Annotated in this window: 104 protein-coding genes, 1 tRNA gene, 1 pseudogene and 1 riboswitch (2 of these 107 only partly in view); of the genes and pseudogenes, 57 read left to right on the top strand and 49 right to left on the bottom strand. The window is 67.5% G+C overall.

Annotated elements, in window-relative coordinates; all coding sequences use genetic code 11:
* On the bottom strand, positions 1–96 hold the 5' end (the start) of the coding sequence (gene xseB / locus BW39_RS21445; protein ID WP_012204163.1) for an exodeoxyribonuclease VII small subunit. It extends 141 nt beyond the left edge of the window; the window shows 96 of its 237 coding nt (coding positions 1–96); its start codon is at positions 94–96; its stop codon lies beyond the left edge, outside the window.
* Positions 97–436: 340 nt separating this feature from the next.
* On the opposite strand from xseB, the gene BW39_RS21440 reads away from it, so the two are divergent.
* The 5 genes from BW39_RS21440 to flhC all read left to right on the top strand — a co-directional run bounded on the left by BW39_RS21440 (position 437) and on the right by flhC (position 5,044).
* Entirely contained in the window at positions 437–1,576 is a 1,140-nt protein-coding gene (locus BW39_RS21440; protein WP_012204162.1) for an aromatic ring-hydroxylating oxygenase subunit alpha, read from the top strand.
* Between the two features lie 337 nt (positions 1,577–1,913).
* Positions 1,914–2,819, top strand: coding sequence for a DMT family transporter (locus BW39_RS21435; RefSeq protein WP_034391274.1), 906 nt, complete (start codon positions 1,914–1,916; stop codon positions 2,817–2,819).
* 93 nt (positions 2,820–2,912) lie between these two features.
* The gene (locus BW39_RS21430; RefSeq protein ID WP_043824104.1) at positions 2,913–3,827 is read left to right on the top strand and encodes a sulfurtransferase; all 915 of its coding nucleotides are present in this window, start codon (positions 2,913–2,915) and stop codon (positions 3,825–3,827) included.
* A gap of 320 nt (positions 3,828–4,147) precedes the next feature.
* Positions 4,148–4,474, top strand: a complete 327-nt coding sequence (gene flhD, locus BW39_RS21425) for a flagellar transcriptional regulator FlhD (protein WP_012204159.1) — start codon at positions 4,148–4,150, stop codon at positions 4,472–4,474.
* A gap of 27 nt (positions 4,475–4,501) precedes the next feature.
* Positions 4,502–5,044: a flagellar transcriptional regulator FlhC gene (flhC, locus tag BW39_RS21420; RefSeq protein ID WP_012204158.1), complete on the top strand. Its 543-nt coding sequence runs from the start codon at positions 4,502–4,504 to the stop codon at positions 5,042–5,044.
* A 51-nt stretch (positions 5,045–5,095) separates the two neighbouring features.
* Here flhC and BW39_RS21415 read toward each other — a convergent pair whose 3' ends face one another.
* Complete coding sequence (locus tag BW39_RS21415; protein WP_043824102.1) at positions 5,096–7,204, bottom strand: PTS sugar transporter subunit IIC/EAL domain-containing protein; 2,109 nt, start codon at positions 7,202–7,204, stop codon at positions 5,096–5,098.
* A 102-nt stretch (positions 7,205–7,306) separates the two neighbouring features.
* The gene (gene ppc / locus BW39_RS21410) at positions 7,307–10,156 is read right to left on the bottom strand and encodes a phosphoenolpyruvate carboxylase (protein WP_013803627.1); all 2,850 of its coding nucleotides are present in this window, start codon (positions 10,154–10,156) and stop codon (positions 7,307–7,309) included.
* Positions 10,157–10,268: 112 nt separating this feature from the next.
* On the opposite strand from ppc, the gene hemC reads away from it, so the two are divergent.
* The 9 genes and pseudogenes from hemC to BW39_RS21370 all read left to right on the top strand — a co-directional run bounded on the left by hemC (position 10,269) and on the right by BW39_RS21370 (position 21,115).
* A complete protein-coding gene (gene hemC, locus BW39_RS21405) occupies positions 10,269–11,207 on the top strand; it encodes a hydroxymethylbilane synthase (protein ID WP_013803628.1) in 939 nt (312 codons plus the stop codon).
* Between the two features lie 13 nt (positions 11,208–11,220).
* Positions 11,221–12,030 (top strand): uroporphyrinogen-III synthase, encoded by an 810-nt coding sequence (locus BW39_RS21400; RefSeq protein ID WP_043824100.1) that lies wholly within the window; start codon positions 11,221–11,223, stop codon positions 12,028–12,030.
* Positions 12,027–13,169, top strand: coding sequence for a uroporphyrinogen-III C-methyltransferase (locus BW39_RS21395; protein ID WP_013803630.1), 1,143 nt, complete (start codon positions 12,027–12,029; stop codon positions 13,167–13,169). Before BW39_RS21400 ends, BW39_RS21395 begins: the two co-directional genes overlap by 4 nt.
* A gap of 19 nt (positions 13,170–13,188) precedes the next feature.
* On the top strand, positions 13,189–14,496 hold the full coding sequence (locus tag BW39_RS21390) for a heme biosynthesis HemY N-terminal domain-containing protein (protein ID WP_012204152.1): 1,308 nt from the start codon (positions 13,189–13,191) through the stop codon (positions 14,494–14,496).
* 210 nt (positions 14,497–14,706) lie between these two features.
* Complete coding sequence (locus tag BW39_RS21385) at positions 14,707–15,300, top strand: cytochrome b (protein WP_043824099.1); 594 nt, start codon at positions 14,707–14,709, stop codon at positions 15,298–15,300.
* Between the two features lie 92 nt (positions 15,301–15,392).
* Positions 15,393–15,965 carry a YceI family protein gene (locus tag BW39_RS21380; protein WP_034391259.1) on the top strand — a complete coding sequence of 191 codons (573 nt, stop codon included), beginning with the start codon at positions 15,393–15,395 and terminating at the stop codon, positions 15,963–15,965.
* Positions 15,966–16,034: 69 nt separating this feature from the next.
* The gene (locus tag BW39_RS21375; protein WP_012204149.1) at positions 16,035–16,613 is read left to right on the top strand and encodes a YceI family protein; all 579 of its coding nucleotides are present in this window, start codon (positions 16,035–16,037) and stop codon (positions 16,611–16,613) included.
* 311 nt (positions 16,614–16,924) lie between these two features.
* Positions 16,925–17,428, top strand: a pseudogene (locus BW39_RS32295) (midcut-by-XrtH protein); the annotation flags it as partial.
* Positions 17,429–17,485: 57 nt separating this feature from the next.
* Complete coding sequence (locus tag BW39_RS21370; RefSeq protein ID WP_235264257.1) at positions 17,486–21,115, top strand: beta strand repeat-containing protein; 3,630 nt, start codon at positions 17,486–17,488, stop codon at positions 21,113–21,115.
* A gap of 30 nt (positions 21,116–21,145) precedes the next feature.
* Here BW39_RS21370 and pdxR read toward each other — a convergent pair whose 3' ends face one another.
* Positions 21,146–22,666, bottom strand: coding sequence for a MocR-like pyridoxine biosynthesis transcription factor PdxR (pdxR, locus tag BW39_RS21365; protein ID WP_043824095.1), 1,521 nt, complete (start codon positions 22,664–22,666; stop codon positions 21,146–21,148).
* A 101-nt stretch (positions 22,667–22,767) separates the two neighbouring features.
* On the opposite strand from pdxR, the gene BW39_RS21360 reads away from it, so the two are divergent.
* Genes BW39_RS21360 through BW39_RS21350 form a run of 3 tightly spaced genes read left to right on the top strand, consistent with a single transcriptional unit; the run spans position 22,768 to position 24,204 of the window.
* The gene (locus BW39_RS21360) at positions 22,768–23,397 is read left to right on the top strand and encodes an FMN-binding negative transcriptional regulator (RefSeq protein ID WP_043824093.1); all 630 of its coding nucleotides are present in this window, start codon (positions 22,768–22,770) and stop codon (positions 23,395–23,397) included.
* 34 nt (positions 23,398–23,431) lie between these two features.
* On the top strand, positions 23,432–23,779 hold the full coding sequence (locus BW39_RS21355; RefSeq protein WP_013803636.1) for an antibiotic biosynthesis monooxygenase family protein: 348 nt from the start codon (positions 23,432–23,434) through the stop codon (positions 23,777–23,779).
* Positions 23,780–23,799: 20 nt separating this feature from the next.
* A complete protein-coding gene (locus BW39_RS21350; protein WP_043824091.1) occupies positions 23,800–24,204 on the top strand; it encodes a ribosomal maturation YjgA family protein in 405 nt (134 codons plus the stop codon).
* Here BW39_RS21350 and BW39_RS21345 read toward each other — a convergent pair whose 3' ends face one another.
* Positions 24,205–24,453 (bottom strand): DUF1272 domain-containing protein, encoded by a 249-nt coding sequence (locus tag BW39_RS21345; protein ID WP_012204142.1) that lies wholly within the window; start codon positions 24,451–24,453, stop codon positions 24,205–24,207.
* A 38-nt stretch (positions 24,454–24,491) separates the two neighbouring features.
* Positions 24,492–25,385, bottom strand: a complete 894-nt coding sequence (locus tag BW39_RS21340; protein ID WP_043824088.1) for a cation diffusion facilitator family transporter — start codon at positions 25,383–25,385, stop codon at positions 24,492–24,494.
* Positions 25,386–25,631: 246 nt separating this feature from the next.
* On the opposite strand from BW39_RS21340, the gene BW39_RS21335 reads away from it, so the two are divergent.
* The 3 genes from BW39_RS21335 (at position 25,632) to galU (ending at position 30,466) form a co-directional block, all read left to right on the top strand.
* Positions 25,632–26,258 (top strand): VOC family protein, encoded by a 627-nt coding sequence (locus BW39_RS21335; RefSeq protein ID WP_034391240.1) that lies wholly within the window; start codon positions 25,632–25,634, stop codon positions 26,256–26,258.
* Positions 26,259–26,442: 184 nt separating this feature from the next.
* Complete coding sequence (locus tag BW39_RS21330; protein WP_043824086.1) at positions 26,443–29,355, top strand: valine--tRNA ligase; 2,913 nt, start codon at positions 26,443–26,445, stop codon at positions 29,353–29,355.
* 223 nt (positions 29,356–29,578) lie between these two features.
* A complete protein-coding gene (galU, locus tag BW39_RS21325; RefSeq protein WP_012204138.1) occupies positions 29,579–30,466 on the top strand; it encodes a UTP--glucose-1-phosphate uridylyltransferase GalU in 888 nt (295 codons plus the stop codon).
* Between the two features lie 85 nt (positions 30,467–30,551).
* Here the strand turns inward: galU and BW39_RS21320 are convergent, their stop codons facing one another.
* From BW39_RS21320 to cysM, 3 genes are all read right to left on the bottom strand, one after another.
* Positions 30,552–30,779 carry a sulfurtransferase TusA family protein gene (locus BW39_RS21320; RefSeq protein ID WP_012204137.1) on the bottom strand — a complete coding sequence of 76 codons (228 nt, stop codon included), beginning with the start codon at positions 30,777–30,779 and terminating at the stop codon, positions 30,552–30,554.
* Between the two features lie 26 nt (positions 30,780–30,805).
* Positions 30,806–31,408, bottom strand: a complete 603-nt coding sequence (locus BW39_RS21315; protein WP_013803642.1) for an NUDIX hydrolase — start codon at positions 31,406–31,408, stop codon at positions 30,806–30,808.
* Positions 31,409–31,485: 77 nt separating this feature from the next.
* Entirely contained in the window at positions 31,486–32,391 is a 906-nt protein-coding gene (gene cysM / locus BW39_RS21310) for a cysteine synthase CysM (RefSeq protein ID WP_017407070.1), read from the bottom strand.
* A 39-nt stretch (positions 32,392–32,430) separates the two neighbouring features.
* Here cysM and BW39_RS21305 point away from each other — a divergent pair.
* Positions 32,431–32,515: transfer RNA gene (locus tag BW39_RS21305), tRNA-Leu, on the top strand.
* 644 nt (positions 32,516–33,159) lie between these two features.
* Here BW39_RS21305 and BW39_RS21300 read toward each other — a convergent pair.
* Complete coding sequence (locus tag BW39_RS21300; protein ID WP_012204134.1) at positions 33,160–33,381, bottom strand: hypothetical protein; 222 nt, start codon at positions 33,379–33,381, stop codon at positions 33,160–33,162.
* Positions 33,382–33,637: 256 nt separating this feature from the next.
* On the opposite strand from BW39_RS21300, the gene BW39_RS21295 reads away from it, so the two are divergent.
* Both BW39_RS21295 and BW39_RS21290 read left to right on the top strand, forming a co-directional pair.
* Positions 33,638–34,015, top strand: coding sequence for a CidA/LrgA family protein (locus tag BW39_RS21295; RefSeq protein WP_043824084.1), 378 nt, complete (start codon positions 33,638–33,640; stop codon positions 34,013–34,015).
* Positions 34,012–34,758: an LrgB family protein gene (locus BW39_RS21290; RefSeq protein WP_034391232.1), complete on the top strand. Its 747-nt coding sequence runs from the start codon at positions 34,012–34,014 to the stop codon at positions 34,756–34,758. Before BW39_RS21295 ends, BW39_RS21290 begins: the two co-directional genes overlap by 4 nt.
* A gap of 120 nt (positions 34,759–34,878) precedes the next feature.
* On the opposite strand, the gene BW39_RS21285 is transcribed toward BW39_RS21290, so the two are convergent.
* Positions 34,879–35,826 (bottom strand): LysR substrate-binding domain-containing protein, encoded by a 948-nt coding sequence (locus BW39_RS21285; RefSeq protein ID WP_012204131.1) that lies wholly within the window; start codon positions 35,824–35,826, stop codon positions 34,879–34,881.
* A 229-nt stretch (positions 35,827–36,055) separates the two neighbouring features.
* Here BW39_RS21285 and BW39_RS21280 point away from each other — a divergent pair, with 229 nt between their 5' ends.
* From BW39_RS21280 to BW39_RS21270, 3 genes are all read left to right on the top strand, one after another.
* Positions 36,056–37,252, top strand: coding sequence for an acyl-CoA dehydrogenase (locus BW39_RS21280; protein WP_013803645.1), 1,197 nt, complete (start codon positions 36,056–36,058; stop codon positions 37,250–37,252).
* 200 nt (positions 37,253–37,452) lie between these two features.
* The gene (locus BW39_RS21275) at positions 37,453–38,700 is read left to right on the top strand and encodes a CaiB/BaiF CoA transferase family protein (RefSeq protein ID WP_013803646.1); all 1,248 of its coding nucleotides are present in this window, start codon (positions 37,453–37,455) and stop codon (positions 38,698–38,700) included.
* 137 nt (positions 38,701–38,837) lie between these two features.
* Positions 38,838–39,812, top strand: coding sequence for a tripartite tricarboxylate transporter substrate binding protein BugE (locus BW39_RS21270; protein WP_012204128.1), 975 nt, complete (start codon positions 38,838–38,840; stop codon positions 39,810–39,812).
* 47 nt (positions 39,813–39,859) lie between these two features.
* On the opposite strand, the gene BW39_RS21265 is transcribed toward BW39_RS21270, so the two are convergent.
* Positions 39,860–40,738, bottom strand: a complete 879-nt coding sequence (locus BW39_RS21265) for a LysR family transcriptional regulator (RefSeq protein ID WP_043824079.1) — start codon at positions 40,736–40,738, stop codon at positions 39,860–39,862.
* A 117-nt stretch (positions 40,739–40,855) separates the two neighbouring features.
* Between BW39_RS21265 and BW39_RS21260 the strand changes: the two genes are divergently transcribed.
* Entirely contained in the window at positions 40,856–41,317 is a 462-nt protein-coding gene (locus BW39_RS21260) for a nucleoside deaminase (protein ID WP_043824076.1), read from the top strand.
* Between the two features lie 4 nt (positions 41,318–41,321).
* Positions 41,322–42,557, top strand: a complete 1,236-nt coding sequence (locus tag BW39_RS21255) for a cyanate transporter (protein ID WP_043824073.1) — start codon at positions 41,322–41,324, stop codon at positions 42,555–42,557.
* Between the two features lie 6 nt (positions 42,558–42,563).
* On the opposite strand, the gene BW39_RS21250 is transcribed toward BW39_RS21255, so the two are convergent.
* From BW39_RS21250 to BW39_RS21240, 3 genes are all read right to left on the bottom strand, one after another.
* Positions 42,564–43,787 (bottom strand): sugar transporter, encoded by a 1,224-nt coding sequence (locus BW39_RS21250; RefSeq protein ID WP_043824071.1) that lies wholly within the window; start codon positions 43,785–43,787, stop codon positions 42,564–42,566.
* 100 nt (positions 43,788–43,887) lie between these two features.
* Entirely contained in the window at positions 43,888–44,277 is a 390-nt protein-coding gene (locus BW39_RS21245; RefSeq protein WP_043824069.1) for a VOC family protein, read from the bottom strand.
* A gap of 79 nt (positions 44,278–44,356) precedes the next feature.
* A complete protein-coding gene (locus BW39_RS21240) occupies positions 44,357–45,010 on the bottom strand; it encodes an NAD(P)-dependent oxidoreductase (RefSeq protein ID WP_012204122.1) in 654 nt (217 codons plus the stop codon).
* A 123-nt stretch (positions 45,011–45,133) separates the two neighbouring features.
* On the opposite strand from BW39_RS21240, the gene BW39_RS21235 reads away from it, so the two are divergent.
* Entirely contained in the window at positions 45,134–46,069 is a 936-nt protein-coding gene (locus tag BW39_RS21235) for a LysR family transcriptional regulator (RefSeq protein ID WP_043824067.1), read from the top strand.
* A gap of 68 nt (positions 46,070–46,137) precedes the next feature.
* Here BW39_RS21235 and BW39_RS21230 read toward each other — a convergent pair whose 3' ends face one another.
* Together BW39_RS21230 and BW39_RS21225 are read right to left on the bottom strand one after the other, a co-directional pair.
* Positions 46,138–47,268: a branched-chain amino acid ABC transporter substrate-binding protein gene (locus BW39_RS21230; RefSeq protein ID WP_013803650.1), complete on the bottom strand. Its 1,131-nt coding sequence runs from the start codon at positions 47,266–47,268 to the stop codon at positions 46,138–46,140.
* 175 nt (positions 47,269–47,443) lie between these two features.
* On the bottom strand, positions 47,444–47,986 hold the full coding sequence (locus BW39_RS21225) for a 6,7-dimethyl-8-ribityllumazine synthase (RefSeq protein ID WP_013803651.1): 543 nt from the start codon (positions 47,984–47,986) through the stop codon (positions 47,444–47,446).
* 109 nt (positions 47,987–48,095) lie between these two features.
* A riboswitch (FMN riboswitch) is annotated at positions 48,096–48,264 on the bottom strand.
* Positions 48,265–48,542: 278 nt separating this feature from the next.
* Between BW39_RS21225 and BW39_RS21220 the strand changes: the two genes are divergently transcribed.
* Both BW39_RS21220 and BW39_RS21215 read left to right on the top strand, forming a co-directional pair.
* Entirely contained in the window at positions 48,543–49,187 is a 645-nt protein-coding gene (locus BW39_RS21220; RefSeq protein ID WP_043824066.1) for a hypothetical protein, read from the top strand.
* Between the two features lie 97 nt (positions 49,188–49,284).
* Entirely contained in the window at positions 49,285–49,956 is a 672-nt protein-coding gene (locus tag BW39_RS21215; RefSeq protein WP_043824151.1) for a DUF4124 domain-containing protein, read from the top strand.
* Position 49,957: 1 nt separating this feature from the next.
* On the opposite strand, the gene BW39_RS21210 is transcribed toward BW39_RS21215, so the two are convergent.
* Positions 49,958–50,977 carry an SDR family oxidoreductase gene (locus BW39_RS21210; RefSeq protein ID WP_170962078.1) on the bottom strand — a complete coding sequence of 340 codons (1,020 nt, stop codon included), beginning with the start codon at positions 50,975–50,977 and terminating at the stop codon, positions 49,958–49,960.
* Between the two features lie 69 nt (positions 50,978–51,046).
* On the opposite strand from BW39_RS21210, the gene BW39_RS21205 reads away from it, so the two are divergent.
* Positions 51,047–52,099: a CDP-6-deoxy-delta-3,4-glucoseen reductase gene (locus BW39_RS21205; protein WP_043824065.1), complete on the top strand. Its 1,053-nt coding sequence runs from the start codon at positions 51,047–51,049 to the stop codon at positions 52,097–52,099.
* Between the two features lie 91 nt (positions 52,100–52,190).
* On the top strand, positions 52,191–53,159 hold the full coding sequence (locus BW39_RS21200; RefSeq protein WP_043781175.1) for a Bug family tripartite tricarboxylate transporter substrate binding protein: 969 nt from the start codon (positions 52,191–52,193) through the stop codon (positions 53,157–53,159).
* Positions 53,160–53,243: 84 nt separating this feature from the next.
* On the opposite strand, the gene folK is transcribed toward BW39_RS21200, so the two are convergent.
* From folK to hda, 4 genes are all read right to left on the bottom strand, one after another.
* Positions 53,244–53,759 carry a 2-amino-4-hydroxy-6-hydroxymethyldihydropteridine diphosphokinase gene (folK, locus tag BW39_RS21195; RefSeq protein ID WP_043824063.1) on the bottom strand — a complete coding sequence of 172 codons (516 nt, stop codon included), beginning with the start codon at positions 53,757–53,759 and terminating at the stop codon, positions 53,244–53,246.
* Positions 53,734–55,323, bottom strand: a complete 1,590-nt coding sequence (pcnB, locus tag BW39_RS21190; protein ID WP_043824061.1) for a polynucleotide adenylyltransferase PcnB — start codon at positions 55,321–55,323, stop codon at positions 53,734–53,736. The genes folK and pcnB overlap by 26 nt, the downstream gene beginning before the upstream one ends.
* On the bottom strand, positions 55,320–56,021 hold the full coding sequence (locus tag BW39_RS21185) for an HAD family hydrolase (RefSeq protein WP_043824060.1): 702 nt from the start codon (positions 56,019–56,021) through the stop codon (positions 55,320–55,322). Before BW39_RS21185 ends, pcnB begins: the two co-directional genes overlap by 4 nt.
* An 88-nt stretch (positions 56,022–56,109) precedes the next feature.
* Entirely contained in the window at positions 56,110–56,808 is a 699-nt protein-coding gene (gene hda, locus BW39_RS21180; RefSeq protein ID WP_026062235.1) for a DnaA regulatory inactivator Hda, read from the bottom strand.
* Between the two features lie 323 nt (positions 56,809–57,131).
* Here hda and purM point away from each other — a divergent pair, with 323 nt between their 5' ends.
* Together purM and BW39_RS21170 are read left to right on the top strand one after the other, a co-directional pair.
* Positions 57,132–58,184, top strand: coding sequence for a phosphoribosylformylglycinamidine cyclo-ligase (gene purM, locus BW39_RS21175; protein WP_013803658.1), 1,053 nt, complete (start codon positions 57,132–57,134; stop codon positions 58,182–58,184).
* A gap of 17 nt (positions 58,185–58,201) precedes the next feature.
* Complete coding sequence (locus tag BW39_RS21170; RefSeq protein ID WP_012204107.1) at positions 58,202–59,260, top strand: AI-2E family transporter; 1,059 nt, start codon at positions 58,202–58,204, stop codon at positions 59,258–59,260.
* A gap of 30 nt (positions 59,261–59,290) precedes the next feature.
* Here BW39_RS21170 and BW39_RS21165 read toward each other — a convergent pair whose 3' ends face one another.
* Positions 59,291–60,136: a SirB1 family protein gene (locus BW39_RS21165; protein WP_043824058.1), complete on the bottom strand. Its 846-nt coding sequence runs from the start codon at positions 60,134–60,136 to the stop codon at positions 59,291–59,293.
* A gap of 58 nt (positions 60,137–60,194) precedes the next feature.
* On the bottom strand, positions 60,195–61,760 hold the full coding sequence (gene murJ / locus BW39_RS21160) for a murein biosynthesis integral membrane protein MurJ (RefSeq protein WP_034391199.1): 1,566 nt from the start codon (positions 61,758–61,760) through the stop codon (positions 60,195–60,197).
* A gap of 180 nt (positions 61,761–61,940) precedes the next feature.
* Between murJ and rpsT the strand changes: the two genes are divergently transcribed.
* Positions 61,941–62,234, top strand: coding sequence for a 30S ribosomal protein S20 (gene rpsT / locus BW39_RS21155; RefSeq protein WP_012204104.1), 294 nt, complete (start codon positions 61,941–61,943; stop codon positions 62,232–62,234).
* Between the two features lie 231 nt (positions 62,235–62,465).
* Here the strand turns inward: rpsT and BW39_RS21150 are convergent, their stop codons facing one another.
* The gene (locus BW39_RS21150; RefSeq protein ID WP_012204103.1) at positions 62,466–62,783 is read right to left on the bottom strand and encodes a DUF3579 domain-containing protein; all 318 of its coding nucleotides are present in this window, start codon (positions 62,781–62,783) and stop codon (positions 62,466–62,468) included.
* Positions 62,784–63,133: 350 nt separating this feature from the next.
* Here BW39_RS21150 and BW39_RS21145 point away from each other — a divergent pair, with 350 nt between their 5' ends.
* Positions 63,134–64,330 (top strand): aspartate aminotransferase family protein, encoded by a 1,197-nt coding sequence (locus BW39_RS21145; protein ID WP_043824056.1) that lies wholly within the window; start codon positions 63,134–63,136, stop codon positions 64,328–64,330.
* Positions 64,331–64,340: 10 nt separating this feature from the next.
* Positions 64,341–65,273 carry an ornithine carbamoyltransferase gene (argF, locus tag BW39_RS21140; RefSeq protein WP_012204101.1) on the top strand — a complete coding sequence of 311 codons (933 nt, stop codon included), beginning with the start codon at positions 64,341–64,343 and terminating at the stop codon, positions 65,271–65,273.
* Between the two features lie 86 nt (positions 65,274–65,359).
* Here argF and BW39_RS21135 read toward each other — a convergent pair whose 3' ends face one another.
* From BW39_RS21135 to BW39_RS21125, 3 genes are read right to left on the bottom strand one after another with little or no spacing between them, the layout of a single operon-like run.
* Positions 65,360–65,554 carry a hypothetical protein gene (locus BW39_RS21135; protein ID WP_043824054.1) on the bottom strand — a complete coding sequence of 65 codons (195 nt, stop codon included), beginning with the start codon at positions 65,552–65,554 and terminating at the stop codon, positions 65,360–65,362.
* 14 nt (positions 65,555–65,568) lie between these two features.
* Complete coding sequence (gene feoB / locus BW39_RS21130) at positions 65,569–67,512, bottom strand: ferrous iron transporter B (RefSeq protein WP_043824052.1); 1,944 nt, start codon at positions 67,510–67,512, stop codon at positions 65,569–65,571.
* Positions 67,509–67,850, bottom strand: a complete 342-nt coding sequence (locus tag BW39_RS21125; protein WP_043824050.1) for a FeoA family protein — start codon at positions 67,848–67,850, stop codon at positions 67,509–67,511. Before BW39_RS21125 ends, feoB begins: the two co-directional genes overlap by 4 nt.
* A gap of 199 nt (positions 67,851–68,049) precedes the next feature.
* Here BW39_RS21125 and BW39_RS21120 point away from each other — a divergent pair, with 199 nt between their 5' ends.
* Entirely contained in the window at positions 68,050–68,370 is a 321-nt protein-coding gene (locus tag BW39_RS21120) for a YkgJ family cysteine cluster protein (RefSeq protein WP_034391185.1), read from the top strand.
* Between the two features lie 47 nt (positions 68,371–68,417).
* Here the strand turns inward: BW39_RS21120 and BW39_RS21115 are convergent, their stop codons facing one another.
* Positions 68,418–68,888: an Lrp/AsnC family transcriptional regulator gene (locus BW39_RS21115; RefSeq protein ID WP_012204096.1), complete on the bottom strand. Its 471-nt coding sequence runs from the start codon at positions 68,886–68,888 to the stop codon at positions 68,418–68,420.
* Between the two features lie 138 nt (positions 68,889–69,026).
* On the opposite strand from BW39_RS21115, the gene BW39_RS21110 reads away from it, so the two are divergent.
* The 9 genes from BW39_RS21110 to kynU all read left to right on the top strand — a co-directional run bounded on the left by BW39_RS21110 (position 69,027) and on the right by kynU (position 78,185).
* Complete coding sequence (locus BW39_RS21110; RefSeq protein ID WP_043824048.1) at positions 69,027–70,448, top strand: amino acid permease; 1,422 nt, start codon at positions 69,027–69,029, stop codon at positions 70,446–70,448.
* 75 nt (positions 70,449–70,523) lie between these two features.
* Positions 70,524–71,729 (top strand): amino acid aminotransferase, encoded by a 1,206-nt coding sequence (locus BW39_RS21105; protein ID WP_200871538.1) that lies wholly within the window; start codon positions 70,524–70,526, stop codon positions 71,727–71,729.
* Entirely contained in the window at positions 71,726–72,586 is an 861-nt protein-coding gene (gene kynA, locus BW39_RS21100) for a tryptophan 2,3-dioxygenase (RefSeq protein ID WP_043790480.1), read from the top strand. The genes BW39_RS21105 and kynA (BW39_RS21100) overlap by 4 nt, the downstream gene beginning before the upstream one ends.
* A gap of 161 nt (positions 72,587–72,747) precedes the next feature.
* Complete coding sequence (locus BW39_RS21095) at positions 72,748–73,125, top strand: RidA family protein (protein WP_016452594.1); 378 nt, start codon at positions 72,748–72,750, stop codon at positions 73,123–73,125.
* A 105-nt stretch (positions 73,126–73,230) separates the two neighbouring features.
* Positions 73,231–73,851 carry a LysE family translocator gene (locus BW39_RS21090; RefSeq protein WP_043824044.1) on the top strand — a complete coding sequence of 207 codons (621 nt, stop codon included), beginning with the start codon at positions 73,231–73,233 and terminating at the stop codon, positions 73,849–73,851.
* Between the two features lie 12 nt (positions 73,852–73,863).
* Positions 73,864–74,649, top strand: coding sequence for a helix-turn-helix domain-containing protein (locus BW39_RS21085; RefSeq protein WP_012204090.1), 786 nt, complete (start codon positions 73,864–73,866; stop codon positions 74,647–74,649).
* A 141-nt stretch (positions 74,650–74,790) separates the two neighbouring features.
* Positions 74,791–76,179, top strand: a complete 1,389-nt coding sequence (locus BW39_RS21080; protein ID WP_013803671.1) for an amino acid permease — start codon at positions 74,791–74,793, stop codon at positions 76,177–76,179.
* Positions 76,180–76,183: 4 nt separating this feature from the next.
* The gene (gene kynB / locus BW39_RS21075; protein WP_043824042.1) at positions 76,184–76,813 is read left to right on the top strand and encodes an arylformamidase; all 630 of its coding nucleotides are present in this window, start codon (positions 76,184–76,186) and stop codon (positions 76,811–76,813) included.
* A 67-nt stretch (positions 76,814–76,880) separates the two neighbouring features.
* On the top strand, positions 76,881–78,185 hold the full coding sequence (gene kynU, locus BW39_RS21070) for a kynureninase (protein WP_043824039.1): 1,305 nt from the start codon (positions 76,881–76,883) through the stop codon (positions 78,183–78,185).
* A gap of 17 nt (positions 78,186–78,202) precedes the next feature.
* Here kynU and BW39_RS21065 read toward each other — a convergent pair whose 3' ends face one another.
* Together BW39_RS21065 and ada are read right to left on the bottom strand one after the other, a co-directional pair.
* Positions 78,203–79,189, bottom strand: coding sequence for a DNA-3-methyladenine glycosylase family protein (locus BW39_RS21065; RefSeq protein WP_043824036.1), 987 nt, complete (start codon positions 79,187–79,189; stop codon positions 78,203–78,205).
* Complete coding sequence (ada, locus tag BW39_RS21060; RefSeq protein WP_012204085.1) at positions 79,186–80,106, bottom strand: bifunctional DNA-binding transcriptional regulator/O6-methylguanine-DNA methyltransferase Ada; 921 nt, start codon at positions 80,104–80,106, stop codon at positions 79,186–79,188. The genes BW39_RS21065 and ada overlap by 4 nt, the downstream gene beginning before the upstream one ends.
* Positions 80,107–80,269: 163 nt before the next feature.
* On the opposite strand from ada, the gene kynA (BW39_RS21055) reads away from it, so the two are divergent.
* Positions 80,270–81,145 (top strand): tryptophan 2,3-dioxygenase, encoded by an 876-nt coding sequence (gene kynA / locus BW39_RS21055; RefSeq protein ID WP_034391164.1) that lies wholly within the window; start codon positions 80,270–80,272, stop codon positions 81,143–81,145.
* A gap of 91 nt (positions 81,146–81,236) precedes the next feature.
* Entirely contained in the window at positions 81,237–82,538 is a 1,302-nt protein-coding gene (locus BW39_RS21050; RefSeq protein ID WP_043824035.1) for an MFS transporter, read from the top strand.
* 18 nt (positions 82,539–82,556) lie between these two features.
* On the opposite strand, the gene BW39_RS21045 is transcribed toward BW39_RS21050, so the two are convergent.
* The 4 genes from BW39_RS21045 to BW39_RS21035 all read right to left on the bottom strand — a co-directional run bounded on the left by BW39_RS21045 (position 82,557) and on the right by BW39_RS21035 (position 85,847).
* A complete protein-coding gene (locus BW39_RS21045) occupies positions 82,557–83,765 on the bottom strand; it encodes an FAD-dependent monooxygenase (RefSeq protein WP_013803678.1) in 1,209 nt (402 codons plus the stop codon).
* 74 nt (positions 83,766–83,839) lie between these two features.
* On the bottom strand, positions 83,840–84,019 hold the full coding sequence (locus tag BW39_RS31270) for a hypothetical protein (RefSeq protein WP_152547291.1): 180 nt from the start codon (positions 84,017–84,019) through the stop codon (positions 83,840–83,842).
* A 123-nt stretch (positions 84,020–84,142) separates the two neighbouring features.
* Entirely contained in the window at positions 84,143–84,433 is a 291-nt protein-coding gene (locus BW39_RS21040) for an H-NS histone family protein (RefSeq protein WP_012204081.1), read from the bottom strand.
* 100 nt (positions 84,434–84,533) lie between these two features.
* On the bottom strand, positions 84,534–85,847 hold the full coding sequence (locus BW39_RS21035; RefSeq protein WP_012204080.1) for a hemolysin family protein: 1,314 nt from the start codon (positions 85,845–85,847) through the stop codon (positions 84,534–84,536).
* A gap of 24 nt (positions 85,848–85,871) precedes the next feature.
* Here BW39_RS21035 and BW39_RS21030 point away from each other — a divergent pair, with 24 nt between their 5' ends.
* Entirely contained in the window at positions 85,872–86,717 is an 846-nt protein-coding gene (locus BW39_RS21030; RefSeq protein WP_043824032.1) for a symmetrical bis(5'-nucleosyl)-tetraphosphatase, read from the top strand.
* Between the two features lie 85 nt (positions 86,718–86,802).
* Here the strand turns inward: BW39_RS21030 and BW39_RS21025 are convergent, their stop codons facing one another.
* From BW39_RS21025 to BW39_RS21015, 3 genes are all read right to left on the bottom strand, one after another.
* Positions 86,803–88,317 carry a DEAD/DEAH box helicase gene (locus tag BW39_RS21025; protein WP_043824030.1) on the bottom strand — a complete coding sequence of 505 codons (1,515 nt, stop codon included), beginning with the start codon at positions 88,315–88,317 and terminating at the stop codon, positions 86,803–86,805.
* Positions 88,318–88,536: 219 nt separating this feature from the next.
* A complete protein-coding gene (ypfJ, locus tag BW39_RS21020; RefSeq protein WP_012204077.1) occupies positions 88,537–89,415 on the bottom strand; it encodes a KPN_02809 family neutral zinc metallopeptidase in 879 nt (292 codons plus the stop codon).
* A gap of 108 nt (positions 89,416–89,523) precedes the next feature.
* On the bottom strand, positions 89,524–89,880 hold the full coding sequence (locus BW39_RS21015) for a hypothetical protein (RefSeq protein ID WP_224986416.1): 357 nt from the start codon (positions 89,878–89,880) through the stop codon (positions 89,524–89,526).
* Positions 89,881–89,981: 101 nt separating this feature from the next.
* Between BW39_RS21015 and BW39_RS21010 the strand changes: the two genes are divergently transcribed.
* The 4 genes from BW39_RS21010 (at position 89,982) to nadB (ending at position 95,486) form a co-directional block, all read left to right on the top strand.
* Entirely contained in the window at positions 89,982–90,929 is a 948-nt protein-coding gene (locus tag BW39_RS21010) for a delta(1)-pyrroline-2-carboxylate reductase family protein (protein ID WP_043824029.1), read from the top strand.
* 15 nt (positions 90,930–90,944) lie between these two features.
* A complete protein-coding gene (locus BW39_RS21005; protein WP_043824027.1) occupies positions 90,945–92,696 on the top strand; it encodes a sensor domain-containing diguanylate cyclase in 1,752 nt (583 codons plus the stop codon).
* Positions 92,697–92,839: 143 nt separating this feature from the next.
* Positions 92,840–93,973, top strand: coding sequence for a quinolinate synthase NadA (gene nadA, locus BW39_RS21000; protein ID WP_043824025.1), 1,134 nt, complete (start codon positions 92,840–92,842; stop codon positions 93,971–93,973).
* Positions 93,974–93,983: 10 nt separating this feature from the next.
* Entirely contained in the window at positions 93,984–95,486 is a 1,503-nt protein-coding gene (gene nadB, locus BW39_RS20995) for an L-aspartate oxidase (RefSeq protein WP_043824024.1), read from the top strand.
* Between the two features lie 308 nt (positions 95,487–95,794).
* Here nadB and dcd read toward each other — a convergent pair whose 3' ends face one another.
* The 3 genes from dcd to BW39_RS20980 all read right to left on the bottom strand — a co-directional run bounded on the left by dcd (position 95,795) and on the right by BW39_RS20980 (position 98,947).
* Entirely contained in the window at positions 95,795–96,367 is a 573-nt protein-coding gene (gene dcd / locus BW39_RS20990; protein ID WP_013803686.1) for a dCTP deaminase, read from the bottom strand.
* Between the two features lie 68 nt (positions 96,368–96,435).
* Positions 96,436–97,728 (bottom strand): guanine deaminase, encoded by a 1,293-nt coding sequence (gene guaD / locus BW39_RS20985; protein ID WP_043824022.1) that lies wholly within the window; start codon positions 97,726–97,728, stop codon positions 96,436–96,438.
* A gap of 112 nt (positions 97,729–97,840) precedes the next feature.
* On the bottom strand, positions 97,841–98,947 hold the full coding sequence (locus BW39_RS20980) for a BMP family ABC transporter substrate-binding protein (protein ID WP_034391143.1): 1,107 nt from the start codon (positions 98,945–98,947) through the stop codon (positions 97,841–97,843).
* A gap of 461 nt (positions 98,948–99,408) precedes the next feature.
* Here BW39_RS20980 and BW39_RS20975 point away from each other — a divergent pair, with 461 nt between their 5' ends.
* The gene (locus tag BW39_RS20975; RefSeq protein ID WP_043824020.1) at positions 99,409–99,849 is read left to right on the top strand and encodes an HIT family protein; all 441 of its coding nucleotides are present in this window, start codon (positions 99,409–99,411) and stop codon (positions 99,847–99,849) included.
* A gap of 6 nt (positions 99,850–99,855) precedes the next feature.
* Here the strand turns inward: BW39_RS20975 and BW39_RS20970 are convergent, their stop codons facing one another.
* From BW39_RS20970 to BW39_RS20935, 8 genes are all read right to left on the bottom strand, one after another.
* Complete coding sequence (locus BW39_RS20970) at positions 99,856–100,905, bottom strand: adenosine deaminase (protein WP_034366623.1); 1,050 nt, start codon at positions 100,903–100,905, stop codon at positions 99,856–99,858.
* Positions 100,905–101,903 (bottom strand): aromatic ring-hydroxylating dioxygenase subunit alpha, encoded by a 999-nt coding sequence (locus BW39_RS20965; RefSeq protein ID WP_034366625.1) that lies wholly within the window; start codon positions 101,901–101,903, stop codon positions 100,905–100,907. The genes BW39_RS20970 and BW39_RS20965 overlap by 1 nt, the downstream gene beginning before the upstream one ends.
* 198 nt (positions 101,904–102,101) lie before the next feature.
* Entirely contained in the window at positions 102,102–103,259 is a 1,158-nt protein-coding gene (locus BW39_RS20960) for a BMP family ABC transporter substrate-binding protein (protein ID WP_012204065.1), read from the bottom strand.
* 250 nt (positions 103,260–103,509) lie between these two features.
* Complete coding sequence (locus tag BW39_RS20955) at positions 103,510–104,682, bottom strand: BMP family ABC transporter substrate-binding protein (RefSeq protein WP_052155404.1); 1,173 nt, start codon at positions 104,680–104,682, stop codon at positions 103,510–103,512.
* Between the two features lie 48 nt (positions 104,683–104,730).
* Complete coding sequence (locus tag BW39_RS20950) at positions 104,731–105,651, bottom strand: ABC transporter permease (protein ID WP_012204060.1); 921 nt, start codon at positions 105,649–105,651, stop codon at positions 104,731–104,733.
* Positions 105,651–106,757, bottom strand: coding sequence for an ABC transporter permease (locus tag BW39_RS20945; RefSeq protein ID WP_012204059.1), 1,107 nt, complete (start codon positions 106,755–106,757; stop codon positions 105,651–105,653). The genes BW39_RS20950 and BW39_RS20945 overlap by 1 nt, the downstream gene beginning before the upstream one ends.
* A complete protein-coding gene (locus BW39_RS20940) occupies positions 106,744–108,333 on the bottom strand; it encodes an ABC transporter ATP-binding protein (RefSeq protein WP_043824019.1) in 1,590 nt (529 codons plus the stop codon). Before BW39_RS20940 ends, BW39_RS20945 begins: the two co-directional genes overlap by 14 nt.
* 120 nt (positions 108,334–108,453) lie before the next feature.
* Positions 108,454–109,386 (bottom strand): LysR family transcriptional regulator, encoded by a 933-nt coding sequence (locus BW39_RS20935; protein ID WP_012204057.1) that lies wholly within the window; start codon positions 109,384–109,386, stop codon positions 108,454–108,456.
* Positions 109,387–109,662: 276 nt separating this feature from the next.
* Between BW39_RS20935 and BW39_RS20930 the strand changes: the two genes are divergently transcribed.
* Positions 109,663–111,557: the 5' portion of a DUF6351 family protein gene (locus BW39_RS20930; protein ID WP_043824017.1), read on the top strand. Its footprint extends 430 nt past the window's final position; the window shows 1,895 of its 2,325 coding nt (coding positions 1–1,895); the start codon lies at positions 109,663–109,665; its stop codon lies off the right edge, out of view.

Below are 111,557 nucleotides of genomic sequence, written 5' to 3'. Positions count from 1 at the left end.
GCCCGACTCGATCTGCGCGATGAGCTGCTCCAGCTCCTGCAGCGCGGATTCGTAACTGGTGGGCTCGGCAAGAGCCTTGGGAGCAGCCTTGGGCATGGTGCGATGGCGGTGCGTTGTGGGGAACCGACGATTCTAGGCGCCCCTCCATGACCGTGCCGCCAATAACCGGACAGCCCTTGACAGGCGGCATCCGGCGCGCGCAATACACGTACCGGGCATCCGGAAATAACCCCACGGGCTATAATCCCATTCCCCGTCAAACCGGCCCCTTGCCTGGGCATACGGTCGGGCTCATTGACAAAAGACAGCGCCTCGGGCGCCGCTTCTTTTCACGTCGTGAAGCCTGCCTCCATGTCCAGGAACGGCCGGTTTTGCTTTTTCCAATCCCGTGCGCACGCGCACCCTCCCTGTGGGGAGTCTTTAGGTCAGGTCACCCATGTCTGATTTAAGTCTTCAACTGCAGCAGGCCGCAAGCCAACTACCAGTTTCCAGTTACTTCGACCCTGCGTTGTTCCAGCGCGAGTTGGAGACCATCTTTCAACGCGGCCCGCGCTACGTGGGCCACCAACTGGCCGTTCCCGAGATAGGCGACTACTACGCCCTGCCCCAGGAAAAGGAAGGCCGCGCTCTGGTGCGCAATGCCAGGGGGCAGGTGGAGTTGATCTCCAACGTCTGCCGCCACCGCCAGGCCGTGATGCTCAAGGGCCGGGGCAATCTGATGACCGAAGGCAAGGGCCATGCGGGGGGCAACATCGTCTGCCCGCTGCACCGCTGGACCTACAGCACCAGCGGCGAGCTGCTGGGCGCACCGCACTTCAGCCACGATCCCTGCCTTAACCTGAACAACTACCGGCTGCGCGAGTGGAACGGCCTGCTGTTCGAGGACAACGGCCGCGACATCGAGTCCGACCTGGCCGGCATGAAGCTGCGCGAGCAGTTGAGCTTCGAGGGCTTCGTGCTCGACCATGTCGAGATGCACGAGTGCAACTACAACTGGAAGACCTTCATCGAGGTCTACCTCGAGGACTACCACGTGGGCCCCTTCCACCCGGGCCTGGGCAACTTCGTGACCTGCGACGACCTGCAGTGGGAGTTTGCCAAGGAGTACTCGGTGCAGACCGTGGGCGTGGCGCCCGGCTTTGCCCAGCCCGGCTCGGACACCTACAGGAAGTGGCACGACGTGCTGCTGGCCTACCGCAACGGCGAGCTGCCCGAACGCGGCGCGATCTGGCTGACCTACTACCCGCACATCATGGTGGAGTGGTATCCGCACGTGCTCACGGTCTCGACCCTGCACCCGCTGGCGGTGGACCGGACGCTGAACGTGGTCGAGTTCTACTACCCCGAAGAGATCGCGGCCTTCGAGCCCGAATTCGTGCAGGCGCAAAAGGCCGCCTACATGGAGACCTGCATTGAGGATGACGAGATCGGCGAGCGCATGGACGCCGGCCGCAGGGCACTGTATGAGCGCGGCGACAACGAGGTCGGCCCCTACCAGAGCCCCATGGAAGACGGCATGCAGCACTTCCATGAGTGGTATCGCGGCGTGATGGGTGACGCAGTCCCCGCACGCTGATCTGCTCCGGCTCTCCCGACGGCCCGCATTCGTGCGGGCCGTCTGCATTGGGCCGTCTGCATCGGGCCGCTTGCAGCGGGCCGTCTGTATTAGGCGGCAGGCCAACTGCACAGCTCCTCTGAATGCAAGCGCCCTGATGTGCCCAATGGGCAGGGCTGGCGGCGGCAATGCATCCCGAGGCAAGTCCAATGTCTTGGCTTATGCAATACAGTTCCTTGCGCGTGTCCCTGCCACGGCCCTGGGCCGTACGCAGCGAGGCGGCATGCGCCAAAAACAAAACCCAACCCTTTTCTCGTCCAGCGCCGCGGCCCTTGTGCGGCTCTATCCGGTCATTTATATGCAAGCCCTGTGGATGGTGGCGGCCGCATTCGTTTTTGCGGTCATGAGTGTGTGTGTGAAGTTCGCCTCCCAGGATTTCAACGCGGCGGAAATCGTCTTCTACCGCGGGCTGGTCAGCATGGTGGCGCTGTGGTGGCTGGCGCGCCACCAGGGCATCTCGCTGGCCACTCGCTACCCGCGCGAGCATGCCTGGCGCAGCTTCGTGGGCGTGACCTCCATGGGCGCCTGGTTCTACTCCATCGGCCATCTGCCGCTGGCCACGGCCGCCACCTTCAACTCCATGAGCAGCATCTGGATGGCGGTCTTTCTGATCGGCCAGGGCCTGCTGCTGCGCCACCAGCTGCGCCGCCAACCCGAATCGCATGCGCTGCGCGCGCTGCCGCCGTTTCCCTGGAGCCTGGTCGCCACCGTGGCCCTGGGCTTCGTGGGCGTGATCCTGGTGCTGCGCCCCAGCGCGGCGCCGCAGGAATTCGTGGCCAGCGCGGGCGGCCTGATCGGCGGGGTGTTCGCCGCCATGGCCTATATGCAGGTGGCCACGCTGTCGCGCATGGGCGAACCCGAGGCGCGCGTGGTCTTCTACTTCGCACTGGGCTCGGCCGTCGCCGGCGCCCTGGCCATGTGCTTCACGGGCGTGTCCGCCTGGCCGGGCTGGCGCGCGCTGTGGCTGCTGCCCGTGGGCGTGCTGGCCGCCGTGGCCCAGGTCTGCATGACGGCGGCCTACGCCTCGGCCAGCAACAGCCGCAACACCCTGGTCGTGGCCAACCTGCAGTATTCGGGCATCGTCTTCGCGGCCCTGCTGAGCCTGGCGATGTTCGGCGAAAGCGTGCCGCTGATCGGCTGGGCCGGCATTGGCCTGATCGTGGCCAGCGGCGCCCTGGCCACGGCCCTGCGTTCGCGCGGCTGACGCCGCCGGCCCGCCTGGGGCCGTCGCATAATGGATCGGATCTTTTGCCGCAGGCGCACCACCGCCTGCACAGGCCTTCGGAGTTCCGCATCCATGACTTCCAACACCACCTACCAGACCCACCAGACCCTGATCTCCGTCCAGGAGCTGGCCGCGCTGCAGGCCAGCGGCCGTCCGCTGATGGTCTTCGACTGCAGCTTCGACCTGGCCCAGCCTGCGGCCGGCAAGGCCCAGTATCTGCAGGCGCATGTTCCAGGCGCAGTCTTCGCCGATCTGGACCATGACCTCAGCGCAAAACACGGCGTGCCCGGCGCCCATGGCAGCGTGGCGGCCAGCGAGCAGGCCGCCTCGGGCGGCCGCCACCCGCTGCCCAACCGCGAACGCTTTGCCGTGTGGCTGTCCAGCATCGGGTTTTCCAACGACATGCAGGCCGTGGTCTATGACCGCAACGGCGCCAACTACTGCGGGCGCCTGTGGTGGATGCTGCAATGGGCCGGCCATGGCGATGTGACCGTGCTCGACGGAGGTCTCCAGGCCTGGCAGGCCGCAGGCCAGCCCGTGGCATCGGGCGAGGAAAGCGCGCGCTTCCAGTCCAACTTCGAGCTGCGCGAGCCGCTTCAGCAATTGGCAACGGCGCAGCAGGTGCTCGATGCACTGGGCAGCGCAGGCCAGACCGTGGTCGATGCACGCGCCCCGGCCCGCTACCGCGGGGAGGTCGAGCCGCTGGACCCTGTGGCCGGCCACATCCCGGGCGCGCTCAACCGGCCCTTCACCGAGAACATCGCCGCCGACGGCCGCTTCAAGCCTGCCGCCCTGCTGCGCGCGGAGTTCGAACAGCTGCTGGCAGGCCGCGATCCTTCCAGCGTGGTGCACCAGTGCGGCAGCGGCGTGAGCGCGCTGCCCAACCTGCTGGCCATGCGCATTGCGGGACTGCCGCCTGCAAGGCTGTTCGCGGGCAGCTGGAGCGAGTGGTGCAGTGACCCGAAGAGGCCGGTGGAGCGCGGCTAATTCGGCTTATGCCTCCCCTTGGGGAGGCTGCACAATGACAGCACTGTGTCAAAAGGCCGACATGCAACTACACCACTGCAGCGGCCTGCTCCCAAGCCCCCAGACGGCGGGGCCCGAGCGAAATCGAGTCATCCAAACCTTGCTACAGGTGTAAGGTAAATCTTACAAACGCCGTCTCACAACCAGACATCCGGCGCAGACCTGCCCCGACTTCAACGGCGAAGGGCCCTCCTCCACAATCCATCTCAACAGATCGCAACAGGTTGAACATCTTGTTTCTACCCGGGCGTTGCGGCTGCCGAGATGCAAAGGATGGTCCTATGAACAATGAACAGCTGCTTGCCGAAATCCGCGAAGCCAACCTCACTTACCTGATGCTGGCCCAGACCCTGATCCGCCAGGACAAGGCCGAAGCGGTGTTCCGCCTGGGACTGAACGAAGAATCGTGCGACCTGCTGGCCGCACTGTCGGCAGCCCAGGTGCTGAAGCTGGCCTCGCGCAACACCTTGCTCGCCAGCTTCCGGGTGGACGACGAAATGGTCTGGAGCTTGCTGACCAACCACAGCAGCAACAAGATCGGCAACGGTGCGACCAACACGCTGCACGCCAACATCCTGATGGCCAGCCGCGTCTCCGAAGTCCTCTGATCCGCCTGAAGAACTCTGGAGCCCGCCATGTCCACCCCCGCCAAAAGTGTCCTGAACGAGTCCAAGCAGATCGAGCGCGCCGCCATGCTCATCGAGATGGGTGCACGCATGCAGGTGCTCGAATCCGAGACCACGCTGTCCTACGAGCGCCTGATCCGCCTGTACAAGGAGATCGCAGGCAAGTCGCCTTCCAAGGGCCAGCTGCCGTTCTCGACCGACTGGTTCCTGACCTGGCAGGAGAACATCCACAGTTCGCTGTTCCTGAATATCTACGAATACCTGTCCAAGGGCGCCGAGCTGGATGCCGTTGAACAACTGACCAAGGCCTACCGTCTCTATACCGAGCAGATCCAGGCCGCCGAGCTGGAAGCGCTGCTGTCCTTCACCCGCGCATGGCGCCTGGTGAAGTTCGTCGACGCGCAGATGCTGACCCGTACCCAGTGCACGGTGTGCAAGGGCCAGTTCGTGACCGAGCCCTACGAGAACGAGCGCCACTACCAGTGCGGCCTGTGCAATCCGCCCGCACGCGCCGGCAAGAGCAAGAGCGCCGGCTCGCTGATGCTGCACTGATGATCTGCACTGCGCATCGCACCCGCGATGCCGCCACAGGAATCCAGGAATCTAGACCGTCCCGCCGCCTGCCCTGGCGGCGCAGTCCCTGGCGAACTGCGGCAGTTTCTCGCCTGGCAGGGCGCGGCTGAAGTACCAGCCCTGCACCAGCAGATCGCCCTCGAAGCCCAGGGCCTGCAACTGCGCCTCGGTCTCCACGCCCTCGGCCACCACGTTCAGCTGCAGCGCCTCGCAAAAGCGCAGCAGGCCGTCCAGCACCAGCTCGCCCTTGGCATGGCCGCTGGCCACGACGAAGCTGCGGTCGATCTTGATGGCATCCACATCGAACTGGTGCAGGTAGCTCATGGACGAGAAGCCGGTGCCGAAGTCATCGATGGACACCTTGGCGCCCAGCGCATGGATCTGCCCTATGGCGCGGCGGATCGCCTCCACGTCGCCCACCATTTCTTCCTCCGTGATCTCCACGCCGACCTGCCCCCTGGCCTGGGCCAGCAGCAGCATCAGGCGCGAGCAGTGCTCGGGCGAGGTCAACGTGGCACCCGACACATTGATGCTGATCGGCATGGCAAAGCCCTCCTGGCGCCAGTGCCGGCTCTGGCGCACGGCAGCGCCCGCCACCCACAGGTCCACCTCGCGCATCAGCCCCGCATCGGCCAGCCAGCGCAGGAAACTGCCGGGCTGCTGCAAGCGGCCCTGCGCGTCCCGCGCGCGCAGCAGGGCCTCGCAGCCCAGGCACAGGCCGCTGCGGTGCGAGACCTGGGGCTGGAATTCCAGGTGGAACTCGTACTCGCTGATGCGACGGATATGCGCCAGCATGGTCTCGCGCCGGGCCTGCGCCTGGTGCGCCTGCACCAGCGGATCGCGCACGATCAGGCCGGCCTCTTCGGGCAGGCGCGAGAACGTGGTGTCCAGCGCGTGCAGCACGATGGCACCGTCGTCCTGGCCCAGCCGGTCGATGGCCCGCACGTAGGGCGCATAGATCAGCGCCCCCAGGGCCGTCAATGCCAGTTGCAGCACCACGGCCGCCATGTCCCCGCCCGTGCTCACATAGGCATTGAAGACCACGGGCGCAGTCAGCGGCAGCACCATGGAGGCCGGTGCCACCCAGCCGGCCTGCACCACCGTGACGGCCACGACCAGGTTGATGGCGGGTACCGCGAGAAACGGCACGAGCAGGCGCAGGTTCAGGATGATCGGCAGCCCGAACAGCAGGATCTCGTTGACGTTGAGCAAGGAGATGGGCAGCGCCGCCAGCGCCAGCACGCGCAGGCCCCGCCCCCGGCAAAACAGCAGCACGGCCAGCGCCAGCGACAGCGTTGCACCGGAGCCGCCGATGAAGACGAAGGAGCCCATCAGCCCGCCGCTGAGCGCCCAGGGCGCCTGCAGCCCCTGCGCCATCGCGGCGGCATTGGCCACCACAGCCTGGTCCAGCACCTGGAAGAAGGGCTGCATGGCGTAGTACCCCTGGACGCCGAAGAACCAGAGCACGGAATTGAGCAGTGCCAGCGTCAGCCCGCTGCGGTAGGGGTTCTCGGGGCCCGCGATGGCCAGCGGCAGTTCGGCCCGCGTGATATCCGGCAGCACCTGTTGCAGGCCCAGCAGCAGCAGCACGAGCAGCACGGCGACAAGGGCGCCGGGAACGACGAGGTTCATAACCTCGCGCACGTTCTCGCTCACGAAGCCGGTGCGCGCGATGCGCGTCCAGCGCAGCCGGCTCAGGCGCGCCATCAGGGGCACGGTGATCAGGGGGGAGGCGATGGAGATGAACAGCACCAGGGTGGCCGCCGCGCGCGGATGCTCGCTCAGCAGATAGATGGCCATCTGCACATGCGCGAAGCACAGAAAGGTCACCGGCAGGCGCGGCAGCCGGTGGCGTATGGAGAGCATGTAGCCGATGGACGCGGCCACCAGCAGCGGCAGGATGCTGCCGATCTCCGCGTGCAGGCCCGCAAGCACCCGCACCACGGGTTCGGGCTGGCCGGACATCTGCGCCAGCGCCGACAGGATGAGGAACAGGGCCGAGACCAGCAGACAGGGAACCAGCCAGAGCAGGCCCTCGCGTATGGCCCGCATGGAGTTGGCGCCGGCCAGCCTGGCCAGGCGCTGTGTCAGGAACAGTTGCACGTCCGGAAAGCCGGCCCGTGACCTCTTGTTGCCCATGGCTCCCACCCTTTTCTTCCCGGCAGAAGTCAGGCGCTCCTGTCCGGAGCACATCGTACAACGCCGGCCGCAAAGGGCTGTTGCGGCCTCCAGAGAGCAGGATCAGCCCGTGTTGCGCACCCCGGCCGCGATGCCGTTGATGGACAGGTGGATGCCGGTCTTGATGCGCTCATCGGTCTGGCCTGCGCGCCAGCGGCGCACCAGCTCCACCTGCAGATGGTGCAGCGGATCGATGTAGGGGAAGCGATGGCGGATGGAGCGCGCCAGCGCTTCGTTGTGGGCCAGGCGCTGCTTGTCGCCCGTGATGCGCGCCAGCGCATCGACGGTGCTGTGCCACTCGGCCTCGATGGCGCTGAAGATACGGCGGCGCAGGCGCGCGTCCGGCACCAGGTCGGCATAGCGCGAGGCCAGGTTCAGGTCGCTCTTGGCCAGCACCATGTCCATGTTGGACAGCAGGGTACGGAAGAACGGCCACTGGCGGTACATCTTCTGCAGCAGGGCCAGCTGGGCCTTGCCATCCTTGCCCGGCTGGTCGATGAAGGCCTTGACCGCGGCGCCAAAGCCGTACCAGCCCGGCAGCGTGAGCCGGCACTGGCCCCAGCTGAAGCCCCAGGGAATGGCGCGCAGGTCCTCGATCTTCTGCGAGGGCTTGCGCGAGGCCGGGCGTGAGCCGATGTTCAGCTCGGCAATCTCGCGGATGGGCGTGCTGCTGAAGAAGTAGCTGGTGAAGCCGGGGGTCTCGTACACCAGGGCGCGGTAGGCGCCCATGCTGGCGTCGGACAGGAAGGCCGCCGCATCCAGGAAGGCGCGCGTGGCCGGCTTGGTCGGCTGCAGCAGCGTGGCCTCCAGCGTGGCGGCCACCAGGGTCTCCAGGTTGCGCCGGCCGATCTCGGGGTTGGCGTACTTGGAAGCGATCACCTCGCCCTGCTCGGTGAGGCGGATCTGGCCACGCACCGTGCCCGGAGGCTGGGCCAGGATGGCCTGGTAGCTGGGGCCGCCGCCCCGGCCCACCGTGCCGCCGCGGCCATGGAACATGCGCAGGCTGATGCCATGGCTGTCGGCCAGCTCGTCGAACAGCTCGACCAGCGAGATCTCGGCGCGGTACAGCTCCCAGTTGCTGGTGAAGATGCCGCCGTCCTTGTTGCTGTCGCTGTAGCCCAGCATGATGTCCTGCTCGCCGCCGCTGCGCTGCACCATGGCCGCCACGCCGGGCAGCTGGAAGTAGCGGCGCATGATGGGCGAGGCGCTGCGCAGGTCGCCAATGGTCTCGAACAGCGGCACGACGATCACATCGCAGATGGCGCCGTCGTCCAGCGTGCCGCGCAGCAGCCCGGCCTCCTTTTGCAGCAGCAGCACTTCCAGCAGGTCGCTGACCGATTCGGTGTGGCTGATGATGCAGTGGCGTATGGCCTCGGCGCCCAGGGCCGCGCGCAGGCGGCGCGCGGTCTCGAAGATGGCCAGTTCGCCGCGCGCATGCTCGGAATAGTCGGCGCCCACCACGCGCAGCGGCCGCGCCTCTTCCAGCAGGCGCACCAGCAAGGCGCACTTGGCGTCTTCCTGCAGGCCCGAGTAGTCGGGCTCCAGGCGCGCCGCAGCCAGCAGCTCGGCCACCACTTCCTCATGCTTGTCCGAGCTTTGGCGCAGGTCCACCGTGGCCAGGTGGAAACCGAAGACCTGCACGGCGCGCATCAGCGGACGCAGGCGCTGGGGCGCCAGCACCTCGCCGTGGTTGCGGCTCAGGGAATCATCGATGACGCGCAGGTCGGCCAGAAACTCCTCGGGCGAGGCATAGGCGTTCTGCGGCGCCACGGCATGGCGCGCAGCCTCGCCGCCGGTCAGGCCCTTGAGCGTGGCGGCCAGACGCGCGTAGATGCCGGTGAGCGCGCGGCGGTAGGGCTCGTCGGAGCGGTGCTCGTTGGTGTCGGGCGAGCGCTCTGCCAGGGCCTGCATCTCGGTGGACACATCGGTCAGGCGCTGGGACAGCGACAGCTCGCCGCCCAGGTAGTGCACCTCGCGCAGATAGTGGCGCAGGGCCACGTCGGCCTGGCGCGACAGCGCCAGCTCCAGGCTCTGGGCCGTGACATTGGGGTTGCCGTCACGGTCGCCGCCGATCCAGTGGCCCATGCGCAGGAAGCTGTGCACGGGAAGGGTGTTGCCCAGCTCCTGCTCCAGTTGCGCATACAGCTTGGGGATCTCGCGCAGGAAGGTGGCTTCGTAGTAGGACAGCGCGTTTTCGATCTCGTCGGCCACGGTGAGCTTGGAGTATCGCAGCAGGCGCGTCTGCCACAGCTGGCTGACGCGGGCGCGCAGCTGGGCCTCGTTGCGTTCCAGCTCGCGCGGGGTGAGCGCGTCCTTGGCGCTGTTGTACAGCTGGGCGCGGGCCACGATGTCCTCGCGTGCGGCCAGCAGTTGGGAGATGTCGCGCTCGGCCACCAGAATGCTCTGGCGCTGCACTTCCGTGGGGTGGGCCGTGAGCACGGGTGCCACATAGCTCTTGGCCAGCGTCTGCGCCACGGTGCCGGCCGAGATACCAGCCCAGCGCAGGCGCGCCAGCGCCACTTCGATGCTGCCTTCCTGGGTGTTGCCCGCGCGCTCGTGCACGGCGCGGCGGCGGATGTGGTGGCGATCCTCGGCCAGGTTGGCCAGATGGCTGAAATAGGTGAAGGCGCGGATCACACTCACCGTCTGGTCCGTCGTCAGGCCCTTGAGCAGGCGCTTGAGCGCGCGGTCGGCGGTCTCGTCGGCATCGCGGCGGAAGGTCACCGACAGCTGGCGCACCTGCTCGATCAGCTCGAAGGCCGCCACGCCTTCCTGCTCGCGGATCACATCGCCCAGAATGCGCCCCAGCAGGCGTATGTCCTCGATCAGCGGCAGGTCCTTGTCCGTCTTGCGGACAGGCTTGTCATCACGCCTGTCATCTCGCGCATTGCTCTTGCGGGGGGCGGTGGCCATCAACGAATCTCCTGGAATCGGTCAGCGTATCGGTTTGCTTGGGCTTCGGTCCTGGTGCCGGGTTTACTGCGGCGCAGCATGCTAGCATCCCGCGCTCCCCCCGAGGCACCTGATGAACACCAAACCACTTCTCCCCCACTCCATCGTGATCGCCACGCGCGAGAGCCAGCTGGCACTGTGGCAGGCCGAGCATGTCCAGGCGCTGCTGCGCGCCCGGGGGCATGAAGTGGAATTGCTGGGCATGACCACCAAGGGCGACCAGATCCTGGACCGCACGCTGTCCAAGGTGGGCGGCAAGGGCCTGTTCGTCAAGGAGCTGGAAGTGGCGCTGGAAGAAGGACGCGCCCACATCGCCGTGCACTCGCTCAAGGACGTGCCCATGGAGCTGCCCGAAGGCTTTGTGCTGGCCTGCGTGATGGAGCGCGAAGACCCGCGCGACGCCTTTGTCTCCAATCGCTACGCCACGCTGGCCGAGCTGCCGCAGGGCGCCGTCGTCGGCACATCGAGCCTGCGCCGCCAGGCACTGCTGCAGGCCCTGCGCCCGGACCTGAAGATAGAGCCGCTGCGCGGCAACGTGAACACCCGCCTGCGCAAGCTGGACGAAGGCCACTACGACGCCATCGTGCTGGCCGCCGCAGGCCTGATGCGCCTGGGCCTGGCCGACCGCATCCGCGCCAGGTTCGAGCCCACCGGCATGCTGCCGGCCGCAGGCCAGGGCGCGCTGGGCATCGAGGTGCGCGCCGACCGCCAGGACCTGATCGACGCGCTGGCCCCGCTGGCCCACCAGACCACCTGGCTGACCGTGACCGCCGAGCGCGCCGTCAGCCGCTGCATGGGCGGCAGCTGCTCCATGCCGCTGGCGGCGCACGGCACATTCGACGGCCAGCAACTGCGCCTGGACGCAGCCTGGGGAGACCCGGAAGGCCGGCTGCCGCTGGTGCAGGTGCACGCCGACGCCACCGTCACCGACTTCGCCAGCGCCGACGCGCTGGGCCAGCACGTGGCTGCGCTGCTGCAGGCGGCAGGCGCCCAACCGGCCCCAAAGCTCTAGACGGCACGCCCACATGCCGCCGCGCATACTCGTCACCCGCCCGGCCCATGACGCAGCCGCGTGGGTGGATGCGCTGCAGGCCCGGGGCCTGCCGGCCCAGCCGCTGGCGCTGATGGCCATAGGCCCCTGCCGCGATGCGGCCACGCAACAGGCCTTGCAGGCCGCCCGCAACGCGCTGCGCGAAGGCCCAGGCTACCGCGCCGTGATGTTCGTCAGCGGCAATGCCGTCCAGCATTTCTTCGGCACCGACCCCGCACGGCTTCCGGCCTCCACCCGCGCCTGGACGCCCGGCCCCGGCACCGCCCAGGCGCTGCTGGCCCTGGGCATTGCGCCAGCACAGATCGACGGCCCGCCACCGGACGCCGCCCAGTTCGAATCCGAAACGCTATGGCAGCGCGTGCATGACCAGATCCATGCGGGCGACCGCGTGCTCATCGTGCGTGGCGACAGCCAGGCAGGAGCGCCCAGGACCGTGCCGGCCACGGCAGGCGCCGGCCGCGATTGGCTGGCCGCCCGACTGCGCGAGGCGGGTGCCCAGGTCGAAATGCTGGCCGTCTACCAGCGCGAACTGCCTGACTGGGATGCAGCCCAGACGGCACTGGCACGCCAGGCGGCCGAAGATGGCTCGCTCTGGCTGCTCAGCAGCGCCGAATCCGTTGCCAACCTGCAACAGCTCCTGCCGGGCCAATCGTGGCAAAAGGCGCGAGCGCTTGCTACGCACGAGCGAATCGCCGCCCAGGCCAAGCAACTGGGATTCGGATATGTCAAGCAATGTCGGCCGGCTCTGGAGGACGTGGTTGCGTCGATAGAATCGACGCCATGAGTTCCGACGCAGCGCAAGACCGCCCCACCCCGCAGGACCTGACGCCCCCAGCCTCCGCCGCAGCATTCGCTGCCGGCTCCGCCCAAAGCAGCCCCGCTGCAGACCTGCGCAGCGGCTCCTCTGCCCTGGTCCTGGGCGTGGGCGCCGTGGCCGTGGCGGCGCTCATTGCCTGCGGCATGCTCTGGCAGCGCCTGGGCAATATCCAGGAACAGTTGGCCCGCCAGTCCGCGCAGTCCGGCTCCCAGTCGGTCGAGGCCCGCACCCTGGCGCGCGACGCCCAGGACCTGGCCCGCGACAGCGCGGCGCGCACCTCGGTCATGGAGGCGCGCATTGCAGAGCTGTCGCTGCAGCGCACGCAGCTCGACGAACTCCTGCAAAGCATGTCGCGCTCGCGCGACGAGAACCTGGTGGTGGACATAGATTCCTCCATCCGCCTGGCCCAGCAGCAGGCCGAGCTGTCCGGCAGCCTGCAGCCGCTGGTGGCCACGCTCAAGAACGCCCGCCAGCGCATAGAGCGCGCCGCACAGCCCCGTCTGGCTCCCGTGATGCGCGCGCTGGACCGCGACCTGGAGCGGCTGGCCCGCATGAGCGTGACCGACACGGCCGGCCTGCTCACCCGCATCGAGGACCTGGTGCGCCTGGTCGACGAGATGCCCCTGCTCAACGCCGTGGCCCAGCCACGCGCCAGCCGCCATCGCGGCGTGGCCGGCCAGGCGGCCCGCCAGCCCGAGCCCGCCCCCATCGAGGGCAGCCCCGCCGAGTGGAGCTGGTGGCAGTCCTGGGGTGAGCGCGGCTGGACGGCCGTGCGCGAAGAGGCCCAGGACCTGCTGCGCGTCAGCCGCATCGACCACCCGGACGCCATCTTGCTGGCGCCCGAGCAGGCCTATTTCCTGCGCGAGAACCTCAAGCTCAAGCTGCTGAACTCGCGCCTGGCCCTGCTGTCGCGCCAGTGGGATGCGGCGCGTGCCGACCTGGCCGCCTCGGGCATGGCCGTGAACAAATACTTCGATCCTGCCGCGCGCCGCACCCAGATCGTGCAGGCCCAGCTGCAGCAGATCCAGGCCAATCTGCGCACCACCGAACAGCCGGCGCTGCAGGAAACCCTGGCGGCGCTGGCAACGGCCGCCGCAGGCCGCTGAGCAGCCGGGAGACAGACGAATGCGCGCTGCACTGTGGTTGATCGGTTTGTTCGGCATGGCCGTTGCGGCCGCCTTGTTCGCGGGCTCCAACCAGGGCACGGTGACCCTGTTCTGGGCGCCCTACCGGCTGGACCTGTCCCTGAACCTGGCCATTGCCATCATCGTGCTGGCCTTCGTGCTGCTGTATGCCGCGCTGCGCGCCCTGGCCGCGCTGCTGCAGATGCCGCACCAGGCACGGCGCTGGCGCAGCCAGCAAAAAGAGCGCGCCATGCACCACAGCCTGCTGGAGGCCCTGTCGCACCAGCAGGCCGGCCGCTTTCTGCGTGCACGCAAGTCGGCACTGGCCGCCCTGGCGATGGAGGAATCCCTGGCCGAGGCCCATGCCGCCGTGCCACACGGCACGCGGCTGCGTGCAGCCGCCCACATGGTGGCCGCCGATGCCTCCCACGCCCTGCAGGACAGCCCGCAGCGCGACCACCACTGGCGCGAAGTCCTGGCCAATGCACCGGCCCAGGGCAATGCCCAGGAGCAGGAAATGCGCGAAGGCGCCCAGATGCGCGCCGCGCGCTGGGCCCTGGACGACCGCGACGCAGCTGATGCGCTGCGCCGCCTGGCCGAACTGCCCCAGGGCGCGGCACGCCGCACGATCGCGCTGCGCATCCGCCTGAAGGCCTCGCGCCTGGCCGGCCAGACATCGACGGCGCTGGACACGGCGCGCCTGCTGGCCAAGCACCGCGCCTTCTCGCCAGCGGCCGCCGCCAGCGTGGTGCGCGGCCTGGTGCTGGAGAGCATCAACGAGGCACGCGACACCACGCAGCTGCAGCACTTCTGGCTGTCGCTGGACGGTGAGGAACGTGCCATGCCCGAGATCGCGCTGCCGGCCGCATCGCGCCTCATGGCCCTGGGCGGCGAGGCCGCGCAGGCCCGCGCCTGGCTGCTGCCCGTGTGGGAACGCCTGCTGTCCCATGCCGGCCCGCGCAGCGAATCGCATCTGCCGCGCCTGGTCCAGGTGCTGGAGCCCTGCCTGGACGGCCTGGACGGCACCTGGCTGGCACGCATCGAGGCGGCCACCAACAGCCATCCGCGCGAACCCCGCCTGCAGTACCTGGCCGGCATGGCCTGCGTGCAGCGCCAGCTCTGGGGCAAGGCCCAGCAACTGCTGCTGCGCGCTGCGCCCCATCTGCAGGAAAGCGCACTGCGCACCCGTGCCTGGCAGCGCCTGGCCCTGATGGCCGAGCACCGGGGCGATGCCGACGCAGCCGCCGCCGCCTGGAAGCAGGCGGCGCAGGCCGTGGTCATGCTGCCCGCCGATCCCGCCCGGCCCTGACCTCCTGCAGCCCGGGGGTACCACGGGTGCTGCGGCCTTCATCTTTTTTGAATTGAGCCGTCAATACCGCTGAACTCTTTTGGATTTGCCGCTTCCTACACTGCACGTTGTCCGCAGTGCACGAAGTTCTCGCAGAGCGCACCGCACCCTTTTTGCCATCCAGGGCCCCTTCACAGGGGCCCTGAACGGTTCCAAAGCCTGCCGCCATCCATGACAGAGTCCTCAGCCCGCGCCAACGCGCCAGCAAAATCCTCCTCCAGAGCCACGCGCTATACCGGCGTGGCCATGGCCGCCCACTGGGTGCTGGCACTGGGCCTGATCGCCGCCCTGGGCCTGGGCTGGTACATGACCGGCCTGCCGTTCTCCCCTTCGCGCCTGAAGCTGTACAACTGGCACAAGTGGCTGGGCGTCACGCTTTTGTCGCTGAGCCTGCTGCGCCTGCTCTGGCGCGTCACCCACCGCCCGCCCGAGCTGCCGCCCGCCGTGGCCCGTGCCATGCCGCAATGGCAGCACTGGGCCCACAACGGCACCCACCACGCCATGTACCTGCTGTTCTTCGCCGTGCCCCTGCTGGGCTGGGCCTACAGCTCGGCGGCCGGCTTTCCCATCGTCTTCCTCGGCATGCTGCCCCTGCCTGACTTCGTGAGCGCCAGCCCCGAACTGGCGGAAACCCTCAAGCCCCTGCACGGCTGGGCGGCCTGGGCCCTGGTCGTGCTGATTGCCATGCATGTGGGCGCCGCCCTCAAGCACCAGTTCATCGACCGCGACGGCCTGATCTCCCGCATGCTGCCGGGCCGCGCCTGAACCTTTCGCCAACCTCTCGCCAGCCAGGGCCGGTGTCCATCCGGCCCCAGCCACCCCCTGACCGGATTTTCCCGCCCCCTAGGAGTCTCGCCATGCGCTTTTCCTCCACGCTGACCACCATCGCCCTGGCCGCTGCGGCCCTGGCTTCCCAAGCGGCACTGGCCGAGCAAAAGCTCGTGCCCGCCCAGAGCGCCGTGAACTTCACGGCCAAGCAGATGGGCGTGCCCCTGCAGGGCCACTTCAAGAAGTTCGATGCCCAGGTCCAGTTCGACACGGCCAAGCCCGACACCAGCAAGATCCGCTTCACCGTGGACACCGGCAGCGCCACCATGGGCGCCAAGGAAACCGACGCCGAACTGCCCAAGGCGGACTGGTTCAACGTCGCCAAATTCCCGCAGGCCGTGTTCGACTCCACCGCCGTCAAGGCGCTGGGCGGCGGCAAGTACCAGGTGGACGGCAAGCTCAGCATCAAGGGCCAGGTCCAGAACGTGAGCATTCCCGTGCAACTGGCACAGTCCGGCACCACGACCACGGCCACCGGCACGCTGCCGCTCAAGCGCCTGCAATTCAAGATCGGCGAAGGCGAATGGGGCGATACCTCCATGGTGGCCGACGAGGTGCAGGTGCAGTTCAAGCTCGCACTGACCGGCGTGGGCAAGCTGTAAGCCGCGTCCCTGCCCAAGATCGGCCATTTTCTTTCCCGTTTCGTGCAACCCCAACCTAGGAGTTCTTTCATGCGCACTTCCGTGTTTGCCCTGGCCATTGCCGGCCTGTTCGCCACCGCTGTCCAGGCTGCTCCCGCAACCTACGCCATCGACCCGACGCACACCTTCGCCACGTTCGAGATCGACCACAACGGCGCCTCGACCAACCGCGTGCGCTTCGACAAGAAGAGCGGCACCGTGGAATTCGACCGTGACGCCAAGGCCGGCAAGGTCGAAGTCGTGCTGGAAATGGAATCGCTGAGCTCGGGCACCGCCGCCTTCGACAAGCACCTCAAGAGCGCCGACATCTTCAACGTGGCCAAGTTCCCCCAGGCCAAGTTCGTCTCCGACAAGTTCGTCTTCGACGGCGACAAGCTCAAGGAAGTCACCGGCCACCTGACCATCCTGGACAAGACCCAGCCCGTGACCATCAAGGCCAACAAGTTCACCTGCTACCCCAACGCCATGCTGCAAAAGCGTGAGACCTGCGGCGGCGACTTCGAAGCCGTGATCGACCGCACCGCCTTCGGCGTGAACTACGGCGTGGACTATGGCTTCCCCAAGCAAGTGCGCCTGGTGATGTCCATCGAAGCGGTCAAGCAGCAGTAAACCCGTATTCGCCGCAGTGCCTTTCAGGGCACTGCCGCCCAAAGCCCGTGATTCGCAAGCCGGTCACGGGCTTTTTTTTGCCTTTTCTGAATTCCCGGAAAAGACCTTGCCAATGCTCTCCATTCGCACCTGCTCCACAGAGGCACAGCGAGCACATTGGCGGCCTTTGCAAATGCATCAAATTGATAGCGATTTCGCGGTCATTGAGAAGTCGCAGCATAACGATTCCTCGATATCGATAGATACAAATAGACATACTCCAAAAAACTTACTTTAAATTTCATTTTCCGATCACTCCCTGGCATTCACCCATGAAGCAGATCTCCATTGCCCCCGCCGTTGTCGCCGCCATTGCAGCCCATTCATTCCCAATGGCTGCCAATGCCCAGAGCATCACGGTCGCTCCGGCTGCCGCCGTCGCGGCAACCGCGATTCCGGTGGACAACCCTTGGAGTCTGTTGGCCCTTGCCATAGGGCTGGCCATGGCCGCCTGGCTGGTGCTGCGCAACCGGCAGCCCCGGGCGCTCTTCATGGCGCTGTGCACCAGCGCCATCGTGTGCGCCACGCTGTGGCACAGCCCCGATCTGCGTGCCCAATTGACGGGCAGCTTTACCAACCCGGCGGGCGAGACACGGCCATTGCTCGTTGCGCAAATTGTCAATGGCGGCAATATCAATGGATTTTCTGCAGAAGATTTCACCAATGATTCCGGTGTGGCACTGAAAATCACCGCCATTCAGCCACCGAATTTGAATCAGTGTTTTCCCTCGGGCTTCACCCATCTCATGCCGCCAGGGGCACCGCCCGCATCGCCCCCGCCTCTTTGCGCCGTGGGCAACACCATTGCGCCCAATGGCACATGCCGGGTGAATGTGGAAACCATTTGCCGCGCCGAGGCAGCCCAGGCCACGGCCGGCGCCAGCCCCACCACGCTCAGCGTTCCCGGCGCGGGCCTGTCATTTGCCGCAGGCAGCACCGGCACGGTGAACGTCAGCAACAGCGGCGGCTCGGCAGCGCTCAATGTGCAGGCCACCATTCCCGCAGGCAGTGGCATCACCATCTCCTCCAACAGCTGCGCGGCAACGCTGCCTGCGGGCTCCAGCTGCGCCATCACCCTGACGGCACTCGCGGCGGAAGGCCCGACCACCGTCAGCATTGCCGGCAGCAACGCCGCAGCCACCACCACCCCGGTCACCGTGACAGGTGGCCCGGCCCCGACCACCACGCTGAGTATTCCCGCCACGCCGCTGTCGTTTGCGGCGGGCAGCACGGGATCGGTGACCATCACCAACAGCGGCGGCGCAAATGCGCTCAATGTGCAGGCCAGCATTCCTGCAGGCAGTGGCATCACGGTGTCCAACACCACCTGCCCTGCCGCCCTGGCACCCTCTGCCAACTGCACGATCACGTTGACCGCGCCCTCGGCGGAAGGCCCGACCGCCATCGGCTTCGGCGGCAGCAATACGGCATCCACTTCCGTGCCGGTCACGGTGTCGGCAACCGGCACGCCCACCACGCTGAACATTCCTGCGACGTCCGTGTCCTTCGGAGCGGGCGGCGCCGGCTCGGTGAGCATCACCAACAGCGGCAGCGCACCTGCGCTCAATGTGCAGGCCAGCATTCCGGGGGGCAGTGGCATCACGGTGTCCAACACCACCTGCTCCGCCATCCTGGCTCCCTCGGCCAGCTGCACGATCACGCTGACAGCCCCCTCGGCGGAAGGCCCGACCTCCATCGGCTTCGGCGGCAGCAACACGGCTTCCACGTCCGTGCCCGTCACGGTGACGACTGCCGTCCTGCCCGCCACGCTGACCATTCCCTCGGCGTCCCTGTCCTTCGGGGCGAACGGTGCTGGCTCGGTGACCATCACCAACAGCGGCAGCGCACCTGCGTTCAATGTGCAGGCAAGCATTCCGGGGGGCAGCGGCATCACGGTGTCCAGCACCACCTGCGCCGCCATCCTGGCTCCCTCGGCCAATTGCACGATCACGCTGACAGCCCCCTCGGCGGAAGGCCCGACCCCCATCGGCTTCGGCGGCAGCAATGCGCCCGCCGCTACCGCACAGGTCACGGTCACCGCACCCGTCGCGCCAACCGCGCCTACCGTTCCCCCGGCACCCGTGCTGTTCGGCGCCTACGGCGCAGGCTCGGTGACCATCACCAACAACGGAACGGCGCCTGCGTTCAATCTGCGGGCCATCATTCCGGTCGGCAGCGGCATCACGGTGGCCTCCTCCACCTGCCCGGCGTCACTGCCGGTGGGCGCAAGCTGCACCATCACACTGACGGCGGCAGGACCGGAAGGCCCCACGAACATCGGCGTTGGCGGCAGCAACACGCCGGCCACGACGGTGCCTGTCACGGTGACGACCCCTGTCACGCCGACTACGTTGAACATTCCCACTGCCCCCGTGTCCTTCGGCACCGGCGGCGCTGGTTCGGTGATCATCAACAACAGCGGAAGCGCACCCGCGTTCAACGTACAGGCCACCATTCCGGCCGGCAGCGGCATCACGGTGTCCAACTCCACCTGCGCCGCCATCCTGGCCCCCGCTGCCAGCTGCACGATCACGCTGACGGCCGCTGCGGCCGAAGGCCCGACCGACATCGGCTTCGGCGGCAGCAACACGCCGGCCACGACCGTGCCGATCACGGTGACAGCCCCCGTCGTGCCCACCACGCTGAACATTCCCACGACACCCCTGTCGTTCGGCACCGGCGGTGCAGGTTCGGTGACCATCACCAACAGCGGAAGCGCACCCGCGTTCAACGTACAGGCCACCATCCCGGCCGGCAGCGGCATCACGGTGTCCACCACCACCTGCCCCGCCATCCTGGCCCCCGCTGCCAGTTGCACGATCACGCTGACGGCCGCTGCGGCCGAAGGGGCGACTGCCATCAGCTTCGGCGGCACCAACACACCGGCGACGACGGTGCCGGTCACGGTGACGGTCCCCGTCACGCCGACCACGCTGGACATTCCCGCCGCACCCGTGTCGTTTGGCACCAGCGGAGCGGGCACGGTGACCATCACCAACAACGGGCCCGCACCGGCGTTCAACGTGCAAGCCACCATTCCGGTCGGCAGCGGCATCACGGTGGCGTCCAGCACCTGCCCCATCTCCCTGGCCCCCGGGGCCGACTGCACGATCACGCTGACGGCTGCGGCCGCAGAAGGCCCGACCGCGGTCATCTTTGGCGGCAGCAATACGCCCACCACGACCGTGCAGGTCACGGTGACGGTGCCCGTTCCCACGGCCACGCTTTCGATACCCAGCGCTCCGCTGTCGTTCGCTGCGGGCGGCTCGACAACGGTCCTCATCAGCAACACCGGCGCTTCTGCAGCCTTCAACGTGACCGCCACGGCGCCGGCCGGTAGCGGAATCACCGTGCAGTCGAACACGTGCGGTGCCGCACTCGCCTCTTTGGCCAGCTGCGGCATCACCCTGACTGCGGCCGCCGCCGAAGGCCCCACGGCCATCAGCTTCGGCGGCAGCAATACGCTGGCCACGACCGTGCCGGTCACGGTGACGGCGCCCGTCACCCCGACCACGCTGGGCATGTCCACCACGCCCGTGTCGTTCAACACAGGGACAACGGGCTCGGTGACCATCACCAACAACGGTGGGGCCCCTGCGCTCGACGTTCAGGCCACGATTCCAGCAGGCAGCGGCATCACGGTGTCGGCCAACACCTGTGGTTCATCGCTGGCAGCGGGGGCCAATTGCACGATCACGCTGACTGGAGCCACGCCGGAAGGTCCGACGGCCATCAGCTTCGCTGGCAGCAACACCACGGCAACGTCAGTGCAGTTCACCGTGACGGCGCCCAGCACCACGACCACGCTGGGAATCTCCGCATCGACCCTGACGATTGCTACTGGCGGCACGGGCTTCGTGACCATCACCAACACGGGATCGAATGCCGCCGCAAATATCGGCGCCACCATCCCCGGCGGCAGTGGGCTGTCCGTTTCCGGCAACACCTGCGGGCTGTCGCTGCCGGCCGGGGGGACTTGCACGGTGACCTTCACCGCAGGTTCGGACGAGGGGCCGACCAATGTCACCATCCAGGGCAGCAACACCGACACCGCAGCCTTGTCGATCACGGTCTCGGGTTCCATCGACATTGGCGCCTACCACCTCGATGGCAGCTGTGGTGTGCTTGGCGTCCTTGGCCCCGGCTTCACCCTCACGGCAGGCTCTGCGCCGCTTCCCGTCGGCACCACGGTGACCATCATCGGTTCGGGAGTTGCCAACATCGGTGTGTTCAGTGTGACGGGAGGCACAGCCAACGTGTCGGTACTTTCCGCAACCTCCCGCCAGGTCACCCTGACCTCGGCACTGCCGGCAGGGGCCACGATCGCGTTCAGAACCACGCTGTCCATCAGCGTCGCCTTCACGCTGAATGGCTCGACGACGCTGCCCAACGGCTATGCGGGCACAGGCGGGAAGCCCGCTGGCAGCGTGAGTTCCACGCTCATTCTCTGCAGCGCCACCTGATTGCAGGCGCTGCGGCAACACCCGGAAACCTCAGCGTCGGCAAGGCGGGGCCTCGAAGGCCCCGCCTTTTTTCTGTCCATCCCGCACCACGCCTGCCAGCCTGCGCACCCCTTGCTCGATGGCCTGCGGCTGCAGGCTCGCATAACCCAGGACCAGCCCGGCGCAGGACTGGCGGCGATGGGCATCACCGGCCGCATAGAGCGGCGAGATGGGGCGAACGCCCACGCCACGCTCTCTCGCCAACCGCACCAGGGCAATCTCATCGCGCTGATGCACGGCAGGCACCCAGGCCACCACATGCAGGCCGGAGGCCGAGCCTTCGACCTGCACCGCGCCCGGCAAGTGCCGCTCCAGCGCCTGCAGCAATGCCGCCCGCCGGCCTTCGTTGCGACGGCGGGCAGCGCGCACATGGCGCTCGTAGCTGCCGTCCTCGATCAGCGCGGCCAGCACCAGCTGGTCCAGGCGCGGCGCATGCCGGTCGGCCAGCCGCCGGGCTTCCCGGAACACGGGCACCAGGGACGGCGGCAGCACCAGGTAGCCCATGCGCATCTGCGGCGACAAGGCCTTGGAGAAAGTGCCGACATGGATGACGCAACCCACCTCGTCAATGGACTGCAGGGCGTCGATGGGGCGCAGCCCGTAGCGGAATTCGCCGTCATAGTCGTCTTCCAGAATCCAGGCACCCGTGGCGCGCGCCCAGGCCAGCAGTTGCTGCCTGCGGCCTATGGGCAGCACGCCGCCCAGCGGAAACTGATGCGAGGGCGTGACATAGGCCAGCCGCGCCTGGCGCCCGGCCAGCGCCGAGGTATCCAGGCCCTGTTCATCGACGGCCATTTCCTGCAGGCATGCGCCCTGGGCCTCAAACACGCGGCGCGCCATCAGGTAGCAGGGCTCTTCCATCAGCACGGTCTCGCCCGGATCGACCAGCACGCGCGCACACAGGTCGATGGCCTGCTGCGAGCCCTGCACCACCACGATCTGATCGGCCGAACAGACAAGCCCCCGCGCCCTGCGCAGATAGCCTTGCAGCGCCATGCGCAGCGCCGGCTCGCCTTCGGGCGCGTCGTAGGACAGGGAGGACTGGCGCTGCACGATGGCGCGGTTGTAGGCGCGCCGCCAGGCCAGCGTGGGAAAGTCGTCAAAGGCCAGGGCGCCGTAGAGAAAGTCGATCGGGGCCGGCCCACCATCGCCTGCTGCCGGTGGCAGGGCCGACGCCAGCGCATCCACCCGCTGCCCATAGGAAGACAGCCGGGGACGGCCATGCTGCTGGGCCGCTGCCGGCGTGCTGCGCGCACGGCTGCGCTGCGCCGCGCCAGCCGCCACGCGCGCCCTGCTGCCTGGAGCGGTCTCCAGATAGCCTTCGGCCGCAAGCTGCTCGTAGGCGGCCGTGACGGTGGTGCGCGACACGCCCAGGTCCAGCGCCAGGGCGCGGGTGGAGGGCAGGCGTGCGCCCACGGCCAGGCTGCCGTCGGCCACCTGTGATTTCAGCCATTCGTGGAGGGTGCGGGCGCCGGGCGCTGCGCCGGCTTGGCGGGTGAAAGCGGATTTCAACTGGCCTGCCAAAAAATCATAAAACTGGATTTTTCATTGTGCCAGGGATGGTGGATAGTCCGGTTTCCCCCGATGCCGGCACACCAGCCCAGGAAGCGCCCATGTACACGCCCGCCCATTTCTCCCTCACCGATTCCGACAGCCTGCACGGCCTGATCCGCAGCCACCCCCTGGGCACGCTCGTCACCCAGGCCAACGGCGTGCTGGACGCCAACCACCTGCCGTTCCTGCTGGATGCGGACCCAGGGGAGATGGGCACGCTGAGCGCCCATGTGGCCCGCGCCAATCCGCTGTGGCAGCAGTGCCGCGACGGCGCCGAGGTGCTGGTCGTTTTCCGTGGTGCCGAAGGCTATATCTCGCCCAGCTGGTATCCAAGCAAGCACGAGACGCACCGCCTGGTGCCCACCTGGAACTACGAGGCCGTGCATGTGCACGGGCAAATCAGCATCCATGACGACGAGAGATTCGTGCGCGGCCTGGTCGGGCGGCTCACGCGGGTCCATGAGGCATCGCAGGCCCAGCCCTGGAAGATGTCAGACTCGCCGCGTGAATTCATCGACGGCATGCTGCAGGCCATCGTCGGCCTGCAGATCCGCATCACCCGCCTGGAGGGCAAGGCCAAGCTCAGCCAGAACCGGCAGGCCCGCGACCTGGAAGGCGCCATCGGCGCGCTGCGCGAGCGCGGACAGGAGCCGCTGGCCAGCGCCATGGATGCGGCGCCGCGCATCTAGCGCCAGCCGCCCTCACACAGATTGCCAACCGCCGATGTACACATCCACCTTCACCTTCGCGCCGGGCGAATACGACGCACCATTCCATGCCCTTGACGGCCGGATCGCCGAGATCGCCCGCGCCATCCCCGGCTACCTGGGCGAAGAGGCCTGGGAGAACCCCGCCACAGGCCTGGTCTCCAACGTCTACTACTGGCAGACCTGGGAGGCGCTGCAGCAACTGATGCGCCACCCTGCGCACCTCGAAGCCAAGCAGCAACAGGCGCGCTGGCTCAAGGGCTACCAGGTGGTGATCGCCCAGGTGGTGGGCAGCTACGGCGATGGCGGGATAGCGCACCCGCTGGCCACCGCTGCGCAAGGCACTGCGCACCCGGCTCGCTGACCGGACCCGCTTTTGGCCCGATGATGGCGGCCATGCGATGGCGTTTTGATCCTGTTTCCCTGGCGTGGGCGGTGGCCCTGTTTGTCTTGCTCGTGCTGCTGGCCACCGTCGGCGCGCGCTGGGGCTGGGTACGCAGCTTCTTCGGCGACGTGATGGCCGTGGCCTTGGTCTATGCCGTGTTCAAGACCGTGATCGCCGCGCGCGTGCTGCCGCTGGCGTCGGCCGCGCTGTGCGTGGGCCTGCTGGTGGAGCTGGGCCAGTTCCTGGCATCGACCTTCCAGTTGCACATTCCCAACCGCGCTTTGCGCATCGTGCTGGGCAGCACGGCCGACTGGTGGGATGTGCTGGCCTATGTGATGGGTTTTGCAGCCGTGCTGGCGGTGGAGGCTGCGTTCCGTGGCCGCAGAGCCAGGCCTGTGCTCTGATCAGGCCCGTACAGCGCAACCGCCGGCCTTGAGCACCCGCTTCGTCGAGGCCGGATACCGCTCCAGCTTGTCCGCCGGCCGGCGCGGCCTGGCCACCAGCTCTCCACCGCAGTTGGGGCAGGCGCCGTGCAGCACGTGATCCGCACAGCCGGCACAGAACGTGCACTCGAAGGTGCAGATGCGAGCCTCGGCAGACTCTGGCGGCAGGTCCTTGTCGCAGCATTCGCAGTTGGGTCGAAGCTCAAGCATCGGTGCACTCCGGGTGTGGTCCATGAAGACTGGGCATCCTAGTGGATGTGCTCTGTCGGTGAGCGATCCTCGCTCTCCATCTGCAGCGTCGTATGGTGCAGGTCGAAGCCGGCCTGCAGCCTGTCCTCGATATCGCGGCGCACCTGCTCGCCGTCCGCGCCGGGCAGCAGCACCACATGGCCGGTCAGCATGGGCTTGCTCTGCGTGACCGCCCACAGGTGGACATCGTGGATCGCTGCCACGCCCGCCGTGCCCGCAATCGCGTTGCGCACCGCCTGCAGGCTCATCCCCGAGGGCACGCCTTCCAGCAGGATGTTGATGCACTCGCGCAACAGGGTCCAGGTCCGCGGGAACACCATGAAGCCGATGGCCACGGCCACCGCCGAGTCGATCCACCGCCAGCCCGTCAGCCAGATCAGCGCGGCACCGGCGAGCACGCCGACCGAGCCCAGCATGTCCGCCCATACCTCCAGGTACGCGCCCTTCACGTTCAGGCTCTCGTCCTTGCCACCCGACAGCAGGCGCATGGAGAGCAGGTTGATCACCAGGCCCACGGCCGCCACCGCCATCATGCCCAGGGACTGGATTTCTGCAGGCGCCGACAGCCGGCGGTAGGCCTCATACAGGATGTAGAAGGCCACGCCCAGCAGCACCAGCGCATTGATGGCGGCGGCCAGGATCTCGAAGCGCGCATAGCCGTAGGTGCGCAGCAGGTCGGCTGCCTTGCGGCCGGCACGTATGGCCACCAGGGCCAGCAGCAGCGCCATCGCGTCGGTCAGCATGTGCATGGCGTCGGAGATCAGGGCCAGGCTGCCCGTGACCATGCCGCCGATGATTTCCACCACCATGAAGGTGCCGGTCAATCCGAAGGCAAACCAGAGACGGGATTCCGGCAGGGCACGCACATCGCCGTGCTGATGGCTGTCGCTCATGAGATTCCTTGACTTGAAAACGGTTGTGAACAGAGGGCCGCTGCACCGATGGCGTCCATGGCAGGCAGGGGCACGGACCTCCATGAGAAAGCGTGAAGTGACTTGAAGGTCAAGTGCTGCCGGCAACCTGGCACCGCAGGTGGCCCGGACGCCGTAGCGCGCATATCCCTGCATCCATCGCAACATTTCATTTAGGTAAATTGATTACGAATAGTAGAATCAAAACATCCACCAAGGAGACATTCGATGAACACAAGCGCCCGTCCCGACCTGTCCACACTGCCACCGCCCGCCGCCGTGCAGCAGCTGCACCACTACGCCTACAAGGCCCGCGATGCCGAGGAGACCCGCCACTTCTACGAGGACATCCTGGGCCTGCCGCTCTATCACATCATCCAGAGCGACTACGTACCCAGCACGGGCGAGTACTGCCCCTACACGCACTTCTTCTTTCGCCTGAAGGATGGTTCGTTCATCGCCTTCTTCGACATCGGCGACGACGAAAAGGCCCTTCCCTCGCCCAACACGCCGCTGTGGATCAACCACATCGCCTTCCGCGTGGACACCGTCGAGGAACTGGAGAACACCAAGGCCCGCCTGGTGGCGCATGGTATCGAGGTGCTGGGCGTGACCGACCACCACATCTTCAAGAGCATCTATTTCTTCGATCCCAACGGCATCCGCCTGGAGCTGTCGGCCCAGCTGGCCGACGAAGTGCAGATGGCGCGCGAAAGCACCACCGCCCACGCCCGCCTGAACGAGTGGACGGCACGCAAGGAGCAATGGCGCAAGGAGCGCGCCGAAGGCAAGGCCGCCCAGCCGCTCAAGCCCCAGAGCAACGACCGGCCCGAGTTCGTGCCCGATGCGGCCTAGAGCGTGTTGTGCACTTTAGAGTGCACAACACGCTCTCAATAAAACCCGGCGAACAGGCAGGCGGACGGGGTCGGTAGAATCCCCGTCAAACCGTCATCCATTTCGCATATGCAGACGGCATCCCTTCAACGGATGCCGTTTTCATTTGCCAAACGCCATTCGCACAATTCCCCGCAAGCAAGCCATGAGCGACACCATTGCCCAGCCAGGCCTCGACAGCCTGTCCAAATCGTTTGAACCCGCAGCCATCGAGGCCCAATGGGGCCCTGAATGGGAAAAGCGCGGCTACGGCGCAGCCGGCGTGCGCGGCACGGGCCAGGCAGATGCATCCCAGCCATCGTTCTCCGTCCAGCTGCCGCCGCCCAATGTGACGGGCACGCTGCACATGGGCCATGCGTTCAACCAGACCATCATGGACAGCCTCACGCGCTACCACCGCATGAAGGGCCACAACACGGTCTGGGTTCCCGGCACCGACCACGCGGGCATCGCCACCCAGATCGTGGTGGAGCGCCAGCTGCAGGAGCAGGGCGTCGCCAGCCGCCACGACATGGGCGCGACGCCTCCCGAGGCGCGCAAGAACTTCGTGAGCAAGGTCTGGGAGTGGAAGAACCAGAGCGGCAACACCATCACCGGCCAGATGCGCCGCATGGGCGACAGCGTGGACTGGAGCCGCGAGTACTTCACCATGGACGACAAGCTGTCGTCCATCGTCAACGAGACCTTCGTGCGCCTGTACCAGCAGGGCCTGATCTACCGCGGCAAGCGCCTGGTGAACTGGGACCCCAAGCTGATGTCCGCCGTCTCCGACCTCGAGGTCGAGAACGAGGAGAAGGACGGCTCGCTGTGGCACATCGCCTATCCGCTGGCCGACGGCTCGGGCCAGCTCGTGGTGGCCACCACGCGCCCGGAAACCATGCTGGGCGACGCAGCCCTGATGGTCCACCCCGAGGACGAGCGCTACCAGGCGCTGATCGGCAAGACCGTGATCCTGCCCCTGGTGGGCCGCGAGATCCCCATCATTGCCGACGACTACGTGGACCGCGAGTTCGGCACGGGCGTGGTCAAGGTCACGCCTGCGCATGACAACAACGACTACGCCGTGGGCCAGCGCCACGGCCTGCCGATGATCTGCGTGCTCACGCTCACGGCCACCATCAACGACGAGGCGCCCGAGAAGTACCGCGGCATGGACCGCTTCGTGGCGCGCAAGGCCATCGTGGCCGACCTGAACGCGGCCGGCCTGCTGGTCGAGACCAAGAAGCACAAGCTCATGGTGCCCATCTGCACGCGCACGGGCCAGGTGATCGAGCCCATGCTGACCGACCAGTGGTTCGTGGCCATGAACAAGGTGGGCGAAGGCGATGCCACGGGCAAGTCCATCGCGCAGAAGGCCATCGATGCCGTCTCCAGCGGCCAGGTGCAGTTCGTGCCCGAGAACTGGGTCAACACCTACAACCAGTGGATGAACAACATCCAGGACTGGTGCATCTCGCGCCAGCTGTGGTGGGGCCACCAGATTCCCGCCTGGTACGACGAGGACGGCAAGGTCTACGTGGCCCGCACCGAGGAAGAAGCCCGCGCCCAGGCCCCCGGCAAGACGCTCACGCGCGACGAGGACGTGCTGGACACCTGGTACTCCTCGGCCCTGGTGCCGTTCTCCACCATGGGCTGGCCGAACCAGACCGAGGCGGCCGACGATGACTACAACCTCTACCTGCCCAGCTCGGTGCTGGTCACGGGCTACGACATCATCTTCTTCTGGGTCGCGCGGATGATCATGATGACCACGCACTTCACGGGCCGCGTGCCCTTCCGCCATGTCTACATGCATGGCCTGGTGCGTGACGCCCAGGGCAAGAAGATGAGCAAGTCCGAGGGCAACGTGCTCGACCCCGTGGACCTGATCGACGGCATCGACCTGGACACCCTGCTGGACAAGCGCACGCAGGGCCTGCGCCGCCCCGAGACCGCGCCCCAGGTGCGCAAGAACACGCAAAAGGAATTCCCCGAGGGCATTCCCGCCTACGGCGCCGACGCGCTGCGCTTCACCTTCGCGGCCCTGGCCTCGCTGGGCCGCTCCATCAACTTCGACAGCAAGCGCTGCGAGGGCTACCGCAACTTCTGCAACAAGCTGTGGAACGCCAGCCGCTTCGTGCTGATGAACTGCGAAGGCCATGACTGCGGCCTGCTGCCCCACACCAAGGAGCAATGCCAGGCCGGCGGCGAGTTCGCGGGCTACATGCAGTTCAGCCAGCCGGACCGCTGGATCGCCTCGCAGCTGCAGAAGGTCGAGGCCGAAGTGGCCAAGGGCTTTGCCGAATTCCGCCTGGACAACGTGGCCAACGCGCTGTACGACTTCGTCTGGAACGAGTTCTGCGACTGGTACCTGGAAATCGCCAAGGTGCAGATCCAGACCGGCAACGAGGCCCAGCAGCGCGCCACGCGCCGCACGCTGATCCGCACGCTGGAGGCCATCCTGCGCCTGGCCCACCCCATCATCCCGTTCGTGACCGAAGCCCTGTGGCAGAAGGTCGCCCCGGTCGCCGGCCTGCCCGGCGAGTCCGTGGCCGTGGCCCGCTACCCTGAGGCCCAGCCCGAGAAGATCGACGAGGCCGCCATCGCCTACGTGGGCCGCATCAAGCAGATGATCGACGCCTGCCGCACGCTGCGCGGCGAAATGGGCGTGTCGCCGGCCCAACGCCTGCCGCTGCTGGCCGTGGCCAGCTCGGCCGATGAGTCGCAGTTCCTGCGCACCAATGCCGCCGTGCTGCAAAACCTGGCCAAGCTCAGCGAGGTCAAGGTGTTCGACGACGAAACCGCCTGGGCCGAGGCCGCCCAGGCCGCGCCCGTCTGCGTGGTGGGCGAGGCGCGCCTGGCGCTGTTCGTGGAGATCGACGTGGCCGCCGAAAAGGCCCGCCTGTCCAAGGAGGCCGCACGCCTGGAAGGCGAGATCACCAAGGCCAATGCCAAGCTGGGCAACGAGGCCTTCGTGGCCAAGGCGCCCCCGGCCGTCATCGACCAGGAAAAGAAGCGCGTGGCCGACTTCGGCGCCACGCTGATCCGCATCCAGGAACAACTCGCCCGCCTGGGTTGACATGGAATCTCCCCCTGAGCGGCTGTGCCGCTTCCCCCTCTCTCGCTTCGCGGGAGGGGGACGACACCCTCGGCGCGGGGCGGCCCTTCCTCGGTGTCCCTGATCTTGGGCTGCGCCAGTTTCATCGTCCGAGGGCATCAAGTCGCACAATGAAAGCTGAGACACTTAGCGAAGAAGACGCAAAGCCGCACGCTTTTTCCATCACCTGAATCCCAAGATTTTCATGAGTAATCAGACCCGTGTCCGCAAAGCCGTGTTTCCCGTTGCCGGGCTCGGCACGCGCTTTCTGCCCGCCACCAAGGCCTCTCCCAAGGAGATGCTGCCCGTGGTGGACAAGCCGCTGATCCAGTACGCCGTGGAAGAGGCCTACGAGGCCGGCATCCGCGACATGATCTTCGTCACCGGCCGCAGCAAGCGCGCCATCGAGGACCATTTCGACACCGCCTACGAGCTGGAAAACGAACTGGAGAACGCCGGCAAGCAGGCCATGCTGGAGCTGGTGCGCAGCATCAGCCCCGCCGACATGAACTGCCTGTTCGTGCGCCAGCCGCGCTCCCTGGGCCTGGGCCATGCCGTGCTGTGCGCCGAGCCGCTGGTGGGCAACGAGCCCTTTGCCGTGCTGCTGGCCGACGACCTGATGGTGGGCGAGCCTGGCGGCCCCGGCGTGATGGCGCAGATGACATCGGCCTTCCACAAGCAGGGCCGCTCCCTGCTGGCCGTGCAGGAAGTGCCGCTGGAGCAGACCAAGCGCTACGGCATCGTGGCTGGCGAGCCGGCCGGCGGTTCGCTGATGCGCATCGAGAAGATCGTGGAAAAGCCCGCGCCCGAGAAGGCCCCCTCGCGCATGGGCGTGGCCGGCCGCTATGTGCTGACACCGGCCATCTTCGAGGAGATCCGCAACCAGCCCAAGGGCGTGGGCGGCGAGATCCAGCTGACCGACGCCATCGAACGCCTGATGGCCCATGAAGCCGTCTACGCCTTCCAGTACCAGGGCAAGCGCTACGACTGCGGCAGCAAGGAAGGCTTTCTGCAGGCCACGGTGGAACTGGCGCTGCAGCATGAGGATGTGGGTGCGAGCTTCCGCGAATACCTGCAGGGCCTGAGCATCTGAGGCCGGGCCTCAGGGCCGCCCCTGCCCCATGCAAAAGGCCTGCGAAAGCAGGCCTTTTTCTTTGGAGCGAACCGCGGGCAGCCGCTCAGCGTCGGCGCAGGATATGGATGAACTCCGCACCCACGGTCTGCTGCTCCACCAGTTCATTGCCGGTCTGCTTGGCGAAGGCCTGGAAGTCGCGGAGCGATCCGGTATCCGTGGCCACCACCTTGAGCAGTTGGCCGCTGTCCAGTTCGGCCAGCGCCTTCTTGGCCTTGAGAATGGGCAGCGGGCAGTTGAGCCCGCGCGTGTCGATTTCCTTGTGAATTTCCATCGGATGCACCTCTTGAGCCTGGGATTCTAGGCGGCATCGCGGCTGAGGCCGGCAGCAGTGTCTTGATCGGCGCGACTCGCTTCAGCCTCCTGGGCCTGCTCGGCACGCTTCCAGAAGTCACGGATCACAGGATCATGCCCCCGGCTGCGCAGCCACTTGGCCAGCGCCATGCCGGTGCCCGAAGGCCAGGCCTGCACCTTCTCAGGCTCCAGCAGGCGGTACTCGAGCAGCTCGGGCGACAGCCGCACCTGGCCGCTGGCGCGCACATGGAAGGCGATGATCACCTGGTTCATGCGCAGGAACTCATGCACGCTGATCAGCTCCAGCGACTCGGCCTGCAGGCCGGTTTCCTCCGCCACCTCGCGTGCCACGCCCTCCTCGGGCGACTCGCCGGCTTCCATGAAGCCCGTGATCAGGCCGAAGACCTTCTCGGGCCAGGCCGCATTGCGCGCCAGCAGCACCTTGCCGTCCAGCTCCACGATGGCGGCCAGCACCGGCGTGGGATTGTTCCAGTGCGTCCAGCCGCACTCGGGGCAGCGCAGGCGCGATACATCGCCGCCGTCCTCGGCCTGGATCACCCACTGCAGGGGCGTTGCGCAGTGCGTGCAATAGCGGGTTTCATAGTGCATGGGGCTGTTCCTGGTTTTTTGCTGTCCTGGCTCTATGCAAACAGGAAGGCCCACCGGAAGGCGGGCCTGTCGCTGCGTCAGGCGGGGAAGACGCCCGTGGACAGATAGCGGTCGCCGCGGTCGCAGACCACGAAGACGATGGTGGCGTTGTTCTCGCGCTCGGCAATCTGCTGGGCCACCCAGCAGGCGCCCGCCGCAGAGATGCCGGCAAAGATGCCTTCCTCGCGCGCCAGGCGGCGCGCCATGTCCTCGGCATCGTCCTGGCCCACGAGCACGGTCTCGTCGATCAGCGAGGCGTCGTAGATCTTGGGCATGTATTCCTCGGGCCACTTGCGGATGCCGGGGATGCGCGAGCCCTCGGCCGGCTGGGCGCCCACGATGCGGATGGCCGGGTTCTTTTCCTTGAGGAACTTCGCCACGCCGGTGATCGTGCCCGTGGTGCCCATGGCGCTCACGAAATGCGTGATCTCGCCGCCGGTCTGCTCCCACAGCTCGGGACCCGTGGTCTCGTAGTGGATGCGCGGGTTGTCGGGGTTGCCGAACTGGTCGAGCACCACGCCCTTGCCCTGGGCCACCATCTGGTCGGCCAGGTCGCGCGCGTATTCCATGCCGCCACTCTTGGGCGTGAGGATCAGCTCGGCGCCATAGGCCTTCATCGTCTGGGCACGCTCGATGGACAGGTCCTCGGGCATGATCAGCACCATCCGGTAGCCCTTGATCGTGGCGGCCATGGCCAGCGCAATGCCGGTATTGCCCGAAGTCGCCTCGATCAGCGTGTCGCCGGGCTTGATGTCGCCGCGCTCTTCGGCGCGGCGGATCATCGACAGGGCCGGCCTGTCCTTGACCGAACCGGCCGGGTTGTTGCCTTCCAGCTTGCCCAGCACCACGTTGCCACGTTCCTGGCGAGACTGCGCACCGATGCGCTGCAATGCCACCAGGGGCGTGCGGCCGATGGCGTCTTCGATGGTCGGATAAATTTTCATAGCCTCACACTGTGCCATAATTCGCCCCTGCGCTAAGTAGCCCGGGTGGTGAAATTGGTAGACGCAGGGGACTCAAAATCCCCCGCCGCAAGGCGTGCCGGTTCGATTCCGGCCCCGGGCACCAGAGATTACGTAGCCGAAAAAGCAGTCCCCTGCTTTTTCGGCTATTTCTTTTCCGGCCGCTGTCTTCACAGCGTCCGCACAAACCTCAAGCCCCTTTGCATCCAGCCGTGTTCAGCGGCTGCACTGCATTTCAAGGCCTTCCAGCCTGCACCGATCCTGCGTCCTCATGCCTTGGGCGGGATGACGCCTGCGCGCTTTTCGCCGCACCGGGCCCAACCTGTGTACAACTTTGGCATCAACCGCCTCTCAAGGCCTGCCAGGCCTGGACCTTGGCCCATGCTGAAGCCTGCTTGAAGCAGCACCATCCCAGCCCGCAGGCAGGGCTGCAGCCCTGCGTCAAATTCAGCCCCTTCCCTCTGAAAACGGCCACTTGCACCACCGTCATGCAGCCCTTGCCCAGCGCGGGCACCAGCCCGGTGCGCCCACGGCTCGGGCCTGTGAAAGCCCATGAAAAAAGCCACCCTGAGGTGGCTTTCTTTCTCCACAGATCCATTGAACAACCCTGTGGATAATCAGTGAACAGCAAGTGAACGAGGCGTCCAAGTGCTTGCATTCACTGGCCGCAGGCTAAGCTGCCTGCAAATCAGGCAACCTCCAGATCCAAGGGAAAACCCTCGATTCGGAAGGCGCCTGACCCACCTCGCCTCAGGCATCCGTGCGGCGGATCTGCGCGCGCCCTGCCGCCGTGATGTGCCATTGATGGCTGCTGTCCACTTCGACCAGTCCACGCTCGCGCAGCCTCTTGGACAGATGCTCGCGCGCCGCGCTTTCCAGCGACACGGGCTCGCCCATCTCCAGCTTCTTGAGCACTTCGAGTTCATCCACCGTCGGCTCGTACACGGGTGCGTGATATGTGGTTTCGGCCATCGCTACTCCTTCGCTATTCAAAGTCTCATGCCCCAGGACTCTCGGGGGCACGGACCCAAACATAGCCTTGGCCCGGGAGCCGCGCAATCGGTGGCCGCACCTTTTTTCGAGTTGTGGGCGATGATTGCACGCTTTGCGGCGGCGTCCCACAGGCGCCAAGGCCAGGCCCCGGCCTGACAACGGGCGATCCACGCTCTTGCCGCACCTGCCCCATTGGCCGCTCCCTCACCCATCTGACCCAGGAATTCAGGTTTTCATGCTGTACGCCATCACCGCCTTGTTCGCCTTCCAGTTGCTGGGGGAGGCCATCGTCCAGCTCACGGGGCTGCCGCTTCCGGGCGCGCTCGTGGGCACGCTGCTGCTGCTGGGGGCGCTGCTGCTGCACGGCCGCCTGCCCGAGTCGCTGGAGAAGGCCGCCGGCGTGCTGCTGCAGAACATGATGCTGCTGTTCATTCCCGTCATTGCAGGCGTGATGCTGGAGTTCGACCGGCTGTCGCGCGAATGGCAGCCCTTCGTGATCGCCTGCGTGGCGGGTGCGGCCATCACCTTCCTGGCCACGGCCTTTACCTTCCGCTGGTGCCTGGAGCGCCAGCGCGCCCGCGAAGCGGCCGCCAGCCGGGGAGACAAGGCATGAGCGCGCTCACCACCCACTGGCAAAGCGCCTGGCAGTCGCTCTCCGGCAATGCCTCCACCGCCCATCTGCCCTGGCTGGTGCTGACCATGGCCGTCTACCTGGCGGCCATGGCGCTGTACCGCAGAAGCGGCAACCATCCGCTCCTGATTCCCGTTTTCACGGCCGTGGTCGTCATCGTGGGCGTGCTGCTGGCCACGGGCACCTCCTATGCCAGCTACCGCAGCGGCGTCTCGCTGCTGGGGCTGCTGATCGGCCCGGCCACCGTCGCGCTGGCAATTCCGCTGTACGCCCAGCGCGAGCGCATCCGCGCGCTGTGGCTGCCCATCAGCGTGGCCCTGGCCGTGGGCTGCGTGGTGGCGTTGCTGTCGGCACTGCTGATCGGCTGGAGCCTGGGTGCGACGGTGCAGACGCTGGTGGCGCTGGCGCCCAAGTCGGCCACCATTCCCATCGCCCTGCCCATGGCCGAGCGCTTTGGCGGGCCGGCCTCGCTGGCGGCCGTGGCCGTGGCCATCACCGGCATTGCGGGCACGATGATGGCGCCGCTGCTGATCCGCCTGGTGCGCAGCGATGACCCGGCCGTGCAGGGTTTTGCCCTGGGTCTTACGGCCCACGCCATCGGCACGGCACGCGCGCTGCAGGTGAATCCGACCATGGGCGCCTTCTCGGCCCTGGCCATGGGCCTGAACGGCGTGGCCACGGCCGTGGTCATGCCGCTGTGCCTGGCCGTGCTGCCCTGGTTTTGAGCGCGATTGCGGGTTTTCCCCAGAGACACCCCCACAAGCCTGTGGACAAGCGCCGCCAGCAGCAAGGATAAGTCAGTTAAGTGACTGTCATCGTTGAACAATCCAAAGCCTGCTTAATTTTCAGGCAGGCCGGTGCTCCCTGGCGCGCTGCTGCAGCCATGAAGAGAACACGCGCAGGGCGGGCGCGGGCTGCGCATCGGGCGCCAGGGCCGGCGTGACCAGGTAGTAGGCACGGTTGCCGCGCAGTGGCTGCGGGCAGGCAATGATGAGGTCGCCGCGCGCCAGTTCCTGCTCGATCAGCATGGGTGGCATCAGCGCCACGCCCAGGCCCTGGCTGGCCGCCACGGCCAGCATGGAGAACAGCTCCAGCCGCATGCCGTCCAGCGCGCGCGGCGCGGCCACGCCCATGGCATCGAACCACTGCTGCCAGCCGTAGGGCCGCGTGCTTTGCTGCAGCAGCGGCATCCGGGCCACGATGTCCGCCCCCACGGGCAGCCAGGCGCGGCCCGGCTCGCGTGCCTGGGCCGTGGCCAGCAGTTGCGGGCTGCACACGGGCACCACCTCTTCATCCATCAGCCACTGCGCCTGCACGCCGGGCCAGCGCGCCACCTGCTCAGGCGTGCCTGCATAGAGCGCGGCGTCGAACACGGTATCGGCGAAAAGGAAGGGCCGCGTCTGCACGTCGATGTGCACCGTGACCTCGGGATGCTCGCGCGCCAGCTGCGGCAGGCGCGGCAGCAGCCAGCGCGTGGCGAAGGTGGGCACGGCCGCCAGATTGAGCGGGCCGCCTTCGCCCTGGTGGGCCATGATGTCCAGCGTGTCGCGCTCCAGGCCGTGCAGCCAGCGCGAGACCTGCTGGGCGTACTGCGTGCCCGCCTCCGTCAGCAGCACGCCGTGGCGCGTGCGCCGGAACAGCTGCACGCCCAGGAACTCCTCCAGCGCAATGATCTGGCGCGATACCGCGCTTTGCGTGAGCGACAGCTCCTGCGCCGCACGCGTGTAGCTGATGTGGCGGGCGGCCGACTCGAAGCAGGCCAGGGCTTGGGTGGATGGCAGGGCTCTACGCATGTCTCATGAATTCAATGCACTTCAGAGCCTCATATCATAGGGAATAACCCGCAACAACCCATTCATACATGCGTTTTACGCATTCATAGATGAACAAACATCGTTTGCGCCACGCGCAGGCACGCTTCTAAGATGCGTCGCAACAACGCTCCATGGCCACAGCCTGCCCGGCTTCGGCATATGGCAGCGACCCGCCCTTGACCTCTTTGTTTTTTGGAGAAACCACGCCATGGCCCGCAACAGCTTCCAATGGGATGACCCCTTCCAGCTCGACCAGCAACTGAGCGAAGACGAGCGCATGATCCGCGACGCGGCCCATGCCTACTGCCAGGAGAAGCTGGCCCCCCGCGTGCTGGAAATGTTCCGCCACGAAAAGTCCGACGTGAGCATCTTCCGCGAGATGGGCGAGCTGGGCCTGCTGGGCCCCACCATTCCCACGCAGTACGGCGGCGCGGGCCTGAACTACGTCAGCTACGGCCTGGTGGCGCGCGAGATCGAGCGCGTGGACTCGGGCTACCGCTCCATGGCCAGCGTGCAAAGCTCGCTGGTGATGGTGCCCATCAATGAATTCGGCACCGAAGACCAGAAGAACAGGTACCTGCCCAAGCTGGCCAGCGGCGAGTTCATCGGCTGCTTCGGCCTGACCGAACCCGACCACGGCTCCGACCCCGGCAGCATGTCCAGCCGCGCCTACAAGGTGGACGGCGGCTACCGCCTCAAGGGCAACAAGATGTGGATCACCAACAGCCCCGTGGCCGACGTGTTCGTGGTCTGGGCCAAGGAAGTGACCGAGGACGGCCATGTGGGCGAGATCCGCGGCTTCATCCTGGACAAGGGCATGAAGGGCCTGTCGGCCCCGGCCATCCACGGCAAGGTGGGCCTGCGCGCCTCCATCACGGGTGAGATCGTGATGGACGATGTCTTCGTTCCCGAGGAAAACGCCTTCCCCGAGGTGCGCGGCCTCAAGGGTCCCTTCACCTGCCTGAACAGCGCACGCTTCGGTATTGCCTGGGGCGCCCTGGGCGCAGCCGAGTTCTGCTGGCACACGGCGCGCCAGTACACGCTGGACCGCAAGCAGTTCGGCCGCCCCCTGGCTGCCAACCAGCTGATCCAGAAGAAGCTGGCCGACATGCAGACCGAGATCACCCTGGGCCTGCAGGCCGCGCTGCGCGTGGGCCGCATGAAGGACGAGCACCAGAACGTGATCGAGATCACCTCGCTGATCAAGCGCAACAACTGCGGCAAGTCGCTGGACATCGCCCGCATGGCGCGCGACATGATGGGCGGCAACGGCATCAGCGACGAGTTCGGCGTGGCCCGCCACCTGGTCAACCTGGAAGTGGTCAACACCTACGAGGGCACGCACGACGTGCATGCGCTGATCCTGGGCCGTGCTCAGACCGGCATCGCAGCGTTTTCGAACTGAAGCTCCCCCTGAGCCGCTGCGCGGCTTCCCCCTCTCTACTTGCTCCGCAAGGGAGGGGGACGACGCCCTCGCCGCGAGGCGGCTCTTGCTCGGCGTCTCTCGCTTGGGCAGCGTCCGTCTCGCGCGCTATGGGGGATGGAAGCTCAAGCCCTCAGCTGAACTACCAGCGGCATCGGGCGCGCTCATATTTCTTTCCTCTCATGTCCTCCACATCCTCCGCGCCGGCCGCATTGGCCGGCATCAAGGTGCTTGATCTTTCCCGCGTGCTGGCCGGGCCCTGGTGCACGCAGACGCTGGCCGACCTGGGCGCCGATGTGATCAAGGTCGAGCGGCCTGTGGCCGGCGATGACACGCGCCACTGGGGGCCTCCGTTCCTGCCGCGCGACGATGGCCAGGCCACGCAGGAGGCCAGTTATTTCACGGCCTGCAACCGCAACAAGCGCTCGGTCACCATCGACATGTCCACCCCTGATGGGCAGCAACTGATTCGCCAGATGGCGGCCGGGGCCGATGTGCTGGTGGAGAACTTCAAGGTCGGTGGGCTGGCCCAGTACGGGCTGGACTACGAAAGCCTCAAGGCGCTCAACCCGCGCCTGATCTATTGCTCGGTCACGGGTTTCGGCCAGACCGGCCCGTATGCCGAGCGCGCGGGCTACGACCTCATGGTGCAGGCCATGTGCGGGCTGATGAGCATCACCGGCCATGCCGACGAGGCGCCCGGAGGCGGCCCGCTCAAGGTGGGCGTGGCCGTGATCGACGTCTTCACGGGCCTGTATGCCAGCAATGCCATCCTGGCTGCGCTGCATGCGCGCCAGGCCTCGGGCCGGGGCCAGCACATCGACATGGCCCTGCTCGACGTGGGCATGGCCGTGCTGGCCAACCAGGCCGCCGGCTTTCTGGCCACGGGCGAATCGCCGGGCCGCGCCGGCAACATCCACCCCAGCCTGGCGCCCTACCAGGACTTCGCCACGGCCAACGGCAACGTGCTGCTGGCCATTGGCAATGACGGGCAGTTCGCGCGCTTTTGCGCCGCCGTCGGCGAAGCCGGCTGGGCGCAGGACGAGCGCTTTGCCACCAACACCGCGCGCGTGCGCAACCGCCAGGCGCTGCTGGAGCGGATGGTGCCCCTCATGAAGACACGCGGCACGGCCGAATGGATTGCGCTGCTGGAAGACAAGGCCGTGCCCTGCGGCCCCATCAACACCATCGCCCAGGCCTTCGACGACCCGCAGGTGCGCGCACGCGGCATACGCGTCGAGCTGCCGCGCGAGGCCGGCGACGGCATCTCGCGCATCGCCGGCGTGGCCAGCCCCATGCGCCTGAGCGATACCCCGCCCGTGCTGCGCAGCGCACCGCCCTCCCTGGGCCAGCACACCGATGAGGTGCTGGGCGAGCTGGGCATTGCGCCCATGGCCATCCAGGCGCTGCGCTCGCGCGGCGTGGTCTGATCGCCAGCGCCGCGCAGCACCGCCTCCACATTTCTCAGCCCAAGCACCGCCATACGAATGTCCTAAAGAATCACGCCCTCCCACCCGTCGGTGCCTCACAACAAACGTCCACAACATCCATTCAAGGAGACAACACCATGACTCACACCTCCCGCATCGCGCTCGCCGGCATCCTCGGCGCCCTTGCGCTTTCGGGCGCAGCCCATGCCCAGGGCTACCCTACCAAGCCCATCAAGCTGCTCGTGCCCTTCGCGGCCGGCGGCACCACCGACCTGATCGCGCGCATCGTGGCCGAGCCGCTGGGCCGTGCCCTGGGCCAGCCCGTGGTGGTCGAGAACAAGGGCGGCGGCGGCGGCAGCATCGGCGCGGCCGAGACGGCGCGCTCCCAGCCCGATGGCTACAGCCTGGGCATCGCCACCGTGTCCACCACGGCCACCAACCCGGCGATCAACCCCAAGATCCCGTACAACGTGCTGACCGACTTCACGCCCATCGTGAACATCGCGGCCACGCCCAACATCATTGCGGCCAACCCCAAGTTCGCGGGCAAGAACTACCAGGAGTTTCTGGCCGAGGTGAAGAAGAACCCCGGCAAGTACTCCTACGCCTCGCCCGGCAACGGCAGCATCACCCATCTGATGATGGAGATGTTCAAGCTGTCCACTGGCACCGACATCACCCACGTGCCCTACCGTGGCAGCGGCCCCGCGCTGAACGATGCCGTGGCCGGCCAGGTTCCGCTGATCTTCGACAACCTGCCCTCCGCCCTGGGCTTCGTCAAGGAAAAGCGCCTGGTGCCCATCGTGGTGGCCGCGCCCCAGCGCCTGGCCGCCCTGCCCGATGTGCCCACCTTCAAGGAAGTGGGCCTGGCCCCCGTCAACCGCATGGCCTACTACGGCATCGTCGGCCCCAAGAACCTGCCGCGCGACATCGTGGACAAGGTCAACGCCGCCACGCGCAAGGTGCTGCAGGACCCGGCCATCAAGAAGCGCATCGAGGAAACCGGCTCGCTGATCGTGGCCGACACGCCTGAGCACTTCTTTGAAGAGATCAAGGCCGAGCTGGCGGTCTACAAGGACGTGGTGCAAAAGCAGAACCTGACGATGGATTGAGCCTGCGCGTCACCCACTGACCATCCCCGCCACGGCGGGGATTTTTTTCAGGCCTCGCCAGCGGCAGGCGACAGCAACGCCTCGCACACCTCGCACAGGCGCTCAGCCAGGCGCCGGCCCGGCGCCGACAACTGGGCGCGCACATGCAGTGCCACTTCCACATCAGGCACGGGGGCGAAGCCGGCCATGCCGTCGAGCAGGCGGTGGCCGGGCCCGACCAGCCGGCGCGGCAGCAGGCTGATGCCCAGGCCCTGCTCCACGGCGGCTTCCAGGCTGGCCAGGCTGGCGCTCACATAGGCCAGGCGCCAGCGCAGGCCGGCGGCATCCAGCGCATGCGTCATCTCGCTGCGGTACAGGCCGCCCTGCGGAAATACCACCAGGGGCAAGGGATCTATCCCGTGGCAGGGATGCCGAGCACTGTCTATCCAGGCCAGCGGTTCGGGCCAGCGCGCCATGCCGGGCGTGCTGCCGCTGCGCTGCTTGACGATGGCCAGGTCCAGCTCGCCGGCCTGCAGTTGCTGCCATATCGCCTGCGACAGCCCGCTGGTCAGCTCCAGGCGCAACTGCGGCTGGCTGCGCGCCAGCGCGCCCAAGGCGGGCATCAAGGCATGGCCGGCAAAGTCCTCCGGTACGCCGATGCGCAGCACGGCTTCGGTGGCGCCAGCCAACTGCTCCACGGCCTCGTCCATGAGGGCCAGGATGCGTTGCGCATAGGCCAGCAGGCGCTCTCCTTCCAGCGTGCATTCCACATGGCGCCCGCTGCGGTCCAGCAGCGTGCAGCCCATTTGCTCCTCCAGCCTGCGGATCTGCTGGCTGACCGTGGACTGGGTCAGGTGCACGCCCTGCGCCGCACGCGTGAAGCTGCCGGTTTCGGCCACGGCGCAGAAGCTGCGCAGCAGGGTGGGGTCTATGGAAGAGGGTTGCATGGGGCTTGGGCGAATTTCAGTGGCTTTGTCACTGCCCGGCATTTGATCATTTAATTTTCCAATTGATGCCCCCCGTCCTAGACTGCGGCCTCAGCTCCAGATTGCCCAGTCATCCCCATGCAAGAACAAGAACACATCCGCCTGCTGCGCCATGCCGTGCAGTTGGCGCACGACAACCGCCTGCGGGGCGGCCGGCCCTTCGGCGCCCTGCTCGCGCGCGAGGGGCAGATCCTGTCCACGGGCGTCAACGAGATCGTGCAAAGCCATGACCCCAGCGCCCATGCCGAAATGCAGGCGCTGCGCGCCGGCACGCGCGCCCAGGCCAACCCCAGCCTGGCTGGCTGCACCATCTACGCCAGCGGCCACCCCTGCCCCATGTGCCTGGCGGCGCTGGTGATGGCCGGGGCCGAGCAGGTCTTCTTCGCCTTCGACAACGCGGACGCCCAGCCTTACGGCCTGTCCAGCGAAGGCGCCTACCAGCGGCTGCGCATGCCGCTGCAGCCGCCACCGCTGCCCCTGGTTCGGCTGGACACGGGCATCACGGCGGCCCAGCTGTATGGCAACGCCCCCTGGGCCTGAAGCCATGTCGTCCATTGCGCCTGCACGCACGGAGGCGCCTGCCGCAGCGCACGCCATTCCAACGGCGCTGTGGCTGGCCACCGTGGTCCTGGTCACGCTGAACCTGCGCCCGTTTCTCACGGCCATCGGCCCGCTGGGCCCGCAGATACAGTCCGCCACGGGCATGGATCTGTCCACGCTGTCCTGGCTGACGCTGCTGCCCATGGCGTTGATGGGCGTGGGCGCCTGGCTGGCCCCGGCCGCGCTGCGGCGCCTGGGTCCGCGCCGCGCCGTGGTCGGGTCCTTGGCGGTGATTGCGCTGGGCTGCGCGCTGCGCGTGGCGGGCTCCAGTGCGGCAGCCCTGCTGGCCACGGCCGCGCTGTGCGGCGCTGGCGTGGCCCTGGTGCAAGGCGTGCTGCCGGGCCTGATCAAGCGCCAGTCGCCCGCACGCATGGCCCAGATGATGGGGCTGTACTCGGCCGCGCTCATGGGCGGCGGGGCGCTCGGTGCCCAGATCTCGCCGCTGGCCGTGCAATGGGGACTGGACTGGCGCTTTGCGCTGGCGCTCTGGACTGCGCCCGCCCTGCTGGCCCTGGTGTTGGCGCGGCATGCGCTGAGCACATTGCCGGGTCCGGCGCCCATGGCAGCCCATGCCTCGCAAGACACCGGCTGGCTGCGCCAGCGCCCGCGCACCTGGCTGCTGATGGCCTGCTTCGGCCTCATCAATGGCGGCTATGCGGCCATGGTGGCCTGGCTTGCGCCCTTCTACCAGACGCACGGCTGGAGCCCCGCGCAAAGCGGCGGCCTGGTCGCCCTGCTTTCGGTGGCCCAGGCCAGCGCCGCGCTGGGACTGCCCGTGCTGGCTTCGCGCCATGCCGACCGGCGGCCGTGGCTGGGGTTCACGCTGCTGTGCCAGATCATCGGCCTGGCCGCCCTGGCCTGGTGGCCTGATGCGGCGCCGCTGCTCAACATCGTCATCCTCGGCATCGGCCTGGGTGGCTGCTTCGCGCTGATGATGGTGGTGGCGCTCGACCATCTTCCCCACCCCACGCAGGCCGGTGCGCTCAACGCGCTGATGCAGGGCGGCGGCTTTCTGATTGCGGCGCTGGCGCCCTATGTGATCGCCCGGCTGCACCAGTTCACGGGCGGATTCAGCGCCGGCTGGCTGGCACAGCTGGGCGCCGTGCTCATGGTCTGCGTGCTGGTGTCACGCCTGGCACCGCAGCGCTACGCCCAGACCATGCGGGCACCCGGCGACTGACCCGCTTCAGTGCGCGGCCTGGAAGCCGGCCGACCAGCGCATGAAGGCCCAGATGCACCAGGCCAGGCCCAGCGCCACCAGGCCGCCGCCGATCCAGCCGATGTTCTGCATGCCCGCATGCATGCTGACCTGGCTGCCCAGCAGCGCACCGCCGCCAATGCCGATGTTGAAGATGCCCGAGAACATGGACATGCCCACATCGGTGGCGTCGGCCGCCAGCTTGAGCACCTGGGACTGCATGGCCAGGGCGAAGCAGATCATGGCGACACCCCAGACCGAGCTCATCACGTAGAGCGATGCCTCATGGCCCGAGGCCGGCACCAGCATCAGCAGGCTGGCCGACAGCACGCCAATGGCGGCCAGCAGAAAGCCGCGCGGATGGCGCAGGCCCCACCAGCTGAACATCACGCTGCCCACGATGCCCATGCCGCCGTACAGCAGCAGCACGGCCGTGGTCACCTTGCCCTCGAAGCCCGCGATGTCCTGCACGAAGGGCTCGATATAGCTGTAGGCCGTGAACTGCCCGGTGATCACGACCACCAGCAGGATGTAGATGGACAGCAGCGCCGGGCGGCGCAGCAGCATGGGCACGCTGGCCAGGTTGCCCGCGTTCTCGCTGGGCAGGCGCGGCAGCAGCCGGGCCAGGGCCACCATGACGATGGCGGCCACCCCGCCCACGGCCAGGAACGTCGTGCGCCAGCCCAGCCATTCGCCCACGATGCGACCCAGCGGAATGCCCAGCACCATGGCCATGGAAGTGCCGGTGGCCAGCAGGCTCAGCGCCACGGCCTTCCTGCCGGGCGGTGCCACGCGCACGGCCAGCGAGGCGGTGATGGACCAGAACACCGCGTGCGACAGCGCAATGCCAATGCGGCTGACCATGAGCGAGGCAAAGCTCCAGGCCACGCCCGACAGCACATGGCTGGCCACGAACAGCGCGAATACGCCCATCAGCAGCTTGCGCCGCTCCACATTGCGCGTGAGCAGCATGAAGGGCAGCGAGGCCAGGGCCACGATCCAGGCATAGATGGTCAGCATCAGCCCGACCTGCTCGGTGGGCATGGCAAAGCTCGCGCCAATGCTGCTGAGCAGGCCCACGGGCACGAACTCGGTGGTATTGAAGACGAAGGCGCCCAGCGCCAGCGCGATCACGCTGAGCCAGGCCTGGGCGGCCGTGGGTGTGGATGACGCGGAAACGGAGCCGGCCGCAGCGGAGACGGAAGGGGGCATGGGGAACGTGGGGCCTTTTTTGTTGCAGCGCAATATTGTGCTGCGCCATGCGACCGCCTGATGTCAGCTGCCGCGCAGGCCCCAGTGCCGCCAGGGAGACTCAGGCCGGAGGCAGGTGGCAGACGGCCTCGATGTTGTGGCCGTCGGGGTCGAGCACGAAGGCCGCGTAATAGTCGTCGTGGTAATGCGGTCGCAGGCCGGGCTCGCCGTTGCAGCGCCCGCCTGCCGCCAGGGCCGCAGCATGGAAGTCGTCGACCATGTGGCGGTTGTCCACGCGGAAGGCCACATGGATGGGCGGCTGGTTGGGCCTGCCCCCGCTGATCCAGAAGTCGGGCTTGGGCGGCTCGCCGAAGCCCGCAGTGTCCGTATGGCCCGTGACTTCGGCAGAAAGCTCCATGAGGATTTCATAGCCCAGCGGCGCCAGGGCGCGTGCATAGAAATCCTTGCTGCGCTCGAAGTCCGATACGAGGATTCCCGTGTGGTCGATCATGGCTGTGCTCCTGCCTGTTCATGACGGACACCAGCATGCCATGGAGACCGCTGCGGCACCAGTGGACTGGCGCAGGTGTTCAGTAAGCGACGGTGAAACGCTGGCGCAGGTGCAGGCCCTTGTCCAGCGCGTCGACCAGGGCCACGGCCAGGTCCGCCGCCGAAATCGTGCCGGGCTGGCCATCGGCCTGCATCAGCGGCTCATCCTTGCCCGTGCGGTATTGGCCTGTGCGTTCGCCATGGTCGCCCAGATGCAGGGCAATGGGCGGGCTCAGCATCGTCCAGTCCAGGCCCTGCTCCTTTTGCAGATCGTTGAGGGCATCGCGGGCAGCCGAGGCGCCAGGCTTGATGGCGGCCGGGAACTCGGGCGTGTCCACCAGTTGCTTGCCGGGTGCGATGTAGAGGCTGCCTGCGCCGCCGACCACCAGGTAGCGCTTGATGCCGGCCGCCTTGGTGCCCGCCACGATGGCGCGCGAGCCGCGCATGAAGTCCTCATAGATGTCGGGATTGCCCCAGCCCGCGTTGTAGGCGCTGACCACGGCGTCCGCGCCCGCCACGGCGCGCTGCACGGCGGCGGCGTCCAGTACATCGGCCTGCACGGCCTGCAGCCGCGGCTGGGCCGCCAGCTTGGCGGGGTCGCGCACCAGGGCCACGACCTCATGGCCGCGCTGCAGCAGCTCCTTCAATACCGCCGAACCCACAAAGCCGGTTGCGCCAATCAATGCCACTTTCATCTTCGGTCCCTTATGGCGCCAGGGCGCCTGTTCACGATGGCATTGAGATTACGCCGTTCACAATGCATGCGGTAGACGGCAATTTTTACCAAGACCTTGAAGTGCAGCTTCACAATACAGCCCATGGATGACTACAAACGCATGGCCGTTTTCGCCGCCGTGGTGCAGCACGGCTCCATGAGCGCCGCCGCGCGTGCCCTGGGCATGAGCCCGTCGGCCGTGAGCCAGCAGGTGCGCCAGCTCGAACGCGACGGCGGCGTCACCCTGCTGCACCGCTCCACCCGACAGATCGCGCTGACCGACACGGGCGAGCGCTACTACCAGCAGTGCGCCGCCATGGCCCAGGCCGCCAGCCAGGCGCGGGCCGAGCTGGCGGCCGCGCGCGACGAGCCCGGCGGCGAGCTGCGCCTGTCAGCCACCGTGGGCTTTGCCCGCCACATCGCGCCGGCCCTGGGCCACTGGCTGGCCCGGCACCCCGCACTGCGCCTGCACCTGGATGTGGACGACGCGCCCATCGACCTCATACAAAGCCGCATCGACCTGGCCTTGCGCTTCGGCCGGCTGGCCGATTCCGGCTGGGCCGCCCGGCGCCTGGGCGCCATGCGCAACTGGCTGTGCGCCTCGCCCGCATGGATACAGGCCCAGGGTGGTAGCGGTGCCTGGCGCCACCCGGCACCGCTGGCCAGCATGCGCTGGCTGGGCCTGGCGCGCGAGGGCCAGGGCCAGGCCCTGCGTGCCGAGGCGCGCCACCCTGACACGGGCGAGACCTACAGCCTGCAGGTGCTGCCGCATGTGGCCAGCAACAACCAGCTGTCCATCCAGCAGATGTGCGAGGCCGGCCTGGGCCTGGCCCTGCTGGGCAGCATGGACGTGGCCGACACGGTGGCCGAAGGCCGCCTGGTGCGCCTGCTGCCCGACTGGGACTTCGGCGGCCTCGACATCTGGGCCGTCACCCCGCAGCGCCAGGCACAGCCCGCCAAGGTGCGCCAGGCCATCGCTGCCTTGCAGGCCTATCTGGCCCGGTTGCCGGGCGTGGTCGATGCGCCGGCCCCGGCCTGAGGATCATGGACAGCGCACGAAAAAAAGCCCGCACGGGGCGGGCATGAAAACGAAGGAAGGACGCTCGCTCAGTCGAGGGCTGTCTTCTGGCCGTTCTTGAACACGCTCAGCGTGTACGAGGGATTCTTCATCTCGCCATTCTTCTCGAAGGCGATCTTCGAGGTCACGCCCGAGTAGTCGGCCTTCTGCAGGAAGGGGATGTAGACCTTGGGGTCCCAGGAGTTGGCGCGCTTCATGGCGTCGGCCAGCATCATGGTGGCATCGTAGAAGTACGGGCTGTAGACTTGGAACTGGCCGGGGTACTTGGCGTCGTAGCGCTTTTTCCATTCCGTGCCGCCGGGCATCTTGGCCAGCGAGGCGCCGCCATCGGCGCAGATCACGTTGTCCAGCGGCTTGGCACCGGCCGCCACCTTGGCCAGCTCGGGCACGCACAGGCCGTCGCCGCCGAAGTACTTGGCATCGTTCAGGCCCAGTTGGGCCATCTGGCGCAGCATGGGGCCGGCCTGGCCGTACATGCCGCCGTAGAAGATGCCATCGGGCTTCTTGGCCTTGATCGAGGTCAGGATGGCCATGAAGTCCGTGGCCTTGTCGTTCGTGAACTCCGAGGCCACGACCTTCACGCCCAGCTTTTCCGCATCCTTCTTGAACACATTGGCCAGGCCCTGGCCGTAGGCCGTGCGGTCATCGATGATGGCCACGGTCTTGAGCTTGAGCGTCTGCGCCGCGTACTTGGCCAGTGCCGCGCCCAGCGCGTTGTCATTGGCGATCACGCGGTAGGTGGTGTTCCAGCCGGGCTTGGTCAGGTCGGGGTTGGTGGCCGCGCCCGTGATCATGGGAATGCCGCAGTCCTGGAAGACCTTGGACGAGGGAATGGCCACACCCGAGTTGAGGAAGGCCACTGCGCCCGCGACCTTGTCGTCGCACAGCTTCTGCGAAGCGGCCGTGCCCTGCTTGGGATCGGCCACATCGTCTTCGGCCACCAGCTGGAACTTGACCTTCTTGCCGGCGATCTCCATGCCCTTGGCATTGAGCTCGTCGATGGCCATGCGCACGCCGTTTTCGTTGTCCTTGCCGAAATTGGCCTGGGGACCGGACACCGGGCCGATGTGGCCGATGCGGATCACCTGCTCCTGGGCCATGGCCACGCCACCCATGCCGGCCACGACGGCCGCAATACACAACTTCCGGGACATCTTCATCGCGCACTCCTCAGTTGAAACAGGCCGTCACGTTATTCCCGTCATCGCGGCTTGGCAATGCCGCGTGACGGGGCCGCGACACTCGGCACCAACTCAGTGTTTACGAGCATCCGTCCCCACCCAAAGCTGTGCTGGGTGGCGCGCCGCAACCGGCGACGCAGGCGGCGCTTGCAACTCAGGCCGCGCGGGCCTGGCCCAGCGCCTGCACCTGGGCCAGCTGGTCCAGGGCCGCCAGGCAGGCATGGGCCACCTCCACGCCCTTCTTCACGAAGTGGGCGCGGAAGAACTCCACATGGTCGCCGTGCTCGTGGAAGTCGCGCGGCGTGAGCACGGCGGAGAACACGGGCACCTCGGTGTCGAGCTGCACGCGCATCAGCCCGTCGATCACGGCCGAGGACACGAACTCATGGCGGTAGATGCCGCCATTGACCACCAGAGCGCAGGCGACGATGGCGTCGAAGCGGCCAGTGTCGGCCAGCTTCTTGGCCAGCAGCGGGATCTCGAAGGCGCCGGGCACATTGAAGTGGCTGATGTTCTGCGCGGCCACGCCCTGGGCCTGCAGTTCGGCCGCCATGGAGTCGCGCGCCTGGTGCACGACATCGGTATGCCAGCTCGCGCAGATGACGGCCACGCGGCTGCGGCCCGCGACGGCCCTCCACGGCGTGCCCGAGGCCGTGCCGTGTGCGGAGAAATTCAAGGAGACAGGAGTCTGATTCATGGTGCTCTTTCAAGATGAGACAAATGAATCAGGGCGCGCGCCATGGCGCCGCATGGCGCGGCGCAGCCCATGGGAAAACCATGGGCATGGCGCCTGCCATGCAGGTGCTGCGCGATCTCTTTCATCCGGACTGTGACCGTCGGCTCTGGCATCTCACCAGATCTGCTGACCCCGGCCGACCTTGCGGCTTGCCGGGCGCTCGCGGGCTCCTGGACACATGCCGAAAGACAGATCCAGATACCGCCGGTGGGGAATTTCGCCCCGCCCTGAGAACGCTGCTTTGCGGCGCACGGACTGCGCACCGCCAAAGACAGAGGCCATTCTAGCCGCGCCCGCAAGCCATTGCCGCGATCGGGGCGGCAGGCGCCCTTGCGCACCACGCCTGCGCAATTCATCTGGCAACACCTACAGAATATGGGCGAATTGCTATCAAAATAGAAGCTCCGCTGTCGCCCTTGTTGCCTTGCAAGGACGACCCAGGTCAACCAATACGGCCTGTCAAACGTCATAGGAAGAGATCCAGACAGGAAACACGCCTTTGCCCGGACCCCATACCATGCCCCGTTCCAACGCCCCCACCGCGCAGTCACACCAGCAGCGTGACCTGCGCCCCCTGCGCATGCTGCGCCTGCTGGCCGGCCTTGGCCTCGCCGCCCTGGTCACCGCCTGCGCCGTGCCGCCCGATGGCTACTCGGACATGGGCTCCGGCTACCCCAGCTATCCGACCTACCCCAGCTACCCCTCTGGCGGCGGCGTCATCTACCCCTCCTATCCCACGCAGCCCGCCTATCCCGACAACGGCTGGTACGAGCGCCAGCGCCTGCAGCGTGAGCGCGATCGCCTGCAGTACGAGCGCGAGCGCATTCAGCAGGAGCGCAACCGCGACGCCTGGCGCGACCGCCAGGAGCGCGAGCGTGAAATGCGCGAGCGCGACCGGGACCGGGACCGCCAGGCACAGGACCGCGACCGCCAGTTGCGCGAGCGCATGCAGGAGCAGCAGCGCCGCGAAGCCGAGCGCCAGCAGCGGGACCGCGAGCGCGACCAGGGCCAGCAGCAACGCGATCGTGAACGCCAGCAACGCGACCGGGAACAGCAGCAGCGTGACCGCGAGCAGCAGCAACGCGCCATCGAGCGCATGCAGCGCGAAAGCCAGGGCGGCGGCAACCCCTACCCCACGCAGGATCCGCGCCACTGGCGTTGAACGGCTGACCAGCGGCATGTCCAGCCCCCTGCGCTGCGCACCATAATCGGCAATGCACCACATCCCTGTGCCGTTTGTGATGGGAAAGGAAACCGCCATGCACCGCACCCAAGACCTTTGCCAGCGCCGGGCACTGGCGGCGCTTGTACCGATGCTTGCAACGCTGGTGGTGGCACTCACCGCAGGCCCGGCCTCGGCCCAGGTCATCCGCTGCACGGACGCCAAGACCGGCCGCGTCACCTACACCAACAGCAGTTGCAAGGACGGCGAAAACCGCGTGCAGGTGCAGGAAGCCCCCAGCCCCGAAGAGCTGGAACGCGAGCGCGCGCAGGCTGCCGCCGCCATAGAGCGCAAGAACCAGCAACTGACCCGCGAAGAGGCCGAGCGCCGCGCACGCGCCCAACAGCAGGAGCGCGAGGCGCGCAGCCGGCGCGAGCGCGAGAACTCGGCGCAGCGCGACAGCGGCGACTCACCTGCCTGCCAGCAGGCGCGCCGCCGTCTGGACACCATCCTGGCCGAGTCCAATCCCGATCCCGCCACCTGGGGCCCGCGCAGTCAGGCCGCCCAGCAGCAAATGGAAATGGCCTGCCTGGGCCCCAAGGCCTATGAGCAGCTGCAGCAATCGCGCGCATTGCAGCCCAATGCCATCAACCGGCCGTGGATCGTCGGGCGCCCCGTGCCGCCGCAGCCGCTGCCGCCTTCGGCGCCCATCTCGCACTGCAACGTATTTCGCTGCTACGACACCAACGGCGGCATCCATCCGCGCTGATTCACGCGCGCAGGCCCTGCTCCACGGTGGGGTAGCGCAGGCGCAGGCCCAGCTCGGCCTTCAGGCGCTGGTTGCGCAGGCGGCGTGACTCCCCCATGAAGCTCAGCAGGCTGGCCGGCAGCTCGCGCTGTGCCTGCTCGCGCGTGATGCGCGCGGGGCGCGGCAGGCCGTAGAGATCGGCCGCAAAGTCGAAATAGTCCCCCATGCGCAGCTGCGTATCGTCGCTGGCGTGGTAGATGCGCTGCGGCCGGCCGCGCCACAGCGCCCGCACGCAGGCGCGGGCCAGATCATCGGCATGGATGTGGTTGGTGTAGACATCCTCTGCGGCACACAGCAGGGGCGTGCCGCGCAGCAGCCGCCCGCGCGGCGTACCGTTTTCCCGGTCCGGCGCATAGATGCCCGGGATGCGCAAAATGCTGGCGCGCAGGCCGCCGCGCCCGGCAAAGCGCACGGCACGCTCGGCGTTCACGCGGCGCTGGGCACGCGCCGTGGCCGGTGCGGGCGGGCGGCTTTCGTCGATCCAGGCGCCCTCGCAGTTGCCATAGACGCCGGAGGTCGAGCCATAGACCAGGCTCGCCGGCCGGCCGCGACGGCGCAGCACGCGCAGCAGGGCCGTGGTGCGCGGGTCCAGCCACCAGCCCTCTTCGCCAGCGGGCGGATTGGGTGGCGGCGCCAGGTGGACGACGCGCGTGGCCAGGCCGGCCAGACGGCGCAGCGTGGCTGGTGCGTCCAGATCGCCCAGCAGCGGCGTGATGCCGCGCCCGCGCAGATCCTGCAGGCGCTCGGCGCCACGCGTCAGGGCCAGCACGCGCGGGCCCCGTCGTGCGGCACCGGAGCGCGCGCCGGGCGCGCCCGCCAATGCACCAGCCACGCGCAGCCCCACGTCGCCGCAGCCGACGATGAGCACGCGTTCGCGTCGAAAGCGCGCCGGCAGCGCGCCCAATGGGTTTTGGTTTGAGGGCAAAATCCTGGCCTGTTGCGAGGGCGGCCACCCGCGCGCCGCCGGTCGCGGCAGCGGCATGTCCGTCCGGGAAAGAAGATCGCCGGCGCGCTCCACGCGCCCGCCAGCGCCCCCGAGGATACCGAGAACATGACCGAGATAGCCAACGCTTCCCACGAAATCACCGTACAGCCCAGCGGCCGCGCCTTCGCCACGCAGGGCAGCGAGACCATCCTGGCCGCCGCCATCCGCTCCGGCGTGGGCCTGCCCTATGGCTGCAAGGACGGTGCCTGCGGTTCCTGCAAGTGCAAGAAGCTCAGTGGCGATGTCACCCATGGCCCGCATGCCGACAAGGCGCTGACCGCCCAGGAAGAGGCCGACGGCTATGTGCTCACCTGCTGCGCCAGGCCGGCCACCTCGGTGGTGCTGGAGTCGCGCCAGGTCACCGATGCCAGCGCCTTTCCCATCAAGAAAATGCCCGTGCGCGTGGCCACGCTGGAGAAGAAGTCGCACGACGTGATGCAGGTGCGCCTGCAACTGCCCGCCGCAGACAAGTTCCGCTACCACGCAGGCCAATACGTGGAGTTCATCCTGCGCGACGGCGCCCGCCGCGCCTACTCCATGGCCACGGCCCCCCACGTGCAGGACACGGCACCGGGGCTGGAGCTGCACATCCGCCACATGCCCGGCGGCAAGTTCACCGACCATGTGTTCGGCGCCATGAAGGAAAAGGAAATCCTCCGCGTGGAAGGCCCGTTCGGCAGCTTCTTCCTGCGCGAGGACAGCGACAAGCCCATCATCCTGCTGGCCTCGGGCACGGGCTTCGCCCCCATCAAGGCATTGCTGGAGCACATCCGCCACAAGGACATCCACCGCTCCGTCACCCTGTATTGGGGCGGCCGCCGCCCCGAAGACCTCTACATGGACGCCTGGGTGCGCGAACAGGCCGAAGCCATGCCGCAGCTGTGCTACGTGCCCGTGGTCTCGGATGCCCTGCCCGAAGACGCCTGGACCGGCCGCACGGGCTTCGTGCACCAGGCCGTGCTGGACGATTTTGCCGACCTCTCGGGCCACCAGGTCTATGCCTGCGGCGCGCCCATCGTGGTCGATTCCGCGCACCAGGCCTATGTGCACCAGCGTGGCCTGCCCGACGAAGAGTTCTACGCCGACGCATTCACCACGGAAGCCGACAAGGCGGCCTGAAGCCAGGGCAGATCAATCAATACGCAGAAAAACTGCTCTGCATACCTACGCGCAGCCAGGTGTCGCAATTTTTTTGCACAATAGCGCCCCTATGAACCGTAGAAACAGCCTTCTCTCGGTCATGGCGGCCGCTGCTGCCCTGGCCTCCCCGCTTGCCCTGGCGCAAGAGCCCATCCGCCTGATCGTGCCCTATGCGCCCGGCGGTCCGCTGGACATCACCTCGCGCGCGCTGGCCGAGCGGGTGCGTGACTCCCTGGGAGTGGTGATCATCGACAACAAGGCCGGCGCCGGCGGCAACATCGGCGCCGACGCCATTGCCCGCGCCACGCCGGACGGCATGACCATCGGCCTGGCCGCCACGGCCACCCATGCCGTCAATCCCTGGCTGTACGCCAAGATGCCCTATGACGCGGGCAAGGACTTCGCCGGCATCACCCAGATGGTGCGCGTGCCCAATGTGCTGGTGATGAACGCGGCCCGTGCCGAGCAGCTCAAGATCCACAGCGTGGCCGACCTGATCGCCTACGCCAAGGCCAACCCCGGCAAGCTCAACTACGGCAGCGGCGGCAACGGCAGCGCGGGCCACCTGGCCGGCGAAATGCTCAAGCAAAAGGCCGGCATCTTCGCGCTGCACGTGCCCTACCGCGGAGCCAACCCGGCCCAGCTGGCCCTGCTGTCGGGCGAGGTGGACTTCAACATCGACAACCTGGCCGCCGCAGCGCCCAACATCCGCTCGGGCAAGCTCAAGGCGCTGGCCGTGACCACGCTGAACCCCACCACGCTGCTGCCCGGCGTGCCCGCACTGTCCAAGACCTTCCCCGGCTTTTCCATCGACACCTGGTGGGGCCTGGTGGCCCCGGCCGGCACGCCCAAGCCCGTGCTGGACAAGCTGAGTAAGGCCTTTGGCGATGCACTGGCCGCGCCCGAGACCAAGACCCGCTTCGAGACCCTGATGGCCGAGCCCGTGTCCTCCACGCCCGCCGAATTCGACAGGTTCATGGCCGCCGAGCGCGCCAAGTACCAGCCCATCGTCAAGGCCTCCGGAGCGAAGGTGGACTGAGCCGATCCACCGCGTCCCGACTGGCAAAAAGCCGCAGCCGCCCTCAGGGCGCTGCGGCTTTTTCATTCAGGCCACTGTCGGGATTCAGGCTTGTCGGAGATGCCAGCCAGGCTTGTGCGCCAGACAAATGCCCTGCCCCGCCACGGCCTGCAATTGCCCTGGCGTGATGCGCTCAGGCGCGATCTCGGCCAGCGGCACGAGCACGAAGGCGCGCTCGTGCATGCGCGGGTGCGGCACGCTCAGGCGCGGCAGCGCGATGCGCTCGTCGTCCCACAGTTCGATGTCCAGGTCCAGCGTGCGCGGCGCGTTGCGGTAGGGACGCTCACGGCCGGCCGCCAGTTCGATGGCCTGCAGCGCATCGAGCAGCGCCAGCGGCTGCAGCGTGGTGTGCACGGCGGCCACGGCGTTCAGATAGTCCGGACCGCTGGAATCGACGGGCGCCGTGCTGTAGAGAGAGGACACGGCCACAAGGCGCGTGCCAGGCAGGCCGCCAATGGCCTGCAGCGCCTGGGCCAGCGCCTGGCCCCGGTCGCCCAGATTGGCGCCCAGGCCAATGGCGACCCAGTGCCCCGGCTCAGTCATCCCCGCCCACGGCGCCATCACCACCGCCCTGTGGCTTGCGGCGACGGCGGCGGCGCTTCTTGGGCGCTGATCCTTCCTCACCCTCCACCTGGGGCAAGGCGGCAGCAGGTGCGTCGGCCTGCTGCGCTTCGCCAGCGCCGGCCTCCTCGCGCGCAGGGCGAGCCTTGGCCACGCGGTGCACCTTGGGCTCGGCGCTGCGCTGGCGGGCGCGCTGCTCGTCGCGGGCCTGGGCGATCAGGTCGTCGCGGCGCGCGTCGTCGGCGTTCTGGAATTCCTGCCACCAGCTGGCCAGGCTTTCATCGACCTCGCCGATGTCGGCGCGCAGGCGCATGAAGTCGAAGCCCGCGCGAAAGCGCGGCTGGGCCACCAGGCTGAACGGCGTGGCGCCCGTGCGCTTGTCGAAGCGCGGCTGCATGACCCAGATCTCGCGCATGTCGGCGGCCAGCTTGCCGCGGCCCGAGACATCGCCGATGCGCTGGTCGAACACTTCGTCGATGGATTCCTGCAGCGCGGGGAAGGGGTGCTGGCGCTGGTTCAGGCGTCGCTCCCAGCCGGTCTTGACGTCATGCCACAGCACGCAGGCCAGCAGGAAGCTGGGCGCCACGGGCTTGCCTTCCTCGACACGGCGGTCGGTGTCGGTCAGCGCGGCGCGCACAAAGGGCTGCTCCGCGCGCTCGACCACCACATCCAGCAGCGAGTAGATGCCGCGTGCCAGGCCCAGGCCACGCAACTGCTCCACCGAGGCCAGCGCGTGGCCGGTCTGCAGCAGCTTGAGCATTTCATCGAACAAGCGGCTTTGCGGCACATCGGCCAGCAAGGGCTCGCATTCCACCAGGGGCTTGGCGGTCTTGGGCTCGATCTTGAAGCCCTTGCCCGCCAGCTTGGCCGCGAAGCGCACGGCGCGGATGATGCGCACCGGGTCTTCGCGGTAGCGCGTGGCCGGGTCGCCGATCATGCGCAGCATGCGCTTCTTGGCGTCGTCGATGCCCTTGTGATAGTCCACCACGATCTGCGTGCGCGGGTCGTAGTACATGGCGTTGATGGTGAAGTCGCGGCGCGTGGCGTCCTGGTCCTGCGGGCCCCAGACGTTGTCGCGCAGCACGCGGCCGCTGGCGTCCACCGCATGGTGCATGCCGGCGAGCTGGGCCTTGCTGGTGCGCTCGTTGCCGCTCACGGCCTCGGCTGCGCTGTTGTCCAGGAAGGCGCGGAAGGTGGAGACTTCGATGACCTCGTTCTCGCGCCCGCGGCCATAGACCACGTGCACGATGCGAAAGCGCTTGCCGATGATGAAGGCGCGGCGGAACAGGCCCTTGACCTGCTCGGGCGTGGCATTGGTGGCCACGTCGAAGTCCTTGGGGCGCAGGCCCAGCAGCAGGTCGCGCACGGCGCCGCCGACGATGTAGGCCTCGTAGCCGGCGTCCTGCAGCGTCTCGACCACGTCGATGGCACGCCGGTCCACCAGGTTGGGGTCGATGCCGTGCACCTGCACGGGCACTTCCTGGCGCTTGCCGAAGGGGGACTTGCGGGCGCGGGGGGCAGCCGAGGTCTTGCCCAGCAGCTTGTCGATGATGTTCTTGATCATGGTGCTTCGCCAAACAGGTCCAGAATGCGCCAGCCACGTTCCTGGGCCAGGGCGCGCAGCCGTGCGTCGGGGTTGGTGGCCACGGGATGGTCCACGCGTTCGAGCAGGGGCACGTCGTTCCAGGAGTCGCTGTAGAAGAAGCTCTCCACGCCGCCCCAGTCCAGGCCACGCGCATCCAGCCACTGTTGCATGCGCCGGACCTTGCCGTCGCGCATGCTGGGCGTTCCACGGATCTCGCCCGTGAACCAGCCCTGGGCGTCGCGCTCCAGTTCCACGGCAATCAGCTCCTGCACGCCCAGTGCGGCGGCAATGGGGCGCGTCACGAACTCGTTGGTGGCCGTGACGATGATGATCTGGTCGCCCGCCTGCTGGTGCGTGCGCAGCAGCTCCAGCGCCTGGGGACGGATCGCGGGGGTGATCACCTCGCGCATGAAGCGCTCATGCGCCTCGCCGGCCTGTTGCGCGCCACGGCCGCAGAATGCCTCGGTGGCAAAGCGCACATAGTCGTGCACGTCGAGCGTGCCGGCCTGGTAGTGCGCGAAGAACTCGGCGTTGCGGCGGCCGAACTCGGCCGGATCGGTCCAGCCGATGCGCGTCGTGAACTCGCCCCACTCGTAGTCCGAATCGAGCGGCAGCAGCGTATGGTCCAGGTCGAACAACGCCAGCCGGGGCCGGAGTTGCTTCTGATCAGAGGTCATGCATATCCTAAAAAAATGGGTCCCGCGCTGCCCTTGCAACGCAGGCTCCGCCGGCTCCCGCAGTCCCTGCCCACACGAGAATGTGGGCTCATTCGGTTTCCAGCATCGTCTTGAGCAACGGAATGGTGATGGCGCGCTTGTTGCGAAGCGCAAAGCCGTCGAGCATGTCGAGCAGCTGCATCAGGCTGCCCAGGTCGCGTGAGAAGCGCTTGAGCATGTAGTCCATCACATCGTCGCCCAGAAAAACGCCACGGGCATCGGCCTCCTGGCGCAGCACCGCGCGGCGCGCGGTTTCATCGAGCAGTTGCAGCTGGAACACATGGCCCCAGCCCAGCCGCGTGCGCAGATCCTCGCGCAGCTTGAGGTCGGCCGGCGGCAGGGGGCCGGCTCCCAGCACCCAGCGCGGCGAGCCCGTGGCCGGGCTCGTCGCATTCACGAACCAGTTGAAGGCCCGCGCCTGCTGCAGCGGAGTGTAGATGTCCACGTCGTCCATCAGCACAGCCGCCCAGCGCTCGTCGAACGGCGGCGGGAACAGGGTGGATGCATCCATCCAGCCCACCATGGCGCCCTGCTCGCGCAGCGCCTCGCGCACGGCCTTGAGCAGGTGGGTCTTGCCCGAGCCCGACTCGCCCCAAAGATAGGTGGGCACCGGCGTGCGGGCGGTCTGCATGCGGCCGTCGCCCACCCAGTGGCGCAGATGATCGATCACTGCGGCATTGGGACCGACGAAAAAGCGCGACAGCGTCGGACTCGACGCCATGCTGATATCCAGAGCCAGCTGCTTCATCTGCGACATACGCGCAGCGCCCCCTTTCCTGTATCCAGGCGGGTCCATGCGGCAAAAGCAGGCAGAGGAATCGGCAACGGCATTGGGTTGAGAGCAAAGACAGGCCCGCCTCGGCGCAGCGCTGCGGCAAGGCGGACAACGCCCGGGAGCTCCCGGGCGGACGAGGGATTTTAGTCTGCGCGGCGCCCGGCACGGCGGCAGCCGGCCCGCATGTGCAACGAAAGCCCCCTCGAAGCCCACTGGCGCGCGCGCCTGCCGGCGGCCGGCGCCGTAGAATCCCGGGGTTCCAGCCCGGCATCGGGCCTACCGCACCGTACCCATCCATGAGCTCTTCTGCCCCCTCCTCTACCCCGATTTCCTACAAAGACGCCGGCGTCGACATCGTCGCTGGCGATGCGCTGGTCGAGCGCATCAAGCCGCTGGCCAAGAAGACCATGCGCGAAGGCGTGATGGCCGGCATCGGAGGCTTCGGCGCGCTGTTCGAGGTGCCCAAGCGCTACAAGGAACCCGTGCTGGTCTCGGGCACCGATGGCGTGGGCACCAAGCTCAAGCTGGCCTTCGAGTGGAACATGCACGACACCGTGGGCATCGACCTGGTGGCCATGAGCGTCAACGACGTGCTGGTCCAGGGCGCCGAGCCCCTGTTCTTCCTCGACTATTTCGCCTGCGGCAAGCTGGACGTGGACACGGCCGCTGCCGTGGTCGGCGGCATTGCACGCGGCTGCGAGCTGTCGGGCTGCGCACTGATCGGCGGCGAAACCGCCGAAATGCCCGGCATGTACCCGGCCGGCGAATACGACCTGGCGGGCTTTGCCGTCGGCGCCGTCGAAAAATCCAAGATCCTCACGGGCCAGAGCGTGGCCGCAGGCGACGTGGTGCTGGGACTGGCCTCGGCCGGCGTGCACTCCAATGGCTTCTCCCTGGTGCGCAAATGCATCGAGCGCGCCGAAGCCCAGGGCAGCCTGCCCGAATCGCTGGACGGCAAGCCGTTCAAGCAGGCCATCATGGAACCCACGCGCCTGTACGTGAAGAACGTGCTGGCCGCACTGGAGCAGCACCCCATCAAGGCGCTGGCCCACATCACCGGCGGCGGCCTGCTAGAGAACATCCCCCGCGTGCTGCCCGAAGGCCTGGCCGCCCACCTGGATGCCGGCAGCTGGCCCCAGACCGAGCTGTTCGCCTGGCTGCAGAAGACGGCGGGCATCGACGCCGTGGAAATGAACCGTACCTTCAACAACGGCATCGGCATGGTCGTTGTCGTGCCCGCCGAAGCTGCCCAAGCCACGGCCGCCACGCTCAAGCAGCTGGGCGAGACGGTCTACACCATCGGACGCATCGCCGCACGCGGCGAGGGCGAGCCTGTCGAGGTCCGCTGACCACGGGCCCGCAGCGCATGACCCAGCACCTGCCCTCGCCCATCATCTCCCCGCAGCCCGCGCCCACGCGCGGCGTGACGCTTTCCAGCTATGTGCTGATGGCAGGCGCCCTGCTGCTGATCATGTGGCAGGGCCTGTTGCCGGGCATGCTTTGTGTCTGCGTGGGCTTTCTGGTCACGCGCGCCCTTGCCGGGCTGCTGGCAAGGGCCCAGCCCAAGGCCCGGCGCGGCTCGCTGCCGCGCTGGACCCAATTGGTGGCAGCCACCATCGTCATTCTTGCGCCGCTGGCCCTGCTGAGCGGCGCGCTCTCGCATACACGCACCTACATCACCGACGCGCCGCAGCAGTACCGCGAGCTGCTCGACTATCTGGCCCACACGGTGCTGGAGCTGCGTGACAAGCTGCCCGCCGACATGGCCGACCAGTTGCCGGACGGCGCGCAGGAAATCCAGCACCTGCTGGCCAGCTACCTGGCGGCCAAGGCCGGCGCCCTGGCCCATGCGGGCCGCGCCTGGCTTACCGGCCTGCTGTACGCCTATGTGGGCCTGATCATCGGCGCGCTGGCCGCCGTGCGTCCCATCACCACGCGCCGCCCGCCCCTGGTGGCTGCGCTGCGCGAACGCATCCGGCTCATGGGGCTGGCCTTCCGCCAGATCGTGGCGGCGCAGTTCTGGATTGCGGCCTTCAACACCTTCCTGACGGCCATCTTCCTGCTGGGCGTGCTGCCGCACTGGAACCTGACCCTGCCCTACACGCCAGCCCTGATCACGCTGACCTTCATCGCGGGCCTGGTGCCCATCGTGGGCAACCTGCTGTGCAATGCGGTGATCACCATCGTGGGACTGTCGGTCTCCCCGGTGGCCGCCGCGGCCTGCCTGGGCTTTCTGATCCTGATCCACAAGGCCGAGTACGTGATCAACGCCAAGGTGGTGGGCCAGCGCACGCACATGGGCGTTTGGGAGCTGCTGGCCGTGATGTTCGTGGCCGAGTCGGTGTTCGGCCCCGCAGGCCTGGTGGCGGCGCCACTGTTCTACGCCTATCTCAAGAAAGAGCTGGAAGCCGTCCGGCTGGTCTGAGCAGCGCTCCGACACTGGGGGTTGCCGCCGCTACAGCCCCCTGAGCCGCCGGATCACCTCGCGCACGGCCACGGCCTGCGCGCCCTGCTGGGAATGCAGGAAGCGCTCCAGGTCTTCGAGCGCACGCTCGGTCACTCCCCATTGCGCATAGGCCAGCCCCCGGTCCCGGAAGATCTCCGGCATGTCGGGCCGCAGCACGGCCAGCCGGTTGAGCACGGCCACCAGCAGCGGCCAGTCGCGCCGCGCATGGTGGATCTCCTGCAGATTGCGCAGCATGCGCTCCAGGATGTCGCGCGGCGATGCGCCCTGCAGGTACATGCCCAGCGGAGCCGCCTCCTCGGCGGACAGGCCGGCGTTCTGCCAGAAGGGCTCCAGCCGCTCGGCCAGGCTGTTGGCCGAGAAGGATTCACCGCTCAGCGGGTCCATCACCACCTGCCCCTGGGGCAGGCGCAGCTTGACCAGGAAATGCCCGGGAAAGCTCACGCCCTGTGCCGGCAGATTGATGGCCGCAGCCAGCTCCAGCCAGATCAGCGCCACACTGATGGGAATGCCGCGCCGCGTCTGCAGCACGTGGTGGATGTAGCTGTTGGACGGGTCGTAGTAATCGTTGAGATTGCCGCCAAAGCCCAGCTCGCCATAGAAGAACTGGTTGAGCACGCGCAGGCGCTGCAGGGAATCGGTTTCGCCGGCCAGGCGCTGGAGCAGGCGCACCTGCAGCCGGTCCAGCTCGGCGCTGGCCGCCTGCAGGTCGAGATCGGGCACGGCATCCTGGGCGATGCTGATTGCCGCCTCCATCAACGGCAGGTGGTCATCGCTTTGCACCAGCGCTGCAAAGTATTGCAGGGCCGTTGGCGTGTCTTCGTAACTCCAGCTCATGATGCTTTGTATATTGCAGCGCCCAAGCCTGCAATTATGCGGGTTTGGGCGATGCCTCTCAGCGCCGCAGCAGTGCGCGCAGCTTGAGCCCCGCCGCCCACAGCGCACCGAAGTACAGCAGCACCGAGGCGGCCATCAGCGCGGCGAGCAGGCCCACACGCTGCCAGCCGTTGGCGCGCAGCGCGATCCAGTCGAAATGCTGGCTGCCCCAGGTCAGCAGCACGGCCAGCAGGCTGCTGGCCGCGACCACCTGCAAGCCCAGCCGGCCCCAACCCGGCTTGGGACGGTAGACACCCCGGCGCAGCAGACCCCAAAGCAGCCAGCCCGCATTGACCAGGGCCGCCAGGCCGATGGACAGCGCCAGGCCGGTATGCGCCATGAAGGGCACCAGGACCAGGTTGAGCAGCTGGGTGATGACCAGCACCACGATGGCGATCTTGACGGGCGTGCGGATATCCTGGCTGGCGTAGTAGCCCGGCGCCAGCACCTTGATGGCCACCAGGCCCACCAGGCCTGCGCCGTAGCCGACCAGCGCCAGAGCGATCTGGCCCACGTCGCTGTCCTGCAGCGCACCGCGGTGGAACAGCGTGGCCACCAGCGGCTCGGCAAAAGTGAGCAGGCCCACGGCGCACGGCACGGACAGCAGCACCACCAGGCGCAGCCCCCAGTCCAGCATGGCCGAGTAGCGCTCCGAGTCGTCGGCCGCCTTGGCAGCGGCCAGCTGGGGGGTGAGCACCACGCCCAGCGCCACCCCCAGCAGCGCCGTCGGAAACTCCATGAGCCGGTCGGCATAGAACAGCCAAGTCACGCTGCCCGGTTGCAGATAGGAGGCGATCTGGGTGTTGATCATCAGCGAGACCTGGGCCACGCCCACGCCCAGCAGGGCCGGCGCCATCAGCTTGAGGATGCGGCGCACGCCGGCCTCGGCCCAGGCTTCGCGCAGCGCAGCTGGCGAAAAGCCGATGCGCGGCAGCAGGCCCAGGCGCGCCAGCGCAGGCAGTTGCACCGCCAGCTGCAGCACGCCGCCCAGCATCACGCCACCGGCCATGGCATAGATGGGCTCGATGCCACGCGCCTGCAGCCAGGGCGCGCCCCAGAAGGCGGCGGCGATCATGGCCAGGTTCAGCAGCACCGGCGTGGCGGCCGAGACGGCAAAGCGCCGCCAGGTATTGAGCACGCCGGCAGACAGCGCCACCAGGGACATGAAGCCGATGTAGGGGAACATCCAGCGTGTCATCAGCACGGCGGCGTCATAGCCCTCGGGCGACTGGCGCAGGCCGCTGGCCAGCAGCCAGACCAGAAGCGGCGCGCCCACCACGCCCAGCACGCAGGTCACCAGCAGCACCCAGAACAGCAGCGTGGCCACGTGCGAGATCAACGTGCGCGTGGCCTCGTCCCCCTCCTTGGCCTTGCTGGCGGCCAGCACCGGCACGAAGGCCTGGCTGAAGGCCCCCTCGGCGAACAGCCGCCGAAAGAGATTGGGAATCCTGAAGGCGACATTGAACGCATCGGTCAGCGCATTGGCTCCGAACATGGAGGCCATGAGCAGATCGCGCACCAGCCCGGTGATACGGGAGGCCAGCGTCAGCAGGGAAACGGTGGAGGCGGCTTTGAACAGTGACACCGTGGGGAGTGTATGCGCTGGCATGCCCCGCCGGCCGGCGCGCCAGGCGGGCCTGGCCGCTCTTGCACTCCGTTGCAACAGGCCGGCCCGTGCGGCCTGGGCCCTCAAGGCCCTGTCCGGGCTGCGTGCTATAATCCCGCGCTTCGCCGACAACATCCTCAGACACTAGGAATACATATCATGGCATCCAAGCCCGCAAAGAAGAACCCCCGTCTCGCCTCCGGCCGCAAGCGCGTCCGCCAGGACACGAAGCTCAACGCAGCCAACACCTCGCTGCGTTCCAAGTACCGCACCGCCGTCAAGAAGGTCGAAAAGGCCGTTCTGACTGGCGACAAGGCCAAGGCAACCGAACTGTTTGCCGCAGCCCAATCCGTTCTGGACACGATCGCCGACAAGGGCATCTTCCACAAGAACAAGGCCGCTCGCGACAAGAGCCGCCTGTCCGCCAAGGTCAAGGCCCTGGCCGCCGCCTAATCCAATTAGGCAACCGCACGGATGGCTCCGGCCATCTGCCGTTTGTAACGGGTGCGCTGTCAGCGAACGAGAAAACCGCCTTCGGGCGGTTTTTTTGTGCCTGAACGATGCTCCTGCATCCGCAGGATCCACCAAAAAAGCCCCCCCCCCTCCGGAGCACAGGCGAAAAAAAACGCACCCCAGGCGCGCTTCACATCGGACGGGAACGACCCGCAAAAAAAGAAGCCGGCCTCAGCGGGCCGGCTCGTCCGGTATCAGGCAGGCCTCGGCAACCTGCAGGTTGTTGTCCTTGGCGAAGTTCAGGCAGAAATCCCAGGCCATGGGCTCGTAGTCGCGCAGGTCGCGGTGCACGACCACGCACTTGACGCCATTGAGCGTTGTGGGAACACACCAGGGCGAGTAGCTCAGGTGGCTGCCGCGCTGGGCACCACCGGGGCGAAACTGGCTCATGACGCCTGCCAGCCGCTCGGCCCAGTCGCTGGGCCGGAAAGTCTTGCCTTCGTGGGTGATGCCCTGGATGAACAGTTCTTTGCTGGAGGGAGAGACCATCAGGATGCACGCCAAAATACGACTTGCGCAACAAGGAACACAACAGGCGACCTGCCAAGGGGCACGGCGCCCTGCCACGTCCTGTTTGCGCAAGTCCTTCAAAAAAGTCAGAGCCCACAGGCAGGATCGCTGCCAGCAGGCCAAGCCGGCATTTTATCTCTTATATAAGAGCTGAGGCCTTGTTGCAGCGCACTACCCAAGTGTGGCGTAGGCTCATTGCATGGCTGTGATGCGCAAACCGCAACGGTAGGCCATCGCGCGGCCCCTAGAATCGGGCTTCGCTGTTTTTCAGGCATCTGCGGCGGCAACGCCCGGATGCCGTTTACTTTCCAGCTCAGGAGATTTTTGCAATGACCGCTTTCATTGAGGCTGCCTCGCCCCACGTGATGAACACCTATGGCCGCGTACCGATCGCTCTGGAGCGAGGCCAGGGCTGCCGCGTGTGGGACGTCAACGGCAAGCAGTACCTCGATGCGCTGGGCGGTATTGCAGTGAACACGCTGGGCCACAACCACCCCAAGCTGGTGCCTGCGCTGCAGGACCAGGTGGCCAAGCTCATCCACACCTCCAACTACTACCACGTGCCCGGCCAGGAAACGCTGGCCAAGCTGCTGACCGAGCGCTCGAAGATGACCAATGTCTTCTTCTGCAGCACGGGCCTGGAGGCCAACGAGGCCGCCATCAAGATCGCGCGCAAGTACGGCGTGGACAAGGGCATCGCCAAGCCGGTGATCGTGGTCTACGAGCATGCCTTCCACGGCCGCTCCATCGCCACCATGACGGCCACGGGCAACCCCAAGGTGCGCGACGGCTTCGGCCCCTTGCTCGACGGCTTCCTGCGCGTGCCGGTGAACGACTTCGAGGCGCTCCAGAAGGCCACGGCCGGCAACCCCGACGTGGTGGCCGTGATGATGGAGCCCATCCAGGGCGAAGGCGGCCTGCACCCCATGCGCATCGAGTACATGCAGCAGGTGCGCGCACTGTGCGATGCCAACGGCTGGCTGATGATGTTCGACGAAGTCCAGGCCGGCATGGGCCGCACGGGCAAGTGGTTCGCCCACCAGTGGGCCGGCATCATTCCCGACGTGATGACCCTGGCCAAGGGCCTGGGCTCGGGCGTGCCCATCGGCGCCGTCGTGGCCCATGGCAAGGCGGCCACCGTGCTGCAGCCGGGCAACCATGGCTCCACCTTCGGCGGCAATCCGCTGGCCATGCGCGCGGGCATCGAAACCATCCGCATCATGGAAGAGGACGGCCTGCTGGCCCACACCACCAAGGTGGGCGACCACCTGAAGGCCACGCTGCAAAAGGAACTGGCCGACGTCAAGGGCGTGGTCGATGTGCGCGGCCAGGGCCTGATCATCGGCATCGAGCTGAACAAGCCCTGCGGCGCCCTGCTGGGCCGTGGCGCCGAAGCCGGCCTGCTGTTCAGCGTGACCGCCGACACCGTGGTGCGCCTGGTGCCGCCGCTGATCATGACCGAGGCCGAAGCCGACGAAGTGGTCGCCAAGCTCAAGCCCCTGATCGTGCAATTCCTGTCCGAATGAGTACCTGCCTATGACTGCCATCAAGCACTATCTGCAGTTTTCCGACTTCACGGCCGACGAGTACGCCTATGTGCTCGAACGAGCGGCCCTGATCAAGAAGAAGTTCAAGGGCTACGAAAAGCACCACACGCTCAGCGACCGCACGCTGGCCATGATCTTCGAGAAGGCCAGCACGCGCACCCGCGTGAGCTTCGAGGCGGGCATGTACCAGCTCGGCGGCTCGGTGGTCCACCTGACCACGGGCGACAGCCAGCTGGGCCGCGCCGAGCCCATCGAGGACAGCGCACGCGTCATCAGCCGCATGACCGACCTGGTGATGATCCGCACCTATGGCCAGGACAAGATCGTGCGCTTTGCCGAATACTCGCGCGTTCCCGTCATCAACGGCCTGACCAACGAGTTCCACCCCTGCCAGATCCTGGCCGACATCTTCACCTTCATCGAGCACCGCGGCTCGATCCAGGGCAAGACCGTCGCCTGGGTCGGCGACGGCAACAACATGGCCAACACCTGGCTGCAGGCGGCCGACCTGCTGGGCTTCACCGTCCACGTCAGCACGCCGGGCGGCTACGAGGTGGACGAGAAGCTGGCCTTTGGCGGCAAGACCCCGCGCGAGGGCTGCTACAAGGTCTTCAAGGACCCGCTGGACGCCTGCAAGGGCGCCGACCTGGTGACCACCGACGTGTGGACCAGCATGGGCTACGAGGCCGAGAACGAAGCCCGCAAGAAGGCCTTTGCCGACTGGTGCGTGGACGCCGAAATGATGGCCGCCGCACGTGGCGATGCCCTGTTCATGCACTGCCTGCCCGCCCACCGCGGCGAGGAAGTGGAGGCCGAGGTCATCGACGGGCCGCAGTCCGTGGTCTGGGATGAGGCGGAGAACCGGATGCATGTGCAGAAAGCTCTGATGGAATACCTGCTGCTGGGCCGCCAGCCGAACTGACAACGCAGTCCGCTCAAAAAAGAATGCCTGCAGGCTTTGCGCCTGCAGGCATTCTTTTTTTCCTGGCGGAAGTTCGGGCCGTGGCCTTACGGCCCCCGCTTGTCCGGTGCGCAACTGTCTCCGCCGCAGGCACTGCAGCCGCCACAGCCGCCCGCATCCTTGGGCGCCAGCGCCGGATGCATCTGCCCGGCCTTCTGGCGCCAGCGCGCGGGCAGATAGCGCCAGACCAGGGACACGCCGGCCAGGGCCACGATCAGCCCGACGATGATGTTCTGCCACATGGTGCTTGTTCCTTTCAGCCCGCGCCCAATGCGATGGCCACGCGGTAGGTGATGAAGCTGGCAAGGTAGGCCAGCGCGAACAGATAGCCGGTCATCAGCAGCGGATAGCGCCAGCCGTTGGTCTCGCGCCGCACGGCGGCCAGCGTGGAGATGCACTGGGGCGCGAACACGAACCAGGCCAGCAGCGACAGCGCCGTGGCCATAGACCAGGTGTGGGCGATCAGCGGGCCCAGTTGCTCGGCCATGGCCTCGTCGCTGGCGGCGGACAGGGCATAGACCGTGCCCATGGCGCTGACGGCCACCTCGCGCGCGGCCATGCCGGGCACCAGGGCGATGGCGATCTGCCAGTTGAAGCCGATCGGCGCCAGCACCACCTCCAGCCAGCCGCCGATGCGGCCCGCAAAGCTGTAGCGGATGGCCGCCTCGGTGACGCCATCGGGCGGCGCCGGGTAGCTGGCCAGGAACCACAGCACGATGCTCACGGTCAGGATGATGCCGCCCACGCGGCGCAGGAAGATCATGGCGCGCTCGTACAGGCCCAGGGCCAGGCTGCGCGGGCTGGGCCAGCGGTAGGAGGGCAGCTCCATCAGCAGCGGCGTGGGTCCGGCGCTGCGGCCGGCCAACTTGGCCACGCCGGCCACGGCCATGGCGCTGGCGATGCCGGCCACGTACAGCGCGAACAGCACCAGGCCCTGCAGGTTGAAGATGCCGCCCACCGTGCGCTCGGGAATGAAGGCGCTGATCAGCAGCGCATAGACCGGCAGGCGCGCCGAGCAGGTCATCAGCGGCGCGATCATGATCGTCACCAGGCGGTCGCGCCAGCTGGTGATGGAGCGCGTGGCCATGATGCCGGGCACGGCGCAGGCGAAGCTGGACAGCAGCGGAATGAAGGAGCGGCCCGACAGGCCGACCTTGCCCATGATGCGGTCCAGCATGAAGGCGGCACGCGGCAGGTAGCCCGAGTCTTCGAGAGCAAGGATGAACAGGAACAGGATCAGGATCTGCGGCAGAAAGACCAGCACGGCGCCCGTGCCCGCGATCACGCCGTCGGCCAGCAGGCTGCGCAGCGCGCCTTCGGGCATGTGCTCGTTGACCAGGGCCGAGACGGCCGAGACGCCGCCCTCGATGCCATCCATCAGCGGCTGCGCCCAGCTGAACACGGCCTGGAACATCAGGAACAGCGTGGCCGCCAGCAGCAGCATGCCCCACAGCGGGTGCAGCACCACGGCGTCGATGCGGTCATCACGCCGGGTGTCCACCACGGGCTCCTTGACGCAGTCGGCCATGATGCGGGCCACCTGCTGGTGCAGGGCCAGCACCTGCTCGCGCGCATCGCCCGGGCGGGCCGGGGCCTGCAGCTGCGGCGCTGCCAGGGCGCGGGCTTCGGGGCCGTCCAGCCATTGCAGCAGTTCGCGCGCGCCGTCCTGGCGCACGCCCACCGTGGACAGCACGGGCATGCCCAGGGCGCGTGACAACGCTTCGCGGTCGATATCGATGCCCTGGCGCCTGGCCATGTCGCTCATGTTGAGCACCAGCAGCATGGGCAGGCCCAGGCGCTGGGCTTCCAGCACCAGGCGCAGGTTCAGGCGCAGATGGGTGGCGTCGGTGACGCAGACCAGCAGTTCGGGCGGCGCCTCGCGCGCGTGGCGGCCCGAGACGATGTCGCGCGTGATGCGTTCGTCCTCGCTGTGGGCGTGCAGGCTGTAGGTGCCCGGCAGGTCCAGCACGCGCACACGCCGGCCGCTGGCCGTGCTCAGCCAGCCTTCCTTGCGCTCCACGGTCACGCCCGCGTAGTTGGCCACCTTCTGGCGCGCGCCGGTCAGCAGGTTGAACAATGCTGTCTTGCCGCAGTTGGGGTTGCCCAGCAAGGCCAGGCGCAATGCGGAATCACCACCGCCGCCGCCACCCTGGGCAGGCTGCAGCGGCTGGATGAGTTTGGGAGAGGACGACGCGCTCATGCCACCGCCTCCGGCGCCACGCGCACCAGGGCCGCCTCATGGCGGCGCAGCGCGAACGTGGCCTGGCCCACGCGCACGGCCAGCGGGTCGTCGCCCGGAAAGCCTGCGGCCAGGATGCGAACGGGCTCGCCCGGCAGGAAACCGATTTCCATGAGGCGCAGCAGCAGTTCCTGCTCGGCCGTGTCGCGCGCCGCATGGAGTTCGACCACGCGCGCCGGAACCTGGCGCGGCAGCGCATCCAGGGTGATGGCCGCAGCGGTGGCCGGGCTTGGAGAGCTGGGAGGCGCGGACAGTGCGGACGGAGCCGTGGCGTCCGTCCCGGGATTCATCGAATGCATGGCGTGTTGTATCAACTGATTTTTATTCTCATTTTGATTTTGATCGAATCCCCGTGGGAAGCCCGCGCATGGTATCGGAGTAAGAGGCAGGGTCTTGCCAAATGGCCGTCATGGTTTTTGGCCGGTTCCAGGCGCCCCGCACGCGTGCGCGCGACAATCGCGCTCCCACGATCCGCACCTGCACCTGCTTGCCCACGCCATGACCCACCCCTGCCTGAGCTGCGGCGCCTGCTGCGCATCGTTCCGCGTGGACTTTTCCGTGCATGAGTCGCAGGAGCATGGTGGCCGCGTGCCGGCCGGGCTGATCGAGGAAGTCACCGACTACACCTGCCGCATGCGCGGCACGGACTGGTCGCGCCCGCGCTGCGCAGCGCTGGTGGGCAAGGTGGGCGAGAAGGCCCATTGCGGCATCTACGAGTGGCGGCCCTCGCCTTGCCGCGAATTTGCGGCCGGCAGCGATGCCTGCAACCGCGTGCGCGTGCGCCATGGCATGCAGGCGCTGGACAGCGGCCTGCTGTAGCAACCAGCCAGGCGCTGCCGGCCGCCAACAGCCGCCACCACCAGCCGTTATTCCACGGGCAGCCCCGCCAACTGCCCCTTGAACTCCTGCAGCGAGAAATGCGTGTGCACCTGGCGCACGCCGGGCAGCCGGTGCAAGCGGGTGAGCAGCAGGTCCGAATAGGCATCGAGATCGCGCGCCACGACGACCAGCAGGAAGTCCTCCGGCCCCGAGATGCCGTGGAACATCACGACCTCGGGAATGGCGCAGACCGCTTCCTGGAAGTGGCGCGATGACTCCTCGTTCTGATGGTCTATGCCCACCATCACGAAGGCCAGCACGCCAAAGCCGATGGCGCGCCGGCTCAGCGCGGCGTGGTAGCCGGTGATCACGCCCTCATCCTCCAGCCGCTTGATGCGCCGCCACGACGGCGATTGCGACAAGTGCACGCGTTGCGCCAATTCGCCCGAGGTCAGCCGCGCGTTGTCCTGCAAGGCGCGGATCAGCAGCCGGTCCGTTCTGTCGATCTCGATTGACATAAACCACCTATGAATTCATATTTCACAGAATAACTTATCCAAGATCAAGCGCATTTAGGGATAACTACTAAACGCCCTGCGAAGGCCGTAACTAGCATCCGCCTCCGAAGCCCCCCACAGCAACGGAGACAACAACCCATGCCAGCCTTCGAAGACATCGTCCAGCGCGAAGCCGGACTCCAACAGCAGCTGTCCGCCGGACAGATGACCATGATCGCCATCGGCGGTGCCGTCGGCACCGGCCTGTTCCTGGGCAGCGGCTTTGCCATCGGCTTCGCCGGGCCCAGCGTGCTGATCAGCTATGCCATCGGCGCGGTGATCTCGCTGCTGCTCATGGGCTGCCTGGCCGAGATGACGGTGGCCCATCCGACCTCGGGCTCGTTCGGCGCCTATGCCGAGCACTACATCGCCCCCTGGGCCGGCTTCGTGGTGCGCTATGCCTACTGGGCCTGTGTGGTGCTGGCCGTGGGCACCGAGGTGACGGCCGTGGGCCTGTACATGGGCTACTGGTTCCCCGAGGTGCCGCGCTGGGCCTGGGTGGTGATCTTCTCGGGCGCGCTGATCGGCGTGAACATGATGAGCGTCAAGGCCTTCGGCGCCGTGGAGTACAGCTTCTCCATGATCAAGATCATCGCCATCGTGGCCTTCATCGTGGTCGGCGCCTGGGTGGTGTTCGGCACCCGGCCGGCCGGCGTGGGCTTTGCCAACTACGTCAACAACGGCGGCTTCTTCCCCAACGGCCTGTGGGGCACCTGGGTGGGCGTGATCATCGCCATCTTCAGCTACCTGAGCATCGAGATGATCGCCGTGGCCGCTGGCGAGGCCAAGGACCCGCAGCGCGCCGTCACCAGCGCCTTCCGCTCCACCATGGTGCGCCTGGTGGTGTTCTATCTGGCCACGATTGCGCTGATGCTAGCCATCGTGCCGTGGTCGGCCGCCGGCAAGGACGGCAGCCCATTCGTCAAGGTGATGGAGATCATCGGCCTGCCCGGCGCGGCCAGCGTGGTCAATTTCGTGGTGCTGGTGGCTGCCCTCTCGGCCATGAACAGCCAGCTGTACATCACCACCCGCATGATGTTCAGCCTCTCGCGCGCCGGCCATGCGCCCGCCGTGCTGGGCCGCGTGAACTCGCGCGGCGTGCCGCTGCCGGCGCTGCTGCTGTCCTGCCTGGGCATTGCCGTGGCCACGCTGTTCAACATCATCAATCCCGAGCAGTCCTTCATGCTGATGATGGCCGTGGCCATGTTCGGCGCCATGTTCACGTGGTTCATGATTTTCGTGACCCACCTGTTCTTCCGCATCCACTGGGTGCGCCAGGGCAACAAGCCGCTGGCCTTCCGCATGTGGGGCTTTCCGGTGCTGACGCTGCTGGGCGCGGCACTGATGCTGGCCGCCCTGGTGTCCACGCTGTTCACCGACGTGTTCCGCCTGACCGTGCTCACCGGCCTGCCCTTTTTGCTGCTGCTGGGCGCCATCTACGCCATCTGGTACCGCAAGCCGGCCGGCCAGACCGCAAGCGCTTCTCAAGCCAATACCCCAACCCAGGCCCAGGCCCGGTGACATCCGGCCTCCCGTTTTTCTCCCTCCCTTAGAAACATGACGACTCTTGCCCCCCTCGATACCGCCCGCGCCTCGATGTTCAGCCACGTCCCGCCCTACCCCGGAGATCCCATCCTGTCGCTGATGGAAGCCTTTCAGCAGGACCCGCGCACCGACAAGGTCAGCCTGAGCATCGGCCTGTATTTCGACGAGGCCGGCCGCCTGCCCGTGCTGGACTCCGTGCGCCAGGCTGGCGATGCCCTGGCCCGCGAGCAAAGCCCCAGCGGCTACCTGCCCATTGAAGGCATAGCCCCCTACCGCCAGTTGGTGCAGAACCTGGTGTTCGGCGCTGAGCACGAGGCCGTGCGCGCGCAGCGCATCGCCACCGTGCAGACCCTGGGCGGCTCGGGCGCGCTCAAGCTGGGCGCGGACTTCATCAAGCACTATTTCCCCGACGCCGAGGTCTGGCTCAGCGATCCCACCTGGGACAACCACCTGGCCATCTTCCAGGGCGCGGGCCTGCGCACCCACAGCTACCCCTACTACGACGCGGCCACGGGCAGCCTGCGCTTCGACGCCATGCTGCAGACGCTGCGCGAACTGCCCTCGGGCAGCGTGGTGCTGCTGCATGCCAGCTGCCACAACCCCACGGGCGTGGACCTGTCGCGCGAGCAGTGGCAGCAACTCATCCCCGTGATCGTGGAGCGCGGCCTGATCCCCTTCGTGGACATGGCCTACCAGGGCTTTGGCGATGGGCTCGATGAAGACGCCTGGTCCGTGCGCGCGCTGGCCGATGCGGGCGCCCAGGCCTTTGTGGCCAACTCGTTTTCCAAGAACTTCTCGCTGTATGGCGAACGCGTGGGCGGCCTCAGCGTGGTCTGCAGCGACGCGGCCACGGCCGGCAATGTGCTGGGCCAGCTCAAGGCCACGGTGCGCAGCAACTATTCCTCGCCCCCCACCCGTGGCGCGCGCCTGGTGCAGCTGGTGCTGGCGTCGCCCGAGCTGAGCGCCCAATGGGCGCAGGAGCTGGCGCAGATGCGCGGCCGCATCAAGGACATGCGCGCCCAGCTGCACGGCGCGCTGCATGAACGCTTTGGCGAGCGGCGCGACTTCGGCTTCCTGCTGACCCAGCGCGGCATGTTCAGCTACACCGGCATCAGCGAGCCCCAGGTCCACCGCCTGCGCGACGAGCACGGCGTGTACCTGATCCGCTCGGGCCGCATGTGCATGTCGGGCCTGTCCGGCGCCAACGTACAGTACGTGGCCGACGCCATTGCCACGGTGCTGGAGGCACCGCAATGAGCGGCTGCCCCGTCCATGGCGGCCTGACCGAGCGCATCGTCGCCGAGGAAAGGGCGCAGCTGGATTTCAGCCAGTCCATGAGCTATGGCGACTATCTGCAGCTGGACGCCATCCTCGGCGCCCAGCAACTGCTGTCGCCCACGCATGACGAGCTGCTGTTCATCATCCAGCACCAGACCAGCGAGCTGTGGATGAAACTGATGCTGCACGAGCTGGGCGCGGCCACGGCCGCCGTGGCGGCCGACCGCCACGCAGATGCCTTCAAGATGCTGGCCCGCGTGAGCCGCATCATGGAGCAGCTGGTGGGCGCCTGGTCCGTGCTGGCCACCATGACGCCTACCGAGTACACGGCCATGCGGCCGTATCTCGCCAGCTCCAGCGGCTTCCAGAGCTACCAGTACCGCTGCATCGAGTTCGCGCTGGGCAACAAGAATGCCGCCATGCTCCAGCCCCATGCCCACCGCCCGGACCTGCTGGCCCGGGTGGATGCCGCATGGCGCGCACCTTCCCTGTACGACGAGGCCCTGCGCCTGCTGGCACGCCAGGGGCTGGCCATTCCTGCCGGGCACCTGGAGCGCGACTGGACCCAGCCCTACACGGCCAGCCCCGAGGTCGAGGCCGCCTGGGCCCAGGTCTACCGCGACCCGCAGTCGCACTGGGACCTGTACCAGCTCGGCGAAAAGCTGGCCGACATCGAGGACGCCTTCCGCCTGTGGCGCTTTCGCCATGTGACCACGGTGGAGCGCGTCATCGGCTTCAAGCGCGGCACGGGCGGCACCGGCGGCGTCAGCTACCTGCGCAAGATGCTGGACGTGGTGCTGTTCCCCGAAATCTGGTCCGTGAGAACGAAACTGTGACCCCTGAGCGGCTTTGCCGCTTCCCCCGCTCTCGCTGCGCGGGCGCGGGACGACACCATCGCTGCGGGACGGCCCTTGCTCGGCGTCCGCCGATGGGCCGCGCCAAGTTTCCGACGCAAGAACACCATGCCTTCGCATGTAGTCAAAACACAAGGAAATCCATGAAGCAAATCATCGACGTGGGACTGCCGCCGCTCAAGCAGCCCTTCTCCTGGGCCGTCAAGGCCAGCGGCCAGATGCTGTTCACGGCCCACGGCCCCGTGCGGCCCGACGGCAGCATCGACACCGGCCCCATCGGACAGCAGGCGCGCCTGACCTTCACCAACCTGCGCAACGCGCTGCAGGCCGCAGGCGGCACGCTGGCGCATGTGACCCAGGTGCTGATCTATATGACCGACGTGGCCGACATGCCGGCCATCGACGCCGTGTACCGCGAGTTCTTCGAGGCGCCCTATCCCAACCGCTCCAGCATGGGGATTTCGGCGCTGGTGGTGCCGGGCATGAAGCTGGAGATCGTGGCCTACGCCATGCTCCCCTAGAGGATGTGACGGACATGCCGGCGCCCCGCAATTGCGTTCAATACAGGGGCGGCGTGCGGGACGAGACTGCGGGCCTTGTGCAGTCCTGCGTCCGCGCGAAATCTCATGTCCTCCTCGCTGCTCGCCATGGGCGTCTTCACCCTCGTCGGCGCCATAACGCCCGGCCCCGTCAATGTGCTGGCCCTGCGCCACGGCGCAGCCCGCTCGCGCCTGGTCTCTGCCGCCTATGTGCTGGGCGCCAGCGCCAGCTATGCGGCCGTGGTCTGGGTCATGGGCCAGGGAGCACAGTGGCTGCTGCAGACGCTGCCGCAGCTGTCCACGGCCGCACAGTGGCTGTGCGCCGCCTATCTGCTCTGGCTGGCCTGGCGGCTGGCCAACGCGCCTGTGGGCCAGGCCGGGGGGCAGCAAGACGGCGGATCGCAGCGCACGCTGCAGGCCCTGCTGCAAGCGCTGTTGCAGGGCACGGCCGTGCAGACGCTCAATCCCAAGGCCTGGCTGGTGGCACTGGCCGGCGTGGGCCTGTTCGTGCTGCCCCACGCGAATGCGCCATGGGCGCTGCTGCAGTTTTGCGCCATCTCGCTGCTGGCCTGCCTGGTGGGGGTCGGCAGTTGGGCGCTGCTGGGGCAGCTGCTTTCGGGCTGGCTGCGCACCGAACGCCGCCAGCGCCTGTTCCACCGCCTGCTGGCCCTGCTGCTGGTCGCCAGCGTGGCGGCCATGCTGGCATGATGGCTGGCCGCCATGACTTCAACCTCTCCCCACCGCTTCCACCGCCATCCGGCCGCTCCCTGGGCCGAGTTGCGCGACAGCGCGCGCTCGCCACACTGCTTTCGGCTGCACATGCATGCCGAGTACTCGATAGGCATCGTGGACGCGGGCCGCACCGTGTTCCACCATGCCCACGGCCCGCAGCCTGTGGAGGCGGGCGGCGTGGTGCTGATCGAGCCCGGCGCCTGGCATGCCTGCAATCCCGACCCCGGCGCGCCGTGGTCCTACCGCATGCTGTTTGTCGATGCCGACTGGCTGCACGCGCGGCTGGGCGTGGCCGCGCTGCGCTTTCCCCGGCGCACGCTCACGGATGCGGACATCGCCAGCCTGGTGGATGGCCTGTGCCGCCCCGTCGATGGCACGGCGGCCGCCGACCGCCTGGCCCTGGGCCTGGAGCACCTGCTGGACCGCTGTGCCCAGCCCGCGGCCTTGCCCCTGCCCGGCGATGCGGCGGCCCTGGCCCCCGCACTGCAGCGCCTGCATGCGGGGCCCGATGCGGGCCTGACCGTGCAATCGCTGGCCCAGGAATGCGGCATGAGCGCCACGCGCTTCATCCGCCGCTTCAAGGCGGCCACGGGCATGACGCCTGGCAGCTACCGCCTGAACCTGCGCATCAACGGCGCGCGCCGCCTGCTGGCCACGGGGGCGGCGCTGTCCGAGGCCGCCTATGCCATGGGCTTTGCCGACCAGGCGCACCTGCAGCGCGCCTTCAAGGCCCACCATGCGCTGACACCGGGCTGCTACGCACGGGGCGCCTGAGCCGGTACCTGGGTCGGCCGCACCTGAGCCGACCGCATCTGGGCCGGACCCTCCCATGGTTTTGCGTCGGCCAGCCCGGGGCCGGCGATGAAAGCGCAGATACTTACGCCTTCCGCTTTCAGCCCCCACCTGCCGCGCACCATGGCCGCCTTCCAAGACATTCAGCAACGAGAAACCGGCCTGCGCCAGCAGCTGTCCGCCGCCCAGATGGTGATGATCGCCATTGGCGGCGCCATCGGCACCGGCCTGTTCATGGGCAGCGCCTTCGCCATCGGCTTCGCCGGCCCCAGCGTGCTGGTCAGCTATGCCATCGGCGCGCTGATCTCGCTGCTGCTCATGGGCTGCCTGGCCGAGATGACGGTGGCCCACCCGACCTCGGGCTCGTTCGGCGCCTATGCCGAGCACTACATCAGCCCGCTGGCCGGCTTCATGGTCCGCTATGCCTACTGGGCCGCCGTGGTGCTGGCCGTGGGCATGGAGGTGACGGCCATAGGCATCTACATGGGCTACTGGTTCCCGGACGTGCCGCGCTGGATCTGGGTGCTGGTGTTCTCGGGCGCGCTGGTGGCCGTCAACGCCAGCAGCGTCAAGGCCTTCGGCCAGGTGGAGTACGGCTTTTCCATGGTGAAGATCATCGCCATCGTGGCCTTCATCCTGATCGGCGCCTGGGTGGTGTTCGGCTCGCAGCCCCAGGGCATCGGCTTTTTCAACTACACGGCCGATGGCGGCTTCTTCCCCAAGGGCCTGTGGGGCACCTGGGTGGCCGTGATCATCGCCATCTTCAGCTACCTGAGCCTGGAGGCCGTGGCCGTGGCGGCCGGCGAGGCCGAGGACCCCAAGCGCGCCATCACCCGGGCCTTTCGCACCACCATGGCGCGCCTGGTGATCTTCTACCTGGCCACGATCGCGCTGATGCTGGCCATCGTGCCCTGGCAGCAGGCGGGCACGGACAAGAGCCCCTTCGTGAAGGTGATGGAGATCATCGGCATCCCGGGCGCTGCCAGCATCATCAACTTCGTGGTGCTGGTGGCCGCGCTGTCGGCCATGAACAGCCAGCTGTATGTGACCTCGCGCATGATGTTCAGCCTGTCGCGCGGCGGCTATGCGCCCTCGGTGTTCGGGCGGCTGAACAGCCGGGGCGTGCCCGTGGCGGCGATTGCCATCTCCTGCCTGGGCATTGCCGTGGCCGTGGCCGTGAACCTGTGGAAGCCCGAGGGCTCGCTGCTGTGGATGATGTCCGTGTCCATGTTCGGCGCCATGTTCACCTGGTTCATGATCTTCGTGACCCATCTGTTCTTCCGCGCGCGCTGGTCGCGCGAGCATCCGGGCCAGCGCCTGCAGTTCCGCATGTGGGGCTTTCCGCTGTTCACGCTGGCCGGCGCCGCGCTGATGCTGGGCGTGATCGTCACCACCTATTTCACCGAGGTCTTCCACATGACGCTGCTCACGGGCCTGCCCTTCCTGGGCCTGCTGGCCCTGGTGTATGCGCTGTGGTACCGCCCCCGCGCACAAGCGCGCAAGAAGGACTGAAGCCATGACCCGCAGACTCTGGGACATCTCTCCGGCCGTGCAGGCCGCCAGCCCCGTTTTTCCCGGCGACACGGCCTACAGCCAGCAATGGTGCGCCACCATCGGACCGGGCTGCCCGGTCAATGTCAGCGCCATCACGCTGTCGCCCCATGTGGGAGCGCATGCCGATGCACCGCTGCACTATGACGCCGACGGGGCATCCATCGGCAACGTGGATCTCGACGCCTTCCTCGGCCCCTGCCGCGTGATCCACGCCATCGGCAAGGGACCGCTGGTCGAATGGGAGCACATCGCCCACGCCGTGGAGCATCTTCCGGCACGCGTGCTGGTGCGCACCTACGAGCGCGCCCCCACCACCTGGGACCAGGAACTGGCCGCCTATGCGCCGGCCACGGTCGAGCGGCTGGCCGACCTGGGGGTGAAGCTCATCGGCATTGACACGGCCAGCATCGACCCGGCCAGCAGCAAGAGCCTGGACAGCCACCAGGTCATACGCCGGCGCGGCCTGCGCGTGCTGGAGAACCTGGTGCTGGACGAGGTGGCCGAGGGCGACTACGAGCTCATCGCCCTGCCGCTCAAGCTGGTCGAGGCCGATGCCTCGCCCGTGCGCGCCGTGCTGCGCGCCCTGGCCTGATCCCTGCCCGCATTGCGGCGCCGGCCCTGCCCGCGCCTTTCGCCTTTTCGATACCCAAGGAGACCCCGTGACGAGCCTGCAAGACTGCCTCACCCTCGATGCGCAAGACCCGCTGCGCGCCCTGCGCGACCAATTCACGCTGCCCGAAGGCGTGATCTACCTTGACGGCAATTCGCTGGGCGCCAGCCCCCGCGCCGCCGCCGCGCGCGTGGCCGAGGTGGTGCAGCAGGAATGGGCGCAGGGCCTGATCCGCTCGTGGAACGATGCTGGATGGATCAGCCTGCCCCAGCGCCTGGGCGACCAGTTCGCCCCCTGGCTGGGCGTGGGCGCGGGTGAGCTGGTATTCACCGACACGGCCTCCATCAACCTCTACAAGGTGCTGTCGGCGGCGGCCCGCATTGCGCGCGAGGACGCGCCGCAGCGCAAGCGCCTGATCAGCGAGCGCAGCAACTTCCCCACCGACCTCTACATCGCCCAGTCGGTCTGCCAGGAATACGGCCTGGAGCTGGTGCTGCTCGAACCCGAGGAAATTGCCGGCGCGCTGACCGACGAGGTGGCCATCTGCATGCTCACCCATGTGAACTACCGCACGGGCGCCATGCACGACATGGCTGCCGTGACGGCTGCCGCGCAGGGCAAGGGCATTCTCTGCGTCTGGGACCTGTGCCACAGCGCGGGCGCCGTGCCTGTCGATCTCAAGGGCGCGAATGCCGACTTCGCCATCGGCTGCAGCTACAAGTACCTCAACGGCGGCCCGGGTGCGCCGGCCTTTGTCTGGGCCAACCCGCGCCTGATCAACCGCTTCTGGCAGCCGCTGTCGGGCTGGTTCGGCCATGCCGAGCCTTTCAAGTTCGTGCCGGACTACCACCCGGCCCAGGGCATACAGCGCTACCTGTGCGGCACCCAGCCCATGGTCAGCCTGAGCGTGCTGCAGTGCGGCCTGGACGTGTTCACGGCCGTGGAGCCGCTGGGCGGCATGGACGCGCTGCGCAACAAGTCACTGGCGCTGACCGACCTGTTCATCGCCCTGGTCGAGGAACGCTGCCAGGGCCACGGCCTGGGCCTGGCCACGCCGCGCGAGCACGGCCGGCGCGGCTCCCAGGTCTGCCTCACGCGCGAGGAAGGGCTGGGCGTGGACGGCAAGGACAGCGGCGCCTATGCCATCGTGCAGGCGCTGATCGCGCGCGGCGTGATCGGCGACTTCCGCAAGGGCGACGGCACGGGCCTGCACAAGGACATCCTGCGCTTCGGCTTCACGCCGCTGTACGTGGGATTCGAAGATGTCTGGCATGCCGTAGAGCACCTGCGCCAGGTGCTGGAATCGGGCGAATGGCGCAAGCCGGAGTTCAACCGCGTCAATGCGGTGACCTGAAGCCTGAGGCCCGGCGCTCAGAACGCCGTGGACGACAGCGAGGCCCAGAGATGGGCCGCGACCAGGGCGCGCCAGGGCGCGAAGTCCCGCAGCCACAACTCGGTCTGCGCCGCATCCATGGCGTCCGTCTTCAGCAGCAGGGCCAGGGCCCGGCGCACGGCCACATCGCCGTGCAGCGGGCCGTCCAGGTGACCATAGCCGCGCAGCAGCATGTAGTTCACGGTCCACGGGCCTATGCCCTTGAGGGCCAGCAGCCGCTCGCGGATCTCGGCCACCGGCAGTTCAGGCAGGGCCGCCCAGTCGTCCAGCGGCAATTCACCCGACTGCACGGCCTGCGCCAGCAGGCGCAGCGTGTGCGTCTTGCTCCGCGAAAAGCCGGCGGCGCGCAAATCCTCCTCACCGAGCTGCGCCAACTGGGCAGCCTCCGGCATGCACCACAGCTGCTGCGGCGCGTCGGCATGGCCATCGTGCAGCGCCACCGGCTGGCCGGCTGCGGCGATCAGGCGGCGGCGCAGCGACACGGCTGCCGCCACGCTGATCTGCTGCCCGGTGACGGCCCAGCTCAGCGCTTCCCAGGGCGTGCAGGCCGCGGGCACATGCAGGCCACGCTGGCGCGCCAGCAGCGGCCCCAGCCGCGCATGGCGGCCAAAACGGCGCTCGAATTCGCCCACATCCTGGGACAGTCCGAACATGCGCCGCAGCATGGCGGCCAGCACATCGTCCATGCCGGCGATGGCGCCTGCACCGGCGGGCAGGCGCCATCGGGCCTGCACCACGGCCGCCTCTTCGCACTGCGGCGTCAGTTCCAGGGTGAGCAGCGTGGGAAGGCCTTTCCACATCAGGCCCTTGTGCATGCGGATGGTGTCGCCGTCCTGCAGATCGCATTCGGACAGGCGCTGGGCATCGCGCCGGTGAAAGCCCCAGAACTCGTTCATGCGGTAGCCGGCCGGCAGCGTCAGTTGCTGCTCTGCGCCATGGCTGTGGCCGCCACGCCGCCCGCTCATGCCTTGCCGGCCTGGCGCAGCGGGGCTCGGCCGCTCTCCCGCCCTGTCTCCCGGCCAGCGGCCTCCTGCGCCTGGCGCGCCTCGCGCAGCAGCAGGGCACGCTTGCGCTCCACGCCCCAGCGGTAGCCGGAGATGCTGCCGTCGTTGCGCACCACGCGGTGGCAGGGCACGGCCACGGCAATCGGGTTGGCAGCGACGGCGCTGGCCACGGCGCGCGCGCCCGTGGGCATGCCCAGGCGCAGGGCCAGTTCCGAATAGCTCAGGGTCTGGCCGGCCGGAATGGCGCACAGCGCCTGCCACACGCGCTGCTGGAAGACCGTGCCCTGCACATCCAGCGGCAGCGCCAGGCCGCGGCGCGGCTGCTCGACCAGGGCCACGACCTGGGCCACGGTGTGCTCGAAGCCCGCATCGCCGCCCACCAGCTCGGCCAGCGGAAAGCGCTGCTGCAGGTCCTGCACCAGGGCCTCGGCGTCGTCGCCCAGCAGCACGCAGCACACGCCGCGCTCGGTGCTGGCCACGAGGATGCTGCCCAGCGTGCATTCGGCCACGGCAAAGCGGATGGTCTGGCGCATGCCGCCGCGCCGGTAGTCGCCGGGCGCCATGCCCAGCATGGCGCCTGCGTCGCGGTAGAAACTGCTGCTGGCCGCATAGCCGCTGGAGTAGGCCGCATCGGTGACCGAGTCGCTCTGGCCCGGCTGCAGCGCCGCGCGCAGGGCATGCGCGCGGTGCGCCTTGGCATAGGCCTTGGGCGTGAGGCCCGTGGCCTGCTTGAACAATCGGTGCAGCTGCCAGGGGCTCAGGCCCGAGCGTTCGGCAAGCTGGCCCAGGGCGGGTGGAGGCTCCTCGGTCTCCAGCCAGCGGCAGCATCGGGCCACCAGGGCCGTGGGGTTGGCAGTGGCATCGCTGGCTTGATTCATGGCTTGGTTGGACACGGCATGTCTTTCTGGGTCGTCGGATGCCCTACTCTACGCAGCCCGGAGCACCCGCGCATCCCGCTTCTTGCAACCCGCAGGATTTCAGCGCGGGATTCGGTTACGCTGCGCCCTGCATTTTCCGCGTCGAGACTTGCGAGACTCCCACATGACCACCGAACACTCCGGCTGCCCCATGAACAGCCCCGGCCGCACTGAATCCATCGTCAAAGAGGAGCGCGCCCAGTTGGACTTCAGCCAGTCCATGAGCTATGGCGATTACCTGCACCTGGACCAGATCCTCACGGCACAGCATCCGCTGTCGCCCGCGCATGACGAGATGCTGTTCATCATCCAGCACCAGACCAGCGAGCTGTGGATGAAGCTGATGCTGCATGAGGTCCGAGCCGCCACGGCCGCCATCGCAGGCGGCACGCGTGCCGACGCCTTCAAGATGCTGGCCCGCGTGAGCCGCATCATGGAGCAACTGGTCAGCGCCTGGACCGTTCTGTCCACCATGACCCCGCCCGAGTACACGGCCATGCGCCCCTACCTGGCCAACTCCAGCGGCTTCCAGAGCTACCAGTACCGCTGCATCGAGTTCTCCCTGGGCAACAAGAACGCCGCCATGCTCCAGCCCCATGCCCACAGGCCCGACCTGCTGGCCCAGGTGGAGGCGGCATGGCGCTCGCCCTCGCTCTACGACGTATCCCTGCAGCTGCTGGCGCGCGAAGGCATCGACGTGCCCGCCGACCGGCTGGAGCGCGACTGGACCCAGCCCTACGAGGCCAGCGAGGGCGTCAAGCAGGCCTGGATCACCGTCTACCGCGATCCCCACAAGCACTGGGACCTGTACCAGCTCGGCGAAAAGCTGGCCGACATCGAGGACGCCTTCCGCCTGTGGCGCTTCCGCCATCTGACCACGGTGGAGCGCGTCATCGGCTTCAAGCGCGGCACGGGCGGCACCGGCGGCGTCAGCTATCTGCGCAAGATGCTGGACGTGGTGCTGTTCCCCGAAATCTGGGCGCTGCGCACCGAGCTGTAAGAACTGGCGGGCGCCACCGACGGCAGACCGCTGCGGTGGCGACAGCGCGCAGGCGCGCAAACGGGTAAGCTGCGGCGCCAGGAGAAATACCGTGTCCGCAGCGCCACAACAGCCCCCACACAACAACATACACACAGAGGCTTCGCAGACCTCCCCCGCAGCACCGCCGCCGCGCAGCCAACTGCTGTGGGCCATGCTTCTGGCCCTGCTCTCGGCCTTTGCGCTGAGCCAGGCCTTTCGCACCACCACCTCGGTCATGGCCACGGGTCTTCAGCAGGATTTCGGGCTCACGGCCCAGTCGCTGGGGGCCTTCGCCGGCCTGTTCGGACTGTCCTTCGGTGTGGCCCAGCTGCTGATGGGCATCGGCATGGACCTCTACGGTCTGCGGCGCACGGTGCTGCTGTCGTTTCCGCTGGCGATTGCGGGGTCGGCACTGTCCGCCGCCGCACCCAACTACGGCTGGCTGATGGTGGGCCAGTTGCTGATCGGCGTGGGCTGCTCGCCCGCCTTTCTGGCCTGCACCATGTTCATCTCGCGCCACTTTCCCATGGACCGCTTTGCCTTTCTGTCGGGCGTGGGCATGGGTGTCGGTGGACTGGGGCTGCTGTTCACAGGCACGCCACTGGCCTGGCTGGTCCAGCATTTCGGCTGGCGCTCGGGCTTTGCGCTGCTGGCCGTGATGTCGGCCCTGTCGTGGCTGCTGATCTGGTGGCGCGTGCACGAGCCCGCCCGCAGCGGAGCACAGACCGCCGCACGGGAAAGCTGGGGCGTGGCGGCACGCCGCATGGCCGAGCTGTTCACGCTGCCGCACACGCTGGGGATCGTCCTGCTGGCCATGGCCTGCTATGCATCGTTTCTGGCGCTGCGCGGCCTGTGGCTGGGGCCGCTGCTCATCCATCGCTATGGCTTTTCGCTGGTGGAAAGCGGCAATGTGGCGCTGGTCGTATCGATGATCTCGCTGTTCAGCCCCGCGATTTTCGGGCGCATGGACCCCGGCCCAGGACGGCGCCGGCGCTGGCTCACCAATTACTCGCTGCTCATGGGCAGCCTGTTCATGCTCATGGCCTTTTTGCACCATGGCTGGACCAATGTGGCGCTGATCTTCGCCATGGGCCTGCTGTCGGGCTATTCGGTGCTGCAGTACGCCGATGTGCGCGCTTCCTACCCCCCAGAGATGACCGGCCGCGCACTGTCGCTGTTCACCATGGCCATGTTCCTGGGCGTGGCCCTGGTGCAATGGTTCACGGGCTGGGTCGCCGCCTGGGCCGAGGCCTGGGGCGTGGAGCCCTACAAGGCCGTGATGATCTCGATTGCAGCCACGCTGGTGGGCGCGTCGACCGCGTTCCGTTTCCTGCCCTCCTCGCCGCTGCTGCGCCAGGCATCCGCCGCCTAGCGGCCGGAGTCTGTGCCTCTACAAGGCGTTGGCGGCCGAGCCATCGCCACGGTACAGCCAGGGCAGATCCATCAGCCGGGAGCCCAGCAGGCGCAGCGACAGGTCACGCCCCCAGCGCACGGGACCCGTGGCATGGAAGATGCGGCCGTTGCGCTGCGAGCGTGCCTGCACGCGCGCGTTGCGCTGCCAGCGGTTGAGCGCGTAGCGGCGCAGGCGCATGTTGACGTCGAGATCGTGCATGGACAGGGCGCGCTGCAGCTCGGCTGCATCTTCAATCGCCATGCCGGCGCCCTGGGCCAGATAGGGGCGCATGGGATGGGCCGCATCGCCCAGCAAGGCCACCACGCCGCGCGCCATCTGCGCGGCCGATTGCACGGGCGGGCGGTCGCCCACCGGCCACAGCCGCCAGTCGCCACCGGCTGCAGGCACATGCTGGACCAGGTCCAGCAGCTGGGGGCAACTGCCCTGCAGCACCCGCACCAGATCGTCAAGATTGCCCGCATGGTCCCAGTTCGCCAGATCCTCGGGCGCCGGGCCCTGGATGATGATCACCAGGTTCTGCAGCTCGCCCCGGCGCACGGGGTACTGGATGGCATGCATGCGCGAGCCCAGCCAGGCCGTGACATCGGTGGCCCGCAGGCGCTTGGGCAGCTGGGCCTGGTGCACCAGGGCGCGGTAGGCCAGGTGCCCGGTGACACGCGGCGGGCCGTCGCCCAGCAACTGCTGGCGCAGAACGCTGCGCACGCCGTCGGCGGCGACCAGGGCATCGCCTTCTATCAGCTTGCCGGCCCGGGTTCGCACGGTGACCACGCCGTCGGTCTCGGAAAAGCTCTCGATGGGCTGGCCCAGGTTCAGGTGCATGCCCGGATAAGTCTGAGCGGCTTCCCGCAGCAATTGCTGCAGATCGGCCCGGTGGATGGTGGCGTAGGCCGCGCCATAGCGTTGCACGGACTCGCTGCCCAAGGGCATGTGCGCCAATTCCTGCCCGGTGACTGCGCTGCGCACGCGCAGGCTGCCCGGCAATGCCACCACCTGCTGCAGCGGTTTTTGCAGGCCCCAGGCCTGAAGCCGCCGCACGACATTCGGACCGATCTGGATTCCGGCGCCCACTTCACTGAGCGCGGGCGCCTGCTCGAAAAGACGCACTTCCCAACCCGCCCGCGACGCACCGATGGCGGCGGCCAGGCCACCAATGCCGCCGCCGGCAATCAACACCTGCTTGTTCATGTGCGTATTGTGCCCCTGCCGCCACCCATGGCGGCCGGGGCCTGATTATTCAAGTCGGACACCGCTGAAGAAAATCAAAGAATGCTCGGAATCTTCTGAAACATGCGCGCATCCCCCAGGCATTGAGGCGCATCAAGATCCCAAAAACGGGCATCTCGCCACGCACCAGACTGCCATAAAGGACATCGCCCCACCATCACCTGTGCGGTGCGGCCAAAAATCGGCCTTTGCATCGCCGCTCTGGAAATGTCCATACACGGATCCACACTTTACGCCGCGGATGATAGAGATTCTCAACTGAGACAATCTTTTGACAAATGGCTGTGACAATGAAAAAAGCCCGCACTGGGCGGGCTCTTTCATGCGCGACGGGAAAATCAGATGACAAATTTCTCACGGTCCTGATTCTGAATCCACTTTGGCGGCTTGCCGCGTCCGGTCCAGGTTTGGCCGGTTGCGGGATCGCGGTACTTGGGAGCCACTTTGGCGCCGGTTGTGCCAGCGGTACGACCACGAGCTGCAGGAAACACGTCATCGGCAGTCAGACCATATTCGGCAATCAAGTTGCGAACCTGTCCCACGGCGTCGGCAAGCTCGCGCTTGCGTGCTTCCTGGATCTGTTGCTCCAGTTCCTGTCGCTGCTTCAGCAGTTCCTTGTAAGAGCTCATGGTATGCGCCTTGAAAGTAGTTTAAGAGCTTTCATTATAAAAACATAATCAGCCCATGGCGCAAGACGCATGTAAGCAAAACCCACAATATCGCTGCTGCCTATTGCGAAGAGTAGTTCTCGGATAAATCCGATATGGCCAGCACCTTGTCAATGCGTTTGCCATCGAGATCGATGACCTCGAAGATCCAGCCCGCACAGCTGACCCGTTCCCCCAGAATGGGCAAATGACCGCTTTCTGCCATGAGAAGCCCCGCCACGGTGTTGTATCGGCCGCGGTGCTCATCGGGAAGATCTCGAATATCGAGGCGCGCCTTCAGCTCCGATATGGGCATCAGACCGTCCAATAGCCATGAGCCATCCTCACGCTGCATGGCCCAGGCTTCTGCCTCGGTCACAGGCTGTAACTCGCCGGTAATCGCCTCGAGCAAATCCCGGGGCGTCATGATGCCCTGCACCACGCCATATTCATCCACCACAAACACCATGCGCCCGGACCGGGCACGCAATTGCTCCAGCAGCTCCATGGCGCTGAGCGTCTCGGGCAGGAAAGAAGCCGGCAGCACATGTTCGTACAGCGTGGTGCCGGCGGCATCCGAGCCCAATGCCAGCAGGCGCGCCACGCTGATGATGCCTACCACGTCATCCAGCGAATTGCGGCACACCGGGTACCAGGAATGCCCGCCCTTCGAGTGGTCGTCGGCCGAGGCCTGCAATGCCTCGGTGACGGTCATGTCGGCGTCCAGCCATTGCACGTCGCCGCGCGGGACCATGATCGACGTCAGTGAGCGGTCATCGAGGTGAAAGACGTTTTGCACCATCTGGTGCTCGTTGGCCTCGATCACCCCGGCATCCCGCCCTTCGGCCAGGCTTGCCACGATTTCCTCTTCGGTCACGGCGCGCGCTGCGGATTCATTGATGCGCAGCAGAGTCAGCATGGCGCGCGTGGAAAAGGCCAGCAGCCGCACAAAGGGCTTTGCGGCCGACGCCACCCAGGTCATGGGCCGGGAAACCACCGTGGCCACGGTTTCGGGATAAAGCTGGCCTATGCGCTTTGGCACCAGCTCGCCGAAGACGATGGTGACGAAGGTGATCACGGTCACGACGAGCGCCGTGGCAGAAATGCTGGCCGCGCGTTCCGGAATTCCCAGGCCCAGCAGCCATGCGGCCAGCCCGTCACTGAAGGCCGCCTCGCCCAAAATGCCGTTGAGCAGGCCGATGGAGGTGATGCCCACCTGCACCGAAGAAAGAAATTGCGTGGGGTTTTCGAGCAAGGCCAGTGCTGCCACCGCACCCTTGTCGCCTGTTTCAGCCAGTGCCACCAACCGAGCCTTGCGGCTGGAGGCCAGTGCCAATTCGGACATTGCAAACACCCCATTGAGCAGCGTAAGCAACGCGATCAGCAGAAAATCCATGGTTCGTATATCAGAAAGAAGACCATGGCACTTTACTGTATCGGCGATATCCAGGGATGCCACGACGCCTTTGAGCGCCTGCTGCACCGCGTGGACTTCTCCGCCAGCCGCGATACCTTGTACATCCTGGGCGACCTTGTGAACCGCGGCCCGGAATCGGACAAGGTGCTGCGCACCTGCATGGCCGCCGGCGACTCCATGCGCGCCCTGCTGGGCAACCATGACCTGCACCTGCTGGCCGCCGCCCAGGGCGTGCGCCGCAGCAGCCGGCGCGACACGCTGGCCCGGGTGCTGGATGCGCCCGACCGCGACCAGTTGCTGGACTGGCTGCGCCACCAGCCGCTGGCGCGCAGCCACCGCATGGCGCATGGCGAGGAACTGCTGATGGTCCATGCCGGCGTGCTGCCGCAGTGGAGCAGCCAGGACGTGATGGCGCTGGCGGGCGAGGTGCATGCGGTACTGCGCAGCAAGCAGTTGCCCGATTTCTTGCAGGCCATGTACGGCAACCAGCCCGATCGCTGGTCACCCGACCTGCAGGGTTGGGAGCGCCTGCGGGTCATCGTCAACGCCTTGACCCGGCTGCGCTTTTGCACCGCACAGGGTGTCATGGATTTCGACAGCACCGAGTCGGCCGAGCAGGCGGCACCCGGCCTCATGCCCTGGTTCGATGTGCCGGGCCGCGCCACGGCGAGCGCAACGATTGCGTTTGGCCACTGGTCCACGCTGGGCCACATCAGCCGGCCCGACCTGGTGGCGCTGGACACCGGCTGCGTCTGGGGCGGCTGCCTGAGCATGATGCGTTTCGGCGATCACCTGGCGGACCGGGAACTGATCCAGGTGGACTGCCCGCAGGCGCAGGCCCCGGGCTGACCTGGACGACTCCGATGAGCGAGCGCCCATGAAAAAACGCCTGCAAGGCAGGCGTTTATCGTGAGGCAGGCGGCTTGCGCGGCGCTCAGACCTCGGAAGTGGCAACGGGTGCCACAGGCGGGACCGGCGCGACAGGCGCAACAGGCGCCTTGAACAGCGCGGCCAGCTTGCGCTTGGGCTTGATGCCGCTGCCCGCCTTGGGCGCGGCAGCACCCTGGCTGTCCCAGCTCGCATCGACGCTGGCGGTTGCCTCGTAGGGCTTGTCGAAGAACGGGTCCGAGTGCGCCGGGCGCTGGGCCATGCGCGAGCCGCGATGGCCAAAACCGGAACTGCCCCGCGACGCATCACCGCCGCGATCGCCACGCTCGGCGCCGCGATCGCGTTCACGACCGTAGCCGCCGCTGCTTTGGCGCGGCAGCTCGTCAAAACGGTGACCACGCGGTGCGCTGCCACGGAAATCTTCCATGGGGCAGGGCTCGACGTTGATCTTCTTCTTGATGAGCTTCTCGATCTCGCCCACCAGGCGCGCATCGTGGTTGGTCACCAGGGTCACGGCAATGCCGGAGGCGCCTGCACGGCCCGTGCGGCCGATGCGGTGCACATAGTCTTCGGCGTTGAAGGGCACGTCGTAGTTGAAGACGGCCGGCACGTCCTTGATGTCCAGGCCACGGGCCGCGACATCGGTACACACCAGCAGATCCACCTCGCCGCGCTTGAAGGCTTCAAGCGCCTTCAGGCGCTCGTCCTGGCTCTTGTCGCCGTGCAGCGCCGTTGCGCGCAGGCCATCACGCTCCAGGGCACGCGTCAGGCGCGCACAGCCCAGCTTGCTGTTGGAGAAGACGAAGGCCTGGCGGATGTCGCGCTGCTTGAGCAGGGAGCGCAGCGCATAGCGCTTGTCGTCGTCGCTGACGCTGTAGAAGCGCTGCTCCACCGTGGAAGCCGTCTCGTTGGGGCGGGCCACTTCGATGGTGACGGGGTCCTGCAGGTAGCTGCTGGCCAGGCGCTTGATCTCGGGCGAGAAGGTGGCGCTGAACAGCAAGGTGGTGCGTGTCTTGGGCAAGTGGGACAGGATGCGCTGCAGATCGGGCAAAAAGCCGATGTCCAGCATGCGGTCCGCCTCGTCCAGCACCACGTACTCGACCTGGTTGAGCACGGCGTTCTTGGCTTCGATGTGGTCAAGCAGACGGCCCGGCGTGGCCACCAGCACCTCGACGCCCTTCTTGAGCTCCAGCGTCTGCGGCTTCATGTCCATGCCGCCGAACACCACGGTGCTGCGCAGCTTGGTGTACTTCGCATACTGGGCGATCTGCTGGGCCACCTGGTCTGCCAGTTCGCGTGTGGGCAAAAGCACCAACGCCCGCACGGGGTGGCGTGCAGGCGAAGCGGAGGTATTTTCGTGGCGCATCAGCCGCTGCAGCAACGGCAGCGAGAACGCCGCCGTCTTGCCTGTGCCGGTCTGGGCGGCGCCCATGACATCCTTGCCGGTCAGAACGACCGGAATGGCCTGTGCCTGGATGGGCGTCATGGACTCGTAGCCCATGTCGGCCACGGCGCGCGCCAGGGACTCAGCCAGCTGGAGATTGGAGAAAGAGCTTGTCATTGAGAGCGCTATTGTCGCACCTAGCGCGATTTGTGCGTTGCAATAACGCCAATTGGCACCTGGACAAGCATGGCGTTGTGTGAGCGCAACCCGCAAAAACCCGGTATGAGGGCCCGCAATGCGGGCATTTTTTCGTCGCCGGGCAGCCTCCAGATGAAAAAGCGGCCCCTCGCAGGGGCCGGCGAACCTTGAACAGCAAGGCGAGCGTGGGGGTACTTCTCAGAGGGAAGCGGCCGAAAAAGTGTCGCAGGACTTGACGCTGCCGGTACGCAGGCCGGTGCTGAACCAGCGCTGGCGCTGGGCGCTGGTGCCGTGCGTGAAGCTGTCCGGCACCACGGCGCCGCCGCCTGCGCGCTGCAGGGCGTCGTCGCCGATCTTGGATGCCGCATTCATGGCCGACTCCACATCGCCCTGCTCCAGGATCTGGCGGGCGCTTTGCGCGCGGTTCGCCCAGACGCCTGCCAGGCAATCGGCCTGCAGTTCCAGCTTGACCGACAGGTGGTTGTATTCGACCTTGCTGACGCGGCCACGGGCGCGGTCCACCTGGGCGCTGATGCCCAGCAGGTTCTGCACGTGATGGCCCACCTCGTGGGCAATCACATAGGCCTGGGCGAAATCGCCGGGCGCGCCCAGCTGGTTCTTGAGCGTTTCGTAGAAGCCCAGGTCGATATACACCTTCTGGTCGGCAGGGCAGTAGAAGGGCCCCATGGCCGACTGCCCCGTGCCGCAGGCCGTGGGCGTTGCGCCACGGAACAGCACGAGCTTGGGATCGGTATATTGGGCGCCGCCCTGGCGGAACACATCGCGCCAGACATCTTCGGTATCGGCCAGCACGGTGGAGACAAAGCGGGCGAGCTTGTCATCGGCCGGCGGCTTATGGGCCGGGCCCTGAGGCTGCTGCACCTGCACCGGCGAGCCGCCGCTGAGCGCACCCAGGATGGTCAGCGGGTTGATGCCCAGCACCCAGCCGCCGACCAGGGCGATGACGATGGTGCCAATGCCTATGCTGCGTCCGCCGAAGACGGGGCCGCCGCCACCGCCACCCTCGTCACGGCGGTCTTCCACATTGTCCGATTCGCGGTTGCCATCCCATCTCATGGTGTTCACTCCTGGATCTGTGCTGCAGCCTGCAGCATCGGGCGGCGATATTACGTCGGAAGCTGCGGGACTGCAGCGACCGCAGCTGCGGCAATGATACGGCGTGTATCAGCGCACGGGCTGCACCGCCATGGGGGCGGTGGCCGGTGGCGCCTGGCTGCGCAGGACCTGCTCGCGGGCCACCAGCACCATGGCGGCCAGCAGCGCGGCGACGATGCCCAGGCCGATGACGACCGCCAGGCCCAGCCCCCATCCGCCGCGCCTGCGCCGCTCGCGTGCAGGCTCGCCGGGCCGGCGGGGCGCGGGAGCCTGCTCGCTGGGCGGCTGCTCGCGCTGCCACGGCTCGGGCGCGGGTCCGCGCCGCTGCTGCTCATAGCGCGGGGCCGATTCCTTGCGCGGAGCTTCGGGCCGCGCCGAACCGTCCCAGCGGGGCTCTTCGCGCGGATAAGAAGGCTTTTGTGACATAGGCGACATCGTAGTGCCTGCGCAGGCCCTCACGGGCCTGTGCGCAGCACTGGACACATCGTGAATTGGTCGATCCAAGCCTACTGTGTACAGTCGCGGCCATGAGCCATTCCAGCATGCCCTCCTCCACCGCCCTTGACGCCCAGGCCACGGCCGGGCTGTTGCCCTGGAACGAACTGGCCGAAGAGATCGCCGCCCTGCTGCTGCTGCCCCAGGCAGCGCAGGTGCCGGCGCGTATCGTGATGCCCCTGCCGGCCGGTGGCAGCCTGTTTTGCATGCCCGCCACCGACGGCCAGGTGGCCATGACCAAGCTGATCAGCTTCACGCCCGGCAACGCCGGCACGCCGCGCGCCACCATCCAGGGGGATGTGGTGGTCTTCGACGTGGCCACGGGCGAGCGCCGCCTGATCCTGGACGGCCCCACGGTCACGGCGCGGCGCACGGCCGCCGTATCGCTGCTGGCCGCGCAAAGGCTGGCGCCGAATCCGCAGGGTCCGTTGCTGATCGTGGGCGCCGGCGTGCAGGGCCTGGCCCATTTGCAGGCCTTTGCCGCAGGCCTGGGCGTGCGCGAGGTTCAGGTGGCATCGCGCAGCGCGCAGAGCGCCCAGGCGCTGGTCGACCAGGCCCGGGCCATGGGACTGCAGGCCACCGCCGTGCAGGATGTGGAGGCGGCGGCGCGCCACTGCCCGCTGATCGTGACCTGCACGCCCGCCCGGGCCGTGGTGCTGCGCGAGGCGCCGCGCAGCGATGCCTTCATCTCGGCCGTGGGCGCCTTCACGCCGCAGATGGTGGAGCTGGCACCCGGCCTGTGCCAGGGCTTGCTGCAGTCGGGCCGCGTGGTGGTCGATACCGGGGATGCGCTGCATGAGGCCGGTGACCTGCTGCAGGCCGGCATCGATGTCGCCGCCCTGCCCACGCTGGAGCAGGTGGTGCGCGAGCAATGGCCGCGCTCGGATTCGCCCGTGCTGTTCAAATGCTGCGGCTGGGGTGGCTGGGATCTTGCAGCCACCCGCCTGGCCATGCGCCGGGCCGCACTCCAGAACAGTTGAAAGCGGATTTCTGCGTTGAACGAGCTTTTCCCCCCGGATTCCCCCGCCCCGGCTTCCAGCACCGCGCCCAGTCGCTGGCAGCGCCTGGGCCTGCGCACGCAACTGGCCCTGGTCTTCGGCTCGCTGCTGGTGGGCGTGACGGTGCTGATGTCGCTGGCATTCGGCGAGCTGCTGCGCTGGCGCATGGAGCGCGAGGTCAGCGCCTCGCTGCATGCCATGGCCTCCAACGCCGCCCGGCAGCTGTCCGATGGCCTGTTCAGCCGCGCCCATACCGTGGAAGTGCTGGCCGCCTCGCCGGAGCTCTGGATCCAGGGGCTGGAGGCCCCGGGCGTGGGCGCACTGCTCAACCGCGCCCGTTCACTGACGCCCACCAACCTCTGGATCGGCGTGGCCGACGCCGAGGGCACGGTGCGCAGCGCGACCGACCAGGTGCTGGTGGGCCTCGATGTCAGCGACCGGCCCTGGTTCGAGCCGGGCCTGCAGCGCGTCCATGTGGGCGATGTGCGCGCCTCCTCGCCTGTGATGTCCGCCTTGCTGCCGCCTGCGGCCGACGGCGCGCCGCGCCGGTTCATGGACTTCGCGGCGCCCATTCGCGTGGGCGATCTCACCCAGGGCGTGCTGTGCATGCACAGCAGCTGGGAATGGGTGCGCGAAACCATGCAGACCCTGCAGCAGGCCGACAGCGCCGACCGGCAGATCGGCCTGTTCATCTTCGACCGGCGTGGACGGCTCATCCACGCGCCGGGCGACAGCCTGGAGCCGTTGCTGGCCCTGGACCAGCGCCTGCCGGTGGCCCACACCGTGTCTGCCGATACGGCCGATGCCACGCTGCAGCCCGTACAGGTGGCGCGCTGGCAGGACAGCCCGCAGAGCTTTCTGACGGCTACCGTGCCGCTGCAGGCCCACAACCGGGCAACCGCCATGGGCTGGCACATCGTGGCCCGCCAGCCGCATGACAGCGCCTACGCGCCCGCGCGGCAGGCCATGCACCAGGTGCTGGCCGGCGGCCTGGCAGCCGCGCTGGTGGCCGCCGTCATCGCCTGGCTGGTGGCGCGCAGGCTGAGCCAGGATCTCAAGCGCCTGGCCCGTGCCGCCAATGGCATCGACGGAAGCGGTGCGGCCTCCGACATCCCGCAGTTGCACAGCAGCCGCGAAGTGCATCGCCTTTCGCAGGCGCTGCGCGGCAGCATTGCCCAGTTGCGCTCGGCCAACGAGGCCATGGAGCGCCAGGTGCGCGAGCGCACGCTGCAGCTGCAGCAGGCCAATGCCGAACTGGAGCACCAGGCGCGCAGCGACCCGCTCACGGGCCTGCTCAACCGCCGGGGCTTCGATTTCCAGCTGGACTTCGCCATGGCGCTGGCGCGCCGCAGCGGCCGCCCCTTGAGCGTGCTCGTCATCGACGTGGACTACTTCAAGCGCATCAACGACCAGCACGGCCACGACATGGGCGACGCCGTGCTGCGCACCCTGGCGCGCGCCTTCCGCATGCGGCTGCGCGAGTCCGACGTGCTGGCCCGCATGGGGGGCGAGGAATTCCTGGCCCTGCTGCCCGACACCACGGCCGATGCCGCCGTGGTCATTGCCGAGCAACTGCGCGAACTGCTGGCCTCCACGCCCATGGCCCACGGCGAGCCCGTCACCGCCAGCGTGGGCGTAGCCACGCTGCGCGGCACCACGGACACGGCCACCGCCATGCTGCGCCGTGGCGACGAAGCGCTGTACGAGGCCAAGGGTGCAGGCCGCAACAACGTGCAGCTGCAGCGCTGAGGCGGCCCCGCGCCGCTTTTCCCACCCTCGATTTCCTGACTGCCGCAAAACACCTGTGCGGCAAAAAACACCACACTAATACTCAAATTGAGCATATTATTCGCAGCCATCACCAGCCCTTTCCACAGTCCCGGACGGCCACCATGCAGCTCAAATCCGTGCAGTACGACAAGCCCCATTTCTCCCTCGCCGGCCAGTGCGGCATCGGCGAGGCCTGGGCCCGCATTCCTCCCGAACTTGACCGCGCCCAGCGCCTTCGGACCGCCGAGCGCATACGCGCCCTGCTGCACGAGCGCGATGCCGTGCTCGTGGCCCATTACTACGTGGACGGCGAACTGCAGGACCTGGCGCGCGAGACCGGCGGCTGCGTGGGCGATTCGCTGGAGATGGCGCGCTTCGGCGCCCAGCACCAGGCCAGCACCCTGGTCGTGGCCGGCGTGCGCTTCATGGGAGAGACCGCCAAGATCCTCAGCCCGGAAAAGCGGGTGCTCATGCCCGACGACGACGCCAGCTGCTCGCTGGACCTGGGCTGCCCGGCAGACGAGTTCAGCGCCTTTTGCGACGCCCATCCCGACCGCACGGTCGTGGTCTACGCCAATACCAGCGCGGCGGTGAAGGCGCGCGCCGACTGGGTCGTCACCTCGTCGGTGGGACAGGACATCGTGGCCCACCTGCACGCCTGCGGCGAGAAAATCCTCTGGGCTCCCGACCGCCACCTGGGCGCCCACATCCAGCGCCAGACCGGCGCCGACATGCTGCTGTGGCATGGCTCCTGCCTGGTCCATGACGAATTCAAGGCTGACGAACTGGCCGCCATGGCGCTGGAGCACCCGCAGGCCGCCATCCTCGTGCACCCCGAGTCGCCGGCCGCCGTGGCCGCCCAGGCCGATGTGGTGGGCTCCACCACCCAGCTCATCAACGCGGCTGGCCGGCTGCCCACCGACACCTTCATCGTCGCCACCGACCAGGGCATCCTGCACGACATGCGCATGCGCTACCCGGGCAAGACCTTCCTGCCGGCGCCCACGGCCGGCCAGGGCGCCACCTGCAAGAGCTGCGCCATGTGCCCCTGGATGGCGATGAACAGCCTGCAGGGCGTGGAACTGGCGCTGGAGCAGGGCCTGTGCGCCATCGAGGTGGACCCCGCCATTGCCCAGGCCGCGCGCCGCCCCATCGAACGCATGCTGGCCTTTGCCGCAGGCCACCGCCAGCCCGTGCGCGCCAGCGGAGACCTTGCGCGCGATGCAGCGCTCTTCCAGCATTTCGGTCCCGCCTGAGGACAGCGCCATGACACAGCCTTGCACAGACGTACTGATCATCGGCGCCGGCCTGGCCGGCATGGCCGCCGCCCTGTCGCTGCCGCCGCATCTGCGCGTGGCACTGCTCAGCAAGGGCGCGGCCGAGGAATGCGCCAGCGCCTGGGCCCAGGGCGGCATTGCCGCCGTGCTGGATGCACAGGACAGCATCGACGAACACCTGGCAGACACCCTGGTCGCGGGCGCAGGCCAGTGCGATGCACAGGCCGTGCGCGCCATCCTCGAGCAGGCGCCTGCCGCCATCGATTGGCTGGTGGCCCACGGCGTGCCTTTCACGCGTGACGACAGCGGTGGCCTGCACCTCACGCGCGAGGGCGGCCACGGTCGCCGCCGCATCGTGCATGCCGCCGACTGCACCGGCCAGGCCGTGCACGCCGCCCTGCTGCACGCCTGCCGGGAGCGCGCGAACATCGATTTGCATGAGCACACCAGCGCGCTGGACCTGCTGACCGAAGGACAGCCTGCGCACTGCACAGGCGCGCTGGTGCGCCTGCCCGATGGCCGCCAGCAGCGCTGGCATGCCGCGCATACCGTGCTGGCCACGGGCGGGCTGGGGCAGGTCTATCCCGCCACCACCAACCCGGCCACCGCCACGGGCGACGGCGTGGCCATGGCCTGGCGCGCAGGCTGCCGCGTGGGCGACCTGGAGTTCATGCAGTTCCATCCCACGGCCCTGCAGGTGGGCGGCCGTGCGGCCGGCCTGGTCTCGGAGGCATTGCGTGGAGAAGGCGCCCTGCTGCGCCTGCCGGACGGCACGCGCTTCATGCCTGTCCATGACGAGCGGGCTGAACTGGCGCCGCGCGACATCGTGGCCCGGGCCATCCGGCACGAGATGGACCGCCATGGCCTGGCCTTCGTGCACCTGGACATCACCCACCGGCCACGTGCCTGGCTGCAGTCGCATTTCCCCGGTGTGATGGCCCTGTGCGCCAGCCATGGCATCGACATTGCCACGCAGCCGATTCCCGTCGCCCCCTGCGCCCACTACGCCTGCGGCGGCGTGCTGGCCGGCATCGACGGGCGCACGGATGTCGATGGCCTGCGCGCCATTGGCGAGGTGGCGCGCACCGGCCTGCACGGCGCCAACCGGCTGGCCAGCAATTCGCTGCTCGAATGCGTGGTGATGGGGCGCGCAGCCGCCCAGGCCATCGCGCAGCAGCCGGCTGCCGCCCCTGCGCCGGCCCAGCCGACCGAAACCCTGCAGGCCGGCGCACAGGATCAGGACACGGCAGCCATCGCGCAGGAGTTGCGCCAGCTCATGCAGGACTGCGTGGGCATACAGCGCAGCGACCAGGGCCTGGCGCAGGCCGTGCAGCGCATTGCGGCATGGCGTGAAAGGCTGGCACCTGCCGCAGGCCATGCGCTGCGCAATCAGCTCGATGCCTGCTGGCTCATGGCCACGGCTGCCGCCGCACGGCGCGAGAGCTGCGGTGCGCATTCGCGCATCGATACCGCCCTGGCGCTGGTGGAATGAAAAATGGCCCCCACGCTCCCCTTGCTGCGCAAGGTCCGCTGCCCCCCGAGGGGGCTGCTTTTCATCTTGGGGCGGCCCGGCGATGAAAAATGGCCCCCACGCTCCCCCTGCTGCGCAAGGTCCGCTGCCCCCCCGAGGGGGCTGCTTTTCATCTTGGGGCGGCCCGCCGATGAAAAATGGCCCCCACGCTCCCCCTGCTGCGCAAGGTCCGCAGCCCCCCGAGGGGGCTGCTTTTCATCCTGGGGCTGCCCGGCGATGAAAAAGGCCCCCAGCTTTCGCTGCGGGCCTTGTCTTCCGGGCCAAAGCCGTCAGGCCTTGGGAAGTGTCACGCCCACCTGGCCCTGGTACTTGCCGCCACGGTCGCGGTAGCTGACCTCGCAGACATCGTCGGGATCGCTCTCGAAGAACAGCACCTGGGCGCAGCCCTCGCCGGCGTAGATGCGGGCGGGCAGCGGCGTGGTGTTGGAGAACTCCAGCGTCACATAGCCTTCCCATTCGGGCTCGAAGGGGGTGACGTTGACGATGATGCCGCAGCGCGCGTAGGTGCTCTTGCCCAGGCAGATGGTCAGCACGTTGCGCGGGATGCGGAAGTACTCGACCGTGCGCGCCAGCGCGAAGCTGTTGGGCGGGATGATGCAGCTGTCGCCCTCGAAATCGACGAAGCTTTTTTCATCGAAGTTCTTGGGGTCCACCACGGTGCTGTGGATGTTGGTGAACACCTTGAATTCGGGTGCGCAGCGGATGTCGTAGCCATAGCTGCTGGTGCCGTAGCTGATGATCTTGCGGCCATCGACGTTGCGAACCTGGGCCGGCTCGAAAGGCTCGATCATGCCGTGATCCTCGGCCATGCGACGGATCCACTTGTCGCTCTTGATGCTCATGGCAATTCCTCGTTCCCTAGCTGCACTTGTCAGGCGCCAGCACCCGGCCGGGCACTGGCGCAAAGGCGCTATTTTGCTTGAGAAACGACGGTGCGCTCGATCAGGCGGTCATCGCCCAGGATGATCATGGCGAACAGCAGCTCGTCCAGGCTCTCGGCCTGGCGGGTCTTGCGCTCGAGCAGCGGCGTGCAGGCCGGGTTGATGACCACGAAGTCGGCCTCGCAGCCCGGCTGCAGGTTGCCCACCTGCCCCGCCAGGCCCAGGGCGCGCGCCGCGCCCGCCGTGTGCTGCCACCACAGGTTGCCCGGCGACAGGCTCAGGCCCTGCTTGGTCTGGCCCTCACGGCCCGCCACATAGGCGGCCTGCATGGTGCGGAAGGGGCTGAAGCTCATGCCGCCGCCCACGTCGCTGGCCAGGCCGTAGAGGAACTGCGCGGCATCGGCCCGCGCAAAGTCGAAGAAGCCGCTGCCCAGGAACAGGTTGCTGGTGGGGCTGACGGCGGCGGCGGTGCTGCGTTCACGCATCAGGGCGCGGTCTTCATCGTCCAGGTGGATGCAGTGCGCGTAGACAGCGCGCTCGCGCATCAGGCCGAAGTCGTCGTAGACCGACAGATAGCTGCGCGCCTTCGGAAAGAGCTCGGCCACCCAGCGCACTTCGTCCAGGTTCTCGGCCACATGGGACTGGATCCAGACATCGGCGTAGCGTGCGGCCAGCTCGCCCGCGCCGCGCAGCTGCTCATGCGTGCTGGTGGGCGCAAAGCGCGGCGTGATCGCGTAGCCCAGGCGGTCCACGCCATGCCAGCGCTGGATCAGGGTCTCGGTATCGATCAGGCTTTGCTCGGTCTGGTCGCGCACGCCGTCGGGGCTGTGGCGGTCCTGCAGCACCTTGCCCGTGATCATGCGCATGCCGCGCGCCTGCGACGCGCCCATGAGCGCATCGACCGACCCGGGGTGCGAGGTGGCAAAGGCCAGCGCCGTGGTCACGCCGTTGCGCTGCAGCTCGTCCAGGAAGAACTCGGCCACGCTGTCGGCATGGGCGCGTTCGCAAAAGGCCGACTCGTGCGGAAAGGTGTATTTCTCCAGCCAGGGCAGCAGGCCGGCGGCGGGCGCGCCGATCACATCGGTCTGCGGATAGTGGATGTGCAGGTCGATGAAGCCTGGCGCCAGGATGCGGCCCGGCAGATGGGTGACTTCGGCGCCCGGCTGTCCGGTGAACTGCGTCTGCAGCGCCTGCCAGCTGCCGGCGGCGACGACGCGCTGCTGCCCCCTGTCATCCGGGGCGACGGCCAGCAGGCCGTCTTCGTCGTAGAGCGCCTGGCCATCGTCGGCAAAACGCAGCAATGAGGAACGGTAGATTTGCATGCCGCCAAGCTTAGCGGGCGGACAGGCAGATGCCATATCCGCAGCGCTATAGGCGCCATCGGCAGGCGCCATCCTAGGGTTTACGCCAGGATCGAACGAGCCGCAGGCCGCATCACTTGGGCAGGGTGGCCTGCACGCCTTCCACCAGCCAGTTCATCTGCAGGATCTGTGCATCGTCCAGCTGCTTGCCGGCTGGAATGCGCACCTGGCCCTGGTTGTCGCGCACCGGCTGGTCGCCGGCCTTGAAGGGCTGCAGGCGGCCCTGGGCCATGTCCTTTTGGCGCTTCAGCACTTCCTCGCGCACGGCGGGCGGCAGCTTGGGGCCGAAGCCCTCCACGCGGATCATGCCCTCGCGCACGCCACCCCAGGTGTCCTGGCTCTTCCAGCTGCCGTCCAGCACGGCGCGGGCGCGCGCCGTGTAGTAGTCGCCCCACTGGTGGGTGACGGCCAGCAACTGGGCGTCGGGCCCGTCCTTGCGCATGTCGGAGTGGTAGGCAATCGCCATGCGGCCGCGCTCCTGGGCGGCCTGCATCACGGCGGTGGATGCGACCTGGAAGGACACCACGTCCACGCCGCCGTTGAACAGCGCCATGGCCGCATCGCGCTCGCGCGGCGGGTCGAACCAGGTATCCAGCCAGACCACCTTGACCGTGGCCTTGGGATTGACCGAACGCATGCCCAGCGTGAAGGCGTTGATGCCCTGCAGCACCTCGGGAATCGGAAAGCCGACCACGAAGCCGGCCACGCCCGTCTTGCTGGCACGGCCGGCGGCAATGCCCGACAGATAGCGGCCCTCGTAGTAGCGCGCATTCGAGGTGGCCACGTTGTCGGCGCGCTTGAAGCCCGTGACCGACTCGAACTTCACCTGCGGGAAGTCGCGCGCCACGCGCATCACGGACTCGGTGTAGCCGAAGCTGGTGGTGAAGATCAGCTGGTTGCCCGAGGCGGCCAGGTCGCGCAGCACGCGCTCGGCGTCGGGGCCCTCGGGCACGCTGTCCACCGCACGGGTCTGCACGCGCGGACCCAGCGCCGCCTGCAATGCGCGTCGGCCCTCGTCGTGCTGGCGCGTCCAGCCGGCGTCGAGCACGGGCGTCAGATAGACGAAGGCGGCCTTGAGGGGCGCGGAACCTGCGGGGGATGAAGGGGCGGGATGGCCTTGGGACAAGGCCGTGGATACAAGACTTGCGGCCGCGACTGCGGCTGCGAGGTTTTTGTACATGGTGTTCCTCTACATGGCCCGGAAATGAAAACGCACCGGCCATGGGCAGCGGCCGGTGCGGGGCGCGATTATAGGCAGCGGCCCTGAGGGCTGCCTGGGCCTGCGCTTATGGCCTCCATAAGGGACGGCAGATACCGTCCACTAGAGCGTGTTATGCACTTTTAAGTGCCCGCGAAAGCCGGGAAATGGGCCCGGAACGAGGCGCAGCGCGCGCCGCGGTTGCCATACCGCAAGTGTGCTGCAACGAAGGGCCGGGCCCATTTCCCGGCTTTCCCGAAGGGTTGGCTCTGCGCGCAGGCGCTCGCGGCGTTGCAGCGCTTGCCAAGGCATGAGCCTTGGCGGCGCACTGCGCCTTGCGATCACCAGCGCGCAGAACCAACGCGGGTACTTAAAAGTGCTTAACACGCTCTAAGATCGTCGGCAAATTCCAACCCCAAGCAACCACCAAGGAGTACAGGACCATGCCGATGTTCGTCGATACCTCGCCCCCGGGGCAGTGCCTTTTTTGCCGCCTCGTGGCGGGCGAGATCCCGTCCGCCAAGGTGTTCGAGGACGAGCAGACCATCGCCTTCATGGACATCGGTCAGGTCAATCCCGGCCATGTGCTGTTGGCCAGCAAGCGCCATGCCGTGACCCTGCTGGACCTCACGCCCGACGAGGCCGGCGCCGTGATGCGCACGGCCCAGCGCGTGGCGCAGGCCGTGCAGGCGGCGTTCGACCCCGAAGGCATCAGCCTGTTCCAGGCCAATGGCGCGGCGGGCGGGCAGACCGTCTTCCACTTCCACCTGCATGTGCTGCCGCGCCACGAGGGCGACGGCGTGGGCCTGGGCTGGCCGCGCAAGGAGCCCGGCATGCAGGCACTGCAGGACTATGCCGAGCGCCTCAGGCAGGCGCTGGCCTGAACGGACTCAGGCCAGGGCGGCGTAGCGGGCGAACACGGCCTCCAGCTGGCGCATCCAGTGGGCGCGCTGCTGGGGTGTGACGAAGCTGGCGTCAAAACTGTTGACCGCCAGCTGCCAGGCCTGCTGCGAGTTCATGCCCGTGGCGGCGAACAGCTGCAGGTAGTTCTCGTTCACATAGCCGCCGAAATAGGCCGGATCATCGGAGTTGACCGTGACCTTGAGCCCTGCCTCCAAGAGCTGGGGCAGGTTGTGCTGGGCCAGGTCGGACACCACGCACAGCTTGAGGTTGGACAGCGGGCACACGGTCAGCGGCACGCCGTCGCGGACCAGGCGCTGCATCAGGGCCTCGTCGCGCGCGGCCTGCACGCCGTGGTCTATGCGCTCGGAATGCAGCACGTCCAGCGCGCCCCAGATATAGGCGGGAGGCCCCTCCTCGCCCGCATGCGCGACCAGGTGCAGGCCCAGCTCGCGGCAGCGGGCGAACACGCGGGCGAACTTCTCGGGCGGGTTGCCGACCTCGCTGCTGTCCAGCCCCACGCCGATGAAGCGGTCGCGCAGCGGCAGCGCGGCCTCCAGCGTGGCGAAGGCGTCCTCTTCGCTGAGGTGGCGCAGAAAGCTCAGGATCAGCGCCGACGAGATGCCCTGCTCTATCTCCGCATCGCGGCAGGCGCGGTACAGGCCGTTGATCACGGTCTCCATGCCCACGCCGCGCTGGGTGTGGGTCTGGGGGTCGAAGAAGATCTCGGCATGGACCACGTTGTCCTGCGCGGCGCGCGTCAGGTAGGCGCGGCCCATGTCGTAGAAATCCTGCTCGTACAGCAGCACGCTGGCGCCGGCGTAGTAGATGTCCAGAAAGCTCTGCAGATCGGTGAAGGCATAGGCGCGGCGCAGGTCTTCCACGCTGGCGTAGGGCAGCTTCACGCCGTTGCGCTGGGCCAGCGCGAAGATCAGCTCGGGCTCCAGCGAGCCTTCGATGTGCATGTGCAGCTCGGCCTTGGGCATGGCCTTGAGCAACTGGGGCAGATGCGCGGCATCCACGGCGGGTACGGTGTGCATCAGCAGACTCCGAAGGTGATGCCGCTGGCCCGGAGGTAGCGGCGGTAGGCGGACGACATGCGGTCGGCCGCAGAGTGCATTTCGGCGCGCGGGTCCAGCGGCAGGCACTTGGGCTGCTGGGACTCCAGCACGGGCTGGTCCTGGCAGAAGATGGTGTGCTGGAATTCCTGCAGCTGTGCGTCGGGCGAATCGAAGTCTGCCACGGCAAGGCGGAACCAGACGCGGCTGGTCTCGGGCGTGACGGGGCAGATGAACAGGGCGATGGACTCGCGCCAGCCGGCCCGGGTGGTGCCGGACTCGGGCAGCTTGGTCAGCACGGCGGCATAGGGCGCCGTCACTTCGTAGGTGTATTCGACCTCGGCCGCGCTGGTGGAGTGCAGGTTGGACTGCGGCTGCACGGCCTTGCAGCCCGTGGCCAGCACGCCCGTGGCCGTGGTCTCCACGGCATAGGCTTCGATGGCCGTGGCGTCGCGGCTGCCCAGCCAGCCTTCGTGGACAAAGCCGAAGTGCGACATGTCCAGGAAGTTCTCGATGATGCGCGGCGCGCTGGCGGCCACGTCATAGGGGCCGCAGTTGAGCTTGCGCAGGTGCGCGTCCGCCTCGGCTTCAAAGGCTGGAAGGGCCGCCAGGGCCGGAACAGCCGAGAGCTCCTCGCCCGTGGCCAGCCGCACCCAGACCAGGCCGTAGGCTTCCTGTGCCTCGAAGGCCTTCACGCATTGCGAGGGCGGGGGCGTGAAGCTGGGCAGGGCCGGCACCTTGACGCACTGGCCGCTGTCGGCGAACTGCCAGCCGTGGTAGGGGCATTCAAGGTGGCCGTTCTCGACACGGCCCATGGACAGGCGTGCGCCACGGTGCGGGCAGCGGTCCACGAAGACGCGGACCAGGCCTTGCGGATCGCGCCACAGCACCAGGGGCTGGTCCAGCAGTTGCACGCCCAGCGGCGCATCGACAACTTCGTGGGCCTGGGCCACGGGATGCCAGAGGGAGTTTTCGATCATGGGGGGAATCTCTTGCTGTCTGTCTGTGCCGCGGCGGCGGGCAGGCCGCGGCTGGGAGCGAGCATAAACCCACTCGATGCGCAGCACAGGTACGGTAAAGGTGCGGCACCTGTGCTGCGCATGAACGCCAAGGCCGCCCGAAGGCGGCCCTGGCGGCAGCAGGCAACCCGGCCTGCGCCGGGTGGCATGGCGTCTGTATTACTTGCTGTCCTGGCCCGGCACCTTGCCTTCCACGCCCTTGACGTAGAAGTTGATGCCCGTGAGGAACTTGTCCTCGGCCACGGCGTCGGCGGCCAGCAGTTCCTTGCCGTCCTGGCCTGCGATCGGGCCCTTCCAGATGTGGAAGGTGCCGTCCTTCAGGCCCTTCTTGACCTCTTCTATCTTCGCCTTGGCTTCGGCGGGCACGTCATCGGCCAGCGAGACGATGTCGATCGCGCCTTCCTTCACGCCCCACCAGGTCTGCTGGCTGCTCCACTTGCCGTCCAGCATCTCGCGCACGGTCTTGGTGTAGTAGGGCGTCCAGTTGATGATGGCCGAGCCCAGGTGGGCCTTGGGGCCGTAGGCCGTCATGTCGGAGTCCCAGCCGAAGGCGCGCTTGCCCTTTTCCTCGGCCGTCTTGAGCACGGCGGCGGAGTCGGTGTTCTGGAACAGGATGTCGGCGCCGCCGTTGATCAGCGAAGTCGCAGCCTCGGTTTCCTTCGGGGGTGCGAACCACTCGTTGACCCAGACCACCTTGGTCTTGATCTTGGGGTTCATGGACTGCGCGCCCAGCGTGAAGCTGTTGATGTTGCGCAGCACTTCGGGAATCGGCACGGAGCCGACCACGCCCAGCACATTGGACTTGGTCATGGAGCCCGCGATGATGCCGGCCAGGTAGGCGCCTTCGTAGGTGCGGCTGTCGTAGGTGCTGACGTTGGCGGCGGTCTTGTAGCCGGTGGCGTGCTCGAACTTCACATCGGGGAAGTCGGGAGCGATCTTCTGGATGGGCTCCATGTAGCCGAAGGTGGTGCCGAAGACCAGCTTGTTGCCGTTGGCGGCCATGTCGCGCAGCACGCGCTCGGCGTCGGCGCCCTCGGGCACGCTCTCCACATAGGAGGTCTTGATCTTGTCGCCGAATTCCTTCTCCAGCGCCAGGCGGCCCTGGTCGTGGGCAAAGGTGTAGCCGCCGTCACCGACGGGGCCCACGTAGGCGAAGGCGATCTTCAAAGGCTCGGTTGCAGCGGCAGCAGGGGCCTCGGCAACGGGAGCGGGCGCAGGCGCGGCCTCCTCCTTCTTGCCACAGCCGGCCAGCGCGGCGGCGGCCACGGCCGACAGCGCTGCCACCTTGATCAGGGAGCGTTTGTGAAGATCAGTCATCGAAGTTTCCTCAAGTGGTCCTGCGGCAGGCAGGAAGAAGGCGGTGTCCGCAGGGGCGCAGACCCGCCGCGATGGGTCCCGAGAATAAAGCAAGAATGGCGCCAGCCGGCTGCGCCAGAGCCACCAGACATGCGGGAAAACCACATTTTGGGGGCTTTGCACAATCGTGGTGCATAGGGCGGACCCGTCTGGCGGATCGCGGCAGAAAAAAGGGCCCCGAAGGGCCCTTGTTGCATGGACTGCCGCCGGATCACTTGGCGCCCGGCACCTTGCCTTCGACGCCGTTGACGAAGAAGTTGATGCTGGTCATGAAGCCCAGGTCGCCGACCTGGCCTGCCGTCAGCACTTCCTTGCCGGTGTTGTCCTTGATGGGGCCGGTCCAGACGGCGAAGCTGCCGTCCTTCAAGCCGTCGCGTGCCTTGGCGACCTTGTCCTTGATGTCCTGGGGCACGTCGTCGGCGATCTTCACGAGGTCGATGGCGCCTTCCTTCACGCCCCACCAGAACGAGCCGCCCTGCCACTTGCCGTCCAGCGTGTCCTGGGTGACCTTGCTGTAGTAGGGCGTCCAGTCGATCACGGCCGAGCCCAGGTGGGCCTTGGGCGCGAAGGCGCTCATGTCGCCGTCCTTGCCGAAGGCGCGCGCACCGCGTTCCTCGGCCGTCTTGAGCACGGCCGGGGAGTTGGTGTTCTGGTAGAGCACGTCCACGCCGCCGTTGATCAGCGAGGTGGCAGCCTCGGACTCCTTGGGCGGGGCGAACCACTCGTTCACCCAGACCACCTTGGCCTTGATCGAGGGATCGACGCTTTGCGCACCCAGCACGAAGCTGTTGATGTTGCGCACCACTTCAGGAATCGGCACCGAGGCCACGACGCCGATGGTCTTGGTCTTGGTCATGCCACCGGCCACGATGCCGGCCAGGTAGGCGCCCTCGAAGGTCTTGGTGTCGTAGGTGGCCACGTTGTCGGCGTTCTTGTAGCCGGTGGCGTGCTCGAACTTCACGTCCTTGAGGTCGGCCGCGACCTTCTGCACGAACTCCTGGTAGCCGAAGCTGGTCGCGAAGATCAGCTTGTTGCCCTGGCCGGCCATGTCGCGCATCACGCGCTCGGCATCGGCGCTCTCAGGCACGCTTTCGACGAAGGAGGTTTCCACCTTGTCGCCGAACTTCTCCTGGATGGCCTTGCGGCCCAGCTCGTGCTGGAAGGTCCAGCCGCCGTCGCCGATGGGGCTGACGTACATGAAGCCGATCTTGAGCTTCTCGGCCGGCGCCTGGGCGGCAGGCGCGGCAGCGGGAGCGGGCGCTGCGGCCTCTTCCTTCTTGCCGCAGGCGGTCAGGGCCGCCACCGAGATGGCCGACAGGCCGATCATCTTCACGAGCGTGCTTTTCAGGCCAGGTTTCAGGGTGCGTTCGCGCAAAGCGGGCATGCGTTTGTCCTTTTGTGGTTCTGGAGGGAGAGAGAAAAAATGAAAGCGTCAGGAGCCCGGATAGAAGGGCTTGCCCAGCGAGGCCGGCATGTTGGCACGGATCCAGGTCGGATTGCGCGAGATCAGCACCAGCACGACGATGGTCGCCAGGTAGGGCAGCATGGACAGCAGCTGGCTGGCCACCTGCACGCCCGTGGCCTGCAGGTGGAACTGCAGCATGGTCACGCCGCCGAACAGGTAGGCGCCCAGCAGCACGCGCGCAGGGCGCCAGGTGGCAAAGGTGGTCAGCGCCAGCGCGATCCAGCCCCGGCCCGACACCATGCCCTCCACCCACAGCGGCGTGTAGACGGTGGAGATGTAGGCGCCGGCCAGCCCGCACATGGCGCCGCCGAACACCACGGCCGCCAGGCGGATGCGGCGCACCGGGTAGCCCAGCGCGTGGGCCGACTGGGGCGACTCACCCACGGCGCGCAGCACCAGGCCGGCCCGCGTGCGGTAGAGGAACCAGACCAGGGCCGCCGCAATGACCACGGCCCCATAGACCAGCGGGTGCAGGCGGAACAGCGCCGTGCCGACCACGGGCAGGTCGGACAGCCAGGGCACGGCGAACTTGGGCAGCTCGGGCAGGCGCGCCTGCACATAGCCCAGGCCCAGGAAGGCCGAGAAGCCCGTGCCGAACAGCGACAGGGCCAGCCCCGTCGCGTACTGGTTGGTGTTCAGCCAGATCACCAGCACGCCGAAGATGGCGGCCAGCAGCGCGCCCGCGCCCATGCCGGCCAGAAAGCCCACGGTGGTGCTGCCCGTGTGGACCACGGCGGCAAAGCCCGCGATGGCGGCGCACAGCATCATGCCCTCGGCACCCAGGTTGACGATGCCGGCCTTTTCATTGATCAGCAGGCCCAGCGCGGCCAGCGCCAGCACGGTGCCGGCGCTGAGCGTGGAGCCCAGCAGCAGTGCATAGGATTCCATCAGCGGGCCTCCTTGACGGCAGGCGCCGCTGCGGGCGGGACCACGGGCGTGCGGGACACCCAGCGCACGCGGTAGGCCACCAGCGTGTCGCAGGCCAGCAGCGTGAACAGCAGCAGGCCCTGGAACACGCCGGTCAGCGCCTTGGGCAGGCCCAGGCGCGACTGGGCGAGTTCGCCCCCGATATAGAACATGCTCATGAGAATCGCGGAAAAGATCATGCCCACGGGATGCAGGCGGCCGACGAAGGCCACGATGATGGCGGCAAAGCCGTAGCCGGCCGGGACATAGGGCGTGAGCTGGCCCAGCGGGCCGGCCACTTCCAGCGCACCGGCCAGGCCGGCGGCGGCGCCCGAGATCAGCAGCGCCGTCCACAGCGCGCGGCGCGAGGAAAAGCCCGCGTAGCGCGCAGCAGCCGGGGCCAGGCCACCGACCTGCAGCGCAAAGCCGGCGCGGGTGCGGAACAGGAAGACCCACAGCATGGCCGCCGCAGCCAGCGCCAGCAGCAGCCCGATGTTGGTGCGCATGCCCTGCATGAGCTTGGGGATCTGCGTGACGCGCTCGAAGGTCTTGGTCTGCGGGAAGTTGTAGCCCATGGGGTCCTTCCACGGACCGTAGACCAGAAAGCCCAGCACCAGGGTGGCCACGTAGACCAGCATCAGGCTGACCAGGATTTCATTGGCGTTGAAGCGGTCGCGCAGCAGGGCCACGATGCCGGCCCAGACCATGCCGCCGAGCATGCCGGCCACCAGGATGGCGGGCACGATCCACGGCCCCGTGGTCTTGTCCGCCAGCAGCGCCACGCCGCCTGCGGCCACGGCGCCGATCACGAACTGGCCTTCGGCACCGATGTTCCACACATTGGAGCGAAAGCACACGGCCAGTCCCAGCGCGATCAGCAGCAGCGGCGTGGCCTTGACGGCCAGCTCGCCCAGCGCATAGGTGGACTTGACGGGGTCCCAGAAGAAGGCCTGCAGGCCGCGCACCGGGTCCTTGCCCAGCATCACGAACAGGCACACGCCGATCAGCACGGTGATGGCCAGCGCCAGCACGGGCGAACCGTAGGTCCACAGCTTCGAGGCCTGGGGGCGTTGCTCAAGCTTGAACATGGGCGCCTCCCCTGGCGGCATTCTGGGCGGCGTTCGGGGCGGCAGCACCGTCCCACAGGCCGCTCATCCACTCGCCGATCTGCTGCACGGTGGCATCGGCCCGCGCCACCGAGGGCGACAGCCGGCCCTTGGCCACCACATGCAGGCGGTCACATATTTCAAACAATTCGTCCAACTCCTCGCTGAGCACCAGCACGGCGCAGCCTTCGTCACGCAATTGCAGGATGGCGCCGCGGATCTGCGCGGCCGCCCCCACGTCCACCCCCCAGGTAGGCTGGGAGATGATGAGCAGCTTGGGCCTGGCATCGATCTCGCGGCCCACGATGAATTTCTGCAGGTTGCCGCCCGACAGCGACTGCGCCGCCGCGTTGGGGCCACCGGCCTTGACGTTGAAGCGCGCGATGATGGCGCGCGCCTGCTCCTGCAACTGGCCCATGCGGATCCAGCCGCCCGCGCCCAGCGCGGTCTTGCGCGTCAGCAGCAGGTTGTGCGCCAGGCCCATGCTGGGCACGGCGCCCCGGCCAAGACGCTCCTCCGGCACGAAGTGCAGGCCCAGCGCACGGCGCCGGCCGGGGCCCAGGCGCCCCGCCTCCCGGCCGGCAATCTGCACCATTTCGGGCGCTGCGCGCGTGTCCTCGCCGGACAGCGCATACAGCAATTCCTTCTGGCCATTGCCCGAGACACCGGCGATGCCCACGACTTCGCCCGCGCGCACATCGAGCTGTATGCCATGCAGGTCCACGCCGAAGGGCTCCGAGCGCGCCAGCGCCAGGCCTTGCACGCGCAGCACGCTGGTGCCGACCTGGGATTCGCGGTGCGTGAGCTCGGGCGGCTCCGAGCCGATCATCAGCCGCGACAGCGAGGCATTGCTCTCCACGGCCGGGTTGCACACGCCGGTCACCTGCCCGCCGCGCAGCACGGTACAGGCCGTGCACAGCGAACGGATCTCGTGCAGCTTGTGGCTGATGTAGAGGATGGAGCAGCCCTCGGACGCCAGGCGGCGCAGCACGACGAAGAGCTTCTCCACCGCCTGCGGCGTGAGCACCGAGGTGGGCTCGTCAAGAATGAGCACGCGCGGGTGCGTGAGCAGAGCGCGGATGATTTCCACGCGCTGCATCTCGCCCACGCTCAGCGTGTGCACGGGGCGGTGGGGATCGACCTCCAGCCCGTAGTCATGCGCCGTGGACTCGATGCGCTTCACCACCTCGGCCAGCGGCAGGCTCTTGTCCAGGCCCAGCCAGACGTTCTCGGCCACGGACAGCGTGTCGAACAGGCTGAAATGCTGGAACACCATGGCGATGCCCAGCTGGCGCGCCTCCTGCGGGTTGCGGATGTGGACCGGCTTGCCATCGACCTCGATGCGGCCCTCGTCAGGCTTGACGGCGCCGTAGATGATCTTCATCAGCGTGGACTTGCCGGCACCGTTCTCACCCAGGATGGCATGCACTTCGCCGGCGCCCACGGTCAGCGAAATACCGTTGTTGGCCACCACCGCCGGATAGCGCTTGGTGATGCCTGTCAGCTGCAGCCGGGGCGGCGCTGCGGCTGGCAGGGGGACTGTATCGGGGGGATTCATGGCTGGGATTGTCTTTCAATTTCTGCAACAAACTGGAACACAAGTCCTTGAAACCGCCTCGGCGGCCCTCATATCGACCACCACTTTGTTCACCAAAAAGGCGGTTCCTGCCGCCATCGCCTAGCGGGCACGGGACATCAGGGCCACATGCCGCACGGCGTCGCGCAGCCAGCGCGTGGAGGCGCCCATGTGCGTGCGGGCGTGCCACAGCTGGTAGTACACCAGCGGCGCAAACTCCACCGGGCAGGGCAGGATCACCAGGGGCAGGCGCTGGCTGAAGCGCTCGCAGAACAGCCGCCCCGTGGTCAGCACCAGCAAGCTGGTGGCCACGATGTCGGGGATCAGGCTGAAATGCGCGCAGCGCGCCGCCACCTGGCGCTGCAGGCCCATGCGGGACAGCTGGTCGTCGATCACGCCGCGCGCGCCCGGGTAGGTGGGCGTGGGCGCGATGTGCTCGGCCTCCAGCCACTGGGCCACGTCCCAGCCGCGGCGCACGGCCGGGTGCTGGGGGCTGACCAGGCAGACCACCTCGTCCTCGAACAGGCTGGCCATGTGCAGGCCCTGCGGCGGCTCGGGCCAGTTGCCGATCACCACGTCCACATCACCCTGGGCCAGCTGCACCTCGTAGTGCGCGTCGCCGTTGAGCGCCAGGATGTCCACGGGGCAGCCGGGCGCCTCGGTCTTGAGATGGGCCACTAGGCGCGGCAGGAACAGCGGGTCCAGGTAGTCGCTGGCAGCGATGCGGAAGGTGCGCGTGGAGGTGCGGGGATCGAAATGGCGCGCATCGCTGAACAGGCCCTCGGCCGCGCGCAGGATGTCGGCGGCCGGCTGCACCATGCGCAGCCCGGCCTCGGTGGGCTGCATGTGCGCGCCCGAGCGCACCAGCAGCGAATCGCCGGCCAGGTCGCGCAGGCGCTTGAGCGCAGCGGACACCGCCGGCTGGTGCATGCCCAGGCGCAATGCGGCACGCGAGACGCTGCGCTCGGTCAGCACCGTGTGCAGCACCCGTATCAGGTGCAGATCAATCTTGTCGAACAGGGCCTGGTCGCGCATGTAGCGAAGCAATCAGCGAAAAAAAGAGCGGTCGCGCCGGGGACGCGCCGCAGGTCATGGGGAGCCCGCAGCGTAACCCAGCCATGACCCCCGCCAGCTAGATACAAGCACCAAGAATGCCCTGGGCAGGGGCGGTTAAACACTTGTGCACGCAGCACATGCAATATGCGAGCCAGTCGCCGGCAAACCATTGTCCAAACCTATACAGACTTGCAGACTGTTAGCGTGATTCAATGAAATCGCTTCAAAAGGAAGTGGATTGCAGGAGACAAGACGATGAAACAGCCAACCCCTTTTTCGGGCATGGTGGCCGCAGCCACGCTCGCCAGTGTGCTGACCGCCTGCGGCGGCAGCGGTGACTCAGACCTGGGTGTCATCGAGATACGCAGCCTGTCCAACCGGGCCGACATGATCAGCGACGGCAATGCCTATATTGAAATTGTGCTGCCCAAGGGCAGCCCGCCCGGTGCGCTGAAGGTGGCGCTCAATGGCACGGATGTCACCGCCCGGTTCGCCCAGCGCGCCAATGGCCGGATTCTGGGCCGGGTCGAGGGATTGAAGGTGGGCGCCAACACCCTCACCGCCACGGCGGCCGGCAGCGCGAGGGCACGGCTGGACATCACCAACCATGGCCGGGGCGATCCCATCTTCGCCGGGCCGCAGACCGCGCCGTGGATCTGCGCCACGCGCAATGGCGCGCAAGCCACCGTTTCCGTGCCGGGCACGGCACTTTCGGCGACCGTCACCACGCGCGTCAGCGGTCTGGATACCGATCCGGTGGATGTCCAGTGCAATACCAGGACCCAGTACACCTACTACTACATGCCCAAGGCCAGGCAAGGCAGCGCCTGCACGATGGGTCCGGCAGGCGCCACGCCCTGCCATGTGGCCTACGACCCATCGCAGCGCCCGGCCGACAGCGAGATCGCCGACTTCACCAACGACCGCGGAGATACGGTCAAGCACCTGCTGCGCATGGAAACTGGCGTCATGGGCCGCGGCACCTTCCAGATCCTGGCCTACCATGACCCCGCGCAGGCCTGGACGCCCTGGGAGCCGCAAAAGGGATGGAACGGCAAAGTGCTGTGGCGATTCGGCGCAGCCGCTTCCGGCAATCGCTTCCAGGAGTCGGCGGTCAACCTCCTCGACCAGTTCAGCGGCAGCCTGCCTTTCGACCCCAACGCGCTCGCGGCAGGCCACATGGTCGTGAAAGCCATGCTGACCAACCACCTGCACAACAACAACGAGTTGCTGGCCGCCGAGAACATGATGCGCATCAAGGAGCATCTGATCGAGAACTACGGCGAAGTGCGCTACACCATGGGCGACGGCGACTCGGGTGGCTCCATGATGCAGACAGTGATCGCCTCCGCCATGCCGGGTCTGCTGCAGGGCATACAGATGGGGCTGAGCTATCCCGATGCGGTATCCACCTGGATGGAAACACGCGACTGCGGCCTGCTGTCCAGCTACTACAGGACCGCCGCAGGACAGGCACTGAGCGACACCGCGAAGGCCGCCATCAATGGCCATCCGGCCAGCTACTGCGACAAATGGGTAGGGAGCTTCATCGCCCCCCAGAACCCCCGGCTGCCCGACAACTGCGGCGTGGGCTTTCCCGCCTCCATCGTCTACGACCCGCGCACACGCGGCCAGGGCGTGCGCTGCTCGATCCACGACATGCTGGTCCCGGTGTTCGGGACGTTCAAGGACACCGACGGCCACACCAAGCCGCAGCTGCCGTATGACAACACGGGCCTGCAGTACGGACTCAAGGCACTGCAGTCGGGCGCCATCGACGCGGAGGCTTTCGTGCAGCTCAACGAAGGCATCGGCAGCTACACCAACGACATGGACTGGACCGGCGGCACTGCGTCCCGGCCGGCAGCCCGCGAGCGCGCAGTGGCCAGCCTGCTGCCCAGGCTCTACAGCAGTGGCCTCACCAGCAACGGCAGGAACCTGTCCCAGGTGGCCATCATTGACCTGCGGCCCGAGGGCGGCAGCGACATCCACATGACCTGGCGCAGCCTGCAGCAACGCGCACGGCTGGATGCCGCCAACGGCCACCATGACAACCATGTGATCCGCGCCAGCAAGGGTATGGTCCCGCTGCTGATCGCCCCGGCCATGCGACGCGAGGCCTTTGTCATGATGGACCGCTGGCTGACCGC

The organism is Delftia sp. RIT313, from assembly GCF_000632165.1.
Lineage (GTDB): Bacteria > Pseudomonadota > Gammaproteobacteria > Burkholderiales > Burkholderiaceae_C > Comamonas > Comamonas acidovorans.
The sequence above is the reverse complement of the archived record's forward strand: the minus strand, read 5'-3'. Positions and strand labels throughout refer to the sequence as shown.

Coding starts and splice junctions, on each gene's coding strand:
- rpsT (WP_012204104.1), top strand. CDS start 61,941: ATGGCATCCAAGCCCGCAAAGAAGAACCCCCGTCTCGCCTCCGGCCGC.
- BW39_RS21285 (WP_012204131.1), bottom strand. CDS start 35,826: ATGCGTAGAGCCCTGCCATCCACCCAAGCCCTGGCCTGCTTCGAGTCG.
- BW39_RS21320 (WP_012204137.1), bottom strand. CDS start 30,779: ATGGAAATTCACAAGGAAATCGACACGCGCGGGCTCAACTGCCCGCTG.
- kynA (WP_034391164.1), top strand. CDS start 80,270: ATGACCACCGAACACTCCGGCTGCCCCATGAACAGCCCCGGCCGCACT.
- BW39_RS20975 (WP_043824020.1), top strand. CDS start 99,409: ATGCCGATGTTCGTCGATACCTCGCCCCCGGGGCAGTGCCTTTTTTGC.
- nadA (WP_043824025.1), top strand. CDS start 92,840: ATGCAGCTCAAATCCGTGCAGTACGACAAGCCCCATTTCTCCCTCGCC.
- BW39_RS20955 (WP_052155404.1), bottom strand. CDS start 104,682: ATGCCCGCTTTGCGCGAACGCACCCTGAAACCTGGCCTGAAAAGCACG.
- BW39_RS21345 (WP_012204142.1), bottom strand. CDS start 24,453: ATGCTTGAGCTTCGACCCAACTGCGAATGCTGCGACAAGGACCTGCCG.
- BW39_RS21290 (WP_034391232.1), top strand. CDS start 34,012: ATGAGCGCGCTCACCACCCACTGGCAAAGCGCCTGGCAGTCGCTCTCC.
- BW39_RS21400 (WP_043824100.1), top strand. CDS start 11,221: ATGCCGCCGCGCATACTCGTCACCCGCCCGGCCCATGACGCAGCCGCG.
- BW39_RS21315 (WP_013803642.1), bottom strand. CDS start 31,408: ATGCACTATGAAACCCGCTATTGCACGCACTGCGCAACGCCCCTGCAG.
- BW39_RS20960 (WP_012204065.1), bottom strand. CDS start 103,259: ATGACTGATCTTCACAAACGCTCCCTGATCAAGGTGGCAGCGCTGTCG.
- BW39_RS21435 (WP_034391274.1), top strand. CDS start 1,914: ATGCAAGCCCTGTGGATGGTGGCGGCCGCATTCGTTTTTGCGGTCATG.
- BW39_RS21280 (WP_013803645.1), top strand. CDS start 36,056: ATGGCCCGCAACAGCTTCCAATGGGATGACCCCTTCCAGCTCGACCAG.
- BW39_RS20965 (WP_034366625.1), bottom strand. CDS start 101,903: ATGATCGAAAACTCCCTCTGGCATCCCGTGGCCCAGGCCCACGAAGTT.
- BW39_RS21255 (WP_043824073.1), top strand. CDS start 41,322: ATGTCGTCCATTGCGCCTGCACGCACGGAGGCGCCTGCCGCAGCGCAC.
- BW39_RS21240 (WP_012204122.1), bottom strand. CDS start 45,010: ATGAAAGTGGCATTGATTGGCGCAACCGGCTTTGTGGGTTCGGCGGTA.
- BW39_RS21260 (WP_043824076.1), top strand. CDS start 40,856: ATGCAAGAACAAGAACACATCCGCCTGCTGCGCCATGCCGTGCAGTTG.
- BW39_RS21250 (WP_043824071.1), bottom strand. CDS start 43,787: ATGCCCCCTTCCGTCTCCGCTGCGGCCGGCTCCGTTTCCGCGTCATCC.
- BW39_RS21030 (WP_043824032.1), top strand. CDS start 85,872: ATGGCACTTTACTGTATCGGCGATATCCAGGGATGCCACGACGCCTTT.
- BW39_RS21215 (WP_043824151.1), top strand. CDS start 49,285: ATGCACCGCACCCAAGACCTTTGCCAGCGCCGGGCACTGGCGGCGCTT.
- BW39_RS21395 (WP_013803630.1), top strand. CDS start 12,027: ATGAGTTCCGACGCAGCGCAAGACCGCCCCACCCCGCAGGACCTGACG.
- BW39_RS21385 (WP_043824099.1), top strand. CDS start 14,707: ATGACAGAGTCCTCAGCCCGCGCCAACGCGCCAGCAAAATCCTCCTCC.
- BW39_RS21265 (WP_043824079.1), bottom strand. CDS start 40,738: ATGCAACCCTCTTCCATAGACCCCACCCTGCTGCGCAGCTTCTGCGCC.
- folK (WP_043824063.1), bottom strand. CDS start 53,759: ATGGCGCCGTGGGCGGGGATGACTGAGCCGGGGCACTGGGTCGCCATT.
- cysM (WP_017407070.1), bottom strand. CDS start 32,391: ATGAAAATTTATCCGACCATCGAAGACGCCATCGGCCGCACGCCCCTG.
- BW39_RS20945 (WP_012204059.1), bottom strand. CDS start 106,757: ATGTTCAAGCTTGAGCAACGCCCCCAGGCCTCGAAGCTGTGGACCTAC.
- BW39_RS21275 (WP_013803646.1), top strand. CDS start 37,453: ATGTCCTCCACATCCTCCGCGCCGGCCGCATTGGCCGGCATCAAGGTG.
- ypfJ (WP_012204077.1), bottom strand. CDS start 89,415: ATGAGATGGGATGGCAACCGCGAATCGGACAATGTGGAAGACCGCCGT.
- ada (WP_012204085.1), bottom strand. CDS start 80,106: ATGAATCAAGCCAGCGATGCCACTGCCAACCCCACGGCCCTGGTGGCC.
- BW39_RS21115 (WP_012204096.1), bottom strand. CDS start 68,888: ATGTCAATCGAGATCGACAGAACGGACCGGCTGCTGATCCGCGCCTTG.
- BW39_RS20970 (WP_034366623.1), bottom strand. CDS start 100,905: ATGCACACCGTACCCGCCGTGGATGCCGCGCATCTGCCCCAGTTGCTC.
- BW39_RS21335 (WP_034391240.1), top strand. CDS start 25,632: ATGAACACAAGCGCCCGTCCCGACCTGTCCACACTGCCACCGCCCGCC.
- guaD (WP_043824022.1), bottom strand. CDS start 97,728: ATGCAAATCTACCGTTCCTCATTGCTGCGTTTTGCCGACGATGGCCAG.
- BW39_RS21120 (WP_034391185.1), top strand. CDS start 68,050: ATGACCCACCCCTGCCTGAGCTGCGGCGCCTGCTGCGCATCGTTCCGC.
- BW39_RS21360 (WP_043824093.1), top strand. CDS start 22,768: ATGTACACGCCCGCCCATTTCTCCCTCACCGATTCCGACAGCCTGCAC.
- BW39_RS21340 (WP_043824088.1), bottom strand. CDS start 25,385: ATGAGCGACAGCCATCAGCACGGCGATGTGCGTGCCCTGCCGGAATCC.
- hemC (WP_013803628.1), top strand. CDS start 10,269: ATGAACACCAAACCACTTCTCCCCCACTCCATCGTGATCGCCACGCGC.
- BW39_RS21205 (WP_043824065.1), top strand. CDS start 51,047: ATGACCGAGATAGCCAACGCTTCCCACGAAATCACCGTACAGCCCAGC.
- BW39_RS21355 (WP_013803636.1), top strand. CDS start 23,432: ATGTACACATCCACCTTCACCTTCGCGCCGGGCGAATACGACGCACCA.
- BW39_RS21035 (WP_012204080.1), bottom strand. CDS start 85,847: ATGGATTTTCTGCTGATCGCGTTGCTTACGCTGCTCAATGGGGTGTTT.
- hda (WP_026062235.1), bottom strand. CDS start 56,808: ATGAAGCAGCTGGCTCTGGATATCAGCATGGCGTCGAGTCCGACGCTG.
- BW39_RS21245 (WP_043824069.1), bottom strand. CDS start 44,277: ATGATCGACCACACGGGAATCCTCGTATCGGACTTCGAGCGCAGCAAG.
- dcd (WP_013803686.1), bottom strand. CDS start 96,367: ATGAGCATCAAGAGCGACAAGTGGATCCGTCGCATGGCCGAGGATCAC.
- argF (WP_012204101.1), top strand. CDS start 64,341: ATGACTGCCATCAAGCACTATCTGCAGTTTTCCGACTTCACGGCCGAC.
- BW39_RS21300 (WP_012204134.1), bottom strand. CDS start 33,381: ATGGCCGAAACCACATATCACGCACCCGTGTACGAGCCGACGGTGGAT.
- BW39_RS21145 (WP_043824056.1), top strand. CDS start 63,134: ATGACCGCTTTCATTGAGGCTGCCTCGCCCCACGTGATGAACACCTAT.
- BW39_RS21350 (WP_043824091.1), top strand. CDS start 23,800: ATGATGGCGGCCATGCGATGGCGTTTTGATCCTGTTTCCCTGGCGTGG.
- BW39_RS21150 (WP_012204103.1), bottom strand. CDS start 62,783: ATGGTCTCTCCCTCCAGCAAAGAACTGTTCATCCAGGGCATCACCCAC.
- BW39_RS21125 (WP_043824050.1), bottom strand. CDS start 67,850: ATGCATTCGATGAATCCCGGGACGGACGCCACGGCTCCGTCCGCACTG.
- BW39_RS21295 (WP_043824084.1), top strand. CDS start 33,638: ATGCTGTACGCCATCACCGCCTTGTTCGCCTTCCAGTTGCTGGGGGAG.
- BW39_RS21085 (WP_012204090.1), top strand. CDS start 73,864: ATGACTTCAACCTCTCCCCACCGCTTCCACCGCCATCCGGCCGCTCCC.
- BW39_RS21415 (WP_043824102.1), bottom strand. CDS start 7,204: ATGGGCAACAAGAGGTCACGGGCCGGCTTTCCGGACGTGCAACTGTTC.
- BW39_RS21380 (WP_034391259.1), top strand. CDS start 15,393: ATGCGCTTTTCCTCCACGCTGACCACCATCGCCCTGGCCGCTGCGGCC.
- BW39_RS21025 (WP_043824030.1), bottom strand. CDS start 88,317: ATGACAAGCTCTTTCTCCAATCTCCAGCTGGCTGAGTCCCTGGCGCGC.
- BW39_RS20935 (WP_012204057.1), bottom strand. CDS start 109,386: ATGCGCGACCAGGCCCTGTTCGACAAGATTGATCTGCACCTGATACGG.
- BW39_RS21210 (WP_170962078.1), bottom strand. CDS start 50,977: ATGCCGCTGCCGCGACCGGCGGCGCGCGGGTGGCCGCCCTCGCAACAG.
- BW39_RS21065 (WP_043824036.1), bottom strand. CDS start 79,189: ATGAGCGGGCGGCGTGGCGGCCACAGCCATGGCGCAGAGCAGCAACTG.
- BW39_RS20940 (WP_043824019.1), bottom strand. CDS start 108,333: ATGAATCCCCCCGATACAGTCCCCCTGCCAGCCGCAGCGCCGCCCCGG.
- BW39_RS21200 (WP_043781175.1), top strand. CDS start 52,191: ATGAACCGTAGAAACAGCCTTCTCTCGGTCATGGCGGCCGCTGCTGCC.
- feoB (WP_043824052.1), bottom strand. CDS start 67,512: ATGAGCGCGTCGTCCTCTCCCAAACTCATCCAGCCGCTGCAGCCTGCC.
- BW39_RS21090 (WP_043824044.1), top strand. CDS start 73,231: ATGTCCTCCTCGCTGCTCGCCATGGGCGTCTTCACCCTCGTCGGCGCC.
- BW39_RS21010 (WP_043824029.1), top strand. CDS start 89,982: ATGAGCCATTCCAGCATGCCCTCCTCCACCGCCCTTGACGCCCAGGCC.
- flhC (WP_012204158.1), top strand. CDS start 4,502: ATGTCCACCCCCGCCAAAAGTGTCCTGAACGAGTCCAAGCAGATCGAG.
- BW39_RS21170 (WP_012204107.1), top strand. CDS start 58,202: ATGACCCAGCACCTGCCCTCGCCCATCATCTCCCCGCAGCCCGCGCCC.
- BW39_RS21220 (WP_043824066.1), top strand. CDS start 48,543: ATGCCCCGTTCCAACGCCCCCACCGCGCAGTCACACCAGCAGCGTGAC.
- BW39_RS21375 (WP_012204149.1), top strand. CDS start 16,035: ATGCGCACTTCCGTGTTTGCCCTGGCCATTGCCGGCCTGTTCGCCACC.
- BW39_RS21430 (WP_043824104.1), top strand. CDS start 2,913: ATGACTTCCAACACCACCTACCAGACCCACCAGACCCTGATCTCCGTC.
- BW39_RS20950 (WP_012204060.1), bottom strand. CDS start 105,651: ATGGAATCCTATGCACTGCTGCTGGGCTCCACGCTCAGCGCCGGCACC.
- flhD (WP_012204159.1), top strand. CDS start 4,148: ATGAACAATGAACAGCTGCTTGCCGAAATCCGCGAAGCCAACCTCACT.
- BW39_RS21230 (WP_013803650.1), bottom strand. CDS start 47,268: ATGAAGATGTCCCGGAAGTTGTGTATTGCGGCCGTCGTGGCCGGCATG.
- BW39_RS21225 (WP_013803651.1), bottom strand. CDS start 47,986: ATGAATCAGACTCCTGTCTCCTTGAATTTCTCCGCACACGGCACGGCC.
- purM (WP_013803658.1), top strand. CDS start 57,132: ATGAGCTCTTCTGCCCCCTCCTCTACCCCGATTTCCTACAAAGACGCC.
- BW39_RS21270 (WP_012204128.1), top strand. CDS start 38,838: ATGACTCACACCTCCCGCATCGCGCTCGCCGGCATCCTCGGCGCCCTT.
- galU (WP_012204138.1), top strand. CDS start 29,579: ATGAGTAATCAGACCCGTGTCCGCAAAGCCGTGTTTCCCGTTGCCGGG.
- nadB (WP_043824024.1), top strand. CDS start 93,984: ATGACACAGCCTTGCACAGACGTACTGATCATCGGCGCCGGCCTGGCC.
- BW39_RS21015 (WP_224986416.1), bottom strand. CDS start 89,880: ATGTCACAAAAGCCTTCTTATCCGCGCGAAGAGCCCCGCTGGGACGGT.
- BW39_RS21045 (WP_013803678.1), bottom strand. CDS start 83,765: ATGAACAAGCAGGTGTTGATTGCCGGCGGCGGCATTGGTGGCCTGGCC.
- BW39_RS21095 (WP_016452594.1), top strand. CDS start 72,748: ATGAAGCAAATCATCGACGTGGGACTGCCGCCGCTCAAGCAGCCCTTC.
- BW39_RS21040 (WP_012204081.1), bottom strand. CDS start 84,433: ATGAGCTCTTACAAGGAACTGCTGAAGCAGCGACAGGAACTGGAGCAA.
- pcnB (WP_043824061.1), bottom strand. CDS start 55,323: ATGATCAAGAACATCATCGACAAGCTGCTGGGCAAGACCTCGGCTGCC.
- BW39_RS21390 (WP_012204152.1), top strand. CDS start 13,189: ATGCGCGCTGCACTGTGGTTGATCGGTTTGTTCGGCATGGCCGTTGCG.
- BW39_RS31270 (WP_152547291.1), bottom strand. CDS start 84,019: ATGGACATTTCCAGAGCGGCGATGCAAAGGCCGATTTTTGGCCGCACC.
- BW39_RS21135 (WP_043824054.1), bottom strand. CDS start 65,554: ATGTGGCAGAACATCATCGTCGGGCTGATCGTGGCCCTGGCCGGCGTG.
- BW39_RS21440 (WP_012204162.1), top strand. CDS start 437: ATGTCTGATTTAAGTCTTCAACTGCAGCAGGCCGCAAGCCAACTACCA.
- BW39_RS21105 (WP_200871538.1), top strand. CDS start 70,524: ATGTTCAGCCACGTCCCGCCCTACCCCGGAGATCCCATCCTGTCGCTG.
- BW39_RS21110 (WP_043824048.1), top strand. CDS start 69,027: ATGCCAGCCTTCGAAGACATCGTCCAGCGCGAAGCCGGACTCCAACAG.
- kynB (WP_043824042.1), top strand. CDS start 76,184: ATGACCCGCAGACTCTGGGACATCTCTCCGGCCGTGCAGGCCGCCAGC.
- BW39_RS20980 (WP_034391143.1), bottom strand. CDS start 98,947: ATGTACAAAAACCTCGCAGCCGCAGTCGCGGCCGCAAGTCTTGTATCC.
- ppc (WP_013803627.1), bottom strand. CDS start 10,156: ATGGCCACCGCCCCCCGCAAGAGCAATGCGCGAGATGACAGGCGTGAT.
- BW39_RS21080 (WP_013803671.1), top strand. CDS start 74,791: ATGGCCGCCTTCCAAGACATTCAGCAACGAGAAACCGGCCTGCGCCAG.
- BW39_RS21185 (WP_043824060.1), bottom strand. CDS start 56,021: ATGACCTCTGATCAGAAGCAACTCCGGCCCCGGCTGGCGTTGTTCGAC.
- BW39_RS21165 (WP_043824058.1), bottom strand. CDS start 60,136: ATGAGCTGGAGTTACGAAGACACGCCAACGGCCCTGCAATACTTTGCA.
- BW39_RS21235 (WP_043824067.1), top strand. CDS start 45,134: ATGGATGACTACAAACGCATGGCCGTTTTCGCCGCCGTGGTGCAGCAC.
- kynA (WP_043790480.1), top strand. CDS start 71,726: ATGAGCGGCTGCCCCGTCCATGGCGGCCTGACCGAGCGCATCGTCGCC.
- BW39_RS21330 (WP_043824086.1), top strand. CDS start 26,443: ATGAGCGACACCATTGCCCAGCCAGGCCTCGACAGCCTGTCCAAATCG.